At 70.0% G+C, this 92,839-nt stretch carries 72 protein-coding genes, 1 tRNA gene and 2 pseudogenes (1 of these 75 cut by a window edge); 39 read left to right on the forward strand and 36 right to left on the reverse strand.

Going from position 1 to position 92,839, the window contains the following annotated elements:
* The 3 genes from ACWFRU_RS03985 to ACWFRU_RS03995 all read right to left on the reverse strand — a co-directional run.
* On the reverse strand, positions 1-196 hold the beginning of the coding sequence (locus ACWFRU_RS03985) for a single-stranded DNA-binding protein (RefSeq protein ID WP_453684327.1). 272 nt of this gene lie to the left of the window's left edge; the window shows 196 of its 468 coding nt (coding positions 1-196); its start codon is at positions 194-196; the stop codon falls past the left edge of the window.
* Between the two features lie 183 nt (positions 197-379).
* Complete coding sequence (locus ACWFRU_RS03990) at positions 380-2,356, reverse strand: GTPase (RefSeq protein ID WP_453684329.1); 1,977 nt, start codon at positions 2,354-2,356, stop codon at positions 380-382.
* A complete protein-coding gene (locus tag ACWFRU_RS03995) occupies positions 2,353-4,026 on the reverse strand; it encodes a dynamin family protein (RefSeq protein ID WP_453684331.1) in 1,674 nt (557 codons plus the stop codon). The genes ACWFRU_RS03990 and ACWFRU_RS03995 overlap by 4 nt, the downstream gene beginning before the upstream one ends.
* Before the next feature lie 309 nt (positions 4,027-4,335).
* Between ACWFRU_RS03995 and ACWFRU_RS04000 the strand changes: the two genes are divergently transcribed.
* A tRNA-Arg gene (locus ACWFRU_RS04000) sits at positions 4,336-4,411 on the forward strand.
* A gap of 826 nt (positions 4,412-5,237) precedes the next feature.
* Here ACWFRU_RS04000 and ACWFRU_RS04005 read toward each other — a convergent pair.
* Positions 5,238-5,621: pseudogene (locus ACWFRU_RS04005) on the reverse strand (recombinase family protein); the annotation flags it as partial.
* On the opposite strand from ACWFRU_RS04005, the gene ACWFRU_RS04010 reads away from it, so the two are divergent.
* Positions 5,559-6,092 carry a hypothetical protein gene (locus ACWFRU_RS04010; RefSeq protein ID WP_453684333.1) on the forward strand — a complete coding sequence of 178 codons (534 nt, stop codon included), beginning with the start codon at positions 5,559-5,561 and terminating at the stop codon, positions 6,090-6,092. The pseudogene ACWFRU_RS04005 and the gene ACWFRU_RS04010 sit on opposite strands and share 63 nt — an antisense overlap.
* Before the next feature lie 92 nt (positions 6,093-6,184).
* On the opposite strand, the gene ACWFRU_RS04015 is transcribed toward ACWFRU_RS04010, so the two are convergent.
* Positions 6,185-6,463, reverse strand: coding sequence for a hypothetical protein (locus ACWFRU_RS04015; RefSeq protein ID WP_453684335.1), 279 nt, complete (start codon positions 6,461-6,463; stop codon positions 6,185-6,187).
* Positions 6,464-6,984: 521 nt separating this feature from the next.
* Between ACWFRU_RS04015 and ACWFRU_RS04020 the strand changes: the two genes are divergently transcribed.
* The gene (locus ACWFRU_RS04020; RefSeq protein ID WP_453684337.1) at positions 6,985-8,034 is read left to right on the forward strand and encodes a replication-relaxation family protein; all 1,050 of its coding nucleotides are present in this window, start codon (positions 6,985-6,987) and stop codon (positions 8,032-8,034) included.
* A 420-nt stretch (positions 8,035-8,454) separates the two neighbouring features.
* Here the strand turns inward: ACWFRU_RS04020 and ACWFRU_RS04025 are convergent, their stop codons facing one another.
* Positions 8,455-8,679, reverse strand: coding sequence for a hypothetical protein (locus ACWFRU_RS04025; protein WP_453684338.1), 225 nt, complete (start codon positions 8,677-8,679; stop codon positions 8,455-8,457).
* Between the two features lie 207 nt (positions 8,680-8,886).
* Between ACWFRU_RS04025 and ACWFRU_RS04030 the strand changes: the two genes are divergently transcribed.
* From ACWFRU_RS04030 to ACWFRU_RS04055, 6 genes are all read left to right on the forward strand, one after another.
* Positions 8,887-9,141: a hypothetical protein gene (locus ACWFRU_RS04030; protein ID WP_453684340.1), complete on the forward strand. Its 255-nt coding sequence runs from the start codon at positions 8,887-8,889 to the stop codon at positions 9,139-9,141.
* The gene (locus tag ACWFRU_RS04035) at positions 9,113-9,628 is read left to right on the forward strand and encodes a DUF6879 family protein (RefSeq protein ID WP_453684342.1); all 516 of its coding nucleotides are present in this window, start codon (positions 9,113-9,115) and stop codon (positions 9,626-9,628) included. Before ACWFRU_RS04030 ends, ACWFRU_RS04035 begins: the two co-directional genes overlap by 29 nt.
* 26 nt (positions 9,629-9,654) lie before the next feature.
* Positions 9,655-10,506 carry a helix-turn-helix domain-containing protein gene (locus ACWFRU_RS04040; protein ID WP_453684344.1) on the forward strand — a complete coding sequence of 284 codons (852 nt, stop codon included), beginning with the start codon at positions 9,655-9,657 and terminating at the stop codon, positions 10,504-10,506.
* A 797-nt stretch (positions 10,507-11,303) separates the two neighbouring features.
* Positions 11,304-12,446 (forward strand): DUF262 domain-containing protein, encoded by a 1,143-nt coding sequence (locus tag ACWFRU_RS04045; RefSeq protein WP_453684346.1) that lies wholly within the window; start codon positions 11,304-11,306, stop codon positions 12,444-12,446.
* 5 nt (positions 12,447-12,451) lie between these two features.
* Positions 12,452-13,789: a hypothetical protein gene (locus tag ACWFRU_RS04050; RefSeq protein WP_453684347.1), complete on the forward strand. Its 1,338-nt coding sequence runs from the start codon at positions 12,452-12,454 to the stop codon at positions 13,787-13,789.
* A gap of 664 nt (positions 13,790-14,453) precedes the next feature.
* Positions 14,454-15,251 (forward strand): bestrophin-like domain, encoded by a 798-nt coding sequence (locus ACWFRU_RS04055; RefSeq protein ID WP_453684349.1) that lies wholly within the window; start codon positions 14,454-14,456, stop codon positions 15,249-15,251.
* A 7-nt stretch (positions 15,252-15,258) separates the two neighbouring features.
* Here the strand turns inward: ACWFRU_RS04055 and ACWFRU_RS04060 are convergent, their stop codons facing one another.
* The 3 genes from ACWFRU_RS04060 to ACWFRU_RS04070 all read right to left on the reverse strand — a co-directional run bounded on the left by ACWFRU_RS04060 (position 15,259) and on the right by ACWFRU_RS04070 (position 19,870).
* The gene (locus tag ACWFRU_RS04060; RefSeq protein WP_453684351.1) at positions 15,259-17,049 is read right to left on the reverse strand and encodes a GMC oxidoreductase; all 1,791 of its coding nucleotides are present in this window, start codon (positions 17,047-17,049) and stop codon (positions 15,259-15,261) included.
* Positions 17,046-19,013, reverse strand: coding sequence for an AMP-dependent synthetase/ligase (locus ACWFRU_RS04065; protein ID WP_453684353.1), 1,968 nt, complete (start codon positions 19,011-19,013; stop codon positions 17,046-17,048). The genes ACWFRU_RS04060 and ACWFRU_RS04065 overlap by 4 nt, the downstream gene beginning before the upstream one ends.
* Positions 19,014-19,195: 182 nt before the next feature.
* Positions 19,196-19,870, reverse strand: a complete 675-nt coding sequence (locus ACWFRU_RS04070) for a TetR/AcrR family transcriptional regulator (protein ID WP_453684355.1) — start codon at positions 19,868-19,870, stop codon at positions 19,196-19,198.
* Between the two features lie 69 nt (positions 19,871-19,939).
* Between ACWFRU_RS04070 and ACWFRU_RS04075 the strand changes: the two genes are divergently transcribed.
* From ACWFRU_RS04075 to ACWFRU_RS04085, 3 genes are all read left to right on the forward strand, one after another.
* Entirely contained in the window at positions 19,940-20,410 is a 471-nt protein-coding gene (locus tag ACWFRU_RS04075; RefSeq protein ID WP_453684357.1) for an SCP2 sterol-binding domain-containing protein, read from the forward strand.
* Between the two features lie 39 nt (positions 20,411-20,449).
* Positions 20,450-21,673 carry an acyl-CoA dehydrogenase family protein gene (locus ACWFRU_RS04080; protein WP_453684359.1) on the forward strand — a complete coding sequence of 408 codons (1,224 nt, stop codon included), beginning with the start codon at positions 20,450-20,452 and terminating at the stop codon, positions 21,671-21,673.
* Positions 21,674-21,858: 185 nt separating this feature from the next.
* Entirely contained in the window at positions 21,859-23,571 is a 1,713-nt protein-coding gene (locus tag ACWFRU_RS04085; protein WP_453684360.1) for a hypothetical protein, read from the forward strand.
* Here ACWFRU_RS04085 and ACWFRU_RS04090 read toward each other — a convergent pair.
* From ACWFRU_RS04090 to iolC, 8 genes are all read right to left on the reverse strand, one after another.
* Entirely contained in the window at positions 23,568-25,217 is a 1,650-nt protein-coding gene (locus ACWFRU_RS04090) for a YfbK domain-containing protein (protein ID WP_453684362.1), read from the reverse strand. The genes ACWFRU_RS04085 and ACWFRU_RS04090 overlap by 4 nt on opposite strands.
* Before the next feature lie 328 nt (positions 25,218-25,545).
* Positions 25,546-26,406, reverse strand: coding sequence for an ABC transporter permease (locus tag ACWFRU_RS04095; RefSeq protein WP_453684536.1), 861 nt, complete (start codon positions 26,404-26,406; stop codon positions 25,546-25,548).
* A 35-nt stretch (positions 26,407-26,441) separates the two neighbouring features.
* Positions 26,442-29,096: an alpha/beta fold hydrolase gene (locus ACWFRU_RS04100; protein ID WP_453684364.1), complete on the reverse strand. Its 2,655-nt coding sequence runs from the start codon at positions 29,094-29,096 to the stop codon at positions 26,442-26,444.
* A 198-nt stretch (positions 29,097-29,294) separates the two neighbouring features.
* On the reverse strand, positions 29,295-30,797 hold the full coding sequence (mmsA, locus tag ACWFRU_RS04105; RefSeq protein WP_453684366.1) for a CoA-acylating methylmalonate-semialdehyde dehydrogenase: 1,503 nt from the start codon (positions 30,795-30,797) through the stop codon (positions 29,295-29,297).
* A gap of 17 nt (positions 30,798-30,814) precedes the next feature.
* Positions 30,815-32,689 carry a 3D-(3,5/4)-trihydroxycyclohexane-1,2-dione acylhydrolase (decyclizing) gene (gene iolD / locus ACWFRU_RS04110; protein WP_453684368.1) on the reverse strand — a complete coding sequence of 625 codons (1,875 nt, stop codon included), beginning with the start codon at positions 32,687-32,689 and terminating at the stop codon, positions 30,815-30,817.
* 16 nt (positions 32,690-32,705) lie between these two features.
* Positions 32,706-33,521, reverse strand: coding sequence for a 5-deoxy-glucuronate isomerase (gene iolB / locus ACWFRU_RS04115; RefSeq protein ID WP_453684370.1), 816 nt, complete (start codon positions 33,519-33,521; stop codon positions 32,706-32,708).
* Positions 33,522-33,530: 9 nt separating this feature from the next.
* Entirely contained in the window at positions 33,531-34,412 is an 882-nt protein-coding gene (locus ACWFRU_RS04120; RefSeq protein ID WP_453684372.1) for a Cgl0159 family (beta/alpha)8-fold protein, read from the reverse strand.
* Entirely contained in the window at positions 34,409-35,404 is a 996-nt protein-coding gene (iolC, locus tag ACWFRU_RS04125) for a 5-dehydro-2-deoxygluconokinase (protein ID WP_453684374.1), read from the reverse strand. Before iolC ends, ACWFRU_RS04120 begins: the two co-directional genes overlap by 4 nt.
* A gap of 136 nt (positions 35,405-35,540) precedes the next feature.
* Between iolC and ACWFRU_RS04130 the strand changes: the two genes are divergently transcribed.
* The 4 genes from ACWFRU_RS04130 (at position 35,541) to ACWFRU_RS04145 (ending at position 39,703) form a co-directional block, all read left to right on the forward strand.
* The gene (locus tag ACWFRU_RS04130; protein WP_453684375.1) at positions 35,541-36,440 is read left to right on the forward strand and encodes a sugar phosphate isomerase/epimerase family protein; all 900 of its coding nucleotides are present in this window, start codon (positions 35,541-35,543) and stop codon (positions 36,438-36,440) included.
* Between the two features lie 248 nt (positions 36,441-36,688).
* Positions 36,689-36,886, forward strand: a complete 198-nt coding sequence (locus ACWFRU_RS04135; protein ID WP_451203820.1) for a MarR family transcriptional regulator — start codon at positions 36,689-36,691, stop codon at positions 36,884-36,886.
* A 176-nt stretch (positions 36,887-37,062) separates the two neighbouring features.
* Positions 37,063-37,383 (forward strand): heavy-metal-associated domain-containing protein, encoded by a 321-nt coding sequence (locus ACWFRU_RS04140; protein ID WP_453684377.1) that lies wholly within the window; start codon positions 37,063-37,065, stop codon positions 37,381-37,383.
* An 82-nt stretch (positions 37,384-37,465) separates the two neighbouring features.
* Entirely contained in the window at positions 37,466-39,703 is a 2,238-nt protein-coding gene (locus ACWFRU_RS04145) for a heavy metal translocating P-type ATPase (RefSeq protein ID WP_453684379.1), read from the forward strand.
* A gap of 433 nt (positions 39,704-40,136) precedes the next feature.
* Here ACWFRU_RS04145 and ACWFRU_RS04150 read toward each other — a convergent pair whose 3' ends face one another.
* Entirely contained in the window at positions 40,137-41,429 is a 1,293-nt protein-coding gene (locus tag ACWFRU_RS04150; protein ID WP_453684381.1) for a citrate synthase, read from the reverse strand.
* Positions 41,430-41,627: 198 nt separating this feature from the next.
* Positions 41,628-43,868: an SF1B family DNA helicase RecD2 gene (recD2, locus tag ACWFRU_RS04155; RefSeq protein WP_453684383.1), complete on the reverse strand. Its 2,241-nt coding sequence runs from the start codon at positions 43,866-43,868 to the stop codon at positions 41,628-41,630.
* Between the two features lie 246 nt (positions 43,869-44,114).
* Here recD2 and ACWFRU_RS04160 point away from each other — a divergent pair, with 246 nt between their 5' ends.
* Positions 44,115-44,651: a DUF937 domain-containing protein gene (locus tag ACWFRU_RS04160; RefSeq protein ID WP_453684385.1), complete on the forward strand. Its 537-nt coding sequence runs from the start codon at positions 44,115-44,117 to the stop codon at positions 44,649-44,651.
* 239 nt (positions 44,652-44,890) lie between these two features.
* Here ACWFRU_RS04160 and ACWFRU_RS04165 read toward each other — a convergent pair whose 3' ends face one another.
* Positions 44,891-45,364, reverse strand: coding sequence for an ATP-binding protein (locus tag ACWFRU_RS04165; RefSeq protein WP_453684538.1), 474 nt, complete (start codon positions 45,362-45,364; stop codon positions 44,891-44,893).
* Between the two features lie 227 nt (positions 45,365-45,591).
* On the opposite strand from ACWFRU_RS04165, the gene ACWFRU_RS04170 reads away from it, so the two are divergent.
* Positions 45,592-46,443 (forward strand): DUF5753 domain-containing protein, encoded by an 852-nt coding sequence (locus tag ACWFRU_RS04170; RefSeq protein WP_453684386.1) that lies wholly within the window; start codon positions 45,592-45,594, stop codon positions 46,441-46,443.
* Between the two features lie 11 nt (positions 46,444-46,454).
* Positions 46,455-46,637 carry a DUF397 domain-containing protein gene (locus ACWFRU_RS04175; RefSeq protein ID WP_453684388.1) on the forward strand — a complete coding sequence of 61 codons (183 nt, stop codon included), beginning with the start codon at positions 46,455-46,457 and terminating at the stop codon, positions 46,635-46,637.
* Positions 46,638-46,718: 81 nt separating this feature from the next.
* Here the strand turns inward: ACWFRU_RS04175 and ACWFRU_RS04180 are convergent, their stop codons facing one another.
* Genes ACWFRU_RS04180 through ACWFRU_RS04190 form a run of 3 tightly spaced genes read right to left on the reverse strand, consistent with a single transcriptional unit; the run spans position 46,719 to position 49,881 of the window.
* A complete protein-coding gene (locus ACWFRU_RS04180; RefSeq protein WP_453684390.1) occupies positions 46,719-47,564 on the reverse strand; it encodes a sugar phosphate isomerase/epimerase family protein in 846 nt (281 codons plus the stop codon).
* Positions 47,561-48,718: a dihydrodipicolinate synthase family protein gene (locus ACWFRU_RS04185; RefSeq protein ID WP_453684392.1), complete on the reverse strand. Its 1,158-nt coding sequence runs from the start codon at positions 48,716-48,718 to the stop codon at positions 47,561-47,563. The genes ACWFRU_RS04180 and ACWFRU_RS04185 overlap by 4 nt, the downstream gene beginning before the upstream one ends.
* Positions 48,715-49,881, reverse strand: coding sequence for a Gfo/Idh/MocA family protein (locus tag ACWFRU_RS04190; protein WP_453684393.1), 1,167 nt, complete (start codon positions 49,879-49,881; stop codon positions 48,715-48,717). The genes ACWFRU_RS04185 and ACWFRU_RS04190 overlap by 4 nt, the downstream gene beginning before the upstream one ends.
* 121 nt (positions 49,882-50,002) lie before the next feature.
* Here ACWFRU_RS04190 and ACWFRU_RS04195 point away from each other — a divergent pair, with 121 nt between their 5' ends.
* The 3 genes and pseudogenes from ACWFRU_RS04195 to ACWFRU_RS04205 all read left to right on the forward strand — a co-directional run.
* Positions 50,003-51,061, forward strand: a complete 1,059-nt coding sequence (locus ACWFRU_RS04195) for a LacI family DNA-binding transcriptional regulator (RefSeq protein WP_453684395.1) — start codon at positions 50,003-50,005, stop codon at positions 51,059-51,061.
* 87 nt (positions 51,062-51,148) lie between these two features.
* Complete coding sequence (locus ACWFRU_RS04200; protein WP_453684397.1) at positions 51,149-52,096, forward strand: bifunctional helix-turn-helix transcriptional regulator/GNAT family N-acetyltransferase; 948 nt, start codon at positions 51,149-51,151, stop codon at positions 52,094-52,096.
* Positions 52,093-52,812: pseudogene (locus ACWFRU_RS04205) on the forward strand (sugar phosphate isomerase/epimerase family protein); the annotation flags it as partial. The gene ACWFRU_RS04200 and the pseudogene ACWFRU_RS04205, both read left to right, overlap by 4 nt.
* Here ACWFRU_RS04205 and ACWFRU_RS04210 read toward each other — a convergent pair.
* Positions 52,763-53,779 carry an EamA family transporter gene (locus ACWFRU_RS04210; protein WP_453684399.1) on the reverse strand — a complete coding sequence of 339 codons (1,017 nt, stop codon included), beginning with the start codon at positions 53,777-53,779 and terminating at the stop codon, positions 52,763-52,765. The pseudogene ACWFRU_RS04205 and the gene ACWFRU_RS04210 sit on opposite strands and share 50 nt — an antisense overlap.
* 123 nt (positions 53,780-53,902) lie before the next feature.
* Between ACWFRU_RS04210 and ACWFRU_RS04215 the strand changes: the two genes are divergently transcribed.
* The 3 genes from ACWFRU_RS04215 (at position 53,903) to ACWFRU_RS04225 (ending at position 57,829) form a co-directional block, all read left to right on the forward strand.
* Positions 53,903-54,823, forward strand: coding sequence for a LysR family transcriptional regulator (locus ACWFRU_RS04215; RefSeq protein WP_453684540.1), 921 nt, complete (start codon positions 53,903-53,905; stop codon positions 54,821-54,823).
* Positions 54,824-55,241: 418 nt separating this feature from the next.
* Positions 55,242-57,080 carry a glycoside hydrolase family 3 protein gene (locus ACWFRU_RS04220; protein WP_453684401.1) on the forward strand — a complete coding sequence of 613 codons (1,839 nt, stop codon included), beginning with the start codon at positions 55,242-55,244 and terminating at the stop codon, positions 57,078-57,080.
* Positions 57,081-57,193: 113 nt separating this feature from the next.
* On the forward strand, positions 57,194-57,829 hold the full coding sequence (locus ACWFRU_RS04225) for a hypothetical protein (RefSeq protein ID WP_453684403.1): 636 nt from the start codon (positions 57,194-57,196) through the stop codon (positions 57,827-57,829).
* Positions 57,830-57,965: 136 nt separating this feature from the next.
* Here ACWFRU_RS04225 and ACWFRU_RS04230 read toward each other — a convergent pair whose 3' ends face one another.
* The 7 genes from ACWFRU_RS04230 to ACWFRU_RS04260 form a co-directional block, all read right to left on the reverse strand.
* Complete coding sequence (locus ACWFRU_RS04230; RefSeq protein WP_453684405.1) at positions 57,966-59,384, reverse strand: S28 family serine protease; 1,419 nt, start codon at positions 59,382-59,384, stop codon at positions 57,966-57,968.
* A 139-nt stretch (positions 59,385-59,523) separates the two neighbouring features.
* Positions 59,524-59,919 (reverse strand): hypothetical protein, encoded by a 396-nt coding sequence (locus tag ACWFRU_RS04235; RefSeq protein WP_453684407.1) that lies wholly within the window; start codon positions 59,917-59,919, stop codon positions 59,524-59,526.
* A 97-nt stretch (positions 59,920-60,016) separates the two neighbouring features.
* The gene (locus tag ACWFRU_RS04240) at positions 60,017-63,775 is read right to left on the reverse strand and encodes an ABC transporter ATP-binding protein (protein ID WP_453684542.1); all 3,759 of its coding nucleotides are present in this window, start codon (positions 63,773-63,775) and stop codon (positions 60,017-60,019) included.
* 131 nt (positions 63,776-63,906) lie between these two features.
* On the reverse strand, positions 63,907-64,845 hold the full coding sequence (locus tag ACWFRU_RS04245; protein WP_453684409.1) for a serine hydrolase: 939 nt from the start codon (positions 64,843-64,845) through the stop codon (positions 63,907-63,909).
* 188 nt (positions 64,846-65,033) lie between these two features.
* Positions 65,034-66,719, reverse strand: coding sequence for a thiamine pyrophosphate-binding protein (locus ACWFRU_RS04250; protein ID WP_453684411.1), 1,686 nt, complete (start codon positions 66,717-66,719; stop codon positions 65,034-65,036).
* On the reverse strand, positions 66,716-67,714 hold the full coding sequence (speB, locus tag ACWFRU_RS04255; protein WP_453684413.1) for an agmatinase: 999 nt from the start codon (positions 67,712-67,714) through the stop codon (positions 66,716-66,718). Before speB ends, ACWFRU_RS04250 begins: the two co-directional genes overlap by 4 nt.
* 97 nt (positions 67,715-67,811) lie before the next feature.
* Positions 67,812-69,281 (reverse strand): sodium:solute symporter, encoded by a 1,470-nt coding sequence (locus ACWFRU_RS04260; RefSeq protein WP_453684415.1) that lies wholly within the window; start codon positions 69,279-69,281, stop codon positions 67,812-67,814.
* Between the two features lie 186 nt (positions 69,282-69,467).
* Here ACWFRU_RS04260 and ACWFRU_RS04265 point away from each other — a divergent pair, with 186 nt between their 5' ends.
* On the forward strand, positions 69,468-70,979 hold the full coding sequence (locus tag ACWFRU_RS04265; protein WP_453684417.1) for a PucR family transcriptional regulator: 1,512 nt from the start codon (positions 69,468-69,470) through the stop codon (positions 70,977-70,979).
* A gap of 77 nt (positions 70,980-71,056) precedes the next feature.
* Positions 71,057-71,854: a phosphatase gene (locus ACWFRU_RS04270; protein ID WP_453684419.1), complete on the forward strand. Its 798-nt coding sequence runs from the start codon at positions 71,057-71,059 to the stop codon at positions 71,852-71,854.
* A gap of 1 nt (position 71,855) precedes the next feature.
* On the opposite strand, the gene ACWFRU_RS04275 is transcribed toward ACWFRU_RS04270, so the two are convergent.
* From ACWFRU_RS04275 to ACWFRU_RS04290, 4 genes are all read right to left on the reverse strand, one after another.
* On the reverse strand, positions 71,856-72,833 hold the full coding sequence (locus ACWFRU_RS04275; protein WP_453684421.1) for a cation diffusion facilitator family transporter: 978 nt from the start codon (positions 72,831-72,833) through the stop codon (positions 71,856-71,858).
* Between the two features lie 20 nt (positions 72,834-72,853).
* A complete protein-coding gene (locus ACWFRU_RS04280; RefSeq protein WP_453684423.1) occupies positions 72,854-73,723 on the reverse strand; it encodes an acyl-CoA thioesterase in 870 nt (289 codons plus the stop codon).
* 41 nt (positions 73,724-73,764) lie between these two features.
* Entirely contained in the window at positions 73,765-74,922 is a 1,158-nt protein-coding gene (locus tag ACWFRU_RS04285; protein ID WP_190080337.1) for an acyl-CoA dehydrogenase family protein, read from the reverse strand.
* Positions 74,923-75,048: 126 nt separating this feature from the next.
* On the reverse strand, positions 75,049-75,639 hold the full coding sequence (locus ACWFRU_RS04290; RefSeq protein WP_453684425.1) for an SACE_7040 family transcriptional regulator: 591 nt from the start codon (positions 75,637-75,639) through the stop codon (positions 75,049-75,051).
* An 87-nt stretch (positions 75,640-75,726) separates the two neighbouring features.
* Here ACWFRU_RS04290 and ACWFRU_RS04295 point away from each other — a divergent pair, with 87 nt between their 5' ends.
* The 9 genes from ACWFRU_RS04295 (at position 75,727) to ACWFRU_RS04335 (ending at position 87,857) form a co-directional block, all read left to right on the forward strand.
* A complete protein-coding gene (locus tag ACWFRU_RS04295) occupies positions 75,727-77,343 on the forward strand; it encodes a carboxyl transferase domain-containing protein (protein WP_365816763.1) in 1,617 nt (538 codons plus the stop codon).
* A gap of 52 nt (positions 77,344-77,395) precedes the next feature.
* Positions 77,396-79,342, forward strand: a complete 1,947-nt coding sequence (locus tag ACWFRU_RS04300; protein ID WP_453684427.1) for an ATP-binding protein — start codon at positions 77,396-77,398, stop codon at positions 79,340-79,342.
* Positions 79,339-80,313 (forward strand): hydroxymethylglutaryl-CoA lyase, encoded by a 975-nt coding sequence (locus ACWFRU_RS04305; protein ID WP_453684429.1) that lies wholly within the window; start codon positions 79,339-79,341, stop codon positions 80,311-80,313. Before ACWFRU_RS04300 ends, ACWFRU_RS04305 begins: the two co-directional genes overlap by 4 nt.
* A 6-nt stretch (positions 80,314-80,319) precedes the next feature.
* Entirely contained in the window at positions 80,320-81,474 is a 1,155-nt protein-coding gene (locus tag ACWFRU_RS04310) for an acyl-CoA dehydrogenase family protein (RefSeq protein WP_453684431.1), read from the forward strand.
* A gap of 119 nt (positions 81,475-81,593) precedes the next feature.
* Positions 81,594-82,631 carry an ABC transporter substrate-binding protein gene (locus ACWFRU_RS04315; RefSeq protein WP_453684433.1) on the forward strand — a complete coding sequence of 346 codons (1,038 nt, stop codon included), beginning with the start codon at positions 81,594-81,596 and terminating at the stop codon, positions 82,629-82,631.
* Positions 82,632-82,821: 190 nt separating this feature from the next.
* Positions 82,822-84,270: a pyridoxal phosphate-dependent decarboxylase family protein gene (locus tag ACWFRU_RS04320; protein ID WP_453684435.1), complete on the forward strand. Its 1,449-nt coding sequence runs from the start codon at positions 82,822-82,824 to the stop codon at positions 84,268-84,270.
* Between the two features lie 22 nt (positions 84,271-84,292).
* The gene (locus ACWFRU_RS04325) at positions 84,293-85,546 is read left to right on the forward strand and encodes a lysine N(6)-hydroxylase/L-ornithine N(5)-oxygenase family protein (protein ID WP_453684437.1); all 1,254 of its coding nucleotides are present in this window, start codon (positions 84,293-84,295) and stop codon (positions 85,544-85,546) included.
* Positions 85,543-86,094 carry a GNAT family N-acetyltransferase gene (locus tag ACWFRU_RS04330; protein WP_453684439.1) on the forward strand — a complete coding sequence of 184 codons (552 nt, stop codon included), beginning with the start codon at positions 85,543-85,545 and terminating at the stop codon, positions 86,092-86,094. The genes ACWFRU_RS04325 and ACWFRU_RS04330 overlap by 4 nt, the downstream gene beginning before the upstream one ends.
* On the forward strand, positions 86,091-87,857 hold the full coding sequence (locus ACWFRU_RS04335; protein WP_453684441.1) for an IucA/IucC family protein: 1,767 nt from the start codon (positions 86,091-86,093) through the stop codon (positions 87,855-87,857). Before ACWFRU_RS04330 ends, ACWFRU_RS04335 begins: the two co-directional genes overlap by 4 nt.
* A 69-nt stretch (positions 87,858-87,926) precedes the next feature.
* Here ACWFRU_RS04335 and ACWFRU_RS04340 read toward each other — a convergent pair whose 3' ends face one another.
* Entirely contained in the window at positions 87,927-89,549 is a 1,623-nt protein-coding gene (locus tag ACWFRU_RS04340; RefSeq protein WP_453684443.1) for a beta-N-acetylhexosaminidase, read from the reverse strand.
* Between the two features lie 129 nt (positions 89,550-89,678).
* On the opposite strand from ACWFRU_RS04340, the gene ACWFRU_RS04345 reads away from it, so the two are divergent.
* The 3 genes from ACWFRU_RS04345 (at position 89,679) to glmS (ending at position 92,747) form a co-directional block, all read left to right on the forward strand.
* Positions 89,679-90,575, forward strand: a complete 897-nt coding sequence (locus tag ACWFRU_RS04345; RefSeq protein ID WP_453684445.1) for a DUF4429 domain-containing protein — start codon at positions 89,679-89,681, stop codon at positions 90,573-90,575.
* A gap of 86 nt (positions 90,576-90,661) precedes the next feature.
* Positions 90,662-90,919: a hypothetical protein gene (locus ACWFRU_RS04350; protein WP_363309460.1), complete on the forward strand. Its 258-nt coding sequence runs from the start codon at positions 90,662-90,664 to the stop codon at positions 90,917-90,919.
* A 10-nt stretch (positions 90,920-90,929) separates the two neighbouring features.
* Entirely contained in the window at positions 90,930-92,747 is a 1,818-nt protein-coding gene (gene glmS / locus ACWFRU_RS04355) for a glutamine--fructose-6-phosphate transaminase (isomerizing) (RefSeq protein WP_453684447.1), read from the forward strand.
* The last annotated feature ends 92 nt before the right edge of the window (positions 92,748-92,839 follow it).

Consider the following 92,839-nt stretch of genomic DNA (forward strand, 5'->3'; position numbering starts at 1 on the left):
GCACGTTCGCGCCGAGCGATCGCCTCGCCCACACCGTGAAGAAGTTGGTGTGGCCGTCCGCCCAGACGTTCCGCGCCGCGTCGTAGTACCGCGCCGTCACCGCGAGCCGGAACCGCGCCACCGGCCCGGAGGGCAGCTCCCGGAACACCGGCGTCGTCGCGACGTTCCCCACCACCGTCACCAAGGTCTCGTTCATGCCGAACCCCTCCCTCGTCCACTCCGCTGCGGTCGGTCCCGCGGCTTCGATCTCAGAGTGGACCGGTCGCGGCGACGCCGCTGAGCCCTGTGGTCTACCGGGCAGTTGTGGAAAACTCCCTCACCCGTACGAGGGGGGGCAGGCGTTGGAGCGGGCCTCAGCCGACCGACGCAGCCGATGGACTCAGCCGACCGCCGCCCCCGTCACCCGCACGTACTGCTCCCGTACCTCCAGATACCGCAACAGCTCCGCCGCCACCGGATCGAGGACCCTCGCCCGCCCGCATCCCGCGGCCGCCTCCCGCAACCGCCGTTCCGCGTCCAGGCCGTAGCGCCGCGCAGGCCCCCGTGCCGCCATCCGGCTCCCCCACTCCACGCAGGGGCCGCCCACGATGCCGGCCAGCATCAGCAGCACCGGCACGCCCAGGTTCGGCGCGGCGACCCCGATGATCTGCGCCACCAGCCAGAGCCCGCCCACGACTTGAAGCAGCGTCATCAGCGCCTGGGCGACGACCGCGACCGGCCACCACCCGGGCCGCGGCGGCTTCCCCTCCGGCACCCCGGCCGACACCGTCAGCTCGTCGAGGGCCTCGGGCAGCCCCTCCGAGCCGCGCACCGCGGCCTCCCGCACCGCCTGACCCCAGGGCTGCGGCAGCCCCCAGGCGGCCTCGTCGGCCACCGTGCGCACCGCCTGCTCGACACGCTGGCGGGCCGTGGCCTCCTCGTCCGCGGCGGCCTGCGCCACAGGCCAGCCGATCCCGCGCGGCGAGCGCTGGGCCTCGTACCAACGCCACAGCCTCAGCCACGGTGTGCCGCACGCCTTGCCCGCGTTGCGTCGCCAGGCCCGTTCCGCGGCCTGCCCGGCCGCGGCCGCTCCCACCGCGTCCGCGAGCCGGTCGGCGAACTCCTCGCGCGCCTCCTCGCTGAGGCCGATCCACGTGCGGCCACCCCGGCTTCCGTGGGTTCCGGCCCCGGCCGCGTACACGGGCCACAGCTCGTCGGCGGTCGCGTCCAGGTCGGCGGCGATCCGCCGGGCGGCGGCGCCTCGTTCCTTGGTGAACTGGCCGAGTGAGTCCCGGAGTTCGTCGACTCCGTCGCCGGTCAGCGCGGACAGGGCGAGCACGGTGGCGCCGGGCTCGCCGTGTTCGCCGAGTGCGATGCCGTCCTCGTCGAGCAGCCGTCGCAGATCGTCGAGCACCTGGTCGGCGGCGTCGCCCGGAAGGCGGTCCACCTGGTTGAGCACGACGAACATGACCTCGGCGTGGCCGGCCATGGGCCGCAGGTAGCGCTCATGGAGCATCGCGTCGGCGTACTTCTCGGGGTCGACGACCCAGATCACCGCGTCGACCAGCGTGAGGATGCGGTCCACGTGCGCGCGGTGCTCCCCGACCGCCGAGTCGTGGTCGGGCAGGTCGATCAGGACGAGCCCCTCCAGGGTGTTCAGGTCCGGGCCCTGGAGCGGGCGTCTGCGCAGCCGCCCCGGGATGCCGAGCCGGTCCAGGAGCCCCGCCGCGCCGTCCGTCCAACTGCACCCGATGGGGGCCGCCGTGGTGGGCCTGCGAACGCCTGTGTCGGAGATCGTCACGCCGGCAAGGGCGTTGAACAGCGTCGACTTGCCGCTCCCCGTGGCGCCCGCGATGGCGACGACGGTGTGCCGGCCGGAGAGCCTGCGCCGGGCGGCGGCCTCGTCCAGGACCCTGCCCGCCTCGGCGAGGGTGGCGCTGTCCAGCCGGGTGCGGGAGAGCCCCACGAGTTCCCGCAGGGCGTCGAGCCGGGCCCGCAGGGGCCCTTCGTAGGCGGTCGAAACACCGGACGACGTACTGGACGATGTTCCGGATGACGTTCCGGAGGAGATTCCGGACGGCGTAGACGACGTACCGGAATGAGCACCGGATGGCGTAGTGGACGGCTCAATGGACGGCGCGCCGGAGGATGCCGCAGACGGGGTTTCCGCGGGGGCGTACGCGCCGGCCTCGCCCCCCGCCCCCTGGGCGGACCCGCTTCGCGTGGCACCGCCGCGCCGCGCGATCAGCCCGTCGTCCCAGACGACTTCGGAGTCACCACGGGCCTCCCTGGCGGCGCCTTCGGCGTTCGGCGGCTCCTTGGGGGGCTCGTCGCGCTCGTGCTCGGTGTGATCAGTGACGGCAGTCACCGCGGTCACCTCTCCTTCTGCAGTACGGACAGCGCGGCGATCAGGTCGGCCTGGGGTTCGGGGTTCACGTCGAGGCTGTCCAGGGGGGCGAGGCGCCGTTCGCGCTCCGCGTCCAGGACGTTGTCCAGGTAGGTGGTGAGCAGGCGTCCGCCCCGGTCCCGCAGCCGGAGCGCTCCTTGGGCGCCGATCCGCTCGGCGAGCGTCTCTCCCGCCGAGCGTCCGCGGGCCCCGCCGAGCAGGGCCGTGGCGAGCAGGGCGGCCACCATCTCGGGGTCGGGCACGAGGTTCTTCTCGATCCGGTCGAGCTGGCGGACCTCGTCCTCCGCGTACTCCTCCAGGATGCGTCGCCAGCGTCGTACGGCCATCCCGATGCGGTGCTCGGCGCTCTCGGCGCTCTCGGCGCCCTCACCGTTCTGGCCGGACCGGTCACGGTTGCCGAGACCGGGCGCCGCTGCGGCCGGCTCACGCCGCCACGCCTCGTCGATCCGCTCGTCGGCGGCGGTCACCGCGCAGAGCAGCAGCGCCTCCAGGCTCTCGGCGACGGCGTCGAGGAGCTCACCCGCTCCGCAGTCCAGCGGATAGCTCCGCCACCGCTTCAGCGCGTCGCCCGCGAGGACGGCGCCCGCCTGCAAACGCTCCCGCACGCGCGCGTGCTCGTGTCCGTAGGCCTCGTCGACGGCTGAGGTGAGCCGCAGTGCCGCCGCGTACTGGGAGGCGACGGCGCCCGCGAGCTCCGGGACGCGCACGTTGAGGGACTGGATGACGCCGTGTGCCGTGCGCGCGATGGCCTCCGCGCGGGCCGTGGGCTCCTGGGACCGGTGGGTGAGCCAGGCCCGCAGCGGCGCGACGGCGGTGGCGGGGAGCAGTCCGCCGCCACCCGTGGACTCGGGCAGCTCGGGCACGGTGAAGCGCGGTACGTCGCCGAGGCCCGCCTTGAGGAGCAGCGCGCCGTACTGCCGCGACACCTCGGCCACCAGTTGGTGCGGCACCCGGTCGAGGACGGTGACGAGGGTCGCGTCGTGTTCCTTGGCGGTACGCAGCAGATGCCAGGGCACGGCGTCCGCGTACCGGGACGCGGTGGTCACCATGACCCAGACGTCGGCCGCGGAGATCAGCTCGGCGGCGAGGATCCGGTTGTCGGAGATGAGCGAGTCCACGTCGGGCGCGTCCAGGAGCGCGAGCCCCTTGGGCAGGGTCTCCGCGGTCTCGATGCGCAGCGCGCGCTCGCCGTCGGGCGCGAGCGGCAGCAGGTCGTCGCTGCCGTCGTCGTCCTCGTCCCGCCCGGCCGAGGGCTCCGGTCGCGGGACCCACACGCGCGTGAGGTCGGGCAGTACGCGCATGCCGGCGAACCAGTGATGGTCCTCCGGATGGCATACGAGGACCGGTGTCCGTGTCGTCGGCCGCAGCACCCCCGCCTCGCTGACCTGCCGCCCGACGAGGGAGTTCACCAGGGTCGACTTGCCCGCCCCGGTGGAACCCCCGATCACGGCGAGCAGCGGCGCTTCGGGGGCCCGCAGGCGGGGCACCAAGTAGTCGTCGAGCTGGGCAAGGAGCTCGTCCCGGTTGGCACGCGCGCGTGGCGCCCCCGCCAGGGGGAGCGGAAAGCGTGCGGCGGCGACACGCTCGCGCAGGGCGGAGAGTGCGTCGAGCAGTTGAGGCCGTACGTCCAAGGTCACCACATGTGAAGAATGCCCAATTTTGGTGGCTTTCTGAAGCATATGGGCACCCCTGCGCGCCGATCGGGCACATGGGATGGAAGGGGCGACTGGGGCGCAGGCATAACGAGTGCACAACACCCGGGGCGTGAGACGCCAAAAGCGGTGCGAGATTCGCACCTGCCTGCGATTATCAGGACCGCTTCACTGAACCTCCACATAGTGCCGCGGAGGCGAAGCACCAGGGACAAGGACCCGGGAGCCCTATCCTTGTCCCCGGCAAGGTCACGGCTCGTCCCTTTACCCGGGCTCCAGGCCACCGGCCACCATCCGGCCCCCGTAGCTCAGTGGATAGAGCAGGCGCCTTCTAAGCGCTTGGCCGCAGGTTCGAGTCCTGCCGGGGGCGCCACACAGAAGGCTGGCGCAGGAGATGCCGTCTCCGCGCTTGGCCCGTCCTTCTCGCTCGGTTCCCGCACGCCCTCACCCGGCCGCCTGGGAAAAGCGCTCACGGCCCCGGCGATGGCCGCCGTGCTGGCGCCGGTCAGAGTGACGCGAGCGGTCGCCGTCTGGGTCCTGTAGTCGTAGTGGATCTGCAGGCGCAGGACTTCGAACAGGCGCCTCGACAGTTCGTCCGGCATCCCTGCCAGGCGGACCGGGGTCACAGGGAGCTCACTGAGCAGCCCAGGATTCGGCGCCTCCTGGATCTCGGACTCCAGCGCGACCAGCCGGCGCTGCAGCTCGATCTCCTCCGCACGCAGCTCGGTGCTGCGGTCGCGGATGCTGCGCACGAAATCCTGATCAGGCGCATCGACCAGCTCCAGGTTGCGGATCAACCGCTTCCCCTTGGCCTGCGTCTCGGCGATGGCCCTGCGCAGGGCCGCCGCACGGTTATGGCGGTCCTGCCGCGCGTCGGAGTCCAGCAGCTCAAGGCTCTCGCGAAGCAGCTCATGCCGGTACGCGCCGAACACTCGCTCGGACAAGAAGTCCGTCAAGCCACCCAGCAGGCCCGCTTCGGGCACCCAAATACTCGCCGGGTGGTCGTCGGGCCGGTACTCCCTCTTCGGAGCGCAGACGTAGTAGCCGATGCCCTTGCTCGACTTACCGTGGAAGCGGCGGCGGCACGGCGTGCAGAACACGAAGCTGCGCAGCGGGTAGATCCGCCGCGCTCCCGGGTGCGTGCTCCTGCCCGGCGCGCTACGGGAGCGTTCCCGGTAATCGGCGACCAGCTGGGCCTGGACGAACGTCTCCAGGTCCACCAAGGCCGCGTGGGTGGGCTCCCGCGACCACACCCACTCCTCGACCGGGTTGGCGCGGTTGCGTCCGCCACCCTTGCGGGCCCGCCGGTTCCACACCATGTGGCCGGTGTGCTTCGGGTTGGTGAGCACGTCGCGGACGTTGGATTGCGTCCAGCGACCGACTGACGTGGCGGCGAGAATGGGCGACGGGGGCGGGTTGGCGATCAGATCCTGGTTGAGGCGTTCGGCGATCGCCGCGTAGCTGAGGCGTTCCACTACCCGCCAGGCGAACATCCTGCGCACGGCCTCACCCTCGACCGGGTGCACATCGAGGAGCGTCTTCTTGATGCCCTTGGCACGCTTGGCCGGGACCGGGTGCGGCACGGGTCGGGCCCGGTAGCCGTAGCAAGGCTTGCCGATGTTGTAACCGTGCTCGGTGTGGATCTCGAATCCCGCCCAGGACTTCGCCAGCATCTCCGTGACGTACCACTCCGCCACTCCTTGCTTCACGCGGCGCGTAAGAACCTGGGTCGCGGCGTTGGCCCGACGCTGACCGCCCCCGAGGTTGATCGGCTCATCCGCCGCCATCAACGGAATCCCGGCCTGCTCCAGTTGGTACTCGATCTTCGTACTGAAATAGGTGGTGCGGGCAATCCGATCGATCGCTTCACAGATGACGACATCGAATCGTCGATCCGCTCGCTGCGCCTCCTCCAGGAGGTCCTGCACTCCGCCGTCGCGCGGGACGGGGATCGCGAACCGCTCATGGGCACTGCCGCGACCGCGGGCCTCCACAGCCACGCGCCCGGATTCCACGTCGTAGAAGTGCGCGACGATCGCGGCGTTGTCGGGTAGCACGGCACGGCTCGCGGCGAGTTGGCGTGGCAGGGAGAGTGTGGGGTCCTGCAGATCGCGGGTGGAGGTCCTGCCCAGCCATGCCACTCGGATCAGTGCCGGTCGGCCTTCTTCTCCTGGCGGTACTGCTGCTCTGCTGGTGCGTTCGATCCAGGCTCGGATGGGTTCTGGGCGGCTATCCATTCCAGGACCTCCTGAATGACCGATGCCTGCGCGCGACGAAGGCGAGCTCCCTCGGGGCCGTCGAGGACTTCGACCTCGAACCTCATGCGGAGCTGCGGGGGCGGGGGCCAGCGGCCGTCCGCCGAGCTCTTGCGGCGACGCCTGTCCGGGACCTCAGCCAAGGCCGAGCCCTCGGTGGTGGCAGACACTCACGCTAGTCCTGCGCGGCGCCCGCCGGGCGGAGATTGCGGCTACAGCGTGGCCCGCCGTCCGCTCGATGGGGCGGGGGATGTCTCCGTGATGGCGTCGGCGGGGTTTGGGGTTGGGTTTGGGTGCCATGGCCGGCTCCTCTTCGGCAGGGTCTCCGACGCCCTAAGAGGCCGGAATTCCGGGCCGAATTTGACAACTTACGTACGAATCTTTGCCTTTCTGCCGCTTTGCGATACTCCCGTGGCTCCGCACACCGCTCACGGGTGGAGGTTCGGGCACGAGTGGAGGTTCGAGCCCGGATACGTCTCACGCAGCTTCGGAGCTTCCGCCAGCCTGCCCGCATCCACCGCTTTGGCGATCTCCAGCACCTGCCGAGGCGGGCGCCGGGACAGGGGCCGCCACCTGCACGTTAGGAGCCATTTAGCTCGCTGCTGTCTCCGGGTTGGCGAGGGCCTGCTAAGGCCATCAGATCTGCCGCACGCAGCTCCTCGACTGCCCCCGCCTGGAGGCGATTTCCCCCGTGAACAGCAACCCGAAGCCGCAACGTTCCTTGAGCAGTCACCGCCCCCAACGCCCCAGTGACCGAGCAGCTGCCACGGGCGAGTTCATCGCCCGCCTGGCCTCCCGGCTCACTGCCCGCGACCGGTGGCTGGCCGGGATGCTCTACGAGCACCAGGTCTTCACGTCCGCGCAGATCACCGAAATGGCCTGGCCCTCACCCCGTGCCGCCAACCTGCGCCTGCTGCAGCTCTACAAGTGGCGTGTCCTGGACCGCTTCCAGCCCTTCCTCACCTACGGCTCCGCACCCATGCACTACGTCCTCGACACGGCCGGGGCTGCCGTCGTGGCTCACGAAGCCGACCTCACCACAGCCGAGCTGGGCTACCACCGAGAGCGCGCACTCGGTATCGCCAACTCACAAGGCCTGACCCACATAGTGGGCACCAACAGCCTCTTCACAGCCCTGATCGCCCACGCCCGCCGCCCCGGGACCCACGCCCGGCTCGGTGACTGGTGGTCGGAACCCCGCTGCCGTCGCCTCTTCGGCGACACCGTGCGCCCCGACGCCTACGCCCGCTGGCACGAACAGGGACGGACCTTCGAGTGGTTCTTGGAGTACGACCGAGGCACCGAACGCCCGCCCGTCCGCGTAGCGGCCAAGCTCACCGGCTACGCCCGCCTGGCCGAGCAGACCGGCATCATCACCCCGGTCCTGATCTGGACGCCCACCGCTCACCGCGAAACTCGAGTCCGCCGCGCACTCGCCGACGCGCATGCCACCGTCTCCAACCCACACCACGTGCCGATCGCCACAACCCACGAGGAAGGTTCTTCGGATGCCGTTGCCGTCCGAAGCGATCTAGCCGAGGCACGATGGCTTCCGCTCGACCGGTTCGGCACGGCCACCACCCAACGCCGCCGGCTCATCGACCTCACCACAGCCTGGCCCGACCTTCCCCGGATCGCTGAACCTGCCGAGGAACCGCACGCCAGCACCTGGCGAGACCATCGCCCTCCGCCGCCCACACCCGACCCGCCCGCGCCGGACGCAGCCTTCGACAAGCGATAAACACTCCTCGCTGTCGAAGAGTCACAGGAACCTCGGGCAGGGGCCCAGGCCCCTGCCACCAGCTGAGACAGGCTAGTTCGAGGCTTCCGCCCTAGAAGGCCCAAGGAACAGCAGGGAAAGAGGAAGAGCGAACGGCAAGGAGGACGATCACGACCAGATGCGGAACGTCGTCAGGCCTCGCGCCTTGTCGTCATGCCGTGCCGCTCTGAGCACCACTGATCGATCACGAAGCGACGCCAACGCACTCAGGCGCGCATGCCCACAGTTCGACGTCTTCCGGTTCGCGGCCCCTGAAGTGGGTGGTCACTTTGCCAATGGGCCGGTCCGCGTACAACCGAGCACCGCACAGGGCGCATGCCCAGCCCTTGAGCTGGTCACCGTTCAACGTGCGCCAGTCGACGGGCGCGAGGGACGGGGTACTCACCGGGGCCGCCTGCTTTCCGCATTGGCCTTGGCTACCTTCGCCTGGAGTTCCTCGTGCGGGTCGGCCTTCCGCACGCTGCCGTGCTTGGCTTCCCACTCCGTGCCGCCGCCCGGCGGACGCAGGTACACGAACAAGGAGCCCCGCTCCATCACCACCCCGACGCGCCCGGTTGCGGTGTCGACGGCCACGGCCCCGACGTCCGGCACGGCCTTGCTGTCCATGTGCACTCCCGGCGTTGCTGGCGGCGCCTGGCGCACCGCGATGCGGTGGCCTCGGGACGAACGCTAGGGAGACTCCAAGAGCTCGATCTACGGACTTGCAACAGCTTGCACAGCAATTACTGGCTCAGTTCGGGGCCTTGACGATTGTCCAGCGCAGCAGGAACGGTGGTGCAAGTCAGAGCAAGTATCCGGGTGCGGGAGGCTGACATGGCCGTACAGTTCATCGGCATCGACCCCGATACCGATCGCGATCACTGCCCCACTGTGTGGGTGGACCCCGAGGCCGGCGAACTCCTGCTGCAGGGCTGGAAGCCCGCGGCCCGCACGGCAGCCGAGTGCGAGGCAACCAGCCCGGCCAACGGACCGGTCCCCGAGAGCGAGGCGATCATCCGCATCCCGGCCCGCCTGGTGCCCTCGATCAGGAAGGCGTGCGATGCCCTTGAGCGTCCCGGGCTTCGGTGAGCTGCTGGCCAACTGCCAGGCAAGCGCCGTGCACTTGGAGATGCGCGACAGCTACGCGACGAATGAACGCTTCGAAGCGTGGCAGCGGGGCGCCCGGATCAACTGGGACGACCGCGCATCCTGGTGGCACCCCTACGACCAGTTGATCGCGGATGCGGTTGCGCGGGGCGTGGCGATCCGGCGCGCCCGGATCGTGTCGGAGCCGGTGAGCGAATACATCAAGTGGGAGCACTACGTCACGCGCGCGAACACGACGGCCGGAGAGCAAGTCCGCTGGCTACCGCGGCGAAAGGCGTCAGACCTCGCCCTGCCCGGGAACGACTTCTGGGCCTTCGACAGCGCGCTCCTGCGCATCCACCACTTCTCGGGTGACGGGGCCGTCGTCGAGGATGAGATCACGGACGATCCCGCCACGGTGAAGCTGTGCGTCTCAGCGTTCGAGGCGGTATGGGAGCGTGCCACCCCGCACGACGACTACCACGTCTGATCACGGGAGGACCGGACAGCCAGCCCATGCCCACCCATCCCTCAGCCCGCGTACAAGAAGCGCGAGAGGCGCTCGCCGCGCGCCTGCGCGAGCTGCGCCTGGATGCCGGAATCACCGCACGCGAGCTGGCCATCCGGTGCCAGTGGAGCGAGTCCAAGTCGTCACGGATCGAGCACGCCAAGACCCCTCCCTCGGACGCCGACATCGGCGCCTGGTGCCGCGCGTGCCAGGCCGAGAGCCAGACGGCCGACCTGATCGCGGCCAACCGCCAGGCAGACGCCATGTACGTGGAGTGGCGGCGCCTGCAGCGCAGTGGACTTCGCCAGCTGCAGGAATCAGGCGCGGCCCTGTACCAGCGCACCCAACTCTTCCGGGTCTACTGCTCCAACGTGATGCCCGGATTCCTGCAAGGTCCCGGCTACGCGACAGCGCTGCTGTCGTCCATCGCGGCGTTCCGGGGCACCCCCGACGACGTCAGCGAGGCCGTCGCGGCACGCATGGAACGCTCCCGCGTCGTACACGAAGGAAACCACCGATTCGCAGTCCTGGTAGAGGAAGCCGTCCTGCGCTACCGAATCGGCAACGCCGACACGATGGCCGCCCAACTCGGCTCACTACTTTCCGCCATAGCCCTGCCATCTGTATCCCTCGGCGTGATCCCGCTCAACGCAACTCGCACAATGTGGCCCCTGGAGACCTTCACGGTCTTCGACGACGGCCGAGTCCACACTGACTCACTCACCGCGGCCGTAACCCTCACCGAGCCCACCGAAGTAGCCCTGTACGCACGGGCATTCGAAGAACTGACACGACTGGCTGTCCACGGCCCAGAAGCAAGAGCACTGATCACAGCAGCGCTCGGAACACTGGACGCCTGACCTCCGACACCACGTCCATTGGATGCGGGACGCCACACCGCCCCTCCCAACCTGCGCGGACAAACTTCCCCTAGATCGTCAAGGCTCGCTCCACTCGCGGCACGGTTTCGACCCACTCCATTGATCATTGTCGGTTCCAAGCCGCTCTTGTGGATCAGGCAGCGCCGGCTCGCCGGTTGCCGCCACCCTGATCTGACCTTGCAGCGTGAATCCTGAGCGCCCGTGAGACCACGAGGCGCACGTACAAAACACCCCTTCAAGCACCACCAGGCACGAGCCGTCTCAGCGGGATCAATCCGAAGGATCAAAGACCCCAGTACTGGGCGGGCGCCGGTCGGCCGCTGCTCCCCCAGGGACCACATCCCGCAACGATCCATGGAGGCCCCAGGGAGACTTCCGCACCGCAAGTCAACGACGCTTTGGGTTACCGATCAGGCCGGATCATGGTGACGGCAACCGGCGGGTCAACGCCGCGTGATCCTCAACCGCGCTGGGGGCCGCTGATCACACGTGTTCACCTCGGAGCCGGGGTAGTTCTGCCCGATGCGGGTCCACGGGTGGATGCGGGGAGCTCACATCCTGTTCGCCGTCGACTTGGGCAGAGCCGAGCAGACGTGGCTCGTAGCGTCCAGGTCGTTCGTACAGTGGCAGGCCGAGCCAGCGTCGTTGGGGCACGTCCGAAGCAACAGGGGGCGACTCCACGAACCACGAAAGCCCAGAGGTTGCGCCTCGAGCAGCGGTAGCCTGCGACTGCCCAACGATCCGCAAACGCATTGCTGCTGCCTTGAAGGAGCTCAGTGAGGCTACGCAAGTCCGACCTCGAAGTCGAAGTGCTCTACAACCGCATCGCACGCGGCGAACTCGATCTGCAGCCCGACTACCAGCGCGGCGAAGTCTGGGATACAGCCCGACGGCAACGCCTGGTGGACACCATCTTGCGCGGGTGGTACGTCCCTGCCATTCATGTGGTTCGTGATGGCGCTGGCGCTGAGTCCATTTTGGACGGACAGCAACGGCTACGCACCATCCAAGCGTTCATGAGTAACGAGTTCCGGTTTTCCGCCAAGATTGAACCGCCGAATCCCGAACTGGAACCTTTTGACGGATACCTTTTCGATCAGCTACCAGAAAACCTGAGGAAGAGGTTCCAGCGCTTCGAGATTAGCGTAGTAACGCTGACAGATTATGATCCAGCAGAACCGTCAGAACTCTTCTTTCGCCTCAACCAACAATACGCCTTGACTCCATCGGAGAAGCGTAACGCCCTATTCGGTGCGGCCCGAGACCAAGTCAAGGACGTAGTCTCAAGCCTTATCGAAGCAGGACTGTTGAGGCGTGAAGTAGTTGGATTTTCGAATGGGAGACTAGCATACGATGACGTAATTGCGAGAGTTTGCGTCGCTCTTCAGGAAGGTACACTCAGGCTCCAGCTGAGCAATACCTATATCGAAAAGTTCTATCGGTCCAGCGATTTCAGCCCATCCGTGACGCAACGCGCTCGCGATGCGGGAATCGCCCTGATGGCTGCCCTTCAGGGCCAAAAGGTGATGAGGTTCAACAAGGCCACACTGTTCACGTGGCTAATCTTCACCGATCACGTACTTCGAAACACAGAAACACCTATCCCTCAAGCCTTCATTAAGAGTTTTGAGGAACTACGTTCGGGCTCGGGAGTGCAGCTCCCCATTACCGGGCCAACGATTCAGCCGGAACTCCTCGGCGTAGTTAAGGCTTACAACGACCGGTCCTCCTATCGCGTACTCGACATCTCTTCAGTCCTCTTGCGCGATTTCACGCTCCACATTCTGTATGACGTATACACATCGCCTGACGGCAGACAACGATTCGCGAACGTCTCTGACAGACTGAAAGTCTCGGATGATGTAGAGAAAGAAATGCTTGCGGAAATCGAGCGCACCAACTGGGGGGCCGAACTGTGAGGCTCTTGCCGCTGGAGCAGCGATGGGACAGGCTCGCCAATGTCAGCACCTCTCGAGACTTCCCCAAGCAAGTAGTCCTAAATGACTTCGACACACAAAACCAGGTAGAGCTGCCCAAACCTCTCACGGTGATCTTTGGTCTGAACGGCTCGGGCAAGACACGACTCCTTAAAAGCATGTCCAAGTCGATGGCAGATGCACCCGTAGTCGCAATGTACGAATTGGTAAATTACCTGCTACACGACTTCGGTAAACGGGATGACATTCCTGACCTACTCGACGAACTCGAGCCACTCGCTCCGGGTAAAGTTAAGCTCGGCGAAGTACAAGATTTGGTTCGCCGCAATTATGATGAGGTTCGGTGGTATGTGGCTCCAATCGTGGGCGGCCCATTTTCACCGCTCGTAGGGGAAGACGTAGTTCCTGTCTTCGTGGTCAGACACGGGGGAAGGGAATACGATTTCAGGAGCATGGGTCTCGGCGAGCTGAGCGCCCATCTTCTCATGTGGATCCTCTCTTACAGCAAAGAGAGCGACAGCCAAGCATTCCTTTTGGACGAGCCAGAAGCATTTCTACCGGCACCCTCGAAGACGGACTTCTTGGCACATCTTCTGGAAACCTGCATCAATGGCGGGAAGCCTCTCGTAGTAGCCTCCCACTCTCTAGAGGTAATTCAGCCAGCTCTCGATGCAGACGCAGCTATCATGCTGTCCCCTCAATCCGCAGGAACGCAAGTAATCGGCCCTTCAGACACGTTGAAGGATCGAGTAGCGGGGTTGTACGGGCAGGTCCGAGACGTAGAATGGGTGATCCTGCTCGAAGACGAGGCAGCGTACGTCCTGATACAGGAGATCACGCGCACAGTGGCCCCGAAGCTTTGGCAGGAATGCCGATTCTTGTGGTGTAACGGATATGGCGATCTCGAGACTATCTGGTCTCACCTGCCTAGGCCCATTCATAAGATCGACGGGGTTCCTTCATTCGCCTTCGTTGCTGACGGCGATAAATTCGAGGACGTAAAAAAGGCCCTTGACAAGAACGGACGAAAGGCCCGACAGAAGAATCGATGGCCGCTCTTCTGTCTCCCTGGAGACCCTGACGCCTTGATGAAATCATCTGCTGCGGATCAGGCGTCTTTCTTGGCGGACCAGCTAGCTCAAGGCCTCGACGTCCTGAAGGGCTTCTTGGAGTCGATCGAGGGGCGCGAGGCTCACAACTGGCTCGAAGATTTCGTCAGTTTCGCCCGACGCCCCCGTCAAGACGTCATAAGATTGCTTTCCGTGGCCTACGTGCGCAATGCCAACAGGGAAGAACTTGGAGATTTCCTTTCCTCCCTCAAGTGACTCTCCCGGCCATCCCGTAGACGTCGGAGGTCAACGGACTAGACATGGGTTAGGCCCTGCGCTGCTGCCATCTGTTGGGCCGGCACGGGCACGGTTCGCAGAAGGAGCAGTTGCGTCGGCATGCGATGGAAGAGCTTCGCGCGCGGTAAGCACAGCTGAGATTGTGCAGGTCAGCGGTGTCACCGTTGACCTGCACGGAATCCTCTCCGGAACCATTGCGGGTTCACTGCCAGGCGTCCACTCGATTGCGTGTCGACGTTGCTGGGCAGACGTCCGCAGATATGCGCTCCCCGGCAGATGAGAGCCCTACCGCTGCGGAAGCGCACCAGGCATTTCGAACCTCCTACACGCAGGTTCACCCCCCCACCCCGCGCCCTAGGGAAGAACCTCCCCACAACGGCCAGCTCCCGCGTCGCGACCGGCGAAGGCCGCAGCTCAGGCCATCCCCCATCTGCACTGGCCCCCGCCGGGGGCGCTTCGTGTCATCCCTGTTCGGCCCTCCCTTCGGGAGGGCCTTTTTTGCTGGTCGGGGGAAGTTGTTCGCTCGTTCGTAGGCGTGGCGGGGCGGTTAGGTGTTTTCGTGGGTTTTGGGGGCGTGTGGGCGGTTCATGATCATGGGGGGTTTCTCGGAGCGGGGGATCTCTCGTCTGATCTGGAGGTCGCCGTGTTTCTCGTCATCGCCGTCGCCGTGCTGGCCCTGCTCGCGGGGCTGGCTGCCAATCGGTGGTTGCGGCCTCGGCTGATGGATGACGACGACACCGGGATGGCCGTCAAGGATCTTGTCGGGCCGTTGCTGACGCTTACCGTCCTCCTGCTGGCCTTCGTGCTGGTCACCGCATCCGGCTCCTACGGCAAGGCCGAGGTCGCCTCCCGTGGTGAGGCCCGTGCGCTCGACCAGCTCACCGAGATCGCCGAGTACGCGCCCGCCGAGGAGCTGCGCCGCATCCAGGCGGACGCCGTCTGCTACGCGCGTGCCGTCCGCAAGCAGGAGTGGCCCGCCATGGCCGACGGCAAGGGGTCCGCCGCGCCCAGCACCTGGTCGACCGACGTCCGCCACTCCTTCCGTTCGCTGGAGGGCAAGCCCGTCTTCGGCATGCTGGTCGCCGCCGACAACAAGCGGTCCGACGAGCGCGAGGAGCGCCTCACCCAGGCCACCGCCAGCATCCCCAGCGCCATCTTCTGGTTCCTGCTCGCCACCCTCACCATCACCGTCGTGGCACTCGCCGTATGTCTGCCCCGCAGGAAGAACCGGGGCCAGATCATCGTGCTCACCGTGATCACCGCGCTCCTGACGGCCACGCTGTGCATCATCCGGGACGTCGACCGGCCCTTCGGCGGCATCATCGACGTCGAGCCCACCGCGATCACCGAGGTCGAACGGCAGGCCACCCGCGACTTCCTGGCCCGCCACGACGCCGCCGACCTGCCCTGCGACTCCGACGGCAACCGGCGTCCCGCCTGAGCGGGGCTCACACCGGCAGCCGCAGCTCCCCGTAAGCGCCCTTGGGGACCGTGGGATTCTTCGGACGGGTGGCACGCACGCGCGCGTACCGCCCGCCCGGAGTCGGCCGGGTGTCCGGATCGCCCTTGTTGGGCCAGTGCGCCATGGCCCGTTCCGCCTGTGCCGTGATCGTCAGGGATGGGTTCACGCCCAGGTTCGCGGAGATCGCCGAGCCGTCCACCACGGAGATCCCCGGGTGGCCGTAGAGACGGTGGTAGGGGTCGATCACTCCTTCGTCCGGTGAGGCGCCGATCGGGCACCCGCCCAGGAAGTGTGCCGTGAGTGGCTTGTTGAGGAGCTCGCCCAAGTTTGTCCCCGCGTAACCGTTGATGCGCTCGGCCACCAGACCGGCCGCCTCCCAGCCCTCCGCGATGTGCACGGGGTTGGGCGCGCCGTGGCCCTGTTCGGCCGTCAGCAGGCGTCGGCGTCCCAGGCGTGTGGTGAGGGAGTTGTCGTGGGTCTGCATGACGAGGCCGATGATCGTGCGCTCCGACCAGCGGTGCGTCGAGGCGACGCGCGCCACGAGCACGGGGTGGGTGAGGAAGGCGAGTACGGCGGCCAGCGGCTTGGGGAGGTTGCGGCTGTACTGCGGGACGCAGATCAGCGCCATCAGGTTGGAGCCCTTGCCGTAACGGACGTTCTCGATGTGGGTGGTGGGGTTCGGGTGGATCGACGAGGTGATGGCGACGCCTCGTGTGAAGTCCAGGGGGCGGCCGGCGCCGTGTTTCTTGCGGTAGCGGCGCGGGAAGGTCACCGCGCCCACCAGGGCCTCGGAGTTGGTGCGGGTGAGTCTGCCGAGGCGGTCGGAGAGGCCCGGCAGCAGGCCCTCGTCCTTCATGCGGTGCAGGAGGGTCTGGGTCCCGTACGTGCCCGCCGCGAGGACGACATGGCGGGCGCGCAGGACGGTGCGACCGCCCCTGCGTCGCCTGGCGGTGGGGACCGTCACCACCTCGTGGCCCCCCGCAACCTCCCGCACCGACACCACCGTCGTCATCGCGCGGATCTCCGCGCCCGCCCGCTCGGCCAGGTACAGGTAGTTCTCGGTGAGCGTGTTCTTGGCGCCGACCTTGCAGCCCGTCATGCACGAACCGCACTCGGTGCAGGCCGCCCGCGCGGGACCGGCCCCGCCGAAGTACGGATCGGGAACTTCCGCGCGTGTCCCGCCCGTTGTAGGACTGGAGCCGGTGGCGCCGCCGGTACCGCCACCGACCACGGCAGCCCCGCAGCCACCCGCGTCCGCCCCGTCGCCGAAGAACACGCCCACAGGCGTCAGCCCGAAGGTGTCCGCCACGCCCATCCGGTCCGCCGCGGCCCGCAGGTGCTCGTCCGCCTCGGTCATGGTCGGGTTCTGGCGTACGCCGAGCATGCGCCGTGCCTGGTCGTAGTACGGAGCGAGTTCCGCCTGCCAGTCGGTGATGTCCGCCCACTGCTTGTCCCGGAAGAAGGCGGGCGGCGGTACGTAGAGGGTATTCGCGTAGTTCAGCGAGCCGCCGCCCACCCCGGCGCCCGCGAGGACCATGACGTTGCGCAGGAGGTGGATGCGCTGGAGGCCGTAGAGACCGAGGGCCGGGGCCCAGAGGTAGTTCCGCAGGTCCCAGGAGTGGCGGGGCAGCGAATCGCGGGTGAAGCGGCGCCCCGCCTCCAGGACGCCGACCCGGTAGCCCTTCTCGGTCAGGCGCAGGGCGGCCACCGAACCGCCGAAGCCCGAACCGACCACCAGTACGTCGAAATCGTAGGGCCCGTCAGGCGCGCCGCTCACCGTGCGGACTCGCCGTACAGCGCCTCGATCTCGCTCTCGTACGCCGCCGCCACCGCATGCCGTTTGATCTTCAGGGAGGGGGTGAGCAGGCCGTTGTCCTCCGTGAACTCGCCCTCGACGAGGGAGAACTTGCGGATCAACTCAGCCCGCGACACCGCCTCGTTCGCGTAGTCCACGGCCTTCTGGATCTCCGCGATCATCTTCGGGTCCCGGCACAGTTCGGCGAGCGGTGTGTCCTTCGGGCGCTTGCGGACGGCGAGCCAGTGCTCCACGGCCTCCGGGTCCAGCGTGATGAGCGCGGCGACGTACGAACGGTTGTCGCCGACGACGATGCACTGCCCGACCGGCGCCCTGCTGCGCAGCCGGTCCTCCAGGATCGCCGGGGAGACGTTCTTGCCCCCGGACGTGACGATGATGTCCTTCTTGCGGCCGGTGATCGTCAGGTAGCCGTCGTCGTCGAGCGCGCCCAGGTCTCCGGTGGCGAACCATTCGTCCCGCAGCACGGCGTCCGTCGCGGCCGGGTTGTTCCAGTACGACCCGAAGACGATGCCGCCCTTGATGAGCACCTCGCCGTCGTCCGCGATGCGTATGGCGGTGCCCGGCACCGGAAGGCCCACCGTGCCGGGGCGGGGCTTGAGCGGCGGCGTGATGGTCGCGGCGGCCGTGGTCTCCGTCAGGCCGTACCCCTCGTAGATGATGATTCCGGCGGCGTAGAAGAAGAGGTTCAGGCGGCGGTCGAGGGGCGAGCCGCCGCTGATGGCGTAGCGCAGCCTGCCGCCGACTTCCTTGCGGATGCGGCGGTAGACGAGCAGCTCGTACAGCGCCCAGCCGAGGTAGAGCCCGAGGGACCGACCGGGGGCGCGCGTGCCTTTCCCCTTCCCCTGGCCCTCGCCCTTCCCCGCGTCGAGGAACTTGTTCAGGTACGCCTCGCCGAACCGCACCGCGATCCTCTCGGCCCGGTCGAAGGACGCGCCGCGCCCGATCTTCTCCGCGGTCGCGCGCCCCGTGTCGTGGATCTTCTCGAAGAGGTACGGGACGCCGACGACGAACGTCGGCCGGAACGAGCGCAGTTCGGGCCGGAGTTCGTCCGGCTTGATGCTCGGGCAGTGGCCGAGTTCGATGCGGGCGAGCATGCAGGCGATCTGGATGGTGCGGCCCAGGATGTGGGCGAGCGGCAGGAAGAGGAGCGTGGAGGCGACCTGGCCCGTGATCTCCTTGAAGATGGGATGCAGCAGGTCGACGGTGTTCGCGGCCTCGGCGTGCAGGTTGGCGTGGGTCAGGACGCAGCCCTTGGGCTTGCCGGTCGTGCCGGACGTGTAGCAGATGGTGGCGATCGAGTCCGGGGTGAGGGCGGACCTGCGTTTGGTCACCTCTTCGTCGGACAACTCCGCGCCCGAGTCCGCCAGTTCGCGCAGGGCGCCGTCGTCGACGCAGAGGATGCGCGGCGGCTCGGTGAGGCCCCCGACCGCCGCCTGGGCCGTCGCGACGTTCTCCGCCGTCTCCGCGATCAGTAGCGTCGCGCCGGAGTCCCGCACGATCCACTCGATCTGTTCCGCCGCCGATGTGGCGTACACGGGCACGGTCTGGCCGCCCGCCGCCCAGATCGCGAAGTCCAGCACGGCCCACTCGTAGCGCGTACGGGACATCAGTGCGACCCGGCCGCCCGGCTGGAGCCCGGCCGCGATCAGCCCCTTCGCCGCGACGGTGACCTCGTGCGCGAAGGCCGCCGCGGTGACCGGACGCCACTGGTCGCCCTGCTTGCGCCTCAGGACGACCGCGCCGGGCGCCTCCGCGGCGTTGGTGAAGGGGATGTCGGCGGTGCTGCCCGCGGTGGGCTTCGCCGCGAGCGGGGCGGTGCGTGCCTCGCGCACGGTGCCGTGCTCGTCCCGGACGATCGCCACCGTGGCGCGGTCCGCGAGGCCGCGGTGGCGTTGCGCCCGTTTCAGATCCTTGCGTACGCCCATGACGGCTCCCGGCTCCCGGCTACCAACTGACGTGCCCATCAACTGACGTGCGGAGGTGATGCGGTGCGTACTTACTGGGAGGTCAACTTACCCACGCGTAGGGAAAGTTCAATGGGTTGGGCAACACAGAAATCGGCGAGCCACCCGCACCCGGATGACAAGAACCGGGGCGAGAGCAGCGCTCACCCCGAGCTGGAGCCCGCCCCCGGCACCCACACCTCCCCCTCGAGCACTCGGCCCATCCCCACCCACACCATGTTCATCAGCCGCAGGGTGACCCCCTCCGGCGACTGGCCCGGATGGTTGCCCATCCAGTCGGTGAGCGAGTCCGCCGCGCCGACCAGCGCGTACGCCACGAAGTCGGCGTCCTCGTCGTCCAGTCGGGACCCGCCAGGCTTCTGCGCGATGCCGTCCCGGACCAGGCCCGCGACCTCCGCCATCACCGCACGCCGCGCGTCGGCGACGGCGGACGCGATCGCCTCGCTCAGCTCCGACGCCTGGCGGTGCAGCACGACCCAGCTGTCGCGGTGCTCGGCAACGAAGGCGAAGAACGCCGAAAGCCCCGCGTGCAGGCGCAGTTCGGGCGCTTCGCCGCCGGCCCGCGCCGCGTCCTGGAACGCGGCGACCAGGCGGTCGGCCTCGCGCCGCAGGCAGGCGAGGAAAAGCCCCTCCTTGGAGTCGAGATAGAGATAGACCATCGGCTTGGAGATGCCGGCCAGTTCGGCGATCTCGTCCACGGACGCGGCGTGATAGCCGCGCTTGGCGAAGACCGTCACCGCCACATCGATGATCTGCTGCTCGCGCTCCTGGCGCGGAACGCGCTTCCGTCGTCCCTCAGTTCTCCCGTTGACCGTCACCCTTGCAGCCTCCCAGACTCGGGGCTACCTTACCCTTTAGTAAGTTTACTCTTGAGTAAGGAGATCGCCATGGCGGACGGCATCGGTGGCCCCGAGGGCTTGGCCGGCCTTGACTTCGCGAGCGTCACCCCCGAGGAGTTCGCGAAGATCGTGAAGGGGCTCTCCGGCAAGGAGATCACCGAGATCGCCCAGGACGCCGAGCTGCGCGCCCGCGTCCTTGAGGAGGTGTTCGGGCGGATGGGCCGGCAGTTCAAGCCGGAGGCCGCGGGCACGGTCGAGGCGCTGATCCGCTGGAAGATCACCGGGGTCGACGAGGCGGTCTACGAGACGGAGATCTCCCGGGGCACCTGCGCCGTCCGCGAGGGTCGCTCGGACGCCGAGCCGCGCGTCACGCTCGTGATGGCCGACGCCGAGTTCCTCAAGCTGGTCTCCGGCAACGCGAGCCCCGTGACGATGTTCATGATGCGCAAGCTCAAGATCGTGGGCGATGTGGCGTTCGCCGCCGGTCTGACCCGCTACTTCGACATCCCGAAGGCCTGACACCGAACGTCTGGACCGACCCCCTGAAGGGAACACACCATGGCCTTCTCGCTCGAACTGACCGAGGAACAGCGGGACCTGCGCGGCTGGGTGCACGGCTTCGCCGCCGACGTGGTGCGGCCGGCGGCCGCCGAGTGGGACGAGCGCGAGGAGACGCCCTGGCCCGTCATCCAGGAGGCCGCGAAGATCGGCCTGTACGGATTCGAGTCCCTGGCCGACCTGTTCGGTGACCCCAGCGGGCTCTCGCTGCAGATCGCCAACGAGGAGCTGTTCTGGGGCGACGCGGGCATCGGCATGGCCCTGTTCGGCACGTCGCTCGCGGTGGCCGGGATCTTCTCCGCGGGCACGCCCGACCAGCTCGCCGAGTGGGTGCCGCAGTGCTTCGGCGACGAGGACGACCCCAAGGTCGCGGCGTTCTGCGTGTCCGAGCCCGACGCGGGCTCGGACGTGTCGGCGATGCGGACGCGCGCGACGTACGACGAGGCACGCGACGAGTGGACCCTGTCGGGCCAGAAGGCGTGGATCACGAACGGCGGCATCGCGAACGTCCACGTGGTGGTCGCCTCCGTCGACCCGTCGCTGGGCTCGCGGGGGCAGGCGGCCTTCATCGTGCCGCCCGGCACGAGCGGTCTCGAAGGCGCCAAGAAGATAAAGAAGTTGGGGCTACGGGCCTCGCACACCGCGGATGTCTTCCTGGACGACGTACGCGTGCCCGGGCACTGTCTGCTCGGCGGCAAGGAGCGCCTCGACGCCCGGCTCGCGCGGGCCCGGGAGGGGACCAGAGCCGGTTCCGGGGGCCGCGGGCAGGCCGCCATGGCGACCTTCGAGGTGAGCCGCCCGACGGTGGGCGCGCAGGCGCTGGGCATCGCGCGGGCCGCGTACGAGTACGCCCTGGACTACGCGGGCTCCCGGGTCGCCTTCGGCCGCCCCATCATCGAGAACCAGTCCATCGCCTTCGCGCTCGCCGACCTGCGGACCGAGATCGAGGCCGTGCGGCTGCTGATCTGGCAGGCGTCGTGGATGGCGCGCAACGACAAGGCGTTCGACGCGGGGCAGGGCTCGATGTCCAAGCTCCGGGCCGGTGAGCTGGCCGTTTCGGCGACCGAGAAGGCGGTGCAGGTGCTGGGGGGTGCGGGGTACAGCAGGGAGCATCCGGTGGAGCGGATGTACCGGGACGCGAAGATCTACACGATCTTCGAGGGGACGAGCGAGATCCAGCGTCTGGTGATCGCGCGGGCCATCTCGGGGCGGCAGATCCGCTGACGCGGCGTGCGGCGAGCGGCGAGCGGTGTGCGACGAGCGACGAGCGGCGTGCGGCGTGCGGCGAGCAAGCCGTGGGCCCTAAGCCTCGCGCGCCCCGGATCACCGGCTCCGCCGAGTTCGTCCTCGAACGCCGGACAGGCCGAAAATCCCTCAAGCCCCACCTGAGCCGCGCCGATGAAAAGATCATGACGTCGACGCACCTCTCCCTCCGTGAGCCCGACGCCGTCCTCGGGCTGATCAACACCCGCGGCGGCGCCGGGCCCAGGCTCCGGCGCGGCGTCCTCTGTCTGCTGCCGGCCCTCGTCATCGCGTTCGCCGGGTTCCAGCGGCGCTGGATGTCCGACGACGGGCACATCTACGTCCGTACGGTCCGGCAGATCCTGGCCGGCAACGGCCCCGTCTTCAACGCGGGCGAACGCGCCGAGTCCTCCACCGGCACCCTCTGGCAGTGGCTGCTCGTACTCGCGGGACTGCCGGGCCTCGACATCGCCAGGGCCGCGATGTACGGCGGGCTGCTGCTGACCGCGGCCGGGTTCGCGCTCGCCTCGCTCGGGGCGCTGCGGTTGCACGCGCTCAACGCGGACAACATTTCCAAGGCGGCTCTCCCCTTCGGCTGCCTCATCCTGCTCGCGCTGCCGCCCGTCTGGGACTTCGCCACCTCGGGCCTGGAGACCGGGCTCGCCACCTGCTGGATCGCGGGCGCCTGGCTGCTCCTGGTGACCCGGGCCAAGGCGCTCACGACCTGCGTGGTCCTGGGTCTGGGCCCTCTCGTGCGGCCCGACCTGGCGCTCGTGTCCGCCGTCTTCCTCGGCGCGCAGTGGCTGATGGCGCGGCCTTCCCGGCGGGCCGCCTTCGGCGGTCTGGGAGCGGCCCTCGCGCTGCCGGTCGCGTACGAGGTCTTTCGGATCGGGTACTACGGGCAGTTGATGCCGCTGCCCGGCGTGACCAAGGAGGCCTCGCAGAGCCTGTGGGGGCGCGGGTTCGACTACCTCGCGGACTTCGCCGGGCCCTACCTCCTCTGGGTGCCCGCGCTGTTCCTGCTCGCCGCGCTGCTGCCCGCCACGGCCGTCCGGCGGGACGCCGCTTCCCTCGTCCCCGCGCTCGCGCCCGTCGTCGCGGGACTCCTCTGCTGGGTCTACGTCATCAAGGTGGGCGGCGACTTCATGCACGGCCGGATGTTCCTGCCGGGGCTGCTCCTCATGCTCCTGCCGGTCTTCCTGGTGCCCTGCACGCGCGCGTGGACCATCGCCACGGTGGGCGTCGGGATCTGGGCCGTGGCCTGCGCGAGCTGGCTGCGGATTCCGTACGAGGGGCGGATCGGGCCCGGCGGCGTCGCGGACGAGCGCGGTGTGTACGTGCAGCAGAACGCGGCGGCCCATCCCCTCCACCACGACTTCGCGGGCTACCCGGGCAACGTCGCGTACGCCCGTCTCGTACGCGAGGCCGACCGTGCGGGCACGCCCGCCCTGTTCCTCGCCAGAACCGCCGTCGGTGCCAACTCCCCCACGATCACCGGCGTCTACAGCACCCTCGGCTTCAGCGGCACCGTGGTGCCGCTGGACGGGGCCGCCCTCGACCCGATCGGGCTCGCCTATCCGCTGGCCGCGCACTCCGAGCGCCTCGACGGCCGGGTGGGCCACGACAAGCGGCTGCCGGACACGTGGATCTTCGCCGACCGGGGCCGTGGCCCCCTCCCCGAGGGCCTCGACCCGGCGGGTGTCGCCGCCGCCCGGCGCGCGCTCGACTGCGGTCCGCTGGCCGAGCTGCGGGCGGCGACGCGGGACCCGATGACGCCCGGCAGGTTCCTGCGCAATGTCACGGGTGTCTGGGAGCGCACCTCGTTCCGCTTCCCCAACGACCCGGTGCGGGCCGAGCGTCAGCTCTGCGGGCGGCGCTAGCCGGTGATCTCGCCCTCGTCCTCTCCCCCGCTTCCGCCGTGCCCAGAGCCGCCCTTCAGGCGGTCCGCCTGGCGGACGGCGGTCGCGAGGTCTCGCAGGGCTTTGTCGCCGTCCGCGTCCGACGACAACTCCTCGGCGCTTCGTGCCAGTTCCGCGAAGGTGGGCGCGCCGGGCAGCGGCCGCCAAGAGGGCTCGGGGGCGTCGGCCGTCGTGCCGGTTCCGGTGTCGGTGCCGGTGCCGTGGCGCAGTCCGTCCGCGAAGTACGCGGCGACCGCCGCGGTGCGCAGGCCGCGGTCGGCGTGCCACAGGGCGCCCTCCATGTCCCCGGACTCGATCTCGTTCGACTCCTCGTGCGGGGCACGGCTGTCGGGGTCGAGCCAGCGGACACTGGCCGTCGCCACGTGTCCGGTCTCGCCCGGCCGCATCCGTACGGCATACAGCGCGGTCACGGTGTGTCCGGGACCGACCTCGCCGCCGTCCACGCCGTCGTCGCGGAAGTCCTCGTCGGCGACCGCGCGGTTGTCGTAGCCGATGAGCCGGAACTGCTTGACGGTCCGCGGGTCGAAGGCGACCTGCGCCTTCGCGTCGCGGGCCCGCAGCTCGATGTTGGCGGGGAGCTGCTCGCAGAAGACCTTGCGGGCCTCCTCGGTGTCGGACACATAGGTGGTGTGGCCGTCGCCCTTGTCGGCGAGGCGTTCCATCAGGGCGTCGCCGTAGTCGCTGCCGACGCCGACCCCGAAGAGGGTGATGCCGTGTTCGCGGCGGGCGTCGGAGATGCGCTCCAGGATGCCGTCGGCGCTGGTCTCACCGGTGTTGGCGAGGGCGTCGGAGAGGAGCACGACGCGGTTGGTCGCACCGTCGCGCCGGCCACCCACCGCGGTGTCGTACCCCGTGCGGACGCCCGCCTCCAGGTTGGTGGACTGGGTGGGTTCCATGGCGCTGATGGCCGAGTGCACCTTGCCGCGGTGGTCGCCGAGGCGGGTCATGGGCAGCACGGTCTCCGCGCTGTCGCTGAAGGTGACGAGCGCGATGGAGTCGTCGTCGCGCAGCTCGTCGGTCATGATCGCGAGCGACTCCTTGACCAGGTCGAGCCGGCCGGGCTCCGCCATCGAACCGGAGACGTCGATCACGAAGGTGAGGGCGGCGGGCGGGCGTTCGGCGTCCGACGTGTCGCCGCGGGTGGCGAGGCCCACCCGCATCAGGGACCAGTCGTCGTCCTCGGTACGGGCGCCGTCCACGTTCACGGAAAAGCCGTCGCCGTCGGGGCGCGGATAGTCCTGGCGGAAGCTGTTGACGAACTCCTCGGGGCGTACGGTCGCCGGGTCCGGGAGGCGGCCTTCGGCGAGGGTGCGGCGGGCGAAGCCGTAGGAGGCGGTGTCCACGTCCAGGGCGAAGGTGGAGAGGTAGTCGGGGCGCGGGGTGAAGCCGCGCCCCTTGTCGTCCTGTTGCTCTCCGGGGGTGGCCGCGTCGCCGGTGCCGGGCGAGGCGGGGCCCGGGGCGGGCAGCGGGGCCGTGCCCCGCCGCTCCTTCCCGCTGCTGTCGGCGGCCCGGTCCGTGTTCTCGGCGCCGATGCTGCATCCGGTGAGCAGCAGCCCGCCCGCCACGGCCGCGGCGAGCAGCCCCCGCCGTGCTTTCCAGGTCCGCATCCTGGCCCCCTCGCGTCGTCGGTTCACATGACTGTGACGCGGGGGGCGGGGTGAACGGTCGCTCGGGAGGGTTGCGGAAGAGTCTCAATGCGGGAACGGGCCCCTGGGCCTTGGGCGGCGTCGATCACCGGCTCCGCCGAGTTCGTCCTCAAACGCCGGACAGGCTGGCCCCCTGGCCTTGCGCGACGTCAGTCACCGGCTCCGCCGAGCTCGTCCTCAAACGCCGGACGGGCTGAAGCCCGCGCGAACGAACCCCCAAGCCCTGCGCCCCGTCAATCACCGGCTCCGCCGAGTTCGTCCTCAAGCGCCGGACGGGCTGAAAGCCCCCTCACGACACCACGTCCTTCCGCGCGAACCCCCGGAACGCCAGCGCGAACAGCACCAGTGCGTACGTCACCGAGACCGCGGAGCCCTGGATCATTCCGCCCCATTCCATCTTCGGCTGGATCGCGTCCGCCCATGCGAACTGCCAGTGCGCGGGCAGGAAGTCGCGCCAAGCGCCCAGTGCCGTGACCGCGTCCAGGACGTTGCCGACGATGGTCAGGCCGACCGCGCCGCCCACCGCGCCCAGGGGCGCGTCGGTCTTCGTCGAGAGCCAGAACGCGAGGGCGGCCGTGACCAGTTGGGAGACGAAGATGTACGCGACCACGATCACCAGGCGCTGCGCCGCCGTCCCCGCGGGCATCGTCCCGCCGGTCGGGATCTCCAGCGGGCCCCAGCCGTAGGCCACCGTCCCGACCGCGAGGGCGACCAGGGGCAGGAGCACCATGGCCGCCGCGCTGAGTCCTAGCGCCACGGCCAGCTTCGACCACAGGAGGCGGGCCCGTGGGACGGGAGCCGCCAGCAGGTAGCGCAGGGACGACCAGCTTGCCTCCGAGGCGACCGTGTCCCCGCAGAACAGCGCGACGGGGATGACGAGAAGGAAACCGGCGGAGACGAACAGACACGTCGCCGCGAAGTTCCCGCCGGAGGCCGTGGCCGTGTCCATCAGCGTCACCCGGCCGCTTCGGGACTCCGGCGAACCGGCGATGGCGAACGCCGCGACGAGCACGAAGGGCAGCAGGGTCATCACCCCCGCCATGACCAAGGTCCTGCGCCGTTTCAGCTGGCGCACCGCCTCGACCCGCAGCGGCAGTGTGCGGCCGGGGCGGTAGCCGGGAGCCGTGGCGCGCTCCGTGCCCGGATGCATGCCCGGCTCCGTGCCGGGCCCCGTGGCTGTGGCGCTCATGCGGTGCCTCCGTCGATCAGGGTCAGGAACGCGTCCTCCAGGCGGCGGTGCGGGCCCATGGACTCCACCGGCAGCTCCAGGCGCACCAGTTCGGGCAGCAGCCGTGCGGCGCTGCCTGCCTCCGTGCCGTCCAGGCGTACGAGGAGGCCGCCGTCCGCGCGGACCGCCGACGCGACGCCGGGCAGGGCGCCCACCTTGTCGACCATGGGGTCGGAGACGGCGTCCGCGAGGCCCACCAGGAGCGTGTCGCCCGAACCGACGATCTCGGCGACCGGGCCCGCCTGGATCAGCCGGCCGCGGTCCATGACCACCAGGTGGGTGCAGGACTGCTCGACCTCGGCGAGGAGATGGCTGGAGACGATGACCGTGCGGCCGCCTCGCGCGTACCGGATCATCACCTCGCGCATCTCGCGGATCTGTGGCGGGTCGAGGCCGTTGGTCGGTTCGTCGAGGATCAGCAGGTCCGGCATGCCGAGCATCGCCTGGGCGATGGCGAGCCGCTGCCGCATGCCCTGCGAGTACGTGCGCACCGCGCGGGCAAGGGCGTCGCCGAGGCCGGCGATCTCCAGGGCCTCGTCCATGCGGGCGTCCTCGGCGGGGCGGCCGGTGGCCTTCCAGTACAGCTCCAGGTTCTCGCGGCCGGAGAGGTGCGGCAGGAAGCCCGCGCCCTCGACGAACGCGCCGACCCGGGAGAGGACCGGGGCGCCGGGCCGGATCGCCTGGCCGAAGACGCGGATCTCGCCCGCGTCGGGCCGGATCAGGCCCATGAGCATGCGCAGGGTCGTCGTCTTGCCCGCGCCATTCGGGCCGAGGAGGCCGAGCACCTGGCCCTTCTCGACGCCGAAGGAGAGGTCACGGACCGCGTAGCGGTCGGTCGACTTGGCGTACCGCTTGCTCAAGTCGGTGATCACCAGGGGGACTTCGGCGAGCTCCGGGTCCGGCGCGGGCGCCGAGGTGCGGCGCCTGGCGGTGACCAGGAGCAGTACGGCGATCACGGCTCCGGCCGCGGGGAGCCACCACACCCAGGCGGGCAGCGGGGCAGCGGCCGTCTTCACGCCGGGCGCCGTCGGGACCGACAGGTCGCTCTTCACGGACACCCTGTACGTGGCGGGCTTCGCCGGAGAGGCGTAGCCCAGGTCCGTCGAGGCGAGGACGAGGCGCAGGCGGTGGCCCTTCTGCACGTCGTGGTCGACGGCGGGCAGGGTGATCGTGACGTCCTTGCCCGCCTTCGCGCCCTCCACGCGGATCGGCGAGACGAGCTGCGAGGGCAGCACCTTCTGGCCGCCGCCGGGCCCGACGTCGTACACCTTGCCGAAGAGCACGGCGTCCTCGCTGTCGGACTTGACGTGCACCCGCACCTTCGGTGAACCGGTGATCCGCAGGTCGTCCTTGAACGGCGCCGACTGGAACGCGGCGTGCTGGCCGGGGAAGTCGAGGGAGACGCCGACGCCGAGCGAGGAGAGCTGGTTGAGGCCGCCGCCGCCCGCGCCGGGGAGCGCGGAGATGGCGGGCGGCGCGGCGCCCGCGGGGTTCTCGACGCGCTGCGGGTCGCGCCCGCTGAGCGCGATCTTCCGCTGCCCGCTCTCCAGGCCGGGGTACCGGTCGCCGCTCGCGCCGCGCAGTTGCGCGGCGCCGTCGGTGGAGTCGATGCCTCCGGTGCGGGTCACGCGGAACGCGGGGCCGGTGTCGGCGCCCTCGTCGTCCTTCAGGTAGCGGTCGAACCACGAGCCGATGCGGGATTCCACCCGTCCCGTCTCGCGGTCGCCGCCGTCGTGGCCGCCCGAGATCCAGTCGACGGACACGGGCGCGTGGTTGCCGCGGATCGCCTGGGAGATGCGGTCGGCCTGGCCGAGCGGGAAGAGGGAGTCGGACTGCCCCTGGAAGAGCAGGGCGGGGGTGTCGATGCGGTCGCCGACGGCTTCGGGGCTGCGGGCGGCGAGGAGCTTCTGCGCGGCGGCGTCCGGCTTCCCGGCCTCCGCGACGCGGTTGTACATCTCACAGAGCTGCTTCTCGAAGCGCTCGCAGCCGCCGCCGGTGTTGATGAAGAGCCCGGCCCAGAGTTTCTTGAACACGCCGTTCGGGAAGAGCGCGTCGCTGAGGTTCCAGTACGTGATCTGGGTGGCGATGGCGTCCACCCGGTCGTCGTACCCGGCGGCCAGGAGGGAGACCGCGCCGCCGTACGAGGCACCGGTCATGCCGACGCGGGGGTCGCCCTTCTTGTCCAGCTGCACCTCGGGGCGCTTCGCCAGCCAGTCGATCAGCCGGCGGGCGTCGGCGACCTCGCCCTTCGGGTCGTTCAGGCCGATCTTGCCGGTGGACTTGCCGAAGCCGCGGGCCGACCAGGTCAGGACCGCGTAGCCCTTCTCGGCCAGGTCCTCGGCCTGGGCGCGCAGGTCGTTCTTGCTGCCGCCGAAGCCGTGGCCGATGAGGACGGCGGGGCGCTTCGTGTCCGGGTCCCCCGCGGTGAAGTACGAGGTGTCGATCTTCGCGCCGCCCGTTTTGTCCACACCGGGCATCTCCATGAGGTGATCCTCGCGGTGCACGGCGGGCCCGTCGTCCGAGGCCGCCGCCGTCCACGTGCCCGCCCCCGCCAGAAGGGCGAGGGCGGCCGCGGCGGCAAGCAGTCTGCGCCTGGGCAGTCGTAGATCCATGCGTCAACCGTACGGGCGAGGGCTGCCATGCGAGGCAGCCGGTGGTCTGAACCCGCTTGCCTACCTGAGGAGTAGGACACGAGCGAGCCGTACCACGGATGCGGTACGGCAGGCCCTCGTGCCCCGCACGGATGTCCGCAAACTCCCCCAAGCTCTCAAGGAGCAGGGGGGACCCCCACGACAGGTCGTCCCGCGCCCTCAGTGGTTCCGCGGGAACCCCAGGTCCACGCCCTCCGGCGCGTCCGACGGGTCCGGCCAGCGGGTCGTGACGACCTTGCCGCGGGTGTAGAAGTGCGTCCCGTCATTTCCGTAGATGTGGTGATCCCCGAACAGGGAGTCCTTCCAGCCACCGAAGGAGTGGTAGCCGACCGGCACCGGGATCGGCACGTTCACGCCGACCATGCCCGCCTCGATCTCCAGCTGAAAGCGCCGCGCGGCGCCGCCGTCACGCGTGAAGATCGCGGTGCCGTTGCCGAAGGGCGAGGCGTTCATCAGCGCCACACCCTCCTCGTAGGTGTCGACGCGCAGGACGCACAGGACGGGACCGAAGATCTCGTCCTTGTACGCGGCGGCCGTCACCGGCACGCGGTCCAGGAGCGAGAGGCCGATCCAGTGGCCGTCCTCGAAGCCCTCGACCGTGTGGCCCGTGCCGTCGAGGACGACCTCGCAGCCCTCGGCCGCCGCCCCGGTGACGTACGAGGCGACCTTGTCGCGGTGGGCGGCGGTGATCAGCGGGCCCATCTCCGACGTCGGGTCGTTGCCGGGGCCGATCTTGATCTTCTCGGCCCGCTCCTTGATCTTGGCGACCAGTTCGTCGCCGACCGAGCCGACCGCGACGACGGCCGAGATGGCCATGCAGCGCTCGCCCGCCGAGCCGTAGGCCGCCGAGACGGCCGCGTCGGCCGCCGCGTCGAGGTCCGCGTCGGGCAGGACCAGCATGTGGTTCTTGGCGCCGCCGAGCGCCTGGACGCGCTTGCCGTTGGCGGTCGCGGTGGTGTGGATGTAGCGGGCGATGGGCGTGGAGCCGACGAAGGAGACGGCCGCCACGTCCGGGTGCTCGAGGAGGCGGTCCACGGCCACCTTGTCGCCGTGCACGACGTTGAAGACGCCGTCCGGGAGACCGGCCTCGCTCAGCAGCTCCGCGATCTTCAGCGCGGGCGACGGGTCCTTCTCCGAGGGCTTCAGCACGAAGGTGTTGCCGCACGCGATGGCGAGCGGGAACATCCACATCGGCACCATGGCCGGGAAGTTGAACGGCGTGATGCCCGCGACGACTCCGAGCGGCTGGCGGATGGACGACACGTCCACACGCGAGGCCACCTCCGTCGACAGCTCACCCTTGAGCTGGACCGTGATCCCGCAGGCCAGATCCACGATCTCCAGGCCACGGGCGACCTCGCCGAGCGCGTCCGAGTGCACCTTGCCGTGCTCGGCGGTGATCAGCTCGGCGATCGCGTCACGGTTGGCGTCCAGGAGCGCGCGGAAGGCGAAGAGGACCGAGGTGCGCTTGGCGAGCGACGACTTGCCCCACGTGGCGTACGCCTCGCGCGCGGAGGCGACGGCGGCGTCCACCTCGTCCACGTTCGCGAAGGCGACCTGCGTGGTGACGGCGCCGGTCGCCGGGTCGGTCACCGGGCCGTACGTACCCGACACACCCTCGACGGTCTTCCCGCCGATCCAGTGATTGACGGTCTTCGTCATGACAAGCATCCCTACTCTCACAGGTGGCGGCGTCGGGCTGAGACGTGCCGGTCGTACTCTTTCCTGGCCTTGACCGCCGACGGTCGGTCCGCGGTCTCGGCCACGGGCACATCCCACCACGCCTGCGCCGGGGGCGGGGGCGACACTGTGTCTGCCGTTTCCGTCTCCACGTAGACACATGTGGGACCGTCGGCCGCCCGCGCGTCCGCGAGGGCATCCCGCAGGTCAGCCACTGTTTTGGCGCGGATCACCCGCATCCCGAGCGAGGCCGCGTTGGCCGCGAGATCCACGGGCAGCGGGGCGCCGGTGTACCTCCCGCCCGCCTCCCGGTAGCGGTAGGCCGTGCCGAACCGCTCCGCGCCCACGGACTCGGAGAGCCCGCCGATGGAGGCGTACCCGTGGTTCTGCAGGATCACGACCTTGACCGGGATGTTCTCCTGGACGGCCGTGACGATCTCGGTGGGCATCATCAGATACGTCCCGTCGCCCACCAGCGCCCAGACCGGGCGGCCCGGCGCCGCGAGCGCGACGCCGATCGAGGCGGGGATCTCGTATCCCATGCAGGAGTAGCCGTACTCGACGTGGTACTGCCGGGGCGAGCGCGTCCTCCACAGCTTGTGGAGATCCCCGGGGAGCGAGCCCGCCGCGTTGATGAGCACGTCCTCGTCGGTGACCAACTCGTCCAGCAGTCCGAGGACTTGGAGCTGTGTGGGCCGTACGTCCGGTTCGTCGGCCGCGAACGCCGCGTCGACGCGATGCTCCCAGCGCGCCTTGTCCTCGGTGTACTCGGCGACGTACGCGGGCGCCACCCGCCACCCCTCCAGGGCTCCGGTCAGCGCCTCCAGGCCGGCGCGGGCGTCCGCGACGAGGGGCGTGCCCGCCATCTTGTGGCCGTCGAACGCGGTGATGTTGAGGTTCAGGAAGCGCACGGCGGGCTCGGTGAAGAGGGTGCCCGACGCGGTGGTGAAGTCGCTGTAGCGGGTGCCGACGCCGATCACCAGGTCGGCGGCGCGGGCGAGTTCGTCGGCGGTGGCCGTGCCCGTGTGCCCGATGCCGCCGACGTCCGCGGGGTGGTCGAACCGCAGGGAGCCCTTCCCGGCCTGGGTGGAGGCGACGGGGATGCCGGTCGCGTCCGCGAGGACCCGCAGCGCCTCCTCGGCCGCGCTGTGGTGGACTCCGCCGCCCGCGACGATCAGCGGGCGCCGCGCCGCGCGCACGGCCCGTACGGCGGCGTCCAGTTCGCGGGGATCGGGAGCCTGACGGCGTACGCCCCACACCCTCTCCGCGAAGAACTCCTCCGGCCAGTCGTACGCCTCGGCCTGGACGTCCTGCGGAAGCGCGAGCGTGACGGCGCCGGTGTCCGCCGGGTCCGTCAGGACGCGCATCGCGGCGAGCGCGGCCGGGATCAGGGCCTCGGGCCGGGTCACGCGGTCGAAGTACTTCGACACCGGGCGCAGGCAGTCGTTCACCGACACGTCGCCCGCGTAAGGGACTTCGAGCTGCTGGAGCACCGGGTCGGCGGGGCGGGTCGCGAAGATGTCGCCGGGCAGGAGCAGGACGGGCAGGTGGTTGATGGTCGCGAGGGCGGCGCCCGTCACGAGGTTGGTGGCGCCGGGGCCGATGGAGGTGGTGACGGCGTGCGTGGACAGGCGGCCCGACTGGCGGGCGTACCCGACGGCGGCGTGCACCATGGCCTGTTCGTTGCGGCCCTGATGGAAGGGCATCTCGTCGGCGTACTCGACGAGCGCTTGGCCGATGCCCGCCACGTTGCCGTGCCCGAAGATGCCCCAGGTGGCGCCGATCAGCCGCTGCCGCTCGCCGTCGCGCTCGGTGAACTGCCGGGACAGGAAGCGGACCAGGGCCTGCGCGGTGGTCAGCCTGATCGTGGTCATCGCCTTGCCTCCACTGTCATCGGTATCCCTCCGTGTGGTCGGGGTGGAAGCAGATCCGCCACTCCCGCTCCTCGCCGGGACCGGCCATCACGTTCAGGTAGTACATGCGGTGCCCCGGCTGGGCGATCGACGGGCCGTGCCAGCCGTCAGGGACGAGCACGGCGTCCCCCGTCCGGACCTCGGCCAGGACGTCGGTGCCGCCGGGGCGCGAGGGGAAGACCCGCTGGTAGCCGAAGCCTTCCTGGCCCGCGTCGCCGGGCTCGATCTCGAAGTAGTAGATCTCTTCGAGCTCCGCCTCCACACCCGGGCGGTGCTCGTCGTGCTTGTGCGGCGGGTACGAGGACCAGTTGCCGCCGGGGGTGATCACCTCGACGGCGATGAGGCGGTCGCAGTCGAAGGCGTCGGCGGACGCGAAGTTGCGGACCTCGCGGGCGCAGGTGCCGCTGCCGCGGTGTTCGACGGAAACCTCCGGCGCGGAGCCGTAGCGGGCGGGGAGTCGACGCTCGCACTTCGCTCCTGCCAGGGCGAAGCGGCCTCCCGCGCCGGAGGCGATCTGGATCTGGGCGTCACGAGGCACGTAGGCGAAGTCGCTCACTCCGCTGAACACGCATCGACGGCCCAGCAGTTCAATGATCTCGCCTTCTGCGTGCACCGTACAGCCGCCGGTCAGCGGGAGCACGATCCATTCACTCTCCCCGGTGGCGAAGGAGTGGGTGGCGCCGGGTTCGATGTCGACCACGCGCAGCGCGGAAAAGACCAGACCGGACCGCTTCGGGTCGAGTTCGAGGGCGTACGGCCCTTCGGCCGCGCTGCCCTTCGGTACGTACGTCATGTGGCCCTCCTACAGCAGTCCGACGGCGGTGTCGACGGCGCCCGCCACGTCGCCGTCCGCCGGGTACAGCAGCGTGCGCCCCGCGACGAGGCCGTGCACGGTCGGCAGTTGGAGCGCCCCGCGCCACTTCTCGTACGCGGCGTCGCTGTCGTCACCGAGGTCACCTCCCAGGAGGACGGCGGGCAGCGTCGAGGTCTCCATGACGCGCGCCATGTCGTCCGGATTCTCGGTCACCGGGACCTTCAGCCAGGTGTACGCCGATGTCCCGGCGAGCCCCGAGGCGATGGCGATGGACGTCGTGACGGCCTCGGCGCTCAGGTCGTTGCGCGGCGGTCCGCCCTCGGGGGCGCGGCGGCAGAGGAACGGCTCGACGAAGACCGGCAGCTTGCGGGCCGCCATGGCGTCGACCGCGCGGGCGCTGGAGTGCAGCGTGTCGAGCGATCCGGCGTCGTCGTAGTCGACCCGCAGCAGCAGTTTCCCGGCGTCGAACCCGAGCCGGTCGATGTCCTCGGCCCGGTAGCCCGTGAACCGGTCGTCCAGTTCGAAGGAGGCCCCCGCGAGCCCGCCGCGGTTCATCGACCCCATGACGACCTTGCCGTCGAGGGCGCCGAGCAGCAGGAGGTCTTCGAGGATGTCGGCGGTGGCGAGCACGCCGTCCACGCGGGGCCGGGAGAGCGCGAGGCAGAGCCGTTCGAGCAGGTCCCCGCGGTGGGCCATGGCCAGCCTGTCCCCGCCCACGGAGAGGGCGCCCCGGGCCGGGTGGTCGGCGGCGATGATCATCAGCCGCCCGCTGTCGCCGAGCAGCGGACGCCGGACGCGCCGGGCGGCTGCCTCGGCGATGGCCTCGGGGTGCTGGGCCCTGACCCGGATGAGTTCGGAGAGGTCGATCATGCGTGCACGGCTCCCGCCGCGAGCGCCGCCTCGACCTCGTCCGGGAACGGCATCGCGGAGGAGCACTCGAGACGGGAGGCGACGATGGCCCCCGCCGCGTTCGCGTACCGCATGATCCGCTCCAACTCCCAGCCCGCGAGCAGCCCGTGGCACAGCGCCCCGCCGAAGGCGTCCCCGGCGCCGAGGCCGTTGAGCACCGTCACGGGCAGCGGCGGCACCTGTGCGCGCTCGCCCGCGCGGTTCATCGCGAGGACCCCCTCGGGGCCTTGCTTGACGACGGCGAGTTCGACGCCGGAGTCCAGCAACGCGCGGGCGGCGGCTTCCGGTTCCCGCACGCCCGTGGCGATCTCCACCTCGTCCAGGTTGCCGACCGCGACGGTGGCCCGCGCGAGCGCCTGGGCGTAGAAGCCCCGCGCCTCCTCGGCCCGCTCCCAGAACATCGGCCGCCAGTCGAGGTCGAAGACGGTGAGCCCCGCCTTCGCCCGGTGGCGCAGCGCGGCCAGCGTCGTCGACCTGCTGGGCTCCGCGCAGAGCCCCGTACCCGTCATCCAGAACACCCGGGCGGACGCGATGGCGTCCACGTCGAGCTCCTTCTCGTACATCTCCAGGTCGGGCGCCTTGGGCTGCCGGTAGAAGTAGAGCGGGAAGTCGTCCGGCGGGAAGACCTCGCAGAAGGTCACCGGGGTCGGCAGGCCGGCGACCGCGCTCACCCACCGGTCGTCGACGCCGAACTCCCGCAGCTCCCGGTGCAGATAGTCACCGAAGGGGTCGGCGCCAGTGCGGGTGACGAGGGCGACGCGGCGGCCGAGCCGGGAGGCGGCGACGGCGACGTTCGACGCGGAGCCGCCCAGGAACTTGCCGAAGGTGCTGACGTCGGCGAGCGCCACCCCGGCCTGCAGGGGATACAGATCCACCCCGATCCGGCCCATCGTGATCACGTCGTACGGATCGCTGACGTCGTGCGGATCGCTGGCGTCGTACGGATCGGTCACCCTGCACTCCTTCTCGACATCGCCCCCTTGAGGTCACCCCTAGGTCTATTCCGCCCCATGACCCCTGTCAACACATTGTCCTTACATTCGGACCACTCCTTGACACCGTTCCGCGGCGGCCTGAAAGCTTGAAGTCATGACGACGCTGTCACGCATCCGGATCGGTTCGGCACCCGACTCGTGGGGGGTGTGGTTCCCCGAGGACCCGGGCCAGGTCCCCTGGAGCCGCTTCCTCGACGAGGTGGCGGACTCCGGGTACGAGTGGATCGAGCTCGGCCCGTACGGCTATCTGCCGAGCGACCCGGCCGTACTGACCGAAGAGACCCGGAAACGTGGCCTGAAGGTGTCGGCCGGGACGGTCTTCACGGGCCTGCACCACGGCCCCGCCGTCTGGGACAAGACGTGGGCGCATGTGGCCGAGAACGCCGCGCTCGCGCAGGCGATGGGCGCCGAGCACCTCGTCGTCATCCCCTCCTTCTGGCGCGACGACAAGACCGGCCAGGTCCTGGAGGACCGCACGCTCACCCCGGATCAGTGGCGTCAGCTCACCCTCCAGACCGAGCGGCTGGCGTACGAGGTGCGTGAGCAGTACGGCCTGCGCGTGGTCGTCCATCCGCACGCCGACACGCACATCGACGACGAGGAGAACGTCACCCGCTTCCTCGACGCGACGGACTCCGCCCTCGTCTCGCTCTGCCTGGACACGGGCCACTACGCCTACTGCGGCGGCGACAGCGTCAAGCTGATCGAGACGTATGGCGAGCGCATCGGCTATCTGCATCTCAAGCAGGTCGACCCGGCCGTCCTGGCCGAAGTGCGCGCGCAGGAGATGCCGTTCGGTCCCGCCGTGGCCCGTGGCGTGATGTGCGAGCCACCGACCGGGGTGCCCGCGCTCGAACCGGTCCTCGCGGCGGCCCAGAAGCTGGGCGTCGACCTGTTCGCCATCGTCGAGCAGGACATGTACCCCTGCCCGCCGGACAAGCCGCTGCCCATCGCCCGCCGCACCCGCTCGTATCTGCGTTCCTGCGGCGCCTAGTTCCCGCGGCGCCCGGCCCCCGTCGCATCCGGCTCGCTTCGCATCACACGCGTCACAAAGAACCTCTTTCTGTCACACATGTCCCGTATACGCGGGCTCCTCGTCACAGCCGGTCGACAGCCACCCTCCGGCGGTCACTCCGCGTCGTTCTCCGGGAACAGGCTGAGTTGATCGCCAGCGTCACGCCGCAGCTCCCCCGACGGCTCCCCCCGAGCCGCCCCTGCGGCGATCGCAGGGAGGTGCCACAGATGACCGACCGCAAGCTCTGGTCCTACAAGGACATCGCCGCACACATCCGCGTGCAGCCCGACACCGTGCGCTCCTACCGCAAGCACGGCCTGCTCCCCGACCCCGACCACGTGGAGTCCGGGAAGCCCTACTGGTACGCGGACACCATCCGCGCCTGGGTCGCCGCGAGGCCCGGCAACCGCGGGCGCAGAGACTGACCGCCCCGGTGGTACACCACCCTCGGGTCCGGAGCGGCCCCCTCATTGAGGTGTACCCCCTAGGGGTATACAGTGGTGAGTGTCAGGGGGTCTCCGGGAACACCGGGACCACTCCTGCACATTACGACGCATATACAGGCACGCACACACGCCGCACCCTCATCGAGGAGAACGACATGAGCGCCCAGACCGAGCTCCCGCAGGCCGAGACCACCGGCTCCTGCTGCTCCCCCAGCGGTTCCTGCCACTCCGACGGCGCCGCCGCGACGCCGCAGGGCGCCGTGACGACCGTGTACGAGGTGACCGGCATGACCTGCGGTCACTGCGAGGGCGCCGTCAGCGAGGAGATCTCGGAGATCGCCGGCGTCAGCTCCGTCAAGGCGGTCGCCGCCACCGGCCTGGTGACCGTGGTCTCCGAGGCCCCGCTCGACGAGGCCGCCGTCCGCGCCGCGGTCGACGAGGCGGGCTACGAACTCGCCGGTGTCAGCAAGGCCTGACCCACCCCCTGCCGGGTACCCCGGGCCCTGTGACACCGTCACAGGGCCCGCAGCCGCTTCACCCCAGCCGTATGAAAGAGCCATGAACGAAGTCGAACTCGCCGTCGGCGGAATGACCTGCGCCTCCTGCTCCGCCCGCATCGAGAAGAAGCTGAACCGCGTGGAGGGCGTGACCGCGTCGGTCAATCTCGCCACGGAGAAGGCAAAGGTCTCGTACGCGGACGGGGTCGAGGTCGCGCAACTGATCGCGACGGTCGAGAAACTGGGCTACAGCGCGGCGGAGATCGTCCCGGAACCGCCGGAGCCACAGGCTCCGGCGACCACCGCCGACATCACGGAACCGGACACCCTGCGGCAGCGGCTCATCGGCTCGGCGCTGCTCTCGCTGCCGGTGGTCCTGCTCGCGATGGTCCCTGCCCTCCAGTTCGACAACTGGCAGTGGCTCTCGCTGACGCTGGCCGCGCCCGTCGTCGTCTGGGGCGGATACCCCTTCCACCGTGCCGCGTTCACGAACCTGCGGCACGGCGCCGCGACCATGGACACGCTGGTGTCGGTGGGCACGCTCGCCGCGTTCGGCTGGTCGCTGTGGGCGCTCTTCCTCGGTGACGCGGGAATGCCGGGGATGCGGCACGGCTTCACGTTCACCGTCTCGCGCGCCGACGCCGCCTCGACGCTTTACCTCGAAGTCGCCGCGGGCGTCATCACGTTCATCCTGCTCGGCCGCTGGCTGGAGGCCCGCTCGAAGCGGAAGGCGGGCGCGGCCCTGCGCACGCTGCTCGAACTGGGCGCCAAGGACGCGGCCGTGCTGCGCGACGGCACGGAGGTCCGCACACCGGTCGCGCGCCTGGTGGTCGGCGACCGGTTCGTCGTACGCCCCGGGGAGACCGTCGCGACCGACGGCACCGTCGTCGACGGCGCGTCCGCGGTCGACGTCTCGATGCTGACCGGCGAGTCCGTCCCGGTGGACGTGGCCGCGGGCGACGCGGTGACCGGAGCGACCACGAACGTCTCGGGGCGGCTCGTCGTCGAGGCGACGCGCGTCGGCTCCGACACCCGACTCGCCAGGATGGCCAAGCTGGTGGAGGACGCGCAGACCGGCAAGGCCCAGGTGCAGCGCCTGGCCGACCGGATAGCCGGGATCTTCGTGCCGGTGGTCCTGATGATCGCCACCGCGACGCTCGGCGGTTGGCTCGGCGCCACCGGCGACATGACGGCCGCCTTCACCGCGGCCGTCGCCGTCCTGATCATCGCCTGCCCGTGCGCCCTCGGCCTCGCGACCCCGACCGCCCTGATGGTCGGTACCGGGCGGGGCGCGCAGCTCGGCATCCTCATCAAGGGCCCCGAAGTCCTGGAGTCCACGCGGCGGGTGGACACGATCGTCCTGGACAAGACCGGGACGGTGACGACGGGGCGCATGACCCTGCGGGACGTGTACGCCACCGGGGAGACCGAGGAGAAGCAGTTGCTGCGGCTCGCGGGGGCCCTGGAGCACGCCTCCGAGCATCCCGTGGCACAGGCGGTCGCCGCGGGCGCCGCCACGGAGTTGGGGCTCTCGGTGGGCGCGCTGCCCGCCGTGGAGGGCTTCGAGAACGTCGCGGGGTCGGGCGTGCGCGGCACGGTGGAAGGGCACTTGGTGCTCGCGGGCCGTGAGGGGCTCCTGGCGGACGCGGGAGTCGAGGGACTCGCCTCGGTGGCCTCGCTCAGGGCGCGGGCCGAGGAGGCGGGACGTACGGCCGTCCTGGTGACCTGGGACGGCGTGGCCCGCGGTGTCCTCACCGTCGCCGACACCGTCAAGGACACCAGTGCCGAGGCGGTGCGCGAGCTGCGGGCCCTGGGCCTGACGCCGGTGCTGCTCACCGGCGACAACCGTGCCGTGGCCCGGGCGGTGGCCAAGTCCGTGGGCATCGGGGCGGACGCCGTGTACGCCGAGGTGCTGCCCGAGGAGAAGGTCGACGTCGTGCGGCGGCTGCGGGACGAGGGCAAGGTGGTCGCGATGGTCGGGGACGGCGTCAACGACGCCGCCGCGCTCGCCACGGCCGATCTGGGTCTCGCGATGGGCACGGGCACGGACGCGGCCATCGAGGCGAGTGATCTGACGCTGGTGCGCGGGGACTTGCGCGGGGCGGCCGACGCGATCAGGCTCTCCCGTAAGACCCTCGCCACGATCAAGGGCAATCTCTTCTGGGCCTTCGGTTACAACGTCGCCGCGCTGCCGCTCGCCGCCGCCGGGCTCCTGAATCCGATGATCGCCGGGGCCGCGATGGCATTTTCTTCGGTCTTTGTTGTCACCAACAGCCTCCGTCTCAGGAACTTCACATAAGCTCTTCACATCTTGGTCGCAGCATTCTCACGCCTGAGTCTCGATCGGCATATCGGGCCTCTTGCGCATGTACAGGACATATGCAGGAGACGCAGATCACAGCGATCCCAACGTAACCATTCGGGGGGCTCGCGAGTCTAAGAGGACGATGCCAGGGACGTCTTGGGGGACGTCTCTAGACATCGGGGACATCTTGGGGGATGTTCCTAGGAATGCGTTGGCCGGGACACGTGCACCGGGGAGCTTTGAGCGGCCCTCCCGATCCGTACGGGTCCCGGCAGATCGCAGTACGACTGGCGCGCTGCCACCACAGACGCCCGGCCGGATCCCGTGGGGGGAATCCGCACCGGGAAACAGGAAAGCGCCCCGACCGTCGACCCGTGGGGGGATCGACGGCGGGGCGCTTTTCGCTTGGCCCGGCGGCCTGGAAGGGTCAGCGGCCCTCGACCGGGACGAAGTCCCGGAGAACCTCGCCGGTGTAGATCTGGCGCGGGCGCCCGATGCGGGACCCCGGCTCCTTGATCATCTCGTGCCACTGCGCGATCCAGCCCGGGAGCCGGCCCAGCGCGAACAGCACGGTGAACATCTCGGTCGGGAAGCCCATCGCGCGGTAGATGAGACCCGTGTAGAAGTCCACGTTCGGGTAGAGCTTGCGCTCGACGAAGTAGTCGTCGGCCAGCGCGTGCTCCTCGAGCTTGAGCGCGATGTCGAGCAGCTCGTCGTCCTTGCCGAGAGCCGAGAGGACGTCGTGCGCCGCCGCCTTGATGATCTTCGCCCGGGGGTCGAAGTTCTTGTAGACGCGGTGCCCGAAGCCCATGAGCTTCACGCCGTCTTCCTTGTTCTTCACCTTGCGGATGAAGGTGTCGACGTCGCCGCCGTCCTGCTTGATGCCCTCGAGCATCTCCAGGACGGACTGGTTGGCGCCACCGTGCAGCGGGCCCCACAGGGCCGAGATGCCGGCGGAGATCGAGGCGAACATGTTCGCCTGCGACGAGCCCACCAGACGCACGGTGGAGGTCGAACAGTTCTGCTCGTGGTCCGCGTGCAGGATCAGGAGCTTGTCCAGCGCGGAGACGACGACCGGGTCCAGGTCGTACTCGGCGGCCGGCACCGAGAAGGTCATGCGCAGGAAGTTCTCGACGTAGCCGAGGTCGTTGCGCGGGTAGACGACCGGGTGGCCCACGGACTTCTTGTAGGCGTACGCCGCGATCGTCGGAAGCTTGGCGAGCAGGCGGATCGTCGAGAGGTCGCGCTGTTCCTCGTCGAACGGGTTGTGGCTGTCCTGGTAGAACGTCGACAGCGCGCTGACCACGGACGACAGCATCGCCATCGGGTGGGCGTCACGCGGGAAGCCGTCGTAGAACCGCTTGACGTCCTCGTGCAGCAGCGTGTGCTGCGTGATGTCATTCTTGAAGCTGGCGAGCTCGTCGACCTTCGGCAGTTCGCCGTTGATCAGCAGGTACGCCACCTCGGTGAAGGTGGAGCGCTCGGCCAGCTGCTCGATCGGGTAGCCGCGGTACCGGAGGATGCCCTGCTCGCCGTCGAGGTAGGTGATGGCGGATTTATAGGCGGCGGTGTTGCCATAGCCGCTGTCCAGGGTCACCAGACCGGTCTGGGCGCGGAGCTTCCCGATGTCGAAGCCCTTGTCGCCGACAGTTGAGTCGATCACCGGGTAGGTGTACTCGTCGCCATCGCCGTACCGCAGTACTACAGAGTTGTCGCTCACGTCATCCCTCACCGACGTTGTGCCTCTTCTTCGAGGTGCCCTGACTGTCTCTACCATCCCCCATTTGGCCCTGGAGAGTGCACTCGGGGTCGACCATTGGGCCTATTGGCGGCACTGAGTGCCGCCAACCTACTCATCCTGCCCCCCTGCGCCCCGGTTGCGGAAGTGCTCTGTGACCTTTCCTACTCGTTTGATCGATCAAAATTTTCCACGGCCTCCGGCGAGCCGGAAATCCAGGGCCGTACAGCGTCTGCCCGCGGAGACCGTGCGCACCGCTTGCCCCAGAGCCTTGCGCGAACCGACCAGGACGACCAGCTTCTTGGCGCGGGTGACCGCGGTGTAGAGCAGATTCCGCTGGAGCATCATCCACGCGCCCGTGGTCACGGGGATCACCACCGCCGGGTACTCGCTGCCCTGGGAGCGGTGGATCGTGACCGCGTACGCGTGCGCCAGTTCGTCCAGTTCGTCGAAGTCGTACGCAATCTCCTCGTCCTCGTCCGTAAGGACCGTGAGCCGCTGCTCATCGGAGTCGAGCGAGGTGACTACTCCGACGGTGCCATTGAAGACGCCGTTCTGCCCCTTCTCGTAGTTGTTGCGGATCTGGGTGACCTTGTCGCCGACGCGGAACACCCGGCCACCGAAACGCTTCTCCGGTACGTCGGGTCTGCTCGGGGTGATGGCCTGCTGGAGCAGGCCGTTCAGGTTGCCCGCGCCCGCGGGGCCGCGGTGCATGGGCGCGAGCACCTGGACGTCGCGGCGCGGGTCTAGGCCGAACTTCGCAGGGATGCGGCGCGCGGCCACGTCCACCGTGACCCGGCCCGCGTCCTCGGTCTCGTCCTCCACGAAGAGGAAGAAGTCCGAGAGTCCCTGGGTGATGGGCGGCACCCCGGAGTTGATGCGGTGGGCGTTGGTGACGACGCCGGACTGCTTGGCCTGGCGGAAGATGTGGGTGAGCCGGACCGCGGGGATGGGGCTGTGCTCGCTGAGCATGTCCCGCAGCACCTCGCCGGCGCCGACGCTCGGCAGCTGGTCCACGTCTCCGACGAACAGGAGGTGGGCGCCGGGGGCGACGGCCTTCACCAGCTTGTTGGCCAGGAGCAGGTCGAGCATGGACGCCTCGTCGACGACGACGAGGTCGGCGTCGAGCGGGCGGTCCTTGTCGTAGGCCGCGTCCCCTCCCGGCTTCAGCTCCAGGAGGCGGTGGACGGTGGAGGCCTCGGCTCCGGTGAGCTCGGCGAGGCGTTTGGCGGCACGGCCCGTGGGGGCGGCGAGGACGACCTTGGCCTTCTTGGCGCGGGCCAGCTCCACGATGGAGCGGACCGTGAAGGACTTGCCGCAGCCCGGGCCTCCGGTCAGGACGGCCGCCTTCTGCGTCAGCGCGAGCCTGACCGCCTCCTCCTGCTCGGGCGCGAGGTCGGCGCCCGTGCGGGTGGCGAGCCAGGACAGGGCCTTGTCCCAGGCCACGTCCTGGAAGGCCGGCATGCGGTCCTCCGGGGCCCTCAGGAGGCGCAGGAGCTGGGCGGACAGGGAGAGTTCCGCACGGTGGAAGGGGACGAGGTAGACGGCCGTGACGTCGCCTTCGCCCTCGGGGCCGGGGACTCGTTCGCGTACGACGCCCTCCTCCTCCTTGGCCAGCTCCGCCAGGCACTCGATGACCAGGCCCGTGTCCACCTGGAGCAGCTTCACCGCGTCGGCGATGAGGCGCTCCTCCGGGAGATAGCAGTTGCCCTGGTCGGTGGACTGGGAGAGTGCGTACTGCAGGCCCGCCTTGACGCGTTCGGGGCTGTCGTGCGGGATGCCGACGGACTGGGCGATGCGGTCCGCGGTGAGGAAGCCGATGCCCCAGACGTCGGCGGCGAGGCGGTAGGGCTCGTTCCGCACCATGGAGATGGAGGCGTCCGCGTACTTCTTGTAGATGCGGACGGCGATGGAGGTGGAGACGCCCACGCCCTGGAGGAAGACCATGACTTCCTTGATGGCCTTCTGTTCCTCCCAGGCCGCCGCGATCATCTTGGTCCGTTTGGGGCCGAGGCCCGGGACCTCGACGAGCCGCTTCGGCTCCCGCTCGATGATGTCGAGGGTGTCCACGCCGAAGTGGGTGGTGATGCGGTCGGCCATGACGGGGCCGATGCCCTTGATGAGGCCCGAGCCCAGATAGCGGCGGATGCCCTGGATGGTGGCGGGGAGGATGGTGGTGTAGTTCTCCACCGTGAACTGCTTGCCGTACTGGGCGTGGGAGCCCCAGCGGCCCTCCATGCGCAGGGACTCTCCCACCTGGGCGCCGAGCAGTGCGCCCACGACGGTGAGGAGGTCGCCGCCGCCGCGGCCGGTGTCCACACGGGCGACCGTGTAGCCGTTCTCCTCGTTCGCGTAGGTGATCCTCTCCAGGACCCCCTCGACCACCGCCGACGCGGCCGCTGCTCTGGCTGGACTCGACATGAGCAGACGCTATCGCCCGGCGCTGACAGCGCGGGAAGCCTGTGGACAACTTCGAGGGGGCCCGGTCTCTCGACCGGGCCCCCTCGGGTCTCCCCTCCCCTGCCGGAACTCCGCTGATCCCCCCAGATCTCCCCCCACGGAAGTCCCGACGCACAGTACGACCCGCGTCGGGCGGGAAGGGTTGCACGGGCAAGGCGAAGTATTTTCGGGGTGCCGACGAAGTCGGGCAGACGTAACTTTTAACGCATGAGCGAAGAATCTCCCGAAAACTCCACGCCCGAGACCTCGCTGCAGAGGGACGTCCTCGACGAACTCGGCGACGACAAGCTCCAGGAGATCGCGGGGCTTCTCGGTACGGACGCCGCGGGGGCGCAGGACGTCGTGGGCACTACGGTGAACGCGCTCTCGGGGAACCTCCAGGAGAAGGCGGAGGACCCCGCGGAGGCGGCGGAGGTCGAGCAGGCGCTCGCCGAGACGGCGCCCGCCGAACCTCCTCCGCAGGGGATCGCCGGGTTCGGGGGCTTCGGCGGTCTGGCCGCGGGCGGCATGCTCTCCGGTGTCCTGGCGAAGATGAGCAAGCCGGTGGCGACCGCGGTGGCGAAGAAGACGGGGCTGCCCGCGGCCACCGTGACCCGGGTGATCGAACTCCTGATCCCGGTGCTCCTGACGGTGCTGACGAAGCGGGCCCGGACGTCGCCGAAGCCGGGCGCCACGGGTTCCCCCGGGGGCGGCGGCATCGGCGACCTCCTGAACCAGATCCTGGGCGGTGGCAAGAAGCGGTAGCGCGCTCGGGGGCGGTGCGGGTCCGTGTGTGCCGCGCCGGTATGCCCGTCCTCGCTATCCGCCGGTGGGCGCTCTTTTGCTTCACCTCGGGAGTACCGCGAACCGTGCTCCGGGCGGACCGGCACACCCCCTCGCGTCTCGATGCCGGGTGCGGGTGCGTGGGGCCCGGTCTCCTCGCGGCTGAGGCACATCGCCTCCCGTATTGTTCGGGGCTCTGGAGTTTCAGGGGGCTTACAAGATCACCGAAGGTGTTGCAGACCGCACCCCGCAGGCTCCCCGACCTCGAACCACAGAAGCTTCCCCCCGCTGCCGAAGAGCTGATCCCCGAGCGGCCACCCGCCCCACGCGTCCGCGCAGTGGCGTACGAGGAGGAGTCCGCGCCCGCTGTCGGAGTCCGTTGCCACGTGCGGCGCACCGTATGCGCCGGGAGGTTTGTCGAAGGGGGCCGGAATGTGGGGATTGCTGTCCCATACCCCTACCCGAAGCCGCCCGTGCCGAACGGACCGCAGCCGCAGCGAGGAGGGCCCTTTGGTGTGCCGGTAGGCATTGGTGACCATCTCCGACGTCAACAGCTCGGCAACGTCGAGGAGTTCTCCCATGCCGTGCCCGGTGAGCGCGGCTCTCAAGGTCATACGGGCTACGCGGGGCGCTCTTGGATCATGGGGCAAGTGGAGGGCGTAGGACCAGCCTTGGGGTGGGGCTACGGTGACCATGGGGATCTCCAGGAAGGAAGGGGGCATGAGCCGTCCAGGACTGCGTCCAGCGGTGGCGGTACCGCGATGGTGCGGTGCTCTTCCGGCTTACGGACGCGGCCAGTTGGGCGGCTTGGCAGCAACCGTAGGGCAGTCGGTGTAATACTTGATACCGAACTGGGGATTAGCTTCATGTTTCCCTCGTGTGGGTGATCCGAGGGTGCAGTCCGAGAAGAGAGAAGGCGCACGTGCCGCCCAGCACCAATCCCACCCTGCGTCAGCGGCGACTGGGAACGGAACTACGCAAGCTCCGCGAGCACGCCGGGCTGACCGCCACCGCCGCCGCAACGCTTCTCGGCCTCAAGCAAGGGCAGATCAGCAGCATCGAGGCAGGCCGCTACCCCGTAAGCGCTGACCGGGTCCGCACTTTTGCACGCAGCTACAGCTGTGCTGATGAACCCCTGATCGACGCATTGGCTTCAATGACGGGCGGCCGGAAACGAGGCTGGTGGGACGAGTACCGCGATCACCTGCCGTCCAGCTTGATCGATCTCGCCGAACTGGAGCACCATGCTTCCGAGTTGCGGGTCGCCCTGGTAATTCACATCCCTGGCCTCCTGCAGACCACGGATCACGCCCGCGCGCTCTTCCGCGAGGTGGTTCCACCCATGCGGCAGTACGAGATCGAACACCGCCTGACGCACCGTATGAAGCGCCAGGAGATCCTCCACCGGGCAACTTCGACCCCGTACACCGCAGTCATTCACGAGTCAGCCCTGCGGATGGGATTCGGGGGTCCAGCCGCCAGCCGCGCACAGCTCCAGCACCTCATCGAAATGAGCGAACTACCCCATGTGTCTGTCCGAGTGATCCCCTTCGGACATACCCCCTTCCCCGGGACCGGGCAGTCCGTCGACTACCTCGCAGGGCCAGTCCCGCGACTCGATACTGTCCAATTGGACACGCACCACGGCTGCGAATTTCTAGACGCAGAGGCACAGTTGGCTAAGTACCGCTCCGTGCTGGACCGCATGGAGAAGGGGGCACTCAAGCCATCCCTGTCACGCGATCTGATCCACAAGCTGACCCAGGAACTCTGAGGATCACGACCATGCACACGTACGACTGGCAGAAGTCCACGTACAGCGGAGACGCATCGAACTGCGTCTACGTCGCCGCCACCCCCGACGGCACAATCCGCCTCCGGGAGAGCGACACCCCGGACATCGCCCTCACCACAACCCCCGCCCCCCTCCACGCCCTGATACGCACCCTCAAGACCGCCCCGAACTGAGCAGTTGCAAGAAAGTCCCGTCGGCACGCCGCCAAGCGGTGTCCTTTACGGGACTTTCCTGCAACCCAGCCATTTTTGGGGCTAGCAGGCGTGTTGTACGTAGCTTTGGGTTGTTTCTGTGAGGAGTTTTACGCCGGGGTGGGTCCACAGGGTGTCGTTGAAGAGTTCGACCTCTATGGGGCCCCCGTAGCCCGCCTTCTCCGCCAGGGCGCGCCATGCGCGCAGGTCGATGGAACCCTCCCCCAGCTGGCCGCGGCCGTTGAGGACGCCCTCGGGGAGCGGGGTGATCCAGTCGGCCAGTTGGAAGGCGTGGAGGCGGCCGCCGCGTCCCGCGCGGTCGATCTGCGCGGGAGCCCTGTCGTCCCACCACACGTGGTACGTGTCCACGCAGACCCCGACCTGCGAAGCCGGAAACTGCTCCGCCAGGTCCAGCGCCTGGGCCAGCGTGGAGACCACGCAGCGGTCCGAGGCGAACATGGGGTGGAGGGGTTCGATGGCCAGGCGGATGCCCCGCGAGGCGGCGTACGGAGCGAGCTCCGCAAGGGCCTCGGCGATCCGTGAGCGGGCCCCGTGCAGGTCCTTGCTGCCGACGGGCAGGCCGCCGGAGACCAGGACCAGCGTGTCCGTGCCGAGGGCGGCTGCCTCGTCGATCGCCGCCTTGTTGTCGTCGACGGCCGCCATGCGCGCGTGCGGTTCGATGGCCGTCAGGAATCCGCCGCGGCAGAGCGTGGTCACCGTCAGGCCCGCGTCGCGCATCAGCTTGGCGGTCGCCTCCAGGCCGTACGCCTGGACCGGCTCCCGCCACAGGCCGACCCCGGTGACGCCCAAGTCCGTGCAGGCTTCAGCCAGTTCCGGCAGGGACAGCTGCTTGACGGTCATCTGGTTGATGGAGAACCGCGCCAGGTCTCCGCTCCCGGTCACGCTCATTGCTGGACTCCGTACGTGGTGAGCAGGGACTTCATGCGGGACTCGGCCAGGGCCGGGTCCGGGAACAGGGCGAGCCCGTCGGCCAGTTCGTAGGCGCGGGTCAGGTGCGGCAGCGAACGGGCCGACTGCAGGCCGCCCACCATCGTGAAGTGGCTCTGGTGGCCCGCCAGCCAGGCCAGGAAGACCACCCCCGTCTTGTAGAAGCGGGTGGGGGCCTGGAAGAGGTGGCGGGACAGTTCGACCGTGGGGTCGAGACAGGCGCGGAACCCCTTCGTGTCACCGGTGTCCAGCAGGCGCACCGCCCGCGCGGCCAGCGGCGCCAGCGGGTCGAAGATGCCGAGCAGGGCGTGGCTGAAGCCCTGGTCGTCGCCCGCGATCAGTTCGGGGTAGTTGAAGTCGTCGCCCGTGTAGCAGCGGACGCCGTCCGGGAGGCGGCGGCGCAGGGCGATCTCGCGGCCCGGGTCGAGCAGGGAGATCTTGATGCCGTCGACCTTGTCCGGGTGCGCGGTGATGACCTCCAGGAAGGTCTCGGTCGCCGCGTCCAGGTCCTCGCTGCCCCAGTAGCCGGTGAGCGCCGGGTCGAACATCGGGCCGAGCCAGTGCAGGATCACCGGCTCGCTCGCCTGACGCAGGAGGTGGCCGTACGTCTCCAGGTAGTCGTCCGGCGACTTCGCCACCGCCGCGAGCGCCCGGGACGCCATCAGGATCACCTGGGCGCCGCTCGACTCGACCAGGGCCAGCTGTTCCTCGTAGGCCCCGCGGACCGTCAGGAGGTCCGCGGGGCCGGTCAGTTGGTCCGTGCCCGCACCGCAGGCGATCGCGCCGCCCACCGACTTCGCCTCCGCCGCGGAACGCGTGATCAGTTCCGCCGCGCCCTTGAAGTCCAGGCCCATCCCCCGCTGCGCGGTGTCCATCGCCTCGGCGACGCCCAGGCCCTGCGCCCACAGGTGGCGGCGGAAGGCGAGGGTCGCGTCCCAGTCGACGGCCGCCGGGGAGTCCGGGGACACGTCGGCGCAGGGGTCCGCGACGACGTGGGCCGCCGAGAAGACCGTGCGGGAGGTGAGGGGGGAGGTTCCGGCGTCGGCGGACAGCGGGGTGCGGCACGGCTCGTACGCGTACGTCGTGCCGTCCGGCCGCGGCAGCTGAAGCGTCACTGTGCGATCTCCGGCACCTCGATGCGGCGGCCCTCGGCCGAGGACTTCAGGCCCAGTTCGGCGAGCTGTACGCCGCGCGCGCCCGCGTGCAGGTCCCAGTGGTAGGGCGCGTCGGCGTAGACGTGCCGCAGGAACAGTTCCCACTGCGCCTTGAAACCGTTGTCGAACTCCTGGTTGTCGGGGACCTCCTGCCACTGGTCGCGGAACGAGTGGGTGACGGGCAGGTCCGGGTTCCAGACCGGCTTGGGGGTGTTGCTCCGGTGCTGTACGCGGCAGTTGCGCAGGCCCGCGACCGCCGAGCCCTCCGTGCCGTCCACCTGGAACTCGACGAGTTCGTCGCGGTTCACGCGGACCGTCCAGGAGGAGTTGATCTGGGCGATCACGCCGCCTTCGAGCTCGAAGATGCCGTACGCGGCGTCGTCGGCCGTCGCGTCGTACGGCTTGTCCCGCTCGTCCCAGCGCTGCGGCACGTGCGTCGCGGCGAGCGCCTGGACGCTGCGTACGCGGCCGAACAGCTCGTGCAGGACGTACTCCCAGTGCGGGAACATGTCGACGACGATGCCGCCGCCGTCCTCCGCGCGGTAGTTCCAGGAGGGGCGCTGGGCGCTCTGCCAGTCGCCCTCGAAGACCCAGTAGCCGAACTCGCCCCGGACGGACAGGATCTTGCCGAAGAAGCCGCCGTCGATGAGGCGCTTGAGCTTGAGCAGTCCCGGCAGAAAGAGCTTGTCCTGGACGACGCCGTGCTTGATGCCGGCGGACTGGGCGAGGCGGGCCAGTTCGAGGGCTCCCGCGAGGCCCGTCGCGGATGGCTTCTCGGTGTAGATGTGCTTGCCCGCGGCGATGGCCCGCTTGATGGCCTCCTCGCGCGCCGAGGTGACCTGCGCGTCGAAGTAGATGTCGATGGCGGGGTCGGCCAGGACCGCGTCCAGGTCGGTCGAGACGGCCTTCTCGGCGTCAAGTCCGTGGCGGTCCGCGATCTCCCGCAGGGCGTGTTCCCTGCGGCCCACCAGGACCGGCTCGGGCCACAGCACCGTGTTGTCGGCGTCATGGAGGGCGAGTCCGCCCTGCTCGCGCAGGGCGAGCAGGGAGCGGACGAGGTGCTGGCGGTAGCCCATCCGTCCCGTCACACCGTTCATGGCGATGCGCACCGTCTTGCGAGTCACAGGGGTCCCTCCGTACGCAGGTAAGCGTATAGCAAGCGCTTTCTATACGAGAAGAAGCTAGCCTGCCGCACAAGGTTCGGACAAGGGCTTCGGACCAGAGCCGTGACCGGAGGACGACGAGATGACCGTGACCCTGGCCGATGTGGCGGCCCGCGCCCAGGTCTCCCCCGCGACCGTCTCCCGCGTGCTGAACGGCAACTACCCGGTGGCCGCGGCCACCCGGGAGCGTGTCCTGCGGGCCGTGAACGACCTCGACTACGTCCTCAACGGGCCCGCGAGTTCGCTCGCCGCCGCCACGTCCGACCTGGTCGGCATCCTGGTGAACGACATCGCCGACCCCTTCTTCGGGATCATGGCGGGCGCCGTCCAGTCCGAGATCGGCGGCCCCGGCGGGCGCGCCGGCGGCGAGCGGATGGCCGTGGTCTGCAACACCGGGGGCTCCCCGGAGCGCGAGCTGACCTATCTGACGCTGCTGCAGCGCCAGCGCGCCGCCGCGGTCATCCTGACCGGCGGCGCCCTGGAGGACCCCGCTCACGCCGCCGCGATGTCCGCGAAGCTGGCGCGCCTCGCGGACGCGGGCACCCGGATCGTGCTCTGCGGACGGCCGCCCCTCGCGGATTCGGACGCGGTGGCGGCCACGCTCACCTTCGACAACCGCAGCGGCGGGCGGCGGCTCACGGAGCATCTGCTGACGCTGGGGCATCGCAGGATCGGGTACGTGGCGGGCCCGATGGAGCGCACGACCACCCGGCACCGCCTGGAGGGCCACCGGGCCGCGCTCGCGGCGTCGGACACGGGCAAGGGCGACCCGGACGAACTGACCGTCCACGGCCCCTACACCCGCCGGTCCGGCTACGAGGCGACCCTCGAACTCCTGCGCCGCGACCCGGACCTGACGGCCGTCGTGGCCGCCAACGACACGGTCGCCCTGGGCGCCGCGGCCGCCCTGCGCGACCAGGGCCTGCGCATCCCCGAGGACATCTCGGTGGCGGGCTTCGACGACCTGCCCTTCTCGATCGACGCCGTCCCCGCCCTGACGACCGTACGCCTGCCGCTGCACGAGGCAGGCGCCCGGGCGGGCCGCCTGGCCACGGGTGCGGAGGAGGCACCGCCCGGGGGCGTCGCGACGATCGAGGCGGAGCTGATGGTGCGGGGATCCACGGCGCCGCCGTGCCGGTAGGCCAGAGGCATGGCGGTCATGGAGGGGGCGGCGTACCGTTGACTCAGTCAAGGGTGGCTTGTCCGGTCGCCCCGGGAGGGAATCGTCATGTCACACGCCTCCGATACGCCGATCCATGAGATCCGCGCCTTCAACCGCTTCTACACGAACCTCATCGGCGCCCTCGACTACAGCCGTCAGCTGTACGTCCCGTACACCCTCACCGAGTCCCGGGTCCTCTACGAGATCGCTCACTCGTCCCGCCCCGACGCCGCCGACCTGCGCTCCGAACTCACGCTCGACGCCGGGTACTTGAGCCGCCTGCTCGGCAAGTTCGAGAAGGCGGGGCTCATCGAGCGCGCCCCCTCCGAGCGCGATCCGCGGCGCCAGCGCATCACGCTCACCCAGCGGGGGCGCGAGACCGCGGGGCTGCTGGACGAGCGGTCCAACGAAGCCATGGGATCACTGCTGTCCACCGTCCCGGCCCGCGAGCGGCCCCGCCTCGCGGACGCCCTGCGCACCGTCCGGGAGATCCTGGCCGACCGCGAGGGCAAGGAGCCCTCACGCCCTTTCTTGCGCGAGCCCGGGGCCGGTGACCTCGGGTGGATCGTGCAGCGCAACGCCGCCCTGTACGCGGCGGAGTACGGCTTCAACGCCGACTACGAAGGTCTGGTCGCGCGGATCATCGCCGACTACGCCGAGGATCACGACCCGCATCTGGAGCGGACGTGGATCGCCGAACTCGACGGGCGGCCCGTGGGCTGCGTGATGTGCGTGCGCGACGACGCGCCGGGGACCGCCCGGCTGCGGCTCCTGCTCGTCGAGCCCGACGCCCGGGGACACGGCATCGGGGATCAACTGGTGCGCGCGTGCATCGAGTTCGCGCGCGGCGTCGGCTACCGCGAGATGGTCCTGTGGACCAATGACATCCTCGGCGCCGCCCGCTCCATCTACCAGAAGCACGGTTTCGTCCTCGTCGACGAGAAGCCGCACCGCTCCTTCGGCGTCGACCTCGTGGGGCAGGACTGGCAACTGCACCTAGGGTCTGCGACATGAAACTCGCCTTTTCCACCCTCGGCGTGCCCGGACTCCCCCTCGCCGACGTGCTGAACCTGGCCACCACCCACGGCTATCACGGCATCGAACTGCGCGCGCACCCCGAAGAGCCGGTCCACCCGGGAATCGATCTCGCCGAACGGGCCGATGTGGCGGCCCAGTTCAAGGCCGCGGGCATCGAGATCCTCGGCGTCTGCGGGTACGCGCGCGTGGCCGAGCCGGGCGACGACGGGCCCGTGCTCGAAGAGATACGTTCCCTGCTCACCCTCGCCCGCGACCTGGGCGCCCCCTTCATCCGCGTCTTCCCCGGCGGCGGCACCGAGCAGAGCGCGGACGAGGCCGACGCGACCGCCGCACGACGGCTCGGCACGGCAGCCGAGTCCGCCGCGGACTTCGGCGTACGCATCCTTCTGGAGACCCACGACTCGCACCGCACCGGCGCCGCGGCGACCCGCGTGCTCGGTGCGGTCGGCCACCGCAACGCGGGCGCCCTGTGGGACGTGATGCACACCTGGCTCGGCGGCGAGTCCCCCGCCGACAGCCACGCGGCGCTCTCCCCGTACCTCGGCTACGTCCAGGTGAAGGACATCGCGTCGGCCGACGACACGACGCCGCTGGGCCTCGGCGAGGGCGTCCTGCCCCTCGCCGAGTGCGTGGACGTGCTGCTCAGCGGGGAGCACCGGGACGGCTGGCTGTGCTGGGAGTACGAGAAGCGGTGGTACGAGGAGGCGAAGCCGCTTCCCGAACGCCTGGGCCAGGGACGGGACTTCCTGTCACGCCTCCTTGCCCGTCAGGCCTGACGCCGGTCACGGCTCCCGTACCGCCACGCCTGCCACCCGCCAAGGACGCCAGGCCCACCCCGCCGACCAGGAGCGCCGCCGCGCACCACCCGAGGGCGCTCACCGACTCGCCGAGGACGAGTCCGGCGGCGGACATCCCGAACACCGGGACCAGGAGCGAGAAGGGCGCGACGGTCGACGCCGGGTGGCGGCGCAGCAGGTAACCCCAGGCGCCGAAGCCGAAGACGGTCGTGATCCACGCGACGTAGACGATGATCCCGACGCCCTGCCAGTCCAGTGCGGCCAGGGCGTCGCGGTCCGCGCCCGGGCCCTCGAAGAGCAGCGAGAGCCCGAGCAGCGGCAGGACCGGGACCGTGCTCACCCACACCATGAAGTTGAGGGAGTCGGGCGGGGACGCCTTGCGGGTCAGGACGTTCGACGCGCCCCAGCAGGCGGCGGCGCCGACCAGCAGCGCGAAGGCCGTGAGCGGCCCCGCCTCCCCCTCGTCGACCGCCGCGACGCCGATGCCCGCGAGCGCGATGACCATGCCGAGGACGCGTACGCGGCCGGGACGTTCGCCGAGGGCCACGAAGGCGAAGAGGGCCGTGAACACCGCCTGGATCTGCAGGACGAGGGAGGACATCCCGGCCGGCATCCCCGCGTCCATGCCGATGAACAGCAGCCCGAACTTGGCCACCCCGAGGACGAGTCCGACCCCGACGATCCACTTCCACGCGACCTTGGGCGGCCCCACGAAGAACACCGCGGGCAGCGCCGCCGCCAGGAACCGCAGGGCGGAGAACAGCAGCGGCGGGAAGTGGTCGAGGCCCACCTCGATGACGACGAAGTTGACGCCCCAGACGGCGGCGACGAGGACGGCGAGGAGGACATGAGCGGGACGCATGCGTCGAGGATCACCCGCTCCGACCATGTAGGACCAGCGCGGATCTCTGCATGATGGGATGAAGCAACGCTAATGAATCCGACGGCGCCGACCGACGTCGCCGCCCCATGGGAAGGGCCTCCCGTGCTCGATCTCGCCCGGCTCCGCGCCCTGCACGCCGTCTCCGTGCACGGCACCGTCGGCGCCGCCGCCACCGCACTCGGCTACACCCCCTCCGCCGTGTCCCAGCAGATCGCCAAGCTGGAGCGCGAGACCCGCACCACCCTCCTCGAACGGCAGGGCAGGGGTGTGGCCCTCACCGAGGAGGCCCGCCATCTCGCCTCCACCGCGCAGGAGTTGATGGCCATCGTGGAGCGCGCCGAGACGGAGCTCGAGGAGCGGCGCGGGCTGCCCGCGGGGCGGCTGACCGTCGCCGCGTTCGCCTCGGCGGCGCGCGGTCTGCTGCCCGGCGTCCTCGCGGACCTGGCCCGGCGGCACCCCGCGCTGGACGCCCGGATGTCGGAGATCGACCCGCATCTCTCCATCGACCTGGTGGCCAAGGGCGCGGTGGACATGGCGGTCGTGCACGACTGGGACATCGCGCCGCTGCCGACGCCGCCCGGCGTCGAACAGGCCGTCATCGGGGACGACTTGTGCGATCTCGTGGTGCCCGCGGCGCACCCGCTCGCGGGGCGGGCCTCCGTGCGCCGCGAGGACCTCAAGGGCGAGCGGTGGATCACCCAGCCGCCGGGGCTGGTCTGCCACGAGTGGCTGGTGCGCACCCTGCGCGAGGCGGGCTGCGAGCCGGACATCGCGCACACGGCGGAGGAGAACCCCACCCTGGTCGCGCTGGTCGCGGCGGGGCTCGGCATCGCGCTCATCCCGCGCCTGGGCCGCGGCCTCGTCCCGGACGGCGCGGTCACCGTGCGGCTCGATCCGCTGCCGGTGCGGCGGCTGTACGCGCTGTGGCGGACCGGGGCGTCGCGGCGCCCCGCGATCGCGGAGACGGTACGGACCCTGCAGAGCCACTGGGCCGAGGCGGCGCCCGGAAGGCAGGACTCCTGAGCCTCGGACTCCAGAGCATCGGACTCCAGAACCTCAGGATTCTTCTGCGCACTGAGCCTCAGGATTCCCCTGCGCACCACTTTCCGGAAAACGCCCGCCGCGGGGAACCCGCGCGGACCGACCGCCGTCAAATCGCCGTGCTGCCGGGTGAGTCTCCGCGAGGCGGTGTCGGCATCGCTGCTGGCTGCGAACGCTGACCACCCTCTCTGCCGCCCGTGGCCGGCAGCATGCCGTCACCGGTGCGCCCCCCTCCACCAGCGCCGGTGACGGCCCCTCTCCCGCACAGTGGCTGCCGATTCCCTTGACCGGCAGAAATCTTCGGGATATCCGTGACACTCGGAAAGTTTCCTTCAGCCGGTTCCCCCAGTCCGGCTCCGGTCCGGCATCCGTCCCCGAGGACGTCCCCGAAGGAGCGCACATGACCCACCGCAACGCCTCCAGACGCACCCTGCTCACCGCCACGGCCGTCGCGGCGACGGCCCTGGCCGCGCCCTTCGCCGCCCACGCGGCCGGCGACGGCGACCGCGGTCGCGACCGGAAGCTGCGGGAGCTCATCTCCCGCATGAGCCTCGAGGAGAAGGTCGGCCAGCTCTTCGTGATGCATGTGTACGGTCACTCCGCCACCGCGCCCGACCAGGCCGACATCGACGCCAACCTCAAGGAACTCGGCGTACGCACCGCCGCGGAGGCCGTGGCCAAGTACCACCTCGGCGGCATCATCTACTTCGGCTGGGCCCACAACACCCGCGCCCCGCACCAGATCGCCGACCTCTCGAACGGCATCCAGCGCGCCGCCCTCACCCCGGACGCCCCGGAGCAGTCCCCCACCGCCCGCATCCCGCTGCTCATCTCCACCGACCAGGAGCACGGGGCCGTCGCCCGCGTCGGCGTCCCCGCCACGCTCCTGCCCGGCGCGATGGCCCTGGGCGCCGGGGGCTCACGCTCCACCGCGCGCAAGGCGGCCCGCATCGCGGGCACCGAACTGCGCGCGCTCGGCATCCGGCAGAACTACGCCCCGGTGGCCGACGTGAACGTCAACCCCGCCAACCCCGTCATCGGCGTACGGTCCTTCGGCTCGGACCCCGAAGCGGTCGCCGATCTGGTCGCCGCGCAGGTCAAGGGCTACCAGGGCGCGGACATCGCCTCGACGTCCAAGCACTTCCCCGGGCACGGCGACACCAAGGACGACAGCCACTCCAAGCTGCCGTACATCCACCACACACGGGAGCAGTGGGAGACCCTGGACGCCCCGCCGTTCCGGGCGGCGGTGGCGGCGGGCATCGACTCGATCATGACCGCGCACATCGTGGTCCCCGCCCTCGACCCGGCGGAGGACCCGGCCACGCTCTCCCGCCCCATCCTCACCGGCATCCTGCGCGAGGAACTCGGCTACGACGGGGTCGTGGTGACGGACTCGCTCGGCATGCAGGGCGTGCGCACGAAGTACGGCGACGACCGCGTGCCGGTGCTCGCGCTGAAGGCGGGCGTCGACCAGCTCCTGAACCCGCCGAAGCCGGAGATCGCCTGGAACGCGGTGCTCCAGGCCGTGCGGGACGGCGAGTTGACGGAGGCGCGGCTCGACGAATCGATCCTGCGGATCCTGCGCCTCAAGGCGAAGCTGGACCTCTTCTCCGACCCGTACGTCACCGCGCGCGGTGTCGACCGGACCGTCGGCACGCGGGCGCATCTCGCCGCCGCCGACCGGATCGCGGAGGAGACGACGACGCTGCTGATCAACACGGACGGGCTGCTTCCGCTCTCGCGGCGCACACAGCGGAACGTGCTCGTCGTGGGCGCCGATCCGGCGTCGCCGTCGGGGACGACGGGGCCGCCGACCACCGTCATCGGGCGTGAGCTGACGGACCTCGGCTTCACGCCGACGGTGCTGCCGACGGGCACGGCTCCCTCCGCCGCCAAGATCGCCGAGGCGGTGGCGGCGGCCGGGGGCAAGGACGCGGTGCTCGTGGGTACGTACAACGTGGGGGCGGGAAGCGCGCAGATCGCCCTGGTGGAGGCGCTGGTGGCGACCGGCGTCCCGGTCGTCGCCCTCGCGATCCGCAATCCGTACGACGTGGCGCGGCTGCGCGGCGTGGGCGCGTCCCTCGCCGCGTACTGCTGGACGGACGTCGAACTGCGCGCCGCGGTACGGGTGATCGCGGGGCGCGCCGAGCCGCGCGGGAAGCTGCCCGTGCCGGTGCAGCGTGCGGATGATCCGGCGCAGGTGCTGTATCCGGTCGGGCACGGCCTGACGTACTGACCCGTACGCCGGGCCGACGGCGCGCCACCTCCACCTGACCCAAAGCACCCCGTGCACCTGGCGTGCGCCCGCCCCCGCGGGCCACGCTGGGTGCACATATCGGGGGGTTCGCCATGCTTGTCATGCTTGGCCGACGGTGTGCGGGGGTGTGTGCGGGGGTGCTGCTTCTGGTCGCGTGCGTCGGTGCGGCCGGCTGCCAGAACTCCTCGGACCCGGAATCGGATTCGTCCGGCCGGCGGCCGTCCTCGTCGGTTCCTTCCGGGCACGGAGCGGTCTTCCTCGCGGTGGACGAGTGCAGTTCGCGGGGGCGCGAGACCTTCACGGAGGTGTCGTGCACGAGCGAGCGCGCGGCGGCGCGGGTCATCGCCCGCTACGACGGCAAGGTCGCGGAGGGCCCCTCGTGCCCGGCACGCACGGACTTCGTCCTGCACATCAGCGAGAACAGGCCCGCGGTGGACGAGGACGGGAACGGTGCGGTGCCGCGGGGGTACGCCTGCATGCGGAACCTTGAACTGCCGCATCCCGGTGACCCCGGGGGCGGGGGCGGTCCTCGGACGGTGGTCGGGGACTGTGTGTACGGGGCGGGCGAGGGGGAGGTGCGGGAGACGGCGTGTGACGGGTCTGGCGCGAGGGCCCCGGAGTACCGGGTGACTTCGGCGGTTCCGTCACGTGACGCGTGCCCGGCCACGACCCAGCTCTATGTGTCGCTGGAGGGTGGGAAGCCGGTGGGGTGTGCGGTGCGGGTGTGAGCGGTTCTTCTTTCCCCAACCCCGCCCCTTCCCGGAAACCCGCTCGGCGAGGGGGCCTTGTCCTCAAACGCCGGACGGGCTGTCTTGCAGCCCCTCCGGCGTTTGAGGAGCGGGGAATGCCCCGCAGGGACCGCCCCTACGGCCGCAGACTCTGCTTCCGGTCCGCGTCCTTGCGGTCGAGCTTCGCGTCGTAAGGAGCCAGCGGCTTCGGGGAAGCCGAAGTGGAGACCCCGGCCCAGGCCTGGATTCGCTCCGTCGCCTTCGCCTTGTCCGCAGCGACGAGACCGGCCACGTTCGCCCCGTGGTTGGCGCCCGGCGCGGTGAAGACGTGGGAGTCGTGCTTCGCGCCCCTGGCGGGACGGAACGGCTCGGCACCCCACGGGTCGTTCTCGCCGTAGACGTACATCATCCGCTGCGCGTTGTGCCGCACCCAGCGGTCCACGTCCTTCATGGCGCCCGACTGGAACTTCATCGGGATCTCACGCGGCACGAAGTTCCGCGGCGGCTGGTAGCCGTAGCGGCTCAGGTCGCCGAGCCAGGGCTGCTTGATGTCGGGCGAGCCGAGCTGCGTACCGGCCTGGTAGTAGTACGGCGTGTACGGGGTCAGGCCCTGGTCGGTGTAGGAGGCCCAGCCGCCCACCGAGTCGACGTAGTCGAAGATCACCTGGTCCGAGGCGGACGACGCGTCGGGGACGTCCGCGCACGCGGACTCCGGCTGGTACTGCCAGAAGCCCCACACCATGTCGAGGACGACGGCCTCGTAGGCCTTGTCCAGGTTGCCGACGGTCTTGAAGGTGTAGTTGCCGGCCTCGGCGAACTCCGCGTACTTCTTCTCCAGCGGCTCGCGGCGCACGAGCGCCTCACGCTGCACTGCCTCCAGCGCGGCGCGGCACTCCTTGGTGCCGACCGTCTCGAAGAACTCGTCGTAGCGCGAGTCCTCCTTGTTCACCACGTCGTTCGGGGCGACGTACGCGACGATGCCGTCCATGTCACGCGGGTAGAAGCGCTCGTAGTACGTGGCGGTCATGCCGCCCTTCGAGCCGCCGGTCGCCAGCCACTTCTTGTCGTAGATGGGCTTGAGCGCCTTGAAGATGCGGTGCTGGTCGCTCGCGGCCTGCCAGATGTCGAGCTTGGACCAGTCGGCCGGCTCGGGGCGGGACGGCGTGAAGAAGCGGTACTCCATGGAGACCTGGTTGCCGTCGATGATCCGCGTCGGCTCGCTGCGGCTGGGGTTCGTCGAGACGTTGTAGCCGCTGGTGAAGAAGGCCGTGGGGCGGGCGGTGTCCTTGTGCAGCACCGTCAGGCGCTGCTTGAAGGTGCCCTTGGAGGGGTGCCGGTGGTCGATCGGCTGGGTGTAGTTGAGGACGAAGTAGCGGTAGCCGGTGTACGGCTTCTCCTCGATCAGGCTCATGCCCGGTATCGCCAGGAGCCGGTCCTTGATGTCGGTGGCCTGCGGCTTCGCGGCGGTGGCCGCCCCTGCCGCACTCACTGTGCCCGCGGTGCCGATGCCTATCAGCACCACGAGTGACAGCAGCCATCTGAGCGCCTTGCGCATGCACTCTCCCCTAAGTTCGCGATTGCGTCCGCCGGAACTTATCGGAGCAACTCGCTCACCACTAGGGGCTCTTGCGTCACGTAGGGACGCAGTACGTCACAAAGGGGCGCACAACGTGCACGATGCGATCAGTAAGCCGTCAGCACAGAATCCAGCCCGAGCTGGTGCTGCCCCCGCCGACCCTGCCCTTCACCCACACGCAGCGCTGCCCCGCGTGCACCGTCACCGGCCCCGCGTGATGCGTGTAGCGGCCCTTGTCCCTGGCCGGGCGGTTGCCCCGGGCCTGGACGCTCACGGACATCGTCTTGCGGGCGCCGGGGCGCTTGGCGACGGTGACGGCGCAGACGTAGCCGCGGCTCTTGTGGATGACGACCTTGCCGGTGCTGAAGGAGAGGGTGCGCACCTTGTGCCCGGCGCAGCGCCCGGCCGACGCCTGCGCCTGCGCGGCACCGGCGCCCGCGAGACCGAGCAGGACGGCAGCCGCAAGGACGACGGCGCCGAGCGCGAGGCTCCGCCGTATTCGACCACTGCTCACCAGGTTCCCTCCCGACACTTCCGCATCAGCGTACTGATGTACGGACGCGGACCGTGGGGCGGCTGGTTGCGCCCCCGCCCCCCTTTTGTTCGCCGGGTCAGGCGGCCGAGGGCTCCGCCTCCCCCACGAACGTCCGCCACAGCGTCGCGTACCGCCCGTCGAGCGCGAGCAGCTCCTCGTGCGTGCCGTCCTCCGCGACCCGGCCGTGGTCCATCAGGATCACGCGGTCCGCGCGGGCGGCCGTGGTGAGGCGGTGGGCGACGACCAGGGTGGTGCGCTTGCCCGCGATGCGGTCGGTGGCCTGGTTGACCTGCGCTTCCGTGGCGAGGTCGAGGGCCGCGGTCGCCTCGTCGAGGAGCAGGATGTCCGGGTCGACGAGCTCGGCGCGGGCCAGGGCGATCAGCTGGCGCTGGCCCGCCGAGAGGTTGCGGCCGCGCTCGGAGACCTCGTGGAGGTACCCGCCGTCCAGGGTGGCGATCATGTCGTGCGCGCCGACCGCGCGGGCCGCGGCCTCCACCTCGGCGTCGGTGGCGTCGGGCCGCCCGTAGGCGATCGCGTCGCGCACCGTGCCCGCGAAGAGGTAGGCCTCCTGCGGGACGACGCCGAGCCGGTGGCGGTACGAGGTCAGGTCGAGGGACCTCAGGTCCGTGCCGTCCACCGTCACCCGGCCGCCGGTCGGGTCGTAGAAGCGGGCGACGAGCTTGACGAGCGTCGACTTGCCCGCGCCGGTCTCGCCCACGAAGGCGACGGTCTGGCCCGCGGGGATGTGCAGGCTCACGCCGCTCAGCGCCTCCTCGGGCTCGTCGGCGGAACCGTACGCGAAGTCGACGCCCTCGAAGGCGATCTCGCCGCGCAGGGAGAGCACGTCGAGCGGCTCGTCCGCGGTCTCGGTGGAGGTCGGCTCGCGGAGCAGTTCCTGGATGCGGCCGAGCGAGACGGTGGCCTGCTGGTAGCCGTCGAAGACCTGGGAGAGCTGCTGGACGGGGGCGAAGAACAGGTCGATGTAGAGGAGGTAGGCGACCAGGGCGCCGGTCGTCAGCGTCCCCGCCTCCACGCGCCCCGCGCCGACCATCAGGACCGCGGCGGCCGCGACCGCCGAGAGGAGCTGCACGAACGGGAAGTAGACCGAGATCAGCCACTGCCCGCGGATGCGGGCGCTGCGGTAGTCGGCGCTGGCCTGTTCGAACTTCTCGCCGCCGGAGCGCTCGCGCCGGAAGGCCTGCACGATGCGCAGCCCCGCGACGGACTCCTGGAGGTCGGCGTTGACCACGGAGACCCGCTCGCGCGCCAGCTCGTACGCCTTGACGCTGGAGCGGCGGAAGAAGATGGTGCCGATGATCAGCGGCGGCAGCGTCGCGAAGACGACCAGCGCGAGCTCCACGTCGATCACGACGAGCGCGACCATGATGCCGAAGAAGGTGACGACGGAGACGAAGGCGGTGACGAGTCCGGTCTGCAGGAAGGTGGAAAGCGCGTCCACGTCCGTGGTCATCCGGGTCATGATGCGCCCGGTCAGCTCCCGCTCGTAGTAGTCGAGTCCGAGCCGCTGGAGCTGGGCGAAGATCTTCAGGCGCAGGGCGTAGAGGACGCGCTCGCCCGTCCGTCCCGTCATCCGCGTCTCGCCGATCTGGGCCACCCACTGGGCGAGCACGGCGAGCAGCGCGAGCCCGGCGGCCACCCACACGGCGCCGAGCGCGAGCTGTGAGACGCCCTCGTCGATGCCGTGCCGGATCAGCACCGGAAGCAGCAGGCCCATGCCCGCGTCGATCGCGACAAGGAGCAGGGCGAAGAGCAGCGGCTTCCCGAATCCGGCGAGCAGGCGGCGCAGGCCGTACGACTCCTCCGGGGTGACCGCGCGTGCCTCGTCGACCTGGGGGGTGTCGGTGGCAGGCGGCAACGCGTCCACCTGCGCGAGGAGTTCGGGCGTCGCGGGCATCCCGGCCATCGCGGTGTCCTTGGGCTCCCGGTCGCCGACCCACAGCGGCGGGGTGATGCCGCGCTCGGCGTCGAACTCCGCGTCCAGCTCCTCCCGTACGGAGGTGTCCTCGGGGATCTCGACCGGGACCGCGCGGCCCGGCGAGACGCCGCCCAGTTCGTCCGGGTCGGTCAACAGGCGCCGGTAGAGCGCCGATTGCTCGGCCAGCTCCTCGTGCGTGCCGATGGCGGCGAGGCGTCCGCCGTCCAGGACGGCGATGCGGTCGGCGAGGTTGAGGGTGGAGCGGCGGTGGGCGATGAGGAGGGTGGTGCGGCCCGCCATGACGCCGCGCAGCGCCTCGTGGATCTCGTGCTCGACCCGCGCGTCCACCGCGGACGTGGCGTCGTCGAGGACGAGCAGGCGGGGGTCGGTGAGGATGGCGCGGGCGAGGGCGACGCGCTGGCGCTGGCCGCCGGAGAGGGTCAGGCCGTGCTCGCCGACCGTGGTGTCGTAACCGTCGGGCAGCTCGGCGATGAAGCGGTCGGCCTGGGCCGCGCGCGCCGCGGTCTCGATCTCCTCCTGAGTGGCGTCCGGCTTCCCGTACGCGATGTTGGCGCGGATGGTGTCGGAGAAGAGGAAGGAGTCCTCAGGCACGAGACCGATCGCGGCCCGCAGCGAATCGGCGGTCAGCTCGCGCACGTCGTGGCCGCCGATGAGGACGGCTCCGTGCGTCACGTCGTAGAAGCGCGGCAGCAGCAGCGAGACGGTGGACTTGCCGCTGCCGGAGGTGCCGACCACGGCGAGCGTCTCGCCGGGCCGGATCTCGAAGGAGAGGCCGTCGAGGACGGGCCGGCTGTCCTCGTACGCGAAGGACACGTCGTCGAACTCGACGGTGGCCGGGGCGTCGGCGGGCAGTTCCTTCGTGCCGTCCGTCAGCGTCGGCTCGGTGTCGATGAGCTCCAGGACGCGCTCGGCGCCCGCGCGGGCCTGCTGGCCGACGGTGAGGACCATGGCGAGCATCCGCACGGGTCCGACGAGCTGGGCGAGGTAGCTGGAGAAGGCGACGAACGTGCCGAGCGTGATCTGTCCGCGCACCGCGAGCCAGCCGCCGAGCGCGAGCATCGCGACCTGCCCGAGCGCGGGCACGGCCTGGAGGGCGGGCGTGTACTTGGAGTTGAGGCGGATGGTGCGAAGGCGGCCCGCGAAGAGCTTGCGGCCGACCTCCCTGAGCTTCCCGGTCTCCTGGTCCTCCTGGCCGAAGCCCTTCACGACGCGTACGCCGGAGACGGAGCCGTCCACGACCCCGGCGACGGCGGCGGCCTGGGCCTGCGCGTACCAGGTGGAGGGGTGCAGGCGGCCCCGGCTGCGTTTGGCGATGAACCAGAGGGCGGGCGCCACGGCGAGCGCGACGGCCGTCAGGGGCAGGGAGAGCCACGCCATGATCACGAGGGAGATCACGAAGAGCAGGATGTTGCCGATGGTCATCGGCAGCATGAAGAGCAGACCCTGGATGAGCTGGAGGTCGCTCGTGGCGCGGCCGACGACCTGTCCGGTGGACAGCTCGTCCTGCCGCCGTCCGTCGAGCCCGGTGATCGTCCCGTACATCTCGGTCCGCAGGTCGTGCTGGACGTCGAGGGCGAGACGGCCGCCGTAGTAGCGGCGGATGTAGGTGAAGACGTAGACGAGGACGGCCGCGCCGATGAGGGCGCCGATCCAGGGGCCCATGTCGCGGGACTTGTCCCCGATGACGTCGTCGATGATCACCTTGGTGATCAGCGGGACGAGCGCCATGACGGCCATGCCGGCGAGCGAGGAGCCGAGCGCGAGCACGACGTCCTTGGGGTACCGCCACGCGTATCCGGTCAGCCGTTTCGCCCAGCCGGATCTCAGCGCCTCGGTACCCCCGGATTTCTTCGGCTCGACCCCACCCCGTTGCTCCACCACGTGCTGCCTCCCGTCGACCTGACCTGCCGAGAGGCCCAACACGGTGGGACGAGAATTTCATCCCACCGCAACAAAGACGGGTCGGAGGTCCTAGGACCACCCGGAGGTGGCCGGCCTCGAACGTGCGATCAGCCGGCGGGGACCGACACGAACGCCTCCCGCGGGGTGGTCGTCGGGGCGTAGCGCCCGGCGGCGGAGGCCCTGGGTGCCAGGTCCTTGTGGACGGCCTTGGCCACGCCCTGGATGGTGGCGACGCCGTAGTTCATGGTGCTGTTGCCGTGGGTGAGCACGGAGAGCGTGTAGTCGTGGCCGCCGCCCTTGAACGCACCGATGCTGTGCACCCGCCAGCCGTGGGTCGAGCGCTGCAGCCAGCCGTTCTTGACGTGGATCTTGACGCCGGACGGTGCGCCCGCCGGGGTGCCCCAGCGCTGCGAGGCGACGACCTTGTTCATCAGCTTGAGGATGTAGGCGCGCGCGTTGTCGCTCAGGACGGAGTTCTTGGCGGTGATCAGGGCGAGGAGCTTCTGCTCGTCGGCCGCGTTGATCCGGGTCAGACCCCAGTATCCGCCGGAGCCGGGCACCGTCTTCGTCATCTTGGCGGCCTTGAGGAAAGCGTTGATCTTTCCCGTGCCGAGCTGACGCCAGAGCTTGCTCGTCGCCGCGTTGTCCGACTTGGTGATCATGGCGTACGCGAGGTCCGACTCACGGGCCGAGAGCTTGCGGTCCGTCTTCTTCGCGTCCCACAGCAGCGCCGCGAGGACGGTCGTCTTGACGATGCTCGCCGAGTCGAACGAGGTGGTGGAGCGCAGGGTGCAGGTGGTGCCCGTGGAGCGGTCGTGGAGACCGACCGCGATGGTGCCCTTGCGGTTCTTCAGGGCCGCCGTGATGTCCTTCGTGAGCTTGGCGGCCAGGCCCGCCTGCGCGGAGGTGCAGGTGACCTTCGGCGGCGTCGCGGCGGCGGCGGGCGTGGCGAGCGTGGCCGTACCGAGCGGCACGAGCACTCCGGCGGCGAGGCCCGCCGAGAGCACGCGGGCACGCCTGGATGTCCCGGATACCGGGTGAGTCATGGAGTTTCCCCATCCCCTTGGGTCCGTACAAGACCCTCGGGGCCCGTACAAGCGCGCCCCCCGGCGCACTCACCCCAGATGACTCACCAGTACCCGTACATGGATGCACGAGTTTGAGAACAGATGACCGATCTGTAATCAGCCCGTGTCATGGCGCTCGGCAGTACTTCTCTGCAGCACGCTCGGCCTCAAAGATGCGTCGGCTCGAACATGCGCAGGACGGCCGGGAGCACGACCACCGAGGGGCCGGGTTCCGCGAGCGCCTTCGTCAGGTCGTCGCGCAGGGTTTCCGGGGTCGACCGGACGCCCGGCACCCCGAAGGACTCCGCGAGCGCGACGAAGTCGGGGCGGGAGAGCTCCGTGGCCGTGGGCTCGCCGAACGCGTCCGACATGTACTCCCGGAGGATTCCGTAGCCCCCGTCGTCCACGATCAGCCAGGTGACCGGCAGACCGTGCTGCTTGGCGGAGGCCAGTTCCGCGAGGGAGTACATAGCGCCGCCGTCGCCCGATACGGCGAGCACCGGCGTCGACGGGTCGGCGGCCGCCGCTCCGAGGGCGGCCGGGAAGCCGTAGCCGAGGCCGCCCGCGCCCTGCGCCGAGTGCATGGTGTTCGGGCGCCGCGCGTCGAAGGCGGACCAGGCCCAGTAGGCGAGGATCGTCATGTCCCAGAAGGACGGCGAGGCGTCCGGCAGGGCTTCCCGCACCGACGCCAGGATCTGCTGCTCCAGGGTGAGCTCCTGGGCGGCGATCCGGTCCCTGACCTTGGCCAGGACCGTCCGGACCCGCTCCGGGGCCTCGGAGTCCTCCCTCGGGGCGTCGATCGTCTCCAGGAGCGCCGAGAGCGCGAGCCGCGCGTCCGCGTGGATGCCGAGCGCCGGGTGGTTGGACTCCAGCTTCCCCGCGTCGGCCTCGATCTGGATGACCCGGCCGCGCGGCCTGAACGTGTGGTAGTTCGAGGAGAGCTCGCCCAGGCCCGAGCCGACCACCAGGAGGACGTCCGCGTCCTCCAGGAAGTCCGTGGTGTACCGGTCCTCCAGCCAGGACTGGAGCGACAGCGGGTGCTCCCAGGGGAAGGCGCCCTTGCCGCCGAAGGTCGTGACGACGGGCGCGTTCACCAGTTCCGCGAGCGCGAGGAGCTTGCCGCTCGCGTCGGAGCGCACGACTCCGCCGCCCGCGATGATCGCCGGGCGCTCGGCCCGCGACAGCAGGTCGGCCGCCACGGCGGTCAGCTCGGGGCGCGGGACGACCTCGTCCGGGGTGGCGTCCATGGCCGTGACCACGGGCAGGGTCGTCTCGGCGAGCAGGACGTCCTGCGGGATCTCCACCCACACCGGGCCGTGCGGGGCGGTGAGCGCCGACTCCCAGGCCGCGGCGATCGCGGAGGGGATCTGCGAAGCCGTGCGGACCGTGTGGACGGACTTCACGATGTCGCGGAAGGACGCCTGCTGGTCGCGCAGCTCGTGCAGGTAGCCGTGCCGCCCGCCGCCGAGCCCGGCCACCGGGATCTGGCTGCCGATCGCGAGCACGGGCGAGGACCCGGCCGCCGCCTCCTGGAGCGCGGCGAGCGAGGTCAGCGCGCCGGGCCCGGTGGAGAGCAGCAGCGGGGCCACCTCACCGGTGATCCGGCCGTACGCGTCCGCGGCGAAGCCCGTGTTGTTCTCCACGCGCAGGCCGACGTACGACAGGGACGAGCGCCGCAGGGCGTCGAACATGCCGAGCGCGTGCTGGCCGGGCAGGCCGAAGACGGTCGTCGCGCCGAGGCCCTGGAGGGTCTCCACGACGAGGTCGCCGCCGTTGCGCCCCGGGGGCGGGTTGAGGGCCGCCTCCGTCTGGGCCTGCGTGGGCCGCAGGACTACGTCGTGGTCGTGCGTCACTTGGCCGCGCTCCCCTCGGTGACCCGGCGGGCCTCCGCGATCTGGCGGGACATGATCGTCGTCAGCTCGTACGCGGTGTGCGAGGCGGCGACGGCCGTGATCTCCGCGTGGTCGTAGGCGGGGGCGACCTCGACGACGTCCGCCGAGACGAGGTTGCAGGAGGAGAGCCCCCGCAGGATCTCCAGGAGCTCGCGCGACGTCATGCCACCCGCCTCCGGGGTGCCCGTGCCGGGCGCGTGGGCCGGGTCCAGGCAGTCGATGTCGATCGAGATGTAGAGCGGGCGGTCGCCGATGCGCTGGCGCAGCTGGTCGGCGACCTCGTCGGCGCCGCGGCGGTAGATGTCCGCCGAGGTGACGATGCCGAAGCCCATCTTCTCGTCGTCCGTGAGGTCCTGCTTGCCGTAGAGCGGGCCGCGCGTGCCGACGTGGGAGAGCGCCTCTGTGTCGAGGATGCCCTCCTCGACGGCCCGGCGGAACGGCGTGCCGTGGGTGTACTCGGCGCCGAAGTACGTGTCCCAGGTGTCCAGGTGCGCGTCGAAGTGAAGGAGGGCGACCGGGCCGTGCTTCTTGGCGACCGAACGGAGCAGCGGCAGGGCGATGGTGTGGTCGCCGCCGAGCGTCATCATGCGGGCACCCGAGCCGAGCAGGTCGTCCGCGGCGGCCTCGATCGTCTCGACCGCCTCGTTGATGTTGAACGGGTTCGCGGCTATGTCGCCCGCGTCGGCGACCTGCGCGAGCGCGAAGGGCGAGGCGTCCTGCGCGGGGTTGTACGGGCGCAGGAGGCGCGAGGCCTCGCGGATCGCGTTGCCGCCAAAGCGGGCGCCGGGGCGGTACGAGACGCCGGTGTCGAAGGGCACGCCGACCACGGCTATGTCCGTCTTGCCGCCCACCTCGTCGAGACGGGGCAGCCGGGCGTAGGTCGCCGGGCCCGCGTACCGCGGGACGCGGGAGGAGTCGACCGGGCCGCGGGGGGTCGGGGTCTCGGCGCTGCTCATGGTCGGTTTCCTCCTGCTGGTACGAGTACTGCGTTGCTGCTGGGACAAGTGTCGCGCGGCCCACTGACAGTGGCGTCGGCGTGGGCCGCGCGTAAAGCTAGACGGTTACCGGAGCTTCCGGTTCCGCCTCCTTCGGCCCCCGCCCGGCGAGCCGCTCACGCCAGGCGGCGAGCACGGCCGCGTCGGTCGGCTTCGTGGCGAGGGAGACGACGACGTACACGGCCAGGGAGATCAACAGGCCGTAGTAGATGGGCTCGTTGGCGAGGATTCCGTAGCCCCACATGAGCCCGATGACGGAGAGGCCACCGGCGGCGACGGCCGCGAGCGCGCCTTCGGCGGTGCCGCGCTTCCACAGCAGCCCGCCGAGGATCGGCACGAGGAGCCCCGCGACGAGCAGGTTGTAGGCGACGGTGAGCGCCTGGACGACGTCGTTGAGGGCGATGGCGATGCAGACGACGGCGATGCCCATGATCAGGATGAAGAGGCGGTTGCCCTTCACCTCGTCCTGCGGCTCGTCGCCCGCCCCGTCGGACTTCACGACGCCCCGCAGCCGCGACCAGATGTCGTTGTTGGCCACGGTCGCGCACGCGATGAGCGCCCCGGAGGACGTGGACATCACGGCGGCGAGCGCCGCGGCGAGCACGAGACCGCGTACGCCCATGGGCAGTTCGTCCTTGACGATGGTCGCGAAGGCCGCGTCGGCGCTCGGCAGCTTCGGGTACATGACCTTGGCCGCCGTGCCGATGACGGCGCCCGCGATGGCGTAGACGAGACAGTAGGTACCGGCGACGGTGCCGCCGTAGCGGGCGACCTTGTCGCTGCGCGCGGTGAACACGCGCTGCCAGATGTCCTGCCCGATGAGCATGCCGAAGGTGTAGATCAGGACGTACGTGAAGATCGTCTCGCCGCCGATGCCCAGCGGGTCGAAGTACTCGGTGGGCAGCTTGGCCTTCATCTCGCTGAAGCCGCCGGCCTTGACGACCGCGATGGGAAGCAGCAGGAGCAGCACGCCGATGGTCTTCACCACGAACTGCACCATGTCGGTGAGCGTGATGGACCACATGCCGCCGAGCGTCGAGTACGCGACGACGATCGAGCCGCCGAGGATGATCGCGAGCGTGCGGTTCATGTCGAACAGGACGTCGAAGATCGTGGCGTACGCGATGGTCGAGGTGACCGCGAGCATCAGCGTGTACGCCCACATGACGACCCCGGAGATGACGCCCGCACGCCCGCCGTAGCGGAGGTCGAGCATCTCGGAGACGGTGTAGACCTTCAGGCGGGCGATGCGCGCCGAGAAGAAGACACTCAGCGCGAGCAGGCCGAGGCCGATCGTGAAGACCATCCAGGCGCCGGAGAGCCCGTACTGGTAGCCGAGGCCGACGCCGCCGATGGTGGACGCGCCGCCGAGGACGATGGCGGCCATGGTCCCGGAGTACATCCACGGTCCGAGGCGGCGTCCCGCGACCAGGAACTCACTCTTGGACTTGGCGCGGCGCATGCCCCACCAGCCCATGGCGAGCATGCCGGCGAGATAGACGACGATCACTGTGTAGTCGACGGCCATAGGGCCCTCCTTCGCGCACCTCGGTGGCGTGTCGTGCAGATGGGGGTGGGGGGGGTGGCAACCGGCCGCGGGGACATCCGCCCGTACCCGCGGCCTGGGGTCGGCACGACCTTAGGTGGCCGGAAAGCAACGCTGAAGTGTACGTTTCATCCACTCCCCGTGATCGAACTGGATGGAACATCCACCGTGCCGGACCCTCTCCCCCCTTCAGCCCCCGCCCCGGCTCCCCCGACCCCGCCCGTCCCCCTGACGGCGCTCCTGGCCCGGGAGGATCTGGGCCTGCGGCAGATCGCGGGCCCCGACGCCGGGGAGAGCGGGGCGGCCGTCCAGTGGGTGCACACCTCGGAGATGGCGGACCCGTACCCGTACCTCCTGGGCGGCGAGCTGCTCCTTACGGCCGGCGTGCACATCACCGACCCGGTGGGCGCGGGCGTGTACCTCGACGACTACGTGGCGCGGATCGTGGAGGCGGGCGGCGCGGCCCTCGGCTTCGGCGTCGCGCCCGTGCACGACACGGTGCCGCGCGCCCTGGTGACGGCCTGCGACCGCTACGGCCTGCCGCTCCTCGAAGTACCGCCGCGCACGACGTTCAGCGGGGTCGCCCGCGCGGTGTGGCGCCTCGTGGCGGAGGCCAGGCACGCCGAGCTGCGCCGCGTGACCGAGGCACAGCAGGGCCTCGCCACGGCCGCCGCGCGCCCCGACCCGGTGCCGGCGGTGCTTCGTCAGCTCGCGGTGCGCCTGGGCGGCTGGGCGGCGCTCTACGCCCCGGACGGCACGGTGCTCCATACGGCGGGGGCTGCACCGGCGGCGGGCGTGCGGCAAGCGGTGCGTGACCTCTCCGAAGTGGTGCGTCCGGCCGGGCGGCCCGGCCCCGCCCCCACCTCCGCCACCGACTCCGTGGGCGGCGCCCACCTCGCCGCGTACGCGCTGGGCGGCGGGCAGGGGTTCGCGCTCGGGGTGGCCGCCGAGCAGCGCGAGCCGGGGGACCACACGATCACCGGGGTCGCGGTCGTCCTCCTCTCGCTTCTGACCGGCAAGCACCAGGGCGCCGCCGATTCCGCGCGCTCGGCGGCTCTCGTGCGGCTGCTGCTCGGGTCGGCGGCGGGCGATGTCGCGCCTCTCCTGGGGGCCGACGTGTGGACCGTGGTGCACGCGCGCGGGGGCACCGGCGACGATCCGGTGGCGCACTCCGTCGCCGCCTCCGCGCTGGCCGCCGCGCTGGGCAGCGGCCTGGTGGACGCGGACGCGGGGCAGGGCCTCGTACGGCTGCTGCTGCCCGCCGACCGCGAGGTCACCGCCGAGCCGGGCTGGACCCTGGGCGCCTCCGCCCCCGCCGCCCCCGGGAACCTGCCCGCCGCCGACGCCCAGGCGGACCGCGCCCTGCGCCGCGCCGAGGCCACCCGGGCGCCGCTCGTCCGGCACCGGGAGGGCGGCATCGCGGCGCTGGTCTCGCCCGCCGAGGCCGCGGCCCACGCGCGCGTGCTGCTCGCTCCGCTCGGCCCCGGCGACGCGTTCACGGAGACCTTGCGCACCTGGCTCTCCCTGCACGGCAGTTGGGACCGCACGGCCACGGCCCTGGGGGTCCACCGCAACACGGTCAGACAGCGCATCACGCGGTGTGGGGCGCTCCTCCAGGCGGACCTGGACGACCCCGACGTCCGCATGGAACTGTGGTTCGCGCTGGGCCGCGCGAGGTGACGCGGGCCCACGGAGGGGCGCAACTCACAGGTCCAGGGTTCGGGACTGCCCGCCACCATCCGGTCACCGACGGCAGAATGGGCCCCATGCCGATACCCAGCCGTCCCGCGCTCGTCGATCACCTCGTTCGCTCCCGCATCGCGGGCGATGTCGCCACGCCCCGCGAGAACAACCTCAGCCACTACCGGAAGCTCGCGAACGGCGACCGTCACTACTGGCTCGGCCTGGAGCTCGGTGACCGCTGGACCGACGAGCAGGACGTCCTCGCGGTGATGGCCGAGCGGTGCGGTGTGATCGACGACGCCGAGTACCGGCACGGGCAGGACACCATCGACCCCGAGCTGACGGTCGACGCCCTGGAGCGGATGGCGGCGCGCCTGCGCAAGGCGGCGGCCGGCAAGGAGAGGGTCCTCTTCGCCACCGGCCACCCCGGGGGGCTGCTCGACGTGCACCGCGCCACAGCGGCGGCCCTGCGCGCGGCGGGCTGCGAGATCGTCGTCATCCCGGAGGGCCTCACCGCCGACGAGGGCATGGTCTTCCAGTTCGCGGACGTGGCGATGCTGGAGCGCGGCGCGACCCTCTGGCACACGCACTCCCCCGAGCCGATGAACGCCATCCTGGACGGCCTTGAGCGCGAGGGACGCCCGCTGCCCGACCTGGTCGTCGCCGACCACGGGTGGGCCGGACGGGCGGGCCAGCGCGGCATCGACTCCGTCGGGTACGCGGACTGCAACGACCCCGCGCTGTTCATCGGCGAGGCCGAGGGCACCGTCCAGGTGACGGTCCCGCTGGACGACCACGTCACGAGCCCGCGTTTCTACGACCCCATGACGGCCTACCTGCTGGACGCCGCGGGCCTCACGCCGACGCCCTGAGTCACGGCCACGGGTTGAGCCCTTCCGTGCGCCGCTGGGAGAACCCCGGCGTGGGGTCCAGATAGACCCGTCGTACGCCGGGAAAGCGCTCCCGCAGCTGTCGTTCGGCCTGCTCGCAGGCCCACTCGATCTCTGCCGCCGTGGAGGCGTCCCGGAAGTCGACCTTGGCGGCGACCAGCGCCTCGCGCGGCCCCTGGAGCAGCGTCGTCAGCTCGAGGACGGCCTCGATGTGCTCGGAGGCGAGCAGCACCTCGCGGATCTCCTTGCGCATCGGTTTCGGCAGCGGCCGCCCGATGAGGAGCTGGGCGTTGCTGCGTCCGAGCACCCAGGCGACGTACAGGAGCAGCGCGCCGATGCAGAGCGAGGCCACGCCGTCCCACACGCCGGACCCGGTGAGCTGCCCGCCGAGCAGTCCGCCCGCGGCGAGCACGAGCCCGGCCAGGGCGGCGGAGTCCTCCAGGACGACGGCCTTCACGGCGGTGTCGGGGGTGTGGCGCAGATAGCGCCCGAAGGACGCCCCGAAGCGCGCCGCCTCACCGCGGGCCTGCTTGACGCCGGTGCGCAGCGAGTAGCCCTCAAGGAGGAAGGCGACGGCGAGCACGATGTACGAGATGAGCGGATCGCCGAGTTCCTCGCCCGCCACCAGGGTGTGGATGCCGTCGTAGACCGAGAAGACGGCGCCGCCGACGAAGGTGGCGACGGCGGCGAGCATCGCCCAGATGTAGCGCTCGGGGCCGTACCCCAGCGGGTGGTCCTCGTCGGCGGGCTTCTCGCTCCGCTTCAGGGCGGTGAGGAGCAGCACCTCGGTGACGGTGTCGGCCAGCGAGTGCGCCGCTTCGGAGAGCATCGCGCTGGACCCGCTGATGACACCGGCGACGGCCTTGGCGACGGCGATCCCGAGGTTGGCGACGGCGGCGACGATGACGGTGAAGGTGCTTTCGCCGTTCTCGCCCCCGCCCTCTGACGGTTGCTCAGTCATGTATCGGACGGTATGTCCGATCAGCGGGGAACGCGAACGACGCCTTCCTGGATCACCGTCACCGCGAGCTGCCCGTCCTGGGTCCAGATCCGCGCCTGGCCGAGTCCGCGCCCGCCGGAAGCCGAGGGCGACTCCTGGTCGTACAGGAGCCACTCGTCGGCCCTGAAGGGGCGGTGGAACCACATCGCGTGGTCGAGCGAGGCGCCGACGACGTCACCGACCGCCCAGCCGCCGCGGCCGTGCGCGAGCAGCACCGAGTCGAGCAGCGTCATGTCGGAGACGTACGTGGCGAGGCAGACGTGCAGCAACGACGCGTCGGCACCGCTGTCGAGCTTGTCGTTCGTGCGGAACCACACCTGGGAGCGCGGTTCGCGCGGCTGGCCGACCGTGGCCCAGGGCGGCGCGTCCACGTAGCGCAGGTCGACGGCCGCGCGGGCCTCGATCAGGCGCTCGGCGACGTGCGCCGGCAGGTGGCGCGGCAGCATCTCCGCGGCCGTGGGGAGGGTCTCCGGGTCCGGGGCGGACGGCATGCCCGTCTGGTGCTCCAGGCCCTCCTCGTACGTCTGGAAGGACGCGGAGAGGTGGAATATCGGCTGCCCGTGCTGGACGGCGACGACGCGGCGCGTGGTGAAGGAGCGGCCGTCACGGATGCGGTCGACGGTGTAGACGATGGGCGCGCCCGGGTCCCCGGCACGCAGGAAGTACGCGTGCAGGGAGTGGGCGGGCCGGTCGGCGGGGACCGTGCGACCGGCCGCCACCAGCGCCTGGGCGGCCACCTGGCCACCGAAGACGCGCGGGACGAGGGCCGAACGGCTCACGCCCCGGAATATGTCCTCCTCGATCTGCTCCAGGTCGAGCAGATCGAGGAGTGACTCAAGTGCCTTGTTCATGAATCCAGTTCTACAGGGCGGTCTTTACAGGCCCACTGTTCCTACAGGCCCATGTTCTTGGCGATGATCATCTTCATGACCTCGCTGGTGCCGCCGTAGATGCGGTTGACGCGGTTGTCCGCGTACAGACGGGCGATGGGGTACTCGTTCATGAAGCCGTAGCCGCCGTGCAGCTGGAGGCACTTGTCGATGACGCGGTGCGCGACCTCGGTGTTGAAGAGCTTCGCGGACGCGGCCTCGGCGGCGGTCAGCTCGCCCGCGTCCAGGGCCTCCAGGGCGCGGTCGGCGACGGCCTCGGCGGCGTCCACCTCGGCCTGGCAGGCGGCCAGCTCGAACTTGGTGTTCTGGAAGGAGGCGACCGTCTTGCCGAAGACCGTGCGGTCCTGGACGTACTCCTTGGCGAACCGGACGGCGGCCTTGGCCTGCGCGTACGCGCCGTAGGCGATGCCCCAGCGCTCGGAGGGGAGGTTGCTTCCGAGGTAGTAGAAGCCCTTGTTCTCCTCGCCGAGGAGGTCCTCGACGGGGACCTTGACGTCGACGAACGCGAGCTCGGCGGTGTCGGAGGTCTTCAGGCCGAGCTTGTCGAGCTTGCGGCCGATGGAGTAACCCTCGGACTTGGTGTCCACGGCGAAGAGGGAGATGCCGTAGCGGCGGTCCTCGGCGGTGGGCGCCGACGTACGGGCGCAGACGATCACGCGGTCGGCGTGCACGCCGCCGGTGATGAAGGTCTTGGAGCCGTTGAGGACGTAGTGCGTGCCGTCCTCGGAGAGCTTGGCCGTGCTCTTCATGCCCGCGAGGTCGGAGCCGGTGCCCGGCTCGGTCATCGCCAGGGCCCACATCTCCTCGGCGGAGACGAACTTCTCCAGGTAGCGCTTCTTCTGCTCGTCGGTGGCGAGCGCCTTGATGTAGGGCAGGGCGAGCAGCACGTGGACGCCGGAGCCGCCGAAGGTGACGCCCGCGCGGGCGGTCTCCTCGTACTGGATGGCCTCGAACTTGTGGGTGTCCAGGCCCGCGCCGCCGAACTCCTCGGGGACGTTGATGCCGAAGAGGCCCAGCTCGGCGAGCTTGTAGTAGAACTCGCGCGGCACCTGACCCGCGGCGAACCACTCCTCGTGGACCGGGACGACCTCGGCCTCGATGAAGGCGCGCAGGGTCTCCCGGAACGCCTCGTGGTCCTCATTGAAAACGGTACGGCGCACGGAAAACTCCCTCTGCTACGACGGCCCCAGCGGCTCACTGTGGTCCAAGCACGGACTAAGCGCTTGCTCAGAGCAACGTTACCCGCCGGTCACCGGACCGTCCAGAGAGAAGTCCTGTCGCTCCCGTCACGCCACCGCCGCCGCGAAGGCCCCGCGCGCGAGGCCGTGCAGCAGCTCCGCCATGGCGCTGCGGCTGGGCAGCGCGTCACGCCGGCTCAGGTGCGGCGTGGAGTTGAGCAGCCCGAAGACCGCGTGGACGGAGACCCGGGCCGCGTTCTCGGCGAGGTCCGGGTAGACCTTGCGCACGACGTCGACCCAGATCTCCACGTACTGCCGCTGGAGCTGGCGGACCAGCTTGCGGTCGGTGTCCCGCAGGCGGTCGAGCTCGCGGTCGTGCAGGGTGATCAAGGAACGGTCGTCCAGGGCGAAGTCGATGTGCCCCTCGATGAGCGCGTCGAGCACCCGCTCCGGAGGTCCGTCCGTGTCGGCCACACACCGCTTGCCGCCGGTCAGGAGCTGCCCGCTGATGCCGACGAGCAACTCGGCGAGCATCGCGTCCTTGCCCGCGAAGTGGCGGTAGAGACCGGGCCCGCTGATGCCGACGGCAGCCCCTATCTCGTCCACTCCGACTCCGTGGAAGCCGCGCTCGGCGAAGAGCCTGGCGGCTTCTCTGAGGATCTGCTCGCGACGGGTGGGGGCGTCGGTTCTGGTGGCCATGGAATCGATTCTAGACAGGGCGGTTAGCGCTCGTTAACCTGATGGAAACGCGTTAACGCTCATTAACCGAGCAAGGGGGCTCGACTGATGCTGCAGGCACCGGTGCTGACGAGCGCGGCAGATCCCGCGTCCGAGGCATGGCGGACGAACGAGGCGGCGCACACCGCCCTCGTCGACGACCTGCGGGCCAAGCTCGCGGCGGCACGGCTCGGCGGCGGCGAGCGGGCCCGGGCCCGCCATGTCGCGCGCGGCAAGCTGCTGCCCCGCGACCGCGTGGACGCCCTGCTCGACCCCGGCTCGCCCTTCCTGGAGCTGGCACCGCTCGCGGCCGACGGGTTGTACGGCGGGGACGCTCCGGCCGCCGGGGTCATCGCCGGCATCGGCCGGGTCTCCGGGCGCACCTGCGTGATCGTCGCGAACGACGCCACCGTCAAGGGCGGCACGTATTACCCCATGACGGTGAAGAAGCACCTGCGCGCCCAGGAGGTCGCGCTGGAGAACCGCCTCCCCTGTCTGTATCTGGTGGACTCGGGCGGCGCCTTCCTGCCCATGCAGGACGACGTCTTCCCGGACCGCGAGCACTTCGGGCGGATCTTCTACAACCAGGCGCGGATGTCCGGCGCGGGCGTCCCGCAGATCGCCGCCGTGCTCGGCTCGTGCACGGCGGGCGGGGCGTACGTCCCCGCGATGAGCGACGAGGCGGTGATCGTCCGCAATCAGGGGACGATCTTCCTCGGCGGACCGCCCCTGGTGAAGGCCGCGACCGGCGAGGTCGTGACGGCCGAGGAGCTGGGCGGCGGCGAGGTCCACTCCCGGGTCTCCGGCGTGACGGACCACCTCGCCGAGGACGACGCGCACGCGCTGCGGATCGTGCGCACGATCGTCTCCACGCTCCCCGAGCGCGGCGAACTCCCCTGGTCCGTCCGCCCGGTCGAGGAGCCGAAGGTCGACCCCCTCGGGCTCTACGGCGCGGTCCCGACGGACTCCCGCACCCCCTATGACGTCCGCGAGGTCATCGCGCGCGTGGTCGACGGCTCGCGCTTCGCCGAGTTCAAGGCGGAGTACGGCCAGACGCTCGTGACCGGCTTCGCCCACGTGCACGGCCACCCGGTCGGCATCATCGCGAACAACGGCATCCTGTTCTCCGAGTCCGCCCAGAAGGGCGCCCACTTCATCGAGCTGTGCGACCAGCGCGGCATCCCCCTCGTCTTCCTGCAGAACATCTCCGGCTTCATGGTCGGCCGGGACTACGAGGCAGGCGGCATCGCCAAGCACGGCGCCAAGATGGTGACGGCGGTGGCCTGCACGCGCGTGCCGAAGCTGACGGTCGTCATCGGCGGTTCGTACGGCGCGGGGAACTACTCCATGTGCGGCCGGGCCTACTCCCCCCGCTTCCTGTGGATGTGGCCGAACGCCAAGATCTCCGTGATGGGCGGCGAGCAGGCCGCCTCGGTCCTCGCGACCGTCAAGCGCGACCAGTTGGAGGCGCGGGGCGAGGAGTGGTCGGCGCAGGACGAAGAGGCCTTCAAGGCCCCGGTCCGCGCTCAGTACGAGGAGCAGGGCAGCGCCTATTACGCCACGGCACGGCTGTGGGACGACGGCGTGATCGACCCCATGGAGACCCGGCAGGTCCTCGGCCTCGCCCTGACCGCCTGCGCCGAGGCCCCGCTGGGCGAGCCCGGCTTCGGCGTCTTCCGGATGTGAGGGGCGGACGATGAGCGACTTCCAGCAAGGGACCATCCCGGGGAGAGGGACGATGTTCGACACGGTTCTGGTCGCCAACAGGGGCGAGATCGCGGTCCGCGTCATCCGGACGCTGCGCGCGCTCGGCGTGCGCTCCGTCGCCGTCTTCAGCGACGCGGACGCGGACGCCCGGCACGTGCGGGAGGCGGACACAGCCGTGCGCCTGGGCCCCGCACCGGCCTCGGAGAGCTATCTCTCGGCCGAGCGGCTGCTAGAAGCAGCGGCTCGCAGCGGCGCCCAGGCCGTCCACCCGGGCTACGGCTTCCTCGCCGAGAACGCGGAGTTCGCGCGGGCCTGCACGGACGCCGGGCTCGTCTTCATCGGGCCGCCCGCCTCGGCGATCGACCTGATGGGCGACAAGATCCGCGCCAAGGAGACGGTCAAGGCGGCGGGTGTCCCGGTGGTCCCCGGCTCCTCGGGCAGCGGCCTGACCGACGCCCAACTGGCCGACGCGGCACGGGAGATCGGCATGCCGGTGCTGCTCAAGCCGTCGGCGGGCGGCGGCGGCAAGGGCATGCGGCTCGTGCGGGACGCCTCGCTGCTCGCGGACGAGATCGCCGCCGCGCGGCGCGAGGCGCGGTCCTCCTTCGGTGACGACACGCTGCTCGTGGAGCGCTGGATCGACCGCCCCCGGCACATCGAGATCCAGGTCCTCGCGGACGGCCACGGGAACGTGATCCACCTCGGTGAGCGCGAGTGCTCGCTCCAGCGCCGCCACCAGAAGATCATCGAGGAGGCCCCCAGCGTCCTGCTCGACGAGGCCACGCGCGCGTCGATGGGTGAGGCGGCCGTCCAGGCGGCACGCTCCTGCGGGTACGCGGGCGCGGGCACGGTGGAGTTCATCGTCCCGGGCAAGGACCCGGCGTCGTACTACTTCATGGAGATGAACACCCGCCTCCAGGTGGAGCACCCGGTGACGGAGCTGATCACCGGCCTCGACCTGGTGGAGTGGCAGCTGCGGGTCGCCGCCGGCGAGGAACTCCCTTACGGGCAAAAGGACATCAGCCTGACGGGCCACGCGATCGAGGCCCGCGTCTGCGCCGAAGACCCGTCGCGCGGCTTCCTGCCGTCCGGCGGGACCGTTCTCGCCCTGCACGAGCCGCAGGGCGACGGGGTGCGGACCGACTCCGGCCTGAGCGAGGGCACGGAGGTCGGGAGTCTGTACGACCCGATGCTGTCGAAGGTCATCGCGTACGGCCCCGACCGTCCGACCGCCCTGCGCAAGCTGCGGGCCGCGCTCGCGGAGACGGTCACCCTGGGCGTGCCGACCAACGCGGGGTTCCTGCGGCGCCTCCTCGCCCACCCGGCGGTGGTGTCCGGAGAGCTGGACACCGGCCTCGTGGAGCGCGAGGCGGACGGCCTCGTCCCCGAAGGAGTGCCCGTCGAGGTGTACGAGGCGGCGGCAGCCGTCCGCGCCGCCGCCCTCGAACCGACCGGTGACGGCTGGCGCGACCCCTTCTCGGCCCCGAACAGCTGGCGCCTCGGCGGTACTCCCGCCCCGCTGACGCACCACCTGCGCGTGCCGGGACACGAGCCCGTGGCGCACATCGCGGGCGAGGGGCCGCGCACCGTGCAGCCCGGCCGCGTCACGGTCCACGTGGACGGCGTCGCCCACACCTTCCACCGCGCCGCCGACTGGCTCGGCAGGGACGGCGACGCCTGGCACGTCCAGGACCACGACCCCGTGGCGGCGAGCCTCACCGGCGCCGCGCACAGCGGGGCCGACGCCCTCACGGCCCCCATGCCCGGCACGGTCACGGTCGTCAAGGTGTCCACCGGCGACCACGTGACCCAGGGACAGAGCCTCCTGGTGGTGGAGGCGATGAAGATGGAGCACGTCATCTCCGCCCCGCACGCGGGCACCGTCAGCGAGCTCGACGTCACCCCGGGCTCGACCGTCGCCATGGACCAGGTCCTGGCCGTGGTGATCCCGGACGAGGCGGAGGGAGACAACGAATGACCACCGACACCCGGACCGACGGCCTCCCCATGGTCGTCCCCGCCCAGAGCCTCCCGCCCCGCGTCCGTATCTACGAGGTGGGCGCGCGCGACGGCCTGCAGAACGAGAAGGCGGTCGTCCCCACCGGCATCAAGGCGGAGTTCATCCGCCGCCTCGCCGCCGCGGGCCTCACGACCGTCGAGGCCACCAGCTTCGTGCACCCCAAGTGGGTGCCCCAACTGGCCGATTCCGAGCAGCTCTTCCCGCTCGTGCGGGACCTGCAGGAGGACGCGGGGGCACAGCTGCCCGTCCTGGTGCCGAACGACCGGGGACTCGACCGCGCCCTGGCGCTCGGCGTCCGCGGCGTCGCCGTCTTCGTCAGCGCCACGGAGTCCTTCGCCAAGGCCAATCTGAACCGCACGATGGCCGAGGCGCTCGCCATGTCGGAGCCGGTCGTGGCCCGCGCCCGCGAGCAGGACGTGCGGGTGCGCGGCTACCTCTCCATGTGCTTCGGCGACCCGTGGGAGGGCCCCGTGCCCGTCGCCCAGGTCGTCCGCACCGCGAAGTCCCTCCTCGACATGGGCTGCGACGAGCTGAGCCTCGGCGACACCATCGGCGTGGCCACCCCCGGCCATGTCCTGTCCCTGCTCACCGCGTTGAACGAGGCGGGTGTGCCCACGGACCGCATCGGCGTGCACTTCCACGACACGTACGGCCAGGCGCTCTCCAACACCCTCACCGCCCTGCAGCACGGCGTGCGCACGGTCGACTCCTCGGCGGGCGGCCTCGGCGGCTGTCCGTACGCGAAGAGCGCCACCGGCAATCTCGCCACCGAAGACCTCGTATGGATGCTCGACGGCCTCGGCATCGAGACCGGCGTCGATCTCGGCAAGCTCACCGCCACCAGCGCGTGGATGGCCGAACAACTGGGCCGACCCAGCCCCTCCCGCACCGTCCGTGCCCTGACGGGCACCTCCCACCAGGAGCAGTGAAGAACGATGGACCACCGTCTGTCCCCCGAGCACGAGGAACTCCGCCGCACCGTCGAGGAGTTCGCGCACGAGGTGGTCGCCCCGAAGATCGGCGACCTGTACGAGCGCCACGAGTTTCCGTACGAGATCGTCCGCGAGATGGGCCGCATGGGCCTGTTCGGTCTGCCCTTCCCCGAGGAGTACGGCGGCATGGGCGGCGACTATCTCGCCCTCGGCATCGCGCTCGAGGAGCTGGCGCGGGTCGACTCCTCGGTGGCGATCACCCTGGAGGCGGGCGTCTCGCTCGGCGCCATGCCGATCCACCTCTTCGGCACGGACGAGCAGAAGCGGGAGTGGCTGCCGCGGCTGTGTTCCGGTGAACTGCTCGGCGCCTTCGGCCTGACCGAGCCGGACGGCGGCTCGGACGCGGGCGGCACGCGCACGACCGCGGTGCTCGACGGCGACGAGTGGGTGATCAACGGCTCGAAGTGCTTCATCACCAACTCCGGCACGGACATCACGGGTTTGGTCACGGTCACCGCCGTCACCGGCCGCAAGCCGGACGGCCGTCCGCTCATCTCGTCGATCATCGTGCCGTCCGGGACGCCCGGGTTCACGGTCGCGGCGCCGTACTCGAAGGTCGGCTGGAACGCATCGGACACCCGCGAGCTGTCCTTCGCGGACGTCCGGGTGCCCGCGGCGAACCTCCTCGGCGAAGAGGGCCGCGGCTATGCCCAGTTCCTCCGCATTCTCGACGAGGGCCGGGTCGCGATCTCCGCGCTCGCGACGGGCCTCGCGCAGGGCTGCGTCGACGAGTCCGTGAAGTACGCCAAGGAGCGGCACGCCTTCGGCAAGCCGATCGGGGCGAACCAAGCGATCCAGTTCAAGATCGCCGACATGGAGATGCGGGCGCACATGGCCCGGGTCGGCTGGCGGGACGCGGCGTCGCGCCTCGTCGGCGGCGAGCCCTTCAAGAAGGAGGCCGCGATCGCAAAGCTCTACTCCTCCACGGTCGCCGTCGACAACGCACGCGAGGCCACCCAGATCCACGGCGGATACGGCTTCATGAACGAGTACCCGGTGGCACGGATGTGGCGGGACTCCAAGATCCTGGAGATCGGCGAGGGCACCAGTGAGGTGCAGCGCATGCTGATCGCCAGAGAGCTGGGATTCGCGGGATAACAACCGCTGCGTCGGGGAAGGCGCCCGGGGGCCACTGGACAGGACCTTAGGTTAGGTTAACCTAAGCGCTAGTTCCGGCCAGTGGCCCCGCCGCCGTCTTCACGAAAGCAGAGACCCTCATGCCCCACTCCCGCCTCCCCCAGCCCTCCCGCCGCGGCATCCTCGCCGCAGGCGGAGCCCTCGGCCTGACGGCCCTGCTGGCAGCCTGCGGAGACGAGAAGAAGGACAACTCGGGCGCTGCGGACTCCGGTGACTCCGGACCATGGAGCTTCAAGGACGACCGCGGCACGACCGCCAAGGCCAAGGGCACCCCGAAGAACATCGTCGCCTTCACCAGCGTCGCCGCCGCACTCTTCGACTACGGCATCGAGGTCAAGGGCGTCTTCGGCCCGACGAAGACCAAGGACGGCAAGGCCGACGTCCAGGCCGGCGACATGGACGTCAGCAAGCTGACGATCCTCGGCAACGAATGGGGCAAGTTCAACATCGAGAAGTACGCGGGCCTCGCCCCCGACCTCCTCGTCTCCACGATGTTCGACGACGCGGGCACGCTCTGGTCCGTCCCCGAGGAGAGCAAGGACAAGATCCTCAAGCTCGCCCCGAGCGTCGGCATCAGCGTCTACGACCGCAAGATGACCGAGCCGCTCCAGCGCCTGCTCGCCCTCGCCGAGTCGCTCGGCGCGGACGTGAAGGCCGAGAAGGTCGTCAAGGCGAAGAAGCGCTTCGAGGCCGCGGCCGAGCGGCTGCGCAAGGTGGCCAAGGCGAACAAGGACATCAAGGTCCTCGTCGGCTCGGCGAGCCAGGACATCTTCTACGTCTCCGGGACGAACCTCTCCGCGGACCTGGAGTACTTCAAGTCCCTCGGCGTGAACTTCGTCGAGCCGTCCGAGGCCGCCAAGAAGGCGAGCGGCGGCTGGTTCGAGAACCTGAGCTGGGAGAACGTCAACAAGCACGACGCGGACATCATCATGATGGACAACCGCACGGCCACCATCCAGCCCGCCGACATCGAGAAGCCGACCTGGGCGAAGCTGCCCGCGGTCAAGGCCGGTCAGGTCATCCCCCGCGTCACCGAGCCCATTTACTCGTACGACAAGTGCGCCCCGATCCTCGAGGACCTCGCCGACGCGATCGAGAAGGCGAAGAAGGTCAGCTGACCCCTGCCCGGAATCGCGCGAACTCACCCTGTCTGACGGCATTCGCATCACAGCCCTCTCCGCATTCCGGAGAGGGCTGTTCCGTTTTTCTGGCTCTTTGTGACCACAGGGACCCCCTGGGTTTAACCACCGGGGTAGTTAGGTTAGGCTTACCTCACTTCCCCCAAGTCCCCTCACACAGAGGAAGTTCATGCGCTCGCACCTGCTCAACGACACCACCGCGGAGCGTTACCGCAGCTCCGTGACCGAAGGAGTCGAGCGGGTGGCGGCCAGAATCGCCACCACCTCACGCCCCTTTACCGGCGTCTCCGTCGACGACCTCGCGCCCCGCATCGAGGCCGTCGACCTCGACGAGCCCCTGCACGACACCATCGCCGCCCTGGACGAGCTCGACGAGCTCTACCTGCGCGACGCCGTGTACTTCCACCATCCCCGCTACCTCGCGCACCTCAACTGCCCGGTCGTCATCCCGGCCGTGCTCGGCGAGGCGGTGCTGTCCGCGGTCAACTCTTCCCTCGACACGTGGGATCAATCCGCGGGCGGCACACTGATCGAGCGCCGTCTCATCGACTGGACGGCCGAACGCATCGGGCTCGGCCCGGCCGCCGACGGCGTGTTCACCAGCGGCGGCTCGCAGTCCAACCTCCAGGCCATGCTGCTCGCCCGCGAGGAAGCCGCCAAGGCCGGAAAGCCCGCCACCGAGCTGCGCATCTTCGCCTCCGAGGTCGGCCACTTCAGCATCCAGAAAGCCGCGACGCTGCTCGGTCTCGGCGAGGACGCCGTGATCGTCGTCCCCACCGATCACGACAAGCGCATGCAGACCGTCGCGCTCGCCCGCGAGCTGGAGCGCTGCCGCGAGAACGACCTCACCCCCATGGCGGTCGTCGCCACCGCGGGCACCACCGACTTCGGCTCCATCGACCCGCTCCCCGAGATCGCCGAGCTCTGCGAGCAGTACGGCACCTGGATGCACGTCGACGCGGCGTACGGCTGCGGCCTGCTCGCCTCGCGCAAGAACCGTCACCTCATCGACGGCATCGAGCGCGCCGACTCCGTGACCGTCGACTACCACAAGTCCTTCTTCCAGCCGGTGAGTTCCTCCGCCGTCCTGGTGCGGGACAGGTCGACGCTCAGCCACGCGACGTACCACGCGGAGTACCTCAACCCGCGCCGCATGGTGCAGGAGCGCATCCCCAACCAGGTCGACAAGTCCCTGCAGACCACCCGCCGCTTCGACGCCCTCAAGCTGTGGATGACGCTGCGCGTGATGGGCGCCGACGCCATCGGCGAGCTCTTCGACTCCGTCTGCGACATGGCGGACGAGGGCTGGCGGCTGCTCGCCGCCGACCCGCGCTACGACGTCGTCGTGGAGCCCCAGCTCTCCACGCTCGTCTTCCGCTACATACCCGGGTCGATCTGCGACCCGTCCGCCATCGACCGCGCCAACCTCTACGCCCGCAAGGCCCTGTTCGCCTCCGGCGACGCCGTCGTCGCGGGCACCAAGGTCGGCGAGCGTCAGTACCTCAAGTTCACCCTGCTCAACCCCGAGACCACGGTCGCCGACATCACGGCCGTCCTCGATCTGATCGCCGGCCACGCCGAGCAGTACCTGGGAGAGACCCTTGACCGCGCTTCCTGATCACCGACAGCCACGGGAACCGATGGAACCACTGGACTTCATCGGCATCGGTCTCGGCCCCTTCAACCTCGGCCTCGCCTGCCTGACCGAACCCATCGACGAGCTCAGCGGCCTCTTCCTGGAGTCCAAGCCGGACTTCGAGTGGCACTCGGGCATGTTCCTGGAGGGCGCTCACCTCCAGACCCCGTTCATGTCGGACCTCGTCACCCTCGCGGACCCGACGTCCCCCTACTCCTTCCTCAACTACCTGAAGGAATCGGGTCGCCTCTACTCCTTCTACATCCGCGAGAACTTCTATCCGCTGCGCACCGAGTACAACGACTACTGCCGCTGGGCCGCAGCGAAGCTCTCCTCGGTCCGCTTCAGCACGACGGTGACCGAGGTGACGTACGAGGACGATCTGTACGTCGTCCACACCTCCACCGGCGACACCCTGCGCGCCCACCACCTCGTCCTCGGGACCGGCACCCCGCCGCACATCCCCGAGTCGTGCGCGGACCTCGGCGGTGACTTCATCCACAACTCCCGCTATCTGCAGAGCAAGCCGGATCTCCAGAAGAAGAAGTCGATCACGCTCGTCGGCAGCGGCCAGTCCGCCGCCGAGATCTACTACGACCTCCTGAGCGAGATCGACGTCCACGGCTACAAGCTCAACTGGGTCACGCGCTCCCCGCGCTTCTTCCCCCTCGAATACACCAAGCTGACGCTGGAGATGACCTCCCCGGAGTACGTCGACTACTTCCACGCACTGCCGGAAGCGACCCGCTACCGCCTCCAGGATCAGCAGAAGACGCTCTTCAAGGGCATCGACGGCGACCTGATCAACGAGATATTCGACCTGCTCTACCAGAAGAACCTCGGCGGCCCGGTGCCGACGCGGCTGCTCACCAACTCCTCGCTGCAGAGCGCCCGTCACGAGAACGGCACCTACACGCTCGGCCTGCGCCAGGACGAGCAGGGCAAGGACTTCGAGCTGGAGTCCGAGGGCCTGATCCTGGCCACCGGCTACCAGTACGTCACGCCCGACTTCCTGGAGCCCGTGCGCGACCGCATCCGCTGGGACGGCCGCGGCCGCTTCGAGGTCGCCCGCAACTACTCCATCGACACCACGGGCCGCGGGATCTTCCTGCAGAACGGTGCCGTGCACACCCACTCGCTGACCAGCCCCGACCTGGGCATGGGCCCGTACCGCAACGCGTACATCATCGGTGAGCTGCTCGGCGCCGAGTACTACCCCGTCGAGAAGTCCATCGCGTTCCAGGAGTTCGCCGTATGAGCACCACCTCAGACTTCACCCTCCGCCCCCTCGACCCCCTGAAGGACGCCGAGCTCCTGCACGGCTGGGTCACCCACCCCAAGGCCTCGTTCTGGATGATGCAGGACGCGACGCTGCCGGACGTCGAGCGCGAGTACATGGCCATCGCCGCCCACGAGCACCACGACGCGTTCATCGGCCTGCACAAAGGCGTCCCCGCCTTCCTGATGGAGCGCTACGACCCCCGGTACGTCGAGCTCGTCGGCCTCTACGAGCCGCAGCCCGGCGACGTGGGCATGCACTTCCTCACCGCGCCCTCCGACGTCCGCATCCCCGGCTTCACCCGGGACGTGATCACCAAAGTCATGGCGACCCTCTTCGAGGACCCGGCGACCGCGCGCGTCGTGGTGGAGCCGGACGTCGACAACAAGGCCGTGCACGCCCTCAACGAAGCCGTCGGGTTCCGGCCGGCCGAGGTCATCCAGAAGCCGGAGAAGAAGGCTCTCCTGAGCTTCTGCACCCGGGAACAGTTCGAAGAAGCAGTACGCGAAAGGGAAACGGCGATATGACCCTGTCCGACGCAACGGCGCACCTGACCCCCGAGCGCTGGGAGCAGGCCAACCGCCTCCTCATCCGCAAAGCCATCGCCGAGTTCTCCCACGAGCGACTCTTCACCCCGGAGCCGCTGGGCGAGGACAAATACGTCATCCGCAGCGACGACGCCCTGACCCGCTACCGCTTCACCGCCAAGCGGCTGCGCCTGGACCACTGGCAGGTCGACGCCGACTCGATCTCCCGGCACCGCGACGGCGCCGAACTCCCCCTCAACGCACTCGACTTCTTCATCGAGCTGCGCACGGCCCTCGGCCTGAGCGACGAGATCCTGCCGGTCTACCTGGAGGAGATCTCCTCCACCCTCTCCGGCACCTGCTACAAGCTGACCAAGCCCGCGATCCCGGCCGCCGAGCTCTCCCGCTCCGGCTTCCAGGAGATCGAGACGGGCATGACCGAGGGCCACCCCTGCTTCGTCGCCAACAACGGCCGGCTCGGCTTCGGCGTCCACGAGTACCTCTCGTACGCCCCCGAGACCGCGAGCCCCGTACGGCTCGTGTGGCTGGCCGCGAGCAAGGAGCGGGCCGCGTTCACGGCGGGCGCCGGCATCGAGTACGAGTCGTTCCTGCGGGCCGAGCTGGGCCAGGAGACCCTGGACCGCTTCGACCGCAGACTCCGTGAGCAGGGCCTGGACCCGCAGGACTACCTCCTCATCCCGGCGCACCCCTGGCAGTGGTGGAACAAGCTGTCGGTGACCTTCGCGGCCGAGGTCGCCCAGCGGCACCTGGTGTGCCTGGGCGAGGGCGACGACGAGTACCTCGCCCAGCAGTCGATCCGTACGTTCTTCAACAAGAGCGCCCCGGCCAAGCACTACGTCAAAACGGCCCTCTCGGTCATCAACATGGGCTTCATGCGCGGACTCTCGGCCGCGTACATGGAGGCGACCCCGGCGATCAACGACTGGCTCGCGGGCCTCATCGACTCCGACGAGACCCTGAAGTCGACCGGCCTGACGATCATCCGCGAGCGCGCGGCCGTCGGCTATCGCCACCTGGAGTACGAGGCCGCGACCGACCGCTACTCCCCGTACCGCAAAATGCTCGCGGCCCTGTGGCGCGAGAGCCCCGTCCCGTCCCTCGCCGAGGGCGAGCAACTGGCCACCATGGCCTCGCTGCTGCACACCGACCTGGAGGGCGCGTCCTTCGCGGGCGCCCTCATCGAGCGCTCCGGGCTCACCCCCGCCGAGTGGCTGCGCGGCTATCTGCACGCCTACCTGACGCCGCTGCTGCACAGCTTCTACATGTACGACCTCGTCTACATGCCGCACGGCGAGAACGTCATCCTGGTCCTCAAGGACGGCGTCGTACAGCGGGCGATCTTCAAGGACATCGCCGAGGAGATTGCGGTCATGGACCCGGACGCGGTCCTGCCGCCCGCGGTCGAGCGGCTGCGGGTCGAGGTCCCCGACGACCAGAAACTCCTGTCGATCTTCACGGACGTCTTCGACTGCTTCTTCCGCTTCCTGTCCGCGAACCTCGTCACCGAGGGCCTGGTGGACGAGGAGACGTTCTGGGGCGCCGTCGCCGAGTGCGTGACGACGTACCAGGAGGCCACGCCCCAACTGGCCGACAAGTTCAAGCAGTACGACATGTTCGCCCCGGAGTTCGCGCGCTCCTGCCTGAACCGGCTCCAGCTCCGCGACAACGAACAGATGGTGGACCTCGCCGACCCGGCGGGCGCGCTCCAGCTGATCGGGACGCTGAAGAACCCGATCGCGTAGCCACACCCTCACAAGCCGAGTGGGCTCCCGGGACGGTCCCCGGGAGCCCACTCTCGTCCGCCTGCGTAGTTACTTGCCGGGCCAGGGCACCTCGGCGGCCTTGTAGTAGTCCATGCCCATCGCGTCCCAGCGCGGCCCCTGCCGGGCGAGCCGCACCTTGTACGTGTCCCAGTCGTGCGTCGAGGCGGGCGACCAGCCGAGCTCGGCGACGCCGGGCAGGCGCGGGAACGCCATGTACTCGATGTGCTGCGAGGTCGAGAGCGTCTCCGACCACAGCGGCGCCTCGACACCCAGGATGGAGTCCGCGGGCGCGCCCTTCAGGTACGTCGCCGGGTCCCAGTCGTAGCTGCGCTGCACCGAGACCAGGCCCGCCCAGGAGAGGCCGAGCGGGGTGTCCTTGTTGTACTTCATGTCGAGGTAGGAGCGGTCTGCCGGCGAGAGGAGCAGCTTGGTGCCGTTCTTCGCGGCGTTCACGACCTGCTCGCGCTCGGCGGCGCCGGTGGCGTCATAGCCCCAGTACTGCGCGACGGCGCCCTTGGCGGGCGTGGCGCCGGTCAGCTGATGCCAGCCCATCACGGTCTTGCCGTACTTGGCGACGATGGGCTGCACCTTGTTCATGAACTCCACGTAGTCCTCGTGGCTCGTGGAGTGCGCCTCGTCGCCGCCGATGTGGATGTACTTGCCGGGAGTCAGCTCGGCGATCTCGCGGATGACGTCGTCCACGAAGTCGTACGTGACGGCCTTCTTGGCGCACAGCGAGCTGAAGCCGACCTCGGTGCCGGTGTAGAGCGGGGGCGCGACGCCGTCGCAGTTCAGCTCGGCGTACGAGGCGAGGGCCGCGTTCGTGTGGCCCGGCATGTCGATCTCCGGGACCACTTCGAGCTGCCGCGATGCCGCGTACCGGACGATGTCCTTGTACTGGGCCTTCGTGTAGTAGCCGCCCTTGCCGCCGCCGACCTGCGTGGAGCCGCCGTACGTCGCGAGCCTGGGCCAGGAGTCGATGGCGATGCGCCAGCCCTGGTCGTCGCTCAGGTGCAGGTGCAGCTTGTTGACCTTGTAGAGCGACATCTGGTCGATGTAGCGCTTGACCTTGTCGACCGAGAAGAAGTGCCGCGACACGTCGAGCATGGCGCTGCGGTACGCGTAACGGGGCGCGTCCTTGATGGTGCCGCCCGCGACCAGCCAGGGGCCCTTCTGCTTCGTCTTCTTCTCGGCGGCCGCGGGCAGTTGCTGCCGCAGCGTCTGTACGCCGTAGAAGAGCCCGGCGGCCTTGCGGGCGGTGATGGTGACGGAACCGCGCCTCGACTCGAGCCGGTAGCCCTCGTCGCCCAGGGACTTGTCCTTGGAGCTCAGCCGGAGCCGGATGCCGTCGCGGCCCTCGTCGTCGGTGACCTTCAGGGGGTAGCCGGTGGAGGGACGCAGGACGTCCGCCAGCTGCCCGCCGATCCCGCGCGCGGCACGCGAGTCGTCGACCCTGATGCGGGTCTTGGCAGTGATCTCGTACGGGGCTCCGCCCGGGGCGGCGGACGCGGGGGCCGGGATCACCTGGCCGAGGGGGGTCGGCGTGGCGGCCGCGGCCTCATCCCGCGCTCCGCTGCCGCCGACGGGCGCGGCGGCCACGGACGAGAGGCCGGCCGCGGCGACGAGCAGCAACGAGCCGAACAGGCGGGTCGATCTTTGGTGCTGTCTCACGAGCGGGTCCCTTCGACGGGCCATCACTGTGGTGCATCGCAATCGAACGGTCACCATGGGTACCTTGCGCCCCGGGGTGGGTCAAGGGTGTAGACCACTTCGGCCGCCCGCCAATGGAAGAATCCTCCCATGGCGGAAATCATCCAGCGCGACGGGACCTGGACCTTCGACGGAGAGACGCTGCGCCTCGTGCCCGGACGCGACAAGAACGTGTCTCTGCTGCGCAAGACGCTGGGAGAACTGGCCGTGCCGCTGGGCGCGTTGGCGGGCATCGCCTTCGAACAGGGCAAGAAGTCGGGGCGTCTGCGGCTGCGGCTGCGGGACGGCGCCGACCCGTTGCTGCAGGCCGCGGGGGGCAAGCTCGGGGACGCCGCCGACCCGTATCAGCTCGCGGTGGACTCGGACCGCTACGGGGTCGCGGAGTACGTCGTCGACGAGGTCCGCAACGCGCTGCTGCTCGAACAGGTGCCGGCCGTGCCCTGCGACAGCTATCTGCTGCCGGGCCCCTCGGTGCCGCTGTCGGTCTCGGCGGGGGACGGCACGGCCAGCTTCGACGGCGAGACCATCCGCCTGGAGTGGAACTGGAAGACGGAGGAGGCGAAGTCGGCGTCCGGTACGCGCACGCTGTCCCTCGCCGAGGTCGCGGCGGTGGAGTGGCAGCCCGCGGTGGGCCTGGAGAACGGCTACCTCCGCTTCACCGTCCGGCACGCGCCGACCAAGGCCCCGCCGAAGTACGACCCGAACTCGGTGGAGCTGTGGGGCTTCAAGAAGGACCCGCTGATGGCGCTGGTCGCCGCCGCCGTGCAGGTGCGGTTGCCTCATCCGGCGGCGGCGCAGGGCCTCGCGGAGGCCCCGGAGGCACCGGCCGCTCTGACGCCGGCTGCCGTGCCCGCGCCCGCCCCGGCGGAGGATGATCACGACGCCCTGCTGCGGCGGCTGCGTGAGCTGGGGGAGCTGCACAAGGCCGGGATACTCACGGAGGAGGAGTTCACCACGGCCAAGCAGGCGATCCTGAAGCGGATGTGAGCCGCCGGGGCCAGTTTTCGACGCGCCCCTGCCCGATACCGGGCAGGATTGTTGCACGCGCGGGCCTCTTCCTTCAGGATCAACGAATGCACGACGACCTGGTGGACCACCTGACCCGCAGCACCCCGCTCCAGCGGGGCGAAGCGCTGCGGGTCATCCAGGACGTGCTCGCCTACTTCGACGAGACGACCGAAGAATTCGTCCGTCGCCGCCACCGCGAACTGCAAGGTCAGGGCCTGCTGAACGCGGCGATCTTCGAACAGATCTCGGCGGATCTCACATACCGCGCGGTCGCGCCGCCCGAGCTCACCCTCCGGCAGCTGCGTCGCATCATCTACGGCTAGGACACCCTCTATGTGCGGAATCGTCGGTTATATCGGCAAGCGTGACGTGGCCCCCCTCCTCCTCGAAGGCCTGCAGCGCCTGGAGTACCGCGGCTACGACTCCGCGGGCGTCGTCATCACCAGCCCCAAGGCCACCGGCCTGAAGATGGTCAAGGCGAAGGGCCGCGTCCGCGACCTCGAGGCGAAGGTGCCCGCCCGCTTCAAGGGCACCACCGGCATCGCCCACACCCGCTGGGCCACCCATGGCGCCCCGTCCGACGAGAACGCCCACCCGCACATGTCGGGTGACAACAAGGTCGCCGTCGTCCACAACGGCATCATCGACAACGCCTCCGAGCTGCGCGCCAAGCTCAGCGCCGACGGCGTCGAGTTCCTCTCCGAGACGGACACCGAGGTCCTCACCCACCTCATCGCCCGCGCCCAGGCGGACAAGCTGGAGGACAAGGTCCGCGAGGCCCTGCGCCACGTCGAGGGCACGTACGGCATCGCCGTGCTGCACGCCGACTTCAACGACCGCATCGTCGTCGCCCGCAACGGCTCCCCCGTGGTCCTCGGCATCGGCGAGAAGGAGATGTTCGTCGCCTCGGACGTCGCCGCGCTCGTCTCGCACACCCGCCAGGTCGTCACCCTCGACGACGGCGAGATGGCCACCATCAAGGCCGACGACTACCGCACGTACACCACCGAGGGCTCCCGCACGACCGCCTCGCCGACCACCGTGGAGTGGGAGGCCGAGTCGTACGACATGGGCGGCCACGACACGTACATGCACAAGGAGATCTTCGAGCAGCCCGACGCGGTGGACCGCGTCCTGCGCGGCCGCATCGACGACCGCTTCTCCACCGTGCACCTCGGCGGCCTGAACCTGGACGCGCACGACGCCCGCAAGGTGCGCCGCGTCAAGATCCTCGGCTGCGGCACCTCGTACCACGCGGGCATGATCGGCGCCCAGATGATCGAGGAGCTGGCCCGCATCCCCGCCGACGCGGAGCCCGCGTCCGAGTTCCGCTACCGCAACGCGGTCGTGGACCCCGACACCCTCTACATCGCGGTCTCCCAGTCCGGTGAGACCTACGACGTGCTCGCCGCCGTTCAAGAGCTGAAGCGCAAGGGCGCCCGCGTCCTCGGCGTCGTGAACGTCGTCGGCTCCGCGATCGCCCGTGAGGCCGACGCGGGCGTGTACGTCCACGCGGGCCCGGAGGTCTGCGTCGTCTCGACCAAGTGCTTCACGAACACTACGGTCGCCTTCGGCCTGCTCGCCCTGCACCTGGGCCGCATCCGCGACCTGTCGGTCTCCGACGGCAAGCGGATCATCGAGGGCCTGCGCAAGCTGCCCGGCCAGATCTCGGAGATCCTCAAGCAGGAGGACGAGATCAAGAAGATCGCCAAGCAGTACGCGGACGCCCGCTCGATGCTCTTCATCGGTCGTGTGCGCGGCTACCCCGTCGCCCGCGAGGCCTCCCTCAAGCTCAAGGAGGTCTCGTACATCCACGCCGAGGCCTACCCCGCCTCCGAGCTGAAGCACGGCCCCCTCGCGCTCATCGAGCCCGCGCTCCCCACGGTCGCGATCGTCCCGGACGACGACCTCCTGGAGAAGAACCGCGCCGCCCTGGAGGAGATCAAGGCCCGCAGCGGCAAGATCCTCGCGGTCGCGCACCAGGAGCAGGAGAAGGCTGACCAGACCATCCTCGTCCCGAAGAACGAGGACGAGCTGGACCCGATCCTGATGGGCATCCCGCTGCAACTCCTCGCCTACCACACGGCGTTGGCCCTGGGCCGCGACATCGACAAGCCGCGCAACCTGGCCAAGTCCGTCACGGTCGAATAACTGATCGTTTCAGAATGAGATCTTGGTCTGACGCGTCTCGACTGAGATGGTGCTCAGTGGGGGATGGAACGGGTTGCCCCTGGTGGCGCGTT

The organism is Streptomyces sp. NPDC055099 (genome assembly GCF_053607685.1).

Coding starts and splice junctions, on each gene's coding strand:
- ACWFRU_RS04025 (WP_453684338.1), bottom strand. CDS start 8,679: ATGGACAGCAAGGCCGTGCCGGACGTCGGGGCCGTGGCCGTCGACACC.
- ACWFRU_RS04030 (WP_453684340.1), top strand. CDS start 8,887: ATGGCCGTACAGTTCATCGGCATCGACCCCGATACCGATCGCGATCAC.
- ACWFRU_RS04035 (WP_453684342.1), top strand. CDS start 9,113: ATGCCCTTGAGCGTCCCGGGCTTCGGTGAGCTGCTGGCCAACTGCCAG.
- ACWFRU_RS04040 (WP_453684344.1), top strand. CDS start 9,655: ATGCCCACCCATCCCTCAGCCCGCGTACAAGAAGCGCGAGAGGCGCTC.
- ACWFRU_RS04065 (WP_453684353.1), bottom strand. CDS start 19,013: ATGGGCGTACGCAAGGATCTGAAACGGGCGCAACGCCACCGCGGCCTC.
- ACWFRU_RS04075 (WP_453684357.1), top strand. CDS start 19,940: ATGGCGGACGGCATCGGTGGCCCCGAGGGCTTGGCCGGCCTTGACTTC.
- ACWFRU_RS04080 (WP_453684359.1), top strand. CDS start 20,450: ATGGCCTTCTCGCTCGAACTGACCGAGGAACAGCGGGACCTGCGCGGC.
- ACWFRU_RS04085 (WP_453684360.1), top strand. CDS start 21,859: ATGACGTCGACGCACCTCTCCCTCCGTGAGCCCGACGCCGTCCTCGGG.
- ACWFRU_RS04090 (WP_453684362.1), bottom strand. CDS start 25,217: ATGCGGACCTGGAAAGCACGGCGGGGGCTGCTCGCCGCGGCCGTGGCG.
- ACWFRU_RS04095 (WP_453684536.1), bottom strand. CDS start 26,406: ATGCATCCGGGCACGGAGCGCGCCACGGCTCCCGGCTACCGCCCCGGC.
- ACWFRU_RS04100 (WP_453684364.1), bottom strand. CDS start 29,096: ATGGATCTACGACTGCCCAGGCGCAGACTGCTTGCCGCCGCGGCCGCC.
- mmsA (WP_453684366.1), bottom strand. CDS start 30,797: ATGACGAAGACCGTCAATCACTGGATCGGCGGGAAGACCGTCGAGGGT.
- iolD (WP_453684368.1), bottom strand. CDS start 32,689: ATGACCACGATCAGGCTGACCACCGCGCAGGCCCTGGTCCGCTTCCTG.
- iolB (WP_453684370.1), bottom strand. CDS start 33,521: ATGACGTACGTACCGAAGGGCAGCGCGGCCGAAGGGCCGTACGCCCTC.
- ACWFRU_RS04120 (WP_453684372.1), bottom strand. CDS start 34,412: ATGATCGACCTCTCCGAACTCATCCGGGTCAGGGCCCAGCACCCCGAG.
- ACWFRU_RS04130 (WP_453684375.1), top strand. CDS start 35,541: ATGACGACGCTGTCACGCATCCGGATCGGTTCGGCACCCGACTCGTGG.
- ACWFRU_RS04135 (WP_451203820.1), top strand. CDS start 36,689: ATGACCGACCGCAAGCTCTGGTCCTACAAGGACATCGCCGCACACATC.
- ACWFRU_RS04140 (WP_453684377.1), top strand. CDS start 37,063: ATGAGCGCCCAGACCGAGCTCCCGCAGGCCGAGACCACCGGCTCCTGC.
- ACWFRU_RS04145 (WP_453684379.1), top strand. CDS start 37,466: ATGAACGAAGTCGAACTCGCCGTCGGCGGAATGACCTGCGCCTCCTGC.
- recD2 (WP_453684383.1), bottom strand. CDS start 43,868: ATGTCGAGTCCAGCCAGAGCAGCGGCCGCGTCGGCGGTGGTCGAGGGG.
- ACWFRU_RS04160 (WP_453684385.1), top strand. CDS start 44,115: ATGAGCGAAGAATCTCCCGAAAACTCCACGCCCGAGACCTCGCTGCAG.
- ACWFRU_RS04165 (WP_453684538.1), bottom strand. CDS start 45,364: ATGGTCACCGTAGCCCCACCCCAAGGCTGGTCCTACGCCCTCCACTTG.
- ACWFRU_RS04175 (WP_453684388.1), top strand. CDS start 46,455: ATGCACACGTACGACTGGCAGAAGTCCACGTACAGCGGAGACGCATCG.
- ACWFRU_RS04180 (WP_453684390.1), bottom strand. CDS start 47,564: ATGAGCGTGACCGGGAGCGGAGACCTGGCGCGGTTCTCCATCAACCAG.
- ACWFRU_RS04195 (WP_453684395.1), top strand. CDS start 50,003: ATGACCGTGACCCTGGCCGATGTGGCGGCCCGCGCCCAGGTCTCCCCC.
- ACWFRU_RS04200 (WP_453684397.1), top strand. CDS start 51,149: ATGTCACACGCCTCCGATACGCCGATCCATGAGATCCGCGCCTTCAAC.
- ACWFRU_RS04210 (WP_453684399.1), bottom strand. CDS start 53,779: ATGCGTCCCGCTCATGTCCTCCTCGCCGTCCTCGTCGCCGCCGTCTGG.
- ACWFRU_RS04220 (WP_453684401.1), top strand. CDS start 55,242: ATGACCCACCGCAACGCCTCCAGACGCACCCTGCTCACCGCCACGGCC.
- ACWFRU_RS04225 (WP_453684403.1), top strand. CDS start 57,194: ATGCTTGTCATGCTTGGCCGACGGTGTGCGGGGGTGTGTGCGGGGGTG.
- ACWFRU_RS04230 (WP_453684405.1), bottom strand. CDS start 59,384: ATGCGCAAGGCGCTCAGATGGCTGCTGTCACTCGTGGTGCTGATAGGC.
- ACWFRU_RS04245 (WP_453684409.1), bottom strand. CDS start 64,845: ATGACTCACCCGGTATCCGGGACATCCAGGCGTGCCCGCGTGCTCTCG.
- speB (WP_453684413.1), bottom strand. CDS start 67,714: ATGAGCAGCGCCGAGACCCCGACCCCCCGCGGCCCGGTCGACTCCTCC.
- ACWFRU_RS04260 (WP_453684415.1), bottom strand. CDS start 69,281: ATGGCCGTCGACTACACAGTGATCGTCGTCTATCTCGCCGGCATGCTC.
- ACWFRU_RS04270 (WP_453684419.1), top strand. CDS start 71,057: ATGGGCCCCATGCCGATACCCAGCCGTCCCGCGCTCGTCGATCACCTC.
- ACWFRU_RS04275 (WP_453684421.1), bottom strand. CDS start 72,833: ATGACTGAGCAACCGTCAGAGGGCGGGGGCGAGAACGGCGAAAGCACC.
- ACWFRU_RS04280 (WP_453684423.1), bottom strand. CDS start 73,723: ATGAACAAGGCACTTGAGTCACTCCTCGATCTGCTCGACCTGGAGCAG.
- ACWFRU_RS04290 (WP_453684425.1), bottom strand. CDS start 75,639: ATGGCCACCAGAACCGACGCCCCCACCCGTCGCGAGCAGATCCTCAGA.
- ACWFRU_RS04295 (WP_365816763.1), top strand. CDS start 75,727: ATGCTGCAGGCACCGGTGCTGACGAGCGCGGCAGATCCCGCGTCCGAG.
- ACWFRU_RS04300 (WP_453684427.1), top strand. CDS start 77,396: ATGTTCGACACGGTTCTGGTCGCCAACAGGGGCGAGATCGCGGTCCGC.
- ACWFRU_RS04305 (WP_453684429.1), top strand. CDS start 79,339: ATGACCACCGACACCCGGACCGACGGCCTCCCCATGGTCGTCCCCGCC.
- ACWFRU_RS04310 (WP_453684431.1), top strand. CDS start 80,320: ATGGACCACCGTCTGTCCCCCGAGCACGAGGAACTCCGCCGCACCGTC.
- ACWFRU_RS04315 (WP_453684433.1), top strand. CDS start 81,594: ATGCCCCACTCCCGCCTCCCCCAGCCCTCCCGCCGCGGCATCCTCGCC.
- ACWFRU_RS04320 (WP_453684435.1), top strand. CDS start 82,822: ATGCGCTCGCACCTGCTCAACGACACCACCGCGGAGCGTTACCGCAGC.
- ACWFRU_RS04325 (WP_453684437.1), top strand. CDS start 84,293: ATGGAACCACTGGACTTCATCGGCATCGGTCTCGGCCCCTTCAACCTC.
- ACWFRU_RS04330 (WP_453684439.1), top strand. CDS start 85,543: ATGAGCACCACCTCAGACTTCACCCTCCGCCCCCTCGACCCCCTGAAG.
- ACWFRU_RS04335 (WP_453684441.1), top strand. CDS start 86,091: ATGACCCTGTCCGACGCAACGGCGCACCTGACCCCCGAGCGCTGGGAG.
- ACWFRU_RS04345 (WP_453684445.1), top strand. CDS start 89,679: ATGGCGGAAATCATCCAGCGCGACGGGACCTGGACCTTCGACGGAGAG.
- ACWFRU_RS04350 (WP_363309460.1), top strand. CDS start 90,662: ATGCACGACGACCTGGTGGACCACCTGACCCGCAGCACCCCGCTCCAG.
- glmS (WP_453684447.1), top strand. CDS start 90,930: ATGTGCGGAATCGTCGGTTATATCGGCAAGCGTGACGTGGCCCCCCTC.